General features: G+C 72.2%; 108 protein-coding genes and 1 pseudogene (1 of these 109 running past the window's edge). 65 read left to right on the top strand and 44 right to left on the bottom strand.

Annotated features, from left to right (window positions below; genetic code table 11):
- Positions 1–203, top strand: the end of a protein-coding gene (locus tag HAV40_RS26650) for a P-loop NTPase family protein (protein ID WP_166385903.1). The gene continues 376 nt to the left of window position 1, outside the view; 203 of the gene's 579 nt are visible here — the last part of the coding sequence; its start codon lies off the left edge, out of view; its stop codon occupies positions 201–203.
- 3 nt (positions 204–206) lie between these two features.
- Here HAV40_RS26650 and HAV40_RS26645 read toward each other — a convergent pair whose 3' ends face one another.
- Entirely contained in the window at positions 207–680 is a 474-nt protein-coding gene (locus tag HAV40_RS26645; protein WP_166385901.1) for an OsmC family protein, read from the bottom strand.
- 62 nt (positions 681–742) lie between these two features.
- Between HAV40_RS26645 and HAV40_RS26640 the strand changes: the two genes are divergently transcribed.
- Positions 743–1,420, top strand: a complete 678-nt coding sequence (locus HAV40_RS26640; RefSeq protein WP_166385899.1) for a GOLPH3/VPS74 family protein — start codon at positions 743–745, stop codon at positions 1,418–1,420.
- A gap of 49 nt (positions 1,421–1,469) precedes the next feature.
- On the opposite strand, the gene HAV40_RS26635 is transcribed toward HAV40_RS26640, so the two are convergent.
- Complete coding sequence (locus tag HAV40_RS26635; RefSeq protein ID WP_239086950.1) at positions 1,470–2,657, bottom strand: GNAT family N-acetyltransferase; 1,188 nt, start codon at positions 2,655–2,657, stop codon at positions 1,470–1,472.
- Entirely contained in the window at positions 2,654–4,303 is a 1,650-nt protein-coding gene (locus HAV40_RS26625; RefSeq protein ID WP_239086949.1) for an MFS transporter, read from the bottom strand. The genes HAV40_RS26635 and HAV40_RS26625 overlap by 4 nt, the downstream gene beginning before the upstream one ends.
- A 438-nt stretch (positions 4,304–4,741) precedes the next feature.
- On the opposite strand from HAV40_RS26625, the gene HAV40_RS26620 reads away from it, so the two are divergent.
- The 16 genes from HAV40_RS26620 (at position 4,742) to HAV40_RS26545 (ending at position 23,060) form a co-directional block, all read left to right on the top strand.
- A complete protein-coding gene (locus HAV40_RS26620) occupies positions 4,742–5,956 on the top strand; it encodes an acyl-CoA dehydrogenase family protein (protein ID WP_239086948.1) in 1,215 nt (404 codons plus the stop codon).
- 38 nt (positions 5,957–5,994) lie between these two features.
- Entirely contained in the window at positions 5,995–7,623 is a 1,629-nt protein-coding gene (locus tag HAV40_RS26615) for a peptide ABC transporter substrate-binding protein (protein ID WP_166385897.1), read from the top strand.
- Between the two features lie 68 nt (positions 7,624–7,691).
- Complete coding sequence (locus tag HAV40_RS26610; protein WP_166385896.1) at positions 7,692–9,032, top strand: SidA/IucD/PvdA family monooxygenase; 1,341 nt, start codon at positions 7,692–7,694, stop codon at positions 9,030–9,032.
- The gene (locus HAV40_RS26605; protein ID WP_166385894.1) at positions 9,029–10,549 is read left to right on the top strand and encodes a class I tRNA ligase family protein; all 1,521 of its coding nucleotides are present in this window, start codon (positions 9,029–9,031) and stop codon (positions 10,547–10,549) included. The genes HAV40_RS26610 and HAV40_RS26605 overlap by 4 nt, the downstream gene beginning before the upstream one ends.
- Positions 10,546–11,646: an NAD(P)/FAD-dependent oxidoreductase gene (locus HAV40_RS26600; protein ID WP_239086947.1), complete on the top strand. Its 1,101-nt coding sequence runs from the start codon at positions 10,546–10,548 to the stop codon at positions 11,644–11,646. The genes HAV40_RS26605 and HAV40_RS26600 overlap by 4 nt, the downstream gene beginning before the upstream one ends.
- A complete protein-coding gene (locus tag HAV40_RS26595; protein WP_166385892.1) occupies positions 11,643–12,944 on the top strand; it encodes an ATP-grasp domain-containing protein in 1,302 nt (433 codons plus the stop codon). Before HAV40_RS26600 ends, HAV40_RS26595 begins: the two co-directional genes overlap by 4 nt.
- Complete coding sequence (locus tag HAV40_RS26590) at positions 12,941–13,276, top strand: avidin-fold protein (RefSeq protein WP_166385890.1); 336 nt, start codon at positions 12,941–12,943, stop codon at positions 13,274–13,276. Before HAV40_RS26595 ends, HAV40_RS26590 begins: the two co-directional genes overlap by 4 nt.
- Positions 13,273–14,628, top strand: a complete 1,356-nt coding sequence (locus tag HAV40_RS26585) for an FAD-binding oxidoreductase (protein ID WP_166385888.1) — start codon at positions 13,273–13,275, stop codon at positions 14,626–14,628. The genes HAV40_RS26590 and HAV40_RS26585 overlap by 4 nt, the downstream gene beginning before the upstream one ends.
- A gap of 31 nt (positions 14,629–14,659) precedes the next feature.
- On the top strand, positions 14,660–15,205 hold the full coding sequence (locus HAV40_RS26580) for a flavin reductase family protein (RefSeq protein ID WP_203671927.1): 546 nt from the start codon (positions 14,660–14,662) through the stop codon (positions 15,203–15,205).
- Between the two features lie 341 nt (positions 15,206–15,546).
- Positions 15,547–16,695 (top strand): hypothetical protein, encoded by a 1,149-nt coding sequence (locus tag HAV40_RS26575; protein WP_203671925.1) that lies wholly within the window; start codon positions 15,547–15,549, stop codon positions 16,693–16,695.
- 230 nt (positions 16,696–16,925) lie between these two features.
- On the top strand, positions 16,926–17,492 hold the full coding sequence (locus HAV40_RS26570) for a hypothetical protein (RefSeq protein ID WP_203671921.1): 567 nt from the start codon (positions 16,926–16,928) through the stop codon (positions 17,490–17,492).
- A 36-nt stretch (positions 17,493–17,528) separates the two neighbouring features.
- On the top strand, positions 17,529–17,969 hold the full coding sequence (locus tag HAV40_RS26565) for a MarR family winged helix-turn-helix transcriptional regulator (RefSeq protein ID WP_166385884.1): 441 nt from the start codon (positions 17,529–17,531) through the stop codon (positions 17,967–17,969).
- Positions 17,970–18,011: 42 nt separating this feature from the next.
- Entirely contained in the window at positions 18,012–18,986 is a 975-nt protein-coding gene (locus HAV40_RS26560) for a DUF2332 domain-containing protein (RefSeq protein ID WP_166385882.1), read from the top strand.
- Between the two features lie 116 nt (positions 18,987–19,102).
- Positions 19,103–19,816: a hypothetical protein gene (locus HAV40_RS26555; protein WP_166385880.1), complete on the top strand. Its 714-nt coding sequence runs from the start codon at positions 19,103–19,105 to the stop codon at positions 19,814–19,816.
- Positions 19,817–19,870: 54 nt separating this feature from the next.
- On the top strand, positions 19,871–22,195 hold the full coding sequence (locus HAV40_RS26550) for an arylsulfatase (RefSeq protein ID WP_166385878.1): 2,325 nt from the start codon (positions 19,871–19,873) through the stop codon (positions 22,193–22,195).
- A gap of 46 nt (positions 22,196–22,241) precedes the next feature.
- Positions 22,242–23,060, top strand: a complete 819-nt coding sequence (locus tag HAV40_RS26545) for a hypothetical protein (protein WP_166385875.1) — start codon at positions 22,242–22,244, stop codon at positions 23,058–23,060.
- An 82-nt stretch (positions 23,061–23,142) separates the two neighbouring features.
- On the opposite strand, the gene HAV40_RS26540 is transcribed toward HAV40_RS26545, so the two are convergent.
- The 3 genes from HAV40_RS26540 to HAV40_RS26530 form a co-directional block, all read right to left on the bottom strand.
- Positions 23,143–23,457, bottom strand: a complete 315-nt coding sequence (locus HAV40_RS26540; RefSeq protein ID WP_203671919.1) for a GlsB/YeaQ/YmgE family stress response membrane protein — start codon at positions 23,455–23,457, stop codon at positions 23,143–23,145.
- Positions 23,458–23,597: 140 nt separating this feature from the next.
- Positions 23,598–24,032: a hypothetical protein gene (locus HAV40_RS26535; protein ID WP_166385873.1), complete on the bottom strand. Its 435-nt coding sequence runs from the start codon at positions 24,030–24,032 to the stop codon at positions 23,598–23,600.
- Positions 24,029–24,310 carry a hypothetical protein gene (locus HAV40_RS26530; RefSeq protein ID WP_166385871.1) on the bottom strand — a complete coding sequence of 94 codons (282 nt, stop codon included), beginning with the start codon at positions 24,308–24,310 and terminating at the stop codon, positions 24,029–24,031. The genes HAV40_RS26535 and HAV40_RS26530 overlap by 4 nt, the downstream gene beginning before the upstream one ends.
- 89 nt (positions 24,311–24,399) lie before the next feature.
- On the opposite strand from HAV40_RS26530, the gene HAV40_RS26525 reads away from it, so the two are divergent.
- Genes HAV40_RS26525 through surE form a run of 5 tightly spaced genes read left to right on the top strand, consistent with a single transcriptional unit; the run spans position 24,400 to position 28,986 of the window.
- Complete coding sequence (locus tag HAV40_RS26525; protein ID WP_166385869.1) at positions 24,400–25,185, top strand: RNA ligase family protein; 786 nt, start codon at positions 24,400–24,402, stop codon at positions 25,183–25,185.
- Positions 25,172–26,332, top strand: coding sequence for an AAA family ATPase (locus tag HAV40_RS26520; protein ID WP_166385867.1), 1,161 nt, complete (start codon positions 25,172–25,174; stop codon positions 26,330–26,332). The genes HAV40_RS26525 and HAV40_RS26520 overlap by 14 nt, the downstream gene beginning before the upstream one ends.
- A gap of 9 nt (positions 26,333–26,341) precedes the next feature.
- Positions 26,342–27,145, top strand: a complete 804-nt coding sequence (gene otsB / locus HAV40_RS26515; RefSeq protein WP_239086946.1) for a trehalose-phosphatase — start codon at positions 26,342–26,344, stop codon at positions 27,143–27,145.
- A 48-nt stretch (positions 27,146–27,193) separates the two neighbouring features.
- A complete protein-coding gene (locus HAV40_RS26510) occupies positions 27,194–28,207 on the top strand; it encodes a 1-phosphofructokinase family hexose kinase (protein WP_239086945.1) in 1,014 nt (337 codons plus the stop codon).
- Positions 28,204–28,986, top strand: a complete 783-nt coding sequence (gene surE / locus HAV40_RS26505) for a 5'/3'-nucleotidase SurE (RefSeq protein ID WP_166385865.1) — start codon at positions 28,204–28,206, stop codon at positions 28,984–28,986. The genes HAV40_RS26510 and surE overlap by 4 nt, the downstream gene beginning before the upstream one ends.
- A 53-nt stretch (positions 28,987–29,039) precedes the next feature.
- On the opposite strand, the gene HAV40_RS26500 is transcribed toward surE, so the two are convergent.
- From HAV40_RS26500 to HAV40_RS26480, 5 genes are all read right to left on the bottom strand, one after another.
- Positions 29,040–29,504, bottom strand: coding sequence for a hypothetical protein (locus HAV40_RS26500; RefSeq protein ID WP_239086944.1), 465 nt, complete (start codon positions 29,502–29,504; stop codon positions 29,040–29,042).
- A gap of 89 nt (positions 29,505–29,593) precedes the next feature.
- Complete coding sequence (locus HAV40_RS26495; protein ID WP_166385861.1) at positions 29,594–29,896, bottom strand: DUF6582 domain-containing protein; 303 nt, start codon at positions 29,894–29,896, stop codon at positions 29,594–29,596.
- Positions 29,897–29,900: 4 nt separating this feature from the next.
- Positions 29,901–32,108, bottom strand: coding sequence for a xanthine dehydrogenase family protein molybdopterin-binding subunit (locus HAV40_RS26490; RefSeq protein WP_166385859.1), 2,208 nt, complete (start codon positions 32,106–32,108; stop codon positions 29,901–29,903).
- Positions 32,105–33,094, bottom strand: a complete 990-nt coding sequence (locus HAV40_RS26485; protein ID WP_166385857.1) for an FAD binding domain-containing protein — start codon at positions 33,092–33,094, stop codon at positions 32,105–32,107. Before HAV40_RS26485 ends, HAV40_RS26490 begins: the two co-directional genes overlap by 4 nt.
- Entirely contained in the window at positions 33,094–33,549 is a 456-nt protein-coding gene (locus HAV40_RS26480; protein ID WP_275413526.1) for a (2Fe-2S)-binding protein, read from the bottom strand. Before HAV40_RS26480 ends, HAV40_RS26485 begins: the two co-directional genes overlap by 1 nt.
- A gap of 307 nt (positions 33,550–33,856) precedes the next feature.
- Here HAV40_RS26480 and HAV40_RS26475 point away from each other — a divergent pair, with 307 nt between their 5' ends.
- Positions 33,857–34,243 carry a DUF2267 domain-containing protein gene (locus HAV40_RS26475; RefSeq protein WP_166385855.1) on the top strand — a complete coding sequence of 129 codons (387 nt, stop codon included), beginning with the start codon at positions 33,857–33,859 and terminating at the stop codon, positions 34,241–34,243.
- Here HAV40_RS26475 and HAV40_RS26470 read toward each other — a convergent pair.
- A complete protein-coding gene (locus tag HAV40_RS26470) occupies positions 34,240–34,971 on the bottom strand; it encodes a hypothetical protein (protein WP_166385853.1) in 732 nt (243 codons plus the stop codon). The two genes, HAV40_RS26475 and HAV40_RS26470, sit on opposite strands and share 4 nt — an antisense overlap.
- A 120-nt stretch (positions 34,972–35,091) precedes the next feature.
- Between HAV40_RS26470 and zwf the strand changes: the two genes are divergently transcribed.
- The 5 genes and pseudogenes from zwf (at position 35,092) to HAV40_RS26445 (ending at position 41,914) form a co-directional block, all read left to right on the top strand.
- Positions 35,092–36,516 (top strand): glucose-6-phosphate dehydrogenase, encoded by a 1,425-nt coding sequence (gene zwf / locus HAV40_RS26465; RefSeq protein WP_166385851.1) that lies wholly within the window; start codon positions 35,092–35,094, stop codon positions 36,514–36,516.
- Between the two features lie 58 nt (positions 36,517–36,574).
- Positions 36,575–38,167, top strand: coding sequence for a GMC family oxidoreductase (locus HAV40_RS26460; protein ID WP_166385849.1), 1,593 nt, complete (start codon positions 36,575–36,577; stop codon positions 38,165–38,167).
- The gene (locus HAV40_RS26455) at positions 38,164–38,529 is read left to right on the top strand and encodes an SCP2 sterol-binding domain-containing protein (RefSeq protein WP_166385847.1); all 366 of its coding nucleotides are present in this window, start codon (positions 38,164–38,166) and stop codon (positions 38,527–38,529) included. Before HAV40_RS26460 ends, HAV40_RS26455 begins: the two co-directional genes overlap by 4 nt.
- Positions 38,526–40,610, top strand: a pseudogene (locus HAV40_RS26450) (amylo-alpha-1,6-glucosidase); the annotation flags it as partial. The gene HAV40_RS26455 and the pseudogene HAV40_RS26450, both read left to right, overlap by 4 nt.
- A gap of 74 nt (positions 40,611–40,684) precedes the next feature.
- Positions 40,685–41,914, top strand: coding sequence for an MFS transporter (locus HAV40_RS26445; protein ID WP_166385843.1), 1,230 nt, complete (start codon positions 40,685–40,687; stop codon positions 41,912–41,914).
- A gap of 9 nt (positions 41,915–41,923) precedes the next feature.
- Here HAV40_RS26445 and HAV40_RS26440 read toward each other — a convergent pair whose 3' ends face one another.
- From HAV40_RS26440 to HAV40_RS26425, 4 genes are all read right to left on the bottom strand, one after another.
- A complete protein-coding gene (locus HAV40_RS26440) occupies positions 41,924–42,619 on the bottom strand; it encodes an HAD family hydrolase (RefSeq protein WP_166385841.1) in 696 nt (231 codons plus the stop codon).
- Positions 42,620–42,696: 77 nt separating this feature from the next.
- Positions 42,697–43,746 (bottom strand): cytochrome d ubiquinol oxidase subunit II, encoded by a 1,050-nt coding sequence (locus tag HAV40_RS26435; protein WP_166385839.1) that lies wholly within the window; start codon positions 43,744–43,746, stop codon positions 42,697–42,699.
- Positions 43,743–45,158: a cytochrome ubiquinol oxidase subunit I gene (locus HAV40_RS26430; protein WP_166385837.1), complete on the bottom strand. Its 1,416-nt coding sequence runs from the start codon at positions 45,156–45,158 to the stop codon at positions 43,743–43,745. The genes HAV40_RS26435 and HAV40_RS26430 overlap by 4 nt, the downstream gene beginning before the upstream one ends.
- 107 nt (positions 45,159–45,265) lie before the next feature.
- Positions 45,266–46,195: a phosphotransferase family protein gene (locus tag HAV40_RS26425; protein ID WP_166385835.1), complete on the bottom strand. Its 930-nt coding sequence runs from the start codon at positions 46,193–46,195 to the stop codon at positions 45,266–45,268.
- A gap of 158 nt (positions 46,196–46,353) precedes the next feature.
- Here HAV40_RS26425 and HAV40_RS26420 point away from each other — a divergent pair, with 158 nt between their 5' ends.
- A complete protein-coding gene (locus tag HAV40_RS26420) occupies positions 46,354–47,466 on the top strand; it encodes a coiled-coil domain-containing protein (RefSeq protein WP_166385833.1) in 1,113 nt (370 codons plus the stop codon).
- Positions 47,467–47,491: 25 nt separating this feature from the next.
- Here HAV40_RS26420 and HAV40_RS26415 read toward each other — a convergent pair whose 3' ends face one another.
- Positions 47,492–48,760, bottom strand: a complete 1,269-nt coding sequence (locus HAV40_RS26415) for an NsdA family TPR-like regulatory protein (protein WP_239086943.1) — start codon at positions 48,758–48,760, stop codon at positions 47,492–47,494.
- Between the two features lie 181 nt (positions 48,761–48,941).
- On the opposite strand from HAV40_RS26415, the gene HAV40_RS26410 reads away from it, so the two are divergent.
- The 5 genes from HAV40_RS26410 (at position 48,942) to HAV40_RS26390 (ending at position 52,412) form a co-directional block, all read left to right on the top strand.
- Positions 48,942–49,109 carry a hypothetical protein gene (locus HAV40_RS26410; protein ID WP_166385831.1) on the top strand — a complete coding sequence of 56 codons (168 nt, stop codon included), beginning with the start codon at positions 48,942–48,944 and terminating at the stop codon, positions 49,107–49,109.
- A 117-nt stretch (positions 49,110–49,226) separates the two neighbouring features.
- A complete protein-coding gene (locus HAV40_RS26405) occupies positions 49,227–50,198 on the top strand; it encodes a hypothetical protein (RefSeq protein ID WP_239086942.1) in 972 nt (323 codons plus the stop codon).
- A gap of 10 nt (positions 50,199–50,208) precedes the next feature.
- The gene (locus tag HAV40_RS26400) at positions 50,209–51,342 is read left to right on the top strand and encodes a sensor histidine kinase (RefSeq protein WP_166385829.1); all 1,134 of its coding nucleotides are present in this window, start codon (positions 50,209–50,211) and stop codon (positions 51,340–51,342) included.
- Complete coding sequence (locus tag HAV40_RS26395; RefSeq protein ID WP_166386059.1) at positions 51,339–51,980, top strand: response regulator; 642 nt, start codon at positions 51,339–51,341, stop codon at positions 51,978–51,980. Before HAV40_RS26400 ends, HAV40_RS26395 begins: the two co-directional genes overlap by 4 nt.
- 9 nt (positions 51,981–51,989) lie before the next feature.
- Entirely contained in the window at positions 51,990–52,412 is a 423-nt protein-coding gene (locus HAV40_RS26390) for an NUDIX hydrolase (protein ID WP_166385827.1), read from the top strand.
- Positions 52,413–52,422: 10 nt separating this feature from the next.
- Here the strand turns inward: HAV40_RS26390 and HAV40_RS26385 are convergent, their stop codons facing one another.
- Positions 52,423–52,878: a hypothetical protein gene (locus HAV40_RS26385; protein ID WP_166385825.1), complete on the bottom strand. Its 456-nt coding sequence runs from the start codon at positions 52,876–52,878 to the stop codon at positions 52,423–52,425.
- A gap of 54 nt (positions 52,879–52,932) precedes the next feature.
- Positions 52,933–53,118, bottom strand: a complete 186-nt coding sequence (locus tag HAV40_RS26380; protein WP_166385823.1) for a hypothetical protein — start codon at positions 53,116–53,118, stop codon at positions 52,933–52,935.
- Positions 53,119–53,186: 68 nt separating this feature from the next.
- Between HAV40_RS26380 and HAV40_RS26375 the strand changes: the two genes are divergently transcribed.
- Positions 53,187–54,317 (top strand): Kelch repeat-containing protein, encoded by a 1,131-nt coding sequence (locus HAV40_RS26375; RefSeq protein ID WP_166385821.1) that lies wholly within the window; start codon positions 53,187–53,189, stop codon positions 54,315–54,317.
- Here HAV40_RS26375 and HAV40_RS26370 read toward each other — a convergent pair.
- The 3 genes from HAV40_RS26370 to HAV40_RS26360 form a co-directional block, all read right to left on the bottom strand.
- Complete coding sequence (locus HAV40_RS26370) at positions 54,314–54,931, bottom strand: cysteine hydrolase family protein (RefSeq protein WP_166385819.1); 618 nt, start codon at positions 54,929–54,931, stop codon at positions 54,314–54,316. The two genes, HAV40_RS26375 and HAV40_RS26370, sit on opposite strands and share 4 nt — an antisense overlap.
- Before the next feature lie 157 nt (positions 54,932–55,088).
- Positions 55,089–55,850: a hypothetical protein gene (locus HAV40_RS26365; protein WP_166385817.1), complete on the bottom strand. Its 762-nt coding sequence runs from the start codon at positions 55,848–55,850 to the stop codon at positions 55,089–55,091.
- Between the two features lie 115 nt (positions 55,851–55,965).
- Positions 55,966–56,481, bottom strand: coding sequence for a DinB family protein (locus HAV40_RS26360; protein ID WP_166385815.1), 516 nt, complete (start codon positions 56,479–56,481; stop codon positions 55,966–55,968).
- Between the two features lie 165 nt (positions 56,482–56,646).
- On the opposite strand from HAV40_RS26360, the gene HAV40_RS26355 reads away from it, so the two are divergent.
- The 6 genes from HAV40_RS26355 to HAV40_RS26330 all read left to right on the top strand — a co-directional run bounded on the left by HAV40_RS26355 (position 56,647) and on the right by HAV40_RS26330 (position 64,134).
- A complete protein-coding gene (locus HAV40_RS26355) occupies positions 56,647–57,009 on the top strand; it encodes a hypothetical protein (protein ID WP_166385813.1) in 363 nt (120 codons plus the stop codon).
- Between the two features lie 133 nt (positions 57,010–57,142).
- Entirely contained in the window at positions 57,143–60,262 is a 3,120-nt protein-coding gene (locus HAV40_RS26350) for a discoidin domain-containing protein (RefSeq protein WP_166385811.1), read from the top strand.
- A gap of 247 nt (positions 60,263–60,509) precedes the next feature.
- Positions 60,510–62,792: a sensor histidine kinase gene (locus tag HAV40_RS26345; RefSeq protein ID WP_166385809.1), complete on the top strand. Its 2,283-nt coding sequence runs from the start codon at positions 60,510–60,512 to the stop codon at positions 62,790–62,792.
- Positions 62,792–63,205 carry a roadblock/LC7 domain-containing protein gene (locus HAV40_RS26340; RefSeq protein ID WP_409365012.1) on the top strand — a complete coding sequence of 138 codons (414 nt, stop codon included), beginning with the start codon at positions 62,792–62,794 and terminating at the stop codon, positions 63,203–63,205. Before HAV40_RS26345 ends, HAV40_RS26340 begins: the two co-directional genes overlap by 1 nt.
- Positions 63,206–63,209: 4 nt before the next feature.
- Positions 63,210–63,575 (top strand): DUF742 domain-containing protein, encoded by a 366-nt coding sequence (locus HAV40_RS26335; RefSeq protein ID WP_239086941.1) that lies wholly within the window; start codon positions 63,210–63,212, stop codon positions 63,573–63,575.
- Positions 63,556–64,134 carry a GTP-binding protein gene (locus HAV40_RS26330; protein WP_166385805.1) on the top strand — a complete coding sequence of 193 codons (579 nt, stop codon included), beginning with the start codon at positions 63,556–63,558 and terminating at the stop codon, positions 64,132–64,134. The genes HAV40_RS26335 and HAV40_RS26330 overlap by 20 nt, the downstream gene beginning before the upstream one ends.
- A gap of 12 nt (positions 64,135–64,146) precedes the next feature.
- On the opposite strand, the gene HAV40_RS26325 is transcribed toward HAV40_RS26330, so the two are convergent.
- Positions 64,147–65,085, bottom strand: a complete 939-nt coding sequence (locus HAV40_RS26325; RefSeq protein WP_166385803.1) for a ribose-phosphate diphosphokinase — start codon at positions 65,083–65,085, stop codon at positions 64,147–64,149.
- Positions 65,086–65,446: 361 nt separating this feature from the next.
- Here HAV40_RS26325 and dnaK point away from each other — a divergent pair, with 361 nt between their 5' ends.
- Genes dnaK through trxA form a run of 6 tightly spaced genes read left to right on the top strand, consistent with a single transcriptional unit; the run spans position 65,447 to position 72,359 of the window.
- Positions 65,447–67,360, top strand: coding sequence for a molecular chaperone DnaK (gene dnaK / locus HAV40_RS26320; RefSeq protein ID WP_166385801.1), 1,914 nt, complete (start codon positions 65,447–65,449; stop codon positions 67,358–67,360).
- Positions 67,361–67,368: 8 nt separating this feature from the next.
- Positions 67,369–67,986, top strand: a complete 618-nt coding sequence (locus HAV40_RS26315) for a nucleotide exchange factor GrpE (RefSeq protein ID WP_166385799.1) — start codon at positions 67,369–67,371, stop codon at positions 67,984–67,986.
- A gap of 3 nt (positions 67,987–67,989) precedes the next feature.
- A complete protein-coding gene (locus HAV40_RS26310; RefSeq protein WP_166385797.1) occupies positions 67,990–68,955 on the top strand; it encodes a DnaJ C-terminal domain-containing protein in 966 nt (321 codons plus the stop codon).
- On the top strand, positions 68,952–69,287 hold the full coding sequence (locus tag HAV40_RS26305; protein ID WP_166385795.1) for a chaperone modulator CbpM: 336 nt from the start codon (positions 68,952–68,954) through the stop codon (positions 69,285–69,287). Before HAV40_RS26310 ends, HAV40_RS26305 begins: the two co-directional genes overlap by 4 nt.
- Positions 69,241–71,895 carry an ATP-dependent chaperone ClpB gene (clpB, locus tag HAV40_RS26300; RefSeq protein WP_166385793.1) on the top strand — a complete coding sequence of 885 codons (2,655 nt, stop codon included), beginning with the start codon at positions 69,241–69,243 and terminating at the stop codon, positions 71,893–71,895. Before HAV40_RS26305 ends, clpB begins: the two co-directional genes overlap by 47 nt.
- Positions 71,896–71,897: 2 nt before the next feature.
- Positions 71,898–72,359, top strand: a complete 462-nt coding sequence (gene trxA / locus HAV40_RS26295; protein WP_166385791.1) for a thioredoxin — start codon at positions 71,898–71,900, stop codon at positions 72,357–72,359.
- A 36-nt stretch (positions 72,360–72,395) separates the two neighbouring features.
- Here trxA and HAV40_RS26290 read toward each other — a convergent pair whose 3' ends face one another.
- A complete protein-coding gene (locus tag HAV40_RS26290; RefSeq protein ID WP_166385789.1) occupies positions 72,396–73,178 on the bottom strand; it encodes an alpha/beta hydrolase in 783 nt (260 codons plus the stop codon).
- A 90-nt stretch (positions 73,179–73,268) separates the two neighbouring features.
- On the opposite strand from HAV40_RS26290, the gene HAV40_RS26285 reads away from it, so the two are divergent.
- The 3 genes from HAV40_RS26285 to HAV40_RS26275 are packed head-to-tail and all read left to right on the top strand — an operon-like array spanning position 73,269 to position 75,688.
- Positions 73,269–74,225 (top strand): LysR family transcriptional regulator, encoded by a 957-nt coding sequence (locus HAV40_RS26285; RefSeq protein WP_166385787.1) that lies wholly within the window; start codon positions 73,269–73,271, stop codon positions 74,223–74,225.
- Positions 74,226–74,268: 43 nt separating this feature from the next.
- Entirely contained in the window at positions 74,269–74,610 is a 342-nt protein-coding gene (locus HAV40_RS26280) for a PadR family transcriptional regulator (RefSeq protein ID WP_239086940.1), read from the top strand.
- Entirely contained in the window at positions 74,603–75,688 is a 1,086-nt protein-coding gene (locus tag HAV40_RS26275) for a hypothetical protein (RefSeq protein WP_166385785.1), read from the top strand. The genes HAV40_RS26280 and HAV40_RS26275 overlap by 8 nt, the downstream gene beginning before the upstream one ends.
- Positions 75,689–75,749: 61 nt before the next feature.
- On the opposite strand, the gene HAV40_RS26270 is transcribed toward HAV40_RS26275, so the two are convergent.
- On the bottom strand, positions 75,750–76,505 hold the full coding sequence (locus HAV40_RS26270; protein ID WP_203671917.1) for an arginase family protein: 756 nt from the start codon (positions 76,503–76,505) through the stop codon (positions 75,750–75,752).
- Positions 76,502–77,140: a TetR/AcrR family transcriptional regulator gene (locus tag HAV40_RS26265; RefSeq protein ID WP_166385783.1), complete on the bottom strand. Its 639-nt coding sequence runs from the start codon at positions 77,138–77,140 to the stop codon at positions 76,502–76,504. The genes HAV40_RS26270 and HAV40_RS26265 overlap by 4 nt, the downstream gene beginning before the upstream one ends.
- A 97-nt stretch (positions 77,141–77,237) precedes the next feature.
- Here HAV40_RS26265 and HAV40_RS26260 point away from each other — a divergent pair, with 97 nt between their 5' ends.
- On the top strand, positions 77,238–78,125 hold the full coding sequence (locus HAV40_RS26260; protein WP_203671914.1) for an alpha/beta fold hydrolase: 888 nt from the start codon (positions 77,238–77,240) through the stop codon (positions 78,123–78,125).
- A gap of 40 nt (positions 78,126–78,165) precedes the next feature.
- Here the strand turns inward: HAV40_RS26260 and HAV40_RS26255 are convergent, their stop codons facing one another.
- The 7 genes from HAV40_RS26255 to HAV40_RS26225 form a co-directional block, all read right to left on the bottom strand.
- On the bottom strand, positions 78,166–78,549 hold the full coding sequence (locus HAV40_RS26255) for a VOC family protein (RefSeq protein WP_166385781.1): 384 nt from the start codon (positions 78,547–78,549) through the stop codon (positions 78,166–78,168).
- Positions 78,550–78,590: 41 nt separating this feature from the next.
- Positions 78,591–79,121, bottom strand: coding sequence for an RBBP9/YdeN family alpha/beta hydrolase (locus HAV40_RS26250; RefSeq protein WP_166385779.1), 531 nt, complete (start codon positions 79,119–79,121; stop codon positions 78,591–78,593).
- A 72-nt stretch (positions 79,122–79,193) separates the two neighbouring features.
- Positions 79,194–80,705 (bottom strand): DUF4419 domain-containing protein, encoded by a 1,512-nt coding sequence (locus tag HAV40_RS26245; protein WP_239086958.1) that lies wholly within the window; start codon positions 80,703–80,705, stop codon positions 79,194–79,196.
- 106 nt (positions 80,706–80,811) lie between these two features.
- Complete coding sequence (locus tag HAV40_RS26240) at positions 80,812–81,438, bottom strand: VOC family protein (RefSeq protein ID WP_166385775.1); 627 nt, start codon at positions 81,436–81,438, stop codon at positions 80,812–80,814.
- A 36-nt stretch (positions 81,439–81,474) separates the two neighbouring features.
- Complete coding sequence (locus HAV40_RS26235) at positions 81,475–82,650, bottom strand: MFS transporter (protein WP_166385773.1); 1,176 nt, start codon at positions 82,648–82,650, stop codon at positions 81,475–81,477.
- Positions 82,651–82,729: 79 nt separating this feature from the next.
- Positions 82,730–83,383, bottom strand: coding sequence for a DUF7003 family protein (locus HAV40_RS26230; RefSeq protein ID WP_239086939.1), 654 nt, complete (start codon positions 83,381–83,383; stop codon positions 82,730–82,732).
- A gap of 65 nt (positions 83,384–83,448) precedes the next feature.
- Positions 83,449–84,180 carry a hypothetical protein gene (locus HAV40_RS26225; RefSeq protein ID WP_166385771.1) on the bottom strand — a complete coding sequence of 244 codons (732 nt, stop codon included), beginning with the start codon at positions 84,178–84,180 and terminating at the stop codon, positions 83,449–83,451.
- A 743-nt stretch (positions 84,181–84,923) separates the two neighbouring features.
- On the opposite strand from HAV40_RS26225, the gene HAV40_RS26220 reads away from it, so the two are divergent.
- Both HAV40_RS26220 and HAV40_RS26215 read left to right on the top strand, forming a co-directional pair.
- The gene (locus HAV40_RS26220) at positions 84,924–85,139 is read left to right on the top strand and encodes a hypothetical protein (protein ID WP_166385769.1); all 216 of its coding nucleotides are present in this window, start codon (positions 84,924–84,926) and stop codon (positions 85,137–85,139) included.
- Positions 85,140–85,156: 17 nt separating this feature from the next.
- Complete coding sequence (locus HAV40_RS26215) at positions 85,157–87,079, top strand: hypothetical protein (protein WP_166385767.1); 1,923 nt, start codon at positions 85,157–85,159, stop codon at positions 87,077–87,079.
- 93 nt (positions 87,080–87,172) lie between these two features.
- Here the strand turns inward: HAV40_RS26215 and HAV40_RS26210 are convergent, their stop codons facing one another.
- A complete protein-coding gene (locus tag HAV40_RS26210) occupies positions 87,173–89,650 on the bottom strand; it encodes a glycoside hydrolase family 127 protein (protein WP_166385765.1) in 2,478 nt (825 codons plus the stop codon).
- Positions 89,651–89,744: 94 nt separating this feature from the next.
- A complete protein-coding gene (locus HAV40_RS26205; protein ID WP_166385763.1) occupies positions 89,745–90,362 on the bottom strand; it encodes a TetR family transcriptional regulator in 618 nt (205 codons plus the stop codon).
- Positions 90,363–90,385: 23 nt separating this feature from the next.
- Here HAV40_RS26205 and HAV40_RS26200 point away from each other — a divergent pair, with 23 nt between their 5' ends.
- Positions 90,386–90,817, top strand: a complete 432-nt coding sequence (locus tag HAV40_RS26200; RefSeq protein WP_166385761.1) for an SRPBCC family protein — start codon at positions 90,386–90,388, stop codon at positions 90,815–90,817.
- Positions 90,818–90,864: 47 nt separating this feature from the next.
- The gene (locus tag HAV40_RS26195; protein WP_166385759.1) at positions 90,865–91,710 is read left to right on the top strand and encodes a hypothetical protein; all 846 of its coding nucleotides are present in this window, start codon (positions 90,865–90,867) and stop codon (positions 91,708–91,710) included.
- On the opposite strand, the gene HAV40_RS26190 is transcribed toward HAV40_RS26195, so the two are convergent.
- Positions 91,635–92,303 (bottom strand): hypothetical protein, encoded by a 669-nt coding sequence (locus HAV40_RS26190; protein ID WP_166385757.1) that lies wholly within the window; start codon positions 92,301–92,303, stop codon positions 91,635–91,637. The genes HAV40_RS26195 and HAV40_RS26190 overlap by 76 nt on opposite strands.
- 95 nt (positions 92,304–92,398) lie before the next feature.
- Positions 92,399–93,313: a helix-turn-helix transcriptional regulator gene (locus HAV40_RS26185; RefSeq protein ID WP_166385755.1), complete on the bottom strand. Its 915-nt coding sequence runs from the start codon at positions 93,311–93,313 to the stop codon at positions 92,399–92,401.
- Positions 93,314–93,362: 49 nt separating this feature from the next.
- Here HAV40_RS26185 and HAV40_RS26180 point away from each other — a divergent pair, with 49 nt between their 5' ends.
- Positions 93,363–94,103, top strand: coding sequence for an SDR family NAD(P)-dependent oxidoreductase (locus HAV40_RS26180; RefSeq protein ID WP_166385753.1), 741 nt, complete (start codon positions 93,363–93,365; stop codon positions 94,101–94,103).
- 6 nt (positions 94,104–94,109) lie between these two features.
- Here the strand turns inward: HAV40_RS26180 and HAV40_RS26175 are convergent, their stop codons facing one another.
- Positions 94,110–94,757, bottom strand: coding sequence for a response regulator (locus tag HAV40_RS26175; RefSeq protein ID WP_166385751.1), 648 nt, complete (start codon positions 94,755–94,757; stop codon positions 94,110–94,112).
- Positions 94,754–95,908: a sensor histidine kinase gene (locus tag HAV40_RS26170; protein WP_203671912.1), complete on the bottom strand. Its 1,155-nt coding sequence runs from the start codon at positions 95,906–95,908 to the stop codon at positions 94,754–94,756. The genes HAV40_RS26175 and HAV40_RS26170 overlap by 4 nt, the downstream gene beginning before the upstream one ends.
- A 156-nt stretch (positions 95,909–96,064) precedes the next feature.
- Here HAV40_RS26170 and HAV40_RS26165 point away from each other — a divergent pair, with 156 nt between their 5' ends.
- On the top strand, positions 96,065–96,742 hold the full coding sequence (locus tag HAV40_RS26165; protein ID WP_166385749.1) for a DUF2306 domain-containing protein: 678 nt from the start codon (positions 96,065–96,067) through the stop codon (positions 96,740–96,742).
- A gap of 126 nt (positions 96,743–96,868) precedes the next feature.
- Here HAV40_RS26165 and HAV40_RS26160 read toward each other — a convergent pair whose 3' ends face one another.
- On the bottom strand, positions 96,869–99,196 hold the full coding sequence (locus HAV40_RS26160; RefSeq protein WP_239086938.1) for an esterase-like activity of phytase family protein: 2,328 nt from the start codon (positions 99,194–99,196) through the stop codon (positions 96,869–96,871).
- 179 nt (positions 99,197–99,375) lie between these two features.
- Here HAV40_RS26160 and HAV40_RS26155 point away from each other — a divergent pair, with 179 nt between their 5' ends.
- The 4 genes from HAV40_RS26155 (at position 99,376) to HAV40_RS26140 (ending at position 102,895) form a co-directional block, all read left to right on the top strand.
- Entirely contained in the window at positions 99,376–100,608 is a 1,233-nt protein-coding gene (locus HAV40_RS26155) for a sensor histidine kinase (RefSeq protein ID WP_239086937.1), read from the top strand.
- Complete coding sequence (locus tag HAV40_RS26150; RefSeq protein WP_166385747.1) at positions 100,605–101,258, top strand: response regulator; 654 nt, start codon at positions 100,605–100,607, stop codon at positions 101,256–101,258. Before HAV40_RS26155 ends, HAV40_RS26150 begins: the two co-directional genes overlap by 4 nt.
- Positions 101,259–101,332: 74 nt before the next feature.
- Positions 101,333–102,205 (top strand): alpha/beta hydrolase, encoded by an 873-nt coding sequence (locus HAV40_RS26145; protein ID WP_166385745.1) that lies wholly within the window; start codon positions 101,333–101,335, stop codon positions 102,203–102,205.
- A gap of 138 nt (positions 102,206–102,343) precedes the next feature.
- Complete coding sequence (locus tag HAV40_RS26140; RefSeq protein WP_166385743.1) at positions 102,344–102,895, top strand: DUF4142 domain-containing protein; 552 nt, start codon at positions 102,344–102,346, stop codon at positions 102,893–102,895.
- 3 nt (positions 102,896–102,898) lie between these two features.
- Here the strand turns inward: HAV40_RS26140 and HAV40_RS26135 are convergent, their stop codons facing one another.
- Positions 102,899–103,732: a peptidoglycan-binding protein gene (locus HAV40_RS26135; protein ID WP_166385741.1), complete on the bottom strand. Its 834-nt coding sequence runs from the start codon at positions 103,730–103,732 to the stop codon at positions 102,899–102,901.
- A gap of 172 nt (positions 103,733–103,904) precedes the next feature.
- On the opposite strand from HAV40_RS26135, the gene HAV40_RS26130 reads away from it, so the two are divergent.
- Positions 103,905–104,735 carry a phosphatase PAP2 family protein gene (locus tag HAV40_RS26130; RefSeq protein ID WP_166385739.1) on the top strand — a complete coding sequence of 277 codons (831 nt, stop codon included), beginning with the start codon at positions 103,905–103,907 and terminating at the stop codon, positions 104,733–104,735.
- 72 nt (positions 104,736–104,807) lie between these two features.
- Positions 104,808–108,083, top strand: a complete 3,276-nt coding sequence (locus HAV40_RS26125) for a DUF2961 domain-containing protein (protein WP_166385737.1) — start codon at positions 104,808–104,810, stop codon at positions 108,081–108,083.
- Positions 108,084–108,142: 59 nt separating this feature from the next.
- Here the strand turns inward: HAV40_RS26125 and HAV40_RS38980 are convergent, their stop codons facing one another.
- From HAV40_RS38980 to HAV40_RS26110, 3 genes are all read right to left on the bottom strand, one after another.
- Entirely contained in the window at positions 108,143–109,603 is a 1,461-nt protein-coding gene (locus HAV40_RS38980; RefSeq protein WP_420837239.1) for an FG-GAP-like repeat-containing protein, read from the bottom strand.
- 284 nt (positions 109,604–109,887) lie between these two features.
- On the bottom strand, positions 109,888–110,343 hold the full coding sequence (locus HAV40_RS26115; protein WP_166385735.1) for a hypothetical protein: 456 nt from the start codon (positions 110,341–110,343) through the stop codon (positions 109,888–109,890).
- A 144-nt stretch (positions 110,344–110,487) separates the two neighbouring features.
- Positions 110,488–111,549 carry an alanine racemase gene (locus HAV40_RS26110; protein WP_166385733.1) on the bottom strand — a complete coding sequence of 354 codons (1,062 nt, stop codon included), beginning with the start codon at positions 111,547–111,549 and terminating at the stop codon, positions 110,488–110,490.
- A 101-nt stretch (positions 111,550–111,650) separates the two neighbouring features.
- Here HAV40_RS26110 and HAV40_RS26105 point away from each other — a divergent pair, with 101 nt between their 5' ends.
- On the top strand, positions 111,651–112,370 hold the full coding sequence (locus HAV40_RS26105; protein ID WP_166385731.1) for a hypothetical protein: 720 nt from the start codon (positions 111,651–111,653) through the stop codon (positions 112,368–112,370).
- The last annotated feature ends 66 nt before the right edge of the window (positions 112,371–112,436 follow it).

Below are 112,436 nucleotides of genomic sequence, written 5' to 3'. Positions count from 1 at the left end.
ACATCGAGCCCGCGCTGCACACCCTGTTCACCGATCCCGAGCACGTGATCCGCTGGGCTTGGCGCACCCATGCCAAACCGGGCCGGCGCGTGGCGGCGCTGCTGGAGCAGCGCGGCGACCAGGTCGCGGTGGTGCGCCTGCGCGGCCGGGCACAGGTGGGCAGGTGGCTACGCAGGCTGCGCGAGGGCTGTCTGCAGGGCTGACGCTCAACCCTGCGCGGACGTGATGATCACCGGCTCGTGGCGGACGGGGAAGTTCACCGAGTTCGCGATGAAGCAGGCCTTGTTGGCGTCGTGGTGCAGGGCCAGCGCGCGCTCGGTCATCGACGCGTCGGCGACGGCGACCCGGGGTCGCAGCACCGCCTCGGTGAACCGGCCGCCGTCGTCGTCCTCGGTCATCGTGGCCTGCGGGGAGTCGGTGTAGCCGGTGACGACGACGCCGTTGACCGAGCACAGGTGCAGGTACCAGAGCAGATGGCACTGGGAGAGGGAGGCCAGCAGGAGCTGCTCGGGGTTCCAGCGGTCGGGCTCGCCGCGGAAGGCCGGGTCCGAGGAGCCGGGCAGGGTCGGCAGACCGGGGGCGCTGACCTCGTGGGTACGGCGGTAGGTGCGGTAGCCGTCGGTGCCGGTGCCCTGGTTGCCGGTCCACTCGACGGTCACTGCGTAGCGGTGCTCGCGCATGGCCGCAGCCTAGTGCACCCGTCGGCATACCGGATGGGGGCAAAGCGCCTAAACTCGGACCTATGGAGCTCTCGCTGGCCGAGCAGCTGGTTCTGCTCAGTTATGACGATGCGACCGGCAGGCCGCTGGTGCCCATCAACCACATCGACTGCGGCATCGAGGGCGCGGTCCTGCTCAGCCTGGCCAACGCCGGGCGCATCGTGATCCGCCGCGGGCATGTGGAGGTCGCCGATCACACCCCGACCGGCGACCCGTCGCAGGACGCCGCGCTCGACGAGATCAGCGACGACAACAAGGGCCACGCCCCCGACTGGTGGATCTACCATCTGGCCTCGCCGCACCACCGCCAGCGGCTGCTGGACAACCTGGTCGGCAAGGGCGTGCTGCGCCGCGAGGACCACCGGGTGGTGGGCGTCTTCCACCGGCCGCGCTACCCGATGATCGACCCGACGGCGGAGAAGGCGATGGTCGACCGTATCCGCAACGTGGTCAACCGCATCGCCGAGCCCGACCGCGACTCGGTCAGCCTGCTCGCGCTGAGCCACACCATGCTGCTCGACCGCCACTACTTCCCCGAGATCAACCACGACGACATGCGCCACCGGGTGATGGAGCTGGCCGAGGGCGAGTGGGCCGCACCGGCCGTCGGCAAGGTCATCTACGCGATGAACATGGCCGTGATGGCCGCGATCACCGGCGGCATCGCCTCGTCCTCGACCGCCGCCGTCTCCGCCACCTGACCCGCTCGGCGGGCCAGGTGGCCGGGTGAGACGGCGGCCGGGTATGCGGTCAGCCCCTGCCGAAAGCGTGCGGCACGCGTCCGGGTAGCAGCTTCCGCAGCTCGGAGGCGGCATCGTCGGAGATGTCGCCCAGACCTCGCGCGACGACGTCGGCCGGATCCAGCACCCCGTAGGCGAGCCCGGCCAGCCCGGCGGCGGTGAGCACGGCCCCCTCCCCGGCACCGGGCGCGGCGGTGACGTCGATCCTGCCGGCGGTGCCGTCCAGCAGGTGCCGGCCGGTCAGCAGCGGGTCGTCGACCAGCTCGATCTCCAGCCGTCCGGGTCCGCACGGCGCGCCCCGCAGCGCGTCGACCGACAGGAGCCGGGCCATCAGCGCCGGGGACGTGGGGTACGACGTCTCGGCGGTGGTCCGGACGGTGAGAGCGGTCGCCCAGGTCTCCGGGAACTCGTCGGGCGCGACGGTGACCTCGATCTGGCAGACCTGGTGCGTGTGCTCGGCGAGGAACCGCAGCAGCAGGGTGCGCCCCAGCGCGCTGGTGTAGAGCAGCTCGTCGGCGCGCAGGCGGCCCCCGTAGCCGTCGATGCGGTAGGTGAGCAGGCCGACGGCCTGCCCGTCGACCGTCGCGACGGCCAGCCAGCGGTCGGGCGTCGCCAGCGCCCGCCGCGCCCGGTAGTGCGGGGTGTACATGAACCCGTGCCGCAGCGACAGCAGCCGCTGGTGGAACGCACGGTAGTCGTCGAATCCCTCGTCGATGCGCCGGCACGTCACCTCGCCGGGCAGCTTGCGGCCCAGCAGCGGCGACAGCTCTTCGGGGGCGAACACGGCGGTACGGTTGGCCGGCAGCCCCACGTAGCCGAACTTCTCGTAGAACGACGGGTGGAACGGGTAGAGCACAGCCAGCCGGTGGCCCGTGCCGAGCATGTCGGCGTGCAGGCGGTGCATCAGGCGGCGGCTGTGCCCCTGCCGCCGGGCTCCGGGGTGGGTCGCGACCCACGCGACGGCCGCCATGGGCAGGACGTTTCCGCGCAGGTTCTGGTGCGCCGGGATCGCGGCCGCGGTGGCCAGCGTGCGCCCGTCCTGCTCGACGACCAGGGTGTGGTTGCCGTCGTGGAAGGGCAGGATGTCGCGCAGCTGCTCGTCGGCGCCGGGTGCGGGAGTCTGGTCGAAGGCGTAGGGGTACAGCGTGAAGGCGGTGCGCAGCCGCTCCTCGCCGTGCACCTGGCGGATGGCGCTCACCGGGTGGTGTCCTGCTCGTGCCGGGTGAGGAACCGGGCGGACATGTCGCGGTCCCACCAGATGCCGTAGTACTCGAAGTCCTCCGGGCCGTCGTTGACGACCTTGTGCGTGCTGCCCGGGAGCAGGTGCACGACGTCGCCCGCGGCGAAGTCGCGGCGGTGGCCTTCGACGTGCAGCTCGGCGCTGCCGACCATGGCGATGAAGATCTCGTACTCGTGGTGGGAGTGCGGGGTGGACTCGTCGCCCGCGCGCAGGACGCACCAGGCGCCCTCGAACGGGGCGTTGAGCGCGGGCCAGGGCAGCAGGCGCTGTGAGTCCAGGCCGTAGGCTTTGGTCAGGTTGTCGCGGTCGAGGTTGCGGATCTCGAACATGTCGGCCTCCGTGGTCGGCTCAGGGGGTCCGGCGTCGGCCGGATCGGGCATCGGTCGGGATGTTCCGGACGCGGCAGGCCGCATGCCGAGCAGGGCGAACAGCGCCGACAGCAGGCCGAGGGCACCGCACAGCCACCAGACGCCGCGGCCCAGCGCCAGCCACGCCGCTACGCCGAACAGCGGGCCCAGCGCCATTCCCAGCCCGAAGGTCGCCTGGTGGGCGCTGACGTACCGGGCCTTGACCGCGGCGGGGAACGTCGCGGGGTAGGCGAACATGGTCGGCCCGTTGACCATGATCCCCAGCATGAACACGACGGTGCAGGCGAGCAGGGCCGCGACGGAGCCGCCGCTGATCCCGAAGCCGGCGACGCCGAGTCCCATCAGCACGGTGCCCGCGGTCGCCGCCACGTGGCCGGGCCTGCGGGTGACGTACGTGGTGATCTTCAGTTCGCAGAGGATGAGCACGGCTGACGCGGTCACCAGCACGGCACTGTAGACACCGGTCGGGTGGCCCTCGGCGCTGATCATGAGCGGCAGGGCGATCGTGTACTGCACGTAGATGACCGTGCCCAGCAGCACCGAGCCGAGGAAGTACCAGTACCGCCGGTCGTGCAGCAGGATCGCGTACGCCGCGCGCGTGCCGAGTGCGGAGGTCCCGGTCGTGGTGTGGCCGATCCGCAGGTCGGGAAGGAGGCGGCGGGCGAGCACGGCATAGGTGAGCGCGGTGACGGCGTCGAACCACAGCAGCAGGTTCCAGTCGATCAGGATCAGCCCGGCGGCTATCAGGGGGCTGAGCACGGCGCCGAGGTTCATCGCCGTACGCATCATCGAGAAGCCCAGGACCCGGGCGTCGTCGGGCATCAGTTCGCTGAGCAGCACGGCGGCGGCGGGTCGGTGGCTCTGGGTGGCGAGCCCGGCCAGCAGCAGCGCGGCCAGCAGCGGGGCGTACATCCCGGGGCGGCCCAGCAGGGGCACCACGGCCAGGACGGTCGCGGAGGCGAGCATCGCGGCCACGATCGTCGCGCGGGGCCCGATCCGTTGCACGAGTTCGCCGCCGATGAGCATGCCCAGGACCGAGCCGGCGCTGTAGGCCGAGATCGCCAGGCCGGCCTGACCGGTGGAGAAGCCCCGGAACACCAGGTAGAGGACCATGAACGTCTGCACGAACGCGCCGAGCTGGTTGATCAGCACCCCGGCGAGCAGGTGGCGCACCGGTGCGGGGGTCTGGCGGAGCACGGACAGGACGTGCGGCGGGCTTTCGGTGGTCGTGGTCACGGTGGTGCCTCCACGTGGTCGTCGCCGGGCTCCGTCGGACGCGGTGAGCCACCGGCTGGTTGGTAAACGGTCCTCATTGGAGCTGTGCGGATTGTTGACCGGGAGGTTTGATCTCAGAGGAGAACCAATTCGCCGGGCCCGGCCGGGGCACAGGGGGCCGCGGGCAGCACCTGCGCACCCGGCAAGCCATCGCCTTGCTTCTATGGAACGCTGCGTCGCCCGCGAGCGTGGACTCCCGAGCGCCGGGCCCTACCGGCCGCGGCCGGGTTCGGCCGGGATCTGCGGCGGCCGCACCTGCGGCACCGCGCCGGCGGGCGCGTCCCGTTGATTGTCTCTGACATCCAACGCTGTCCGTCAATGTCTTGCTCCGCTTGAGTGACTTCCCGGCGGGCCGTGTCGACCCGCTGCCGGTTCGAAGCCGTGAGGAAGTGATGGTCGATGACAGCGATGCAGCGCGAGAGCGCACGCCATGGCACGGCGACGGCGGGGCCCGCCGACGCCGCGGAGATCCTGGCCCGGGCCCAGGCGCTGGCGCCCAGGCTGCGGGAACGCGCCGTCGAGATCGAGCAGGCGCGGCGGCTGCCGGCCGATGTGGTCGAGTCGCTGCGCGCCACCGGCGTCTTCGGGATGGGCTTCACCCGCGACCGGGGCGGCCCGGAACTCGACTCGATCCAGCAGACCGAGGTGATCGAGGCGATCTCCTACGGCGATCCGGCCGCCGGCTGGTGCGCGATGATCGGGTCGGACACCGGCCTGTACGCCGCGTTCCTGGACCGCGAGGTCGCCGCGCGGATGTTCCCGACACCGGACATGGTGACCGCCGGGCTGCTGTTTCCGCACGGCCGTGCCGAGAGGGTCCCCGGCGGGTTCCGGCTCACCGGCCGCTGGCAGTTCGGCAGCGGCATCACCCACGCCGAATGGGTGGTGTCCGGGGCGTTCCGCTACCGCGACGGCCAGCCCGAGCCGGGTCCCGACGGAACCTCACCGGGGTCGCTGGCGCTGCTGGTGCCCCGCGCGGCGGTCGAGGTGATCGACACGTGGCACACCACCGGCCTGGCCGGCAGCGGCAGCTGCGACTACACGATCTCCGACGTGTTCGTGCCGCAGGAGCACACCTTCACCTTCGCCGACATCCTCGGCCAGCCGGGTGTGCTGGCCCACCCGGAGGTGCACATGCGCAACATGCCGGGCGTCGCGCTCGGCCTGGCCCGCGCCGCGCTCGACCACGCGACCCGGGCCGCCCTGACCGCAGGGCGCTCGGAGGACTACCGCACCCAGACCGTCCTGGCCGACTGCGAGGCCGACTACGCGGCCACCCGACACGGCGTGTACGGCGCGCTGCGCCGCCAGCACGACGTGCTGGCCGCCGGCGGGACGCTGGACGACCTGACCCCGCTGGAGCGCACCGCGCTGCCGCTGTCGCGCAGGCACTGCTTCCGCACCGCGCGGTCGATCGTGACCCGGCTGTACGACCTGCTCCAGACCTCGGCGATCTACCAGCCGTCGCCGCTGGACCGATGGCTGCGCGACAGCACGACCATGTGCCAGCACATCGTGGCGCAGGACCGCATCCTGCAGACCGCGGGCGCCCACCTGCTCGGCGCGCGGCCCTCGTTCCCGCTGGCGCTCGGCATCACGCCGCTGCCCCGGTGATCCCACCGCCATCCGCCCCCACCGGAAAGAAGGAACCCATGCGAAAGTCCCCGGCCGCCCTGAGCGCGGCCGTCCTGCTCAGCGTGCTGCTCGGTGCCTGCACCGATGACAGCGGCGCGCCGCAGGCCGCGGCCGACCGCGGCGCGGTCATCACCTACAGCGAGACCGAACCGGCCAACCCGCTCGTGCCCGGCAACACCAACGAGGTCGGCGGCATCGCCGTGCTCGGCGCGCTGTTCCGCGGGCTGCTGGAGTACGACGCCAAGACCGCCGCCCCGCGCAACGCGGTCGCCGACGCGATCACCACGACCGACTCCCGGATCTGGACCATCACGATCAAACCGAACTGGGTGTTCCACGACGGCACCCCGGTGACGGCCAGCAGCTTCGTCGACTCCTGGAACTACACCGCCTACTCGCCCAACCTGATGAGAAGCGCCAGCTACATGGCGAACATCGAGGGTTTCGACCAGGTCAACAACGCCGGCCCCGACGGCCGGCAGCCCGCCGCGCTGCCGCCCGCCAAGCAACTGTCCGGTCTGCGGCTCGTCGACGACCACACCTTCACCGTGACGCTCAAGGCGCCGTTCTCCCAGTTCGGCATCCGGCTGGGCTACGCGGCCTTCTACCCGATGCCGGCCGCCTTCTTCACCGATCGCCGGGCCTTCGAGGCGCACCCGGTGGGCAACGGGCCGTTCCGGTTCGTCTCGCACACCAAGGGCAAGAACCTGCTCATCGAACGGTTCGACGGCTACGGCGGCGCGCAGAAGCCCTCCATCGCCGGCATCGACTACCGCTTCTACACCGATCTCGACCAGGCCTACGCCGATGTGCTGGCCGACCGGCTCGACTTCCTGTCCTTCACGCCGTGGCGCGCCACGCAGGGCAACCAGATCGAGAAGGACCTGCCCACCACCCGCCGCGCCGCCTACAAGTACCTCGGCTACCAGGCGATCGCGTTCCCGATGTTCGACAAGCGGTACGCCGACCGCAGGCTGCGCCAGGCCCTGTCCATGGCCATCGACCGCCCCGCCCTGATCAAGCAGATCTTCAACGGGACCCGCGTGCCCGCGGCCGGGCTGGTGCCCCCGAACGTGCAGGGCTACATCCCCGACCAGTGCGGTGTGCTGTGCACCTACCAGCCGCAGAAGGCCCGGCAGCTGTTCGACCAGGTGGGTTTCACCGGCCCGATCACGCTGACGTCGAACGTGGACTCGGGCAACCGGGAGTGGGTGGAGGTCGTCTGCCGGTCCATCGCGCAGACCCTGGGGCACCCGTGTGTGTTCCAGCCGCAGACCACCCTGGGCGAGTTCCGCGCGGCCCTGAACAACCGGCAGATCGACGCGGTGTACCGCACCGCCTGGGTGGCCGGATTCCCGTCGGTGGAGAACTTCCTCAACCCGCTGTTTCGCACCAGCGGCGCGTCCAATGTCGGCCAGTACGCCAACCCGCAGGTCGACGCCCTGCTGGCGCAGGCTGACGCCGCCCCGTCGCAGGAGCAGGCGAACTCGCTCTACCAGCAGGTGGAGCGGATGGTGCTGCAGGACATGCAGACCATCCCGATCTGGTACCAGTCCGCCACCGCCGCCTGGTCGTCGCGCCTGCACGACGTCCACCCGACCCTGTTCCGCGAGCTGGACTACTTCAGCGTGACCGTCAGCAAGTGACTTTTCGCCCGTCTGTGTGGCGCACCGGTCCCGGCGCGCCACACACCCCCTTGAAGAGAGGTGCACTCGTGTCCGTGCACGACGTGGATGTCCTGATGATCGGCGCCGGCCCGGCCAACCTCGCGTTGGCGGTGGCCCTGGAGGAGTGCGGCGTGCCCGGACTCGCCGCCAGCTCAATGATCATCGAGCAGCACCAGGACGTGAAATGGCAGCGCAACCTGCTGCTGTCCTGGACCCGCAGCCAGGTGTCCTACCTGAAGGACCTGGTGACCCTGCGCAACCCGCGCAGCCGGTTCTCGTTCCTGAACTTCCTGCACGAACGCGGCGAGCTGGACGAGTTCGTCAACCTGGGCACGTTCCACCCGTACCGGTGGCAGCTGTCGGCCTACCAGCAGTGGGTCGCCGACTCGCTGGAGCGGGTGCGGGTGCGTTACGGCCGGCGCGCGGAGCAGATCCTGCCGGTACGCGCCGAGGACGGCACCGTGCTCGGCTTCGGGGTGACGCTGACCGGCGGCGACACCGTGTTCTGCCGCGACCTGGTCTTCGGCGCGGGCCGCGACGCGTACGTGCCGGGGGTGTTCGGCGCTCTGCCCACCGAACGTGTCGTACACAGCAGCCAGTACGGCAGCCGGGTCCCGGCCGCCGTGGACCTGGCCCGGCCGGGCCGGCCGCTGCGGCCCGTGGTCGTCGGCGGGGCCCAGAGCGCGGCGGAGATGTTCATGGCGTTGCACGAACACGCCCCCGGCTCGTCGCCGACCATGCTGCTGCGCTCGATCGCGCTGAAGAACTACCAGACCAGCAAGTTCGTCAACGAGCTGTTCTTCCCGTCGTTCGTGGACGAGTTCTTCGCGATGCCCGAGCAGGTCCGCGCCCAGGTGCTGCGGGAGATGCACCTGACCAACTACGCCGGGCTGGCCGAGCCGTTCCTCGACGAGCTCTACACGATGATCTACCGGCAGAAGATGCTCGGCCAGCCCGTCTCGACCGTCCGGGGGCTGACCGAGGTCGTCGGCGCGCGGGTGGAGGCCGCCCCCGACGGCGGTGAGGAGGTGGTGCTCGACGTACGCGACCTGCGCGACGGCAGCGTCGAGCAGGTCCGGTGCGACGCCGTGTTCGTCGGCACCGGGTACGACCCGCAGATGCCGGCGATGGTACGCAGGCTGGCCGACGCCATGGACCTGCCGAAGATCGTCGTCGACCGCAACTACCGGGTCGACCTCGGCGCGCACGCCCGGGGCGCGCTCTATCTCCAGGGCGTCAACGAGGACACGCACGGCATCTCCGACTCGCTCATCAGCGTGCTGGCGCAGCGCTCGGCCGACATCGCCGGCGACATCGCCGACCGGCACGCCGAGGAGCCCGCCGACGACGCCGTCCCGGCCACCCGCGCGGCGGTGATGCCGGCATGAAGCGCACCCTGGTCATCTCCCCCGCCCCGACCGCCAACGGCGACCTGCACCTGGGGCACATCGCGGGGCCGTTCCTGGCCGCCGACGTGTACACCCGCCACGCGCGGGCGCAGGGACGCCAGGTGCTGCTGGGCACCGGGTTCCAGGACACGTCCACGTTCGTGACGACGACCGCGCACCGCCGCGGCGTACGCCCGTCGGACCTGGTCGCCGACTCGGCGGCGCAGATCGCGTCGACGCTGCACACCATGGGCATCGCCGTCGACGGCTACACCGGCGACGGCGCCCGGTTCACCGGCTGGGTGCTGGAGTTCCTCGGGCGGCTGCGCGCGGCGGGACGGCTGGAGCTGCGGCGCGTGAAGTTCCCGTACTCCGAGCGGAGCGGGCGTTTCCTGCTGGACGGCTTCGCCTCCGGTGGCTGCCCGCACTGCCTGGCCGAGGGCTGCGCGGGGTTGTGCGAGAGCTGCGGGAACCTGGTCTGCGCCGGTGACCTGATCGGCGTGCGCTCGACCCTGGAACCGGCCGAGCCGGTGACGATGCGCGAGGCCGAGGTGCTGGTGCTGCCGGTCGAGCGATACCGCGACCGGCTGCGGGCGCACTTCGCGGCGCACGCGGGCGGCATGCGCCCGCACATGGCCCAGGCCATGGCGCGGATGCTGGACCAGCCGCTGGCGGACTTCCCGGTGACCTACCCGGTCGGCTGGGGCATCCGGGTGCCGTTCCCGGAGGTCGCCGGGCAGGTCGTCAACCCCAACGCCGAAGCCGTGGCGTGGAGCATGCACTGCTCGGCGCTGGCGGCCGAGGGCCGCCACGGCGGCGAGGTCGCCGAGGACGAGCTGTGGCTGGCCGGGGCCGGGTCCGAGATCGTGTACTTCCTCGGGTTCGACAACATCTACCCGTTCGCGATCGCGGCCCCGGCGATGCTGCTGGCGTTCGACGGCCGCTACACGCTGCCGACCCGCTACCTGACCAACGAGTTCTACGAACTGGACGACCAGAAGTTCTCCACCAGCCGGGGCCACGTCGTACGGGGCCGCGAGCTGGCCGCCGAGGTGCCCCGCGACGTGATCCGCTTCTACCTGGCCGCGACGAGCCCGGAACACCAGCGGACCGGTTTCAGCCGCCAGGGCCTGACCCGGGTCGCCGGACTGCGCCTGGTCGAGCCGTGGAACCGGGTCGCCGAACGGGCGAACCGGTGGGCCGGGCACGGCCCGCTGCCGGTGTCGGCGCGTTCCCGGCACGCCGGTGCGCGGATGGCGGAGCTGTTCGCGGCCGCGTACGACCTCGACGGGTTCAGCCTCAACCGCGCCGCCGAGGCGATCACCGACCAGCTGGCCAGGCTCGACGGCTGGCAGGCCGACGACGCCGACGCGGGCGACTTCTGCTTCGAGGTCGGCTGCCTGCTGCGGGCCGCCGCGCCGATCCTCATCGACCTGGCCGCGGCCGTGCACCACGACGGCGACCCGGCCGCGGACACGGTCACCCCGGTGCGGCTGCCGCTGCTGGCCGGGCCGTGAGCACCGGCGAGCCCGCGGCGGGCAGCCGGATGCGGATCGTGGTGGTGGGCGCGGGCATCACCGGGCTGCTGGCCGCGGTCCGGTGCGTACGGGACGGGCATCGCGTGGTGCTGCTGGAGCACGGCCTGATACCCGATCCGGGTGCGACGTCGTTCGACCAGCACCGGGCCCTGCGGGCACTGTCGGTCGGCGACCCGGCGGCCACCAGAGAATCGGCGGGACTGCACCGCCACTGGCGGGACCTGGACCAGCTGCTGGGCGGCGGCCTCTACCGCCGCGTCGGGGTGCTGACCGCGCTGCCCGCCGACGCGATGGACGCCGCACTGGCCACGGCCGAAGCCGCCGGCCTGCCGATCCGGGTCGCCGACCGGGCCGAGTACCCGCGCCTGGGCCTGCCCGCCGGAGCCGGGGCCGTGTTCGAACCGCACGCCGGGGTGCTGCTGGCCGACCGGGTCCTGCAGGCGGCGGCCCGGTGGCTGCGCCGCCAACCGCAGGCCGAACTGCGGCCGGGGCGCGAAGTCGTCGGCGTACGGCCGGGCAGCGGCCGGGTGCTGCTGGCCGACGGCACTGCCGAGTCCGGCGACGCCGTGCTCGTCACCGCCGGGCCGTGGTCGGCGGCACTCACCGGCCAGCCGGTGACGCTGCACCGCCAGACCATGGTGTACCTGCGCCCACCCGCCGAGCAGGCCGCGGCCTGGGCCCGCACCCCGGTCGCGGGCGGCCTCGGCGCCGACGGACGCGGCTGGCTGCTGCCATCGACCGCCGGCACCCTGCTCAAGGTCAGCACCGACGGGGCACGGCGTGAAGTGGCCGCGCTGTCCGACCCCGGCGACGGCACACCGTGGGCCGAACGGATCCTGTCGTCCGGCATCGTGTCCGGTGTGGACGAGCACACCGTCGTACGGGTGCGGCACTGCCACTACGCCACCGCCCCCGGCGGAACCGGCTTCACCCGCATCGGACCCGCCGTATGGGCCCGCCCCGCCAGCGGCGGCGACGGCTTCCGCACCGCACCCCAGGCCGTCGCCGCACTCGCCGCCGAACTGGCCGACGCCGACCCCCCAGCTCCCCTCACCCCGCAAGGACGGCACCCATGACCGAAAACGCCCCCGGCGCGCTGCTCGTCATCGGCAGCGGCCTCAAGCTCTACCGCGAGTACATCGTCCGACCGCTGGCCGAACGGGCCCGCAAAGCCGACCTACGCCTCGTGCTGATCAACAACATCCGGCCGACCTGGCAGCACGAGTACTTCGACGACATCACCGTCGCGAACGTGTTCGACCACCAGGTACTGGCCGCCACCGCCCGGGACCTGGCCCGCCGCTACCGCGTCGCCGGGGTGATGTGCTGGGACGAGCCCCTGGTCATGCCCGCGGCCGAACTTGCCGCGGAGTTCGGCGTACCCGGCCTGAGCCTGCCCGGCGTGCGCGGCTGCCGCGACAAGCACGACTGCCGCACCCGCCTGACCGCCGCCGGGCTCCCCCAGCCCGGCTTCGCGCTGGTCCTCGACCTCGACCAGGCCCACCGGGCCGCAGCCCGGATCGGCTACCCGGTGATCGTCAAACCGCGTGCGCTCGGCGCCAGCATGGGCGTGACGCTCGCCGCCGACGAACGCGAACTCGCCGCGGCATTCCGGATCGCGCACGAGGCCAGCCTCGTCGGAGACGAGCCCTACCGCGGCGGAGCGCTCATCGAGGGCTTCGCCGACGGGCCCGAGATCAGCGTCGACGGCGCGGTGCACCGCGGTGAGTACCTGCCGATGTTCCTGGCCCGCAAGAGCACCGGCCTGCCCCCGTTCTTCGAGGAGACCGGCCACCTGGTCGACGCCGCCGATCCGCTGCTGCGCGACCGGGAACTGCTGGACACGCTGGCCACGGCGCACCGCGCACTCGGCGTGGAGAACGGCATCACCCACGCCGAGGTACGGCTGACCGCCGCCGGCCCGGTGATCATCGAGGTCAACGGGCGGCTCGGCGGCGACCTCATCCCCTACCTCGGCCAGCTGGCCACCGGCATCGAGCCCGGCAGCGTGCTGTTCGACGTCGCCACCGGCCAGCGCCCCGACCTGGCACACGCCCGCGACGGCGTCGTCGGCGTGCGGTTCGGCTACCCCGACCACGACTGCGTCGTACGCGCCGTCACCGTCCCCGAGCAGCACCCCGGCCTCGTCCTGGCCGCGCCCATGGCCGTGCCCGGCACGGTGCTGCGGCTGCCGCCGGGCGGCTACATCGCGCGCCACTCCTTCGTGATCTGCGCGGCTGCGGACCTGCCCACCTGCGAACAGCGGCTCGACACCGCAGCGGCCGCGGTCGTGCTGGACGCCGACCGGGTCGACCCGCCACCGCTCGGCACCCGCCTGGTCATGCCCGCCGGACTGCTGGACGTGGACGCATGAGCATCGACTACGACGGCCGACGGTTCCGGGCGCTGGGCGGCGGCGACGGCGTCAGCTCCGCCTACTGCCAGCGCGGCGACCTCGTCTGGGCCGTATTCGAAGGCGGGCACGTACGCCGCGGCACGATCACCGGCACCTGCGACGAGCACGGGGTGCTGCGGCTGGCGTACACCATGGTGCTGACCAGCGGCGAAGTGATCGCCGGAAGCAGCATCAACACGCCACGGCGGCTCGGTGACGCCCTGGTGCTGCGCGAGGTCTGGCAACGCTACGGCGAACACGCCGCCACCGGCGTGTCCTACCTCGAAGAGGTAACCGAGGTGGCCCGATGACCGCCTGGCAGAGACTGCGCACGCTCGTGGACGGCCCGCTGCGGCTGCCCGGCGATCCCGGCTTCGAGCAGGCCGGTATGCCGGTCAACCGCAGGTTCGCCACCACCCGGCCGGCGGCGGTGCTGTCGGTCGCCCACCCCGCGGACGTGGCACGGGCAGTGGAGTGGGCCCGCGCAGCATCGCAGCCGGTGTCCGTACGCGGCGGCGGGCACAGCTACGCCGGCTACTCGACGTCCGCCGGCCTGGTACTGGACCTGCGCGGGCTCGCCGGCATCCGGTACGACCCGGACACCGGGCAGGTCACCGTCGGCGGCGGCACCTCCATGAAAGCCCTCTACGCCGGGCTGCGGCCGTACGGCGTCACCTTCCCGCTGGGCAACTCCGACACCGTCGGCATCGGCGGGCTGACCCTCGGCGGAGGCGTCACCACGATCTCCCGCGCCCACGGGCTCACCTGCGACGCGCTGGTGTCCACCGATGTCGTGCTCGCCGACGGGTCCACCGTCACCGCCTCCGCCGACCGGCATCCCGACCTGTTCTGGGCCTGCCGCGGCGGCGGGGGCGGCAACTTCGGCGTCAACACCGCTTTCACCTTCCAGACGCGTCCGGCCGTACCCGGTTCGACGTGCCTGGTGCTGTGGACATGGCCGCACGCCGTCGCGGTGCTGTCCGTGATGCAACAGATCATGCTCGCCGCCCCGGACGAATTCTCCGCCCGCATCGGCGTCGCGCGCACCTCCGACGGCGAGGCCGTGGTGTCCGTGCTCGGCTACCACCTCGGGCCCGCCGAGCAGCTGCGGGAACTGATGGCACCGGCGTTCGCCACCGCCCGGCCCTACCGGGCCGACATCACCGACCACAACTTCTGGCAGGCCGCGACACTGCTGCGCCACAGCAGCCCCGACGGCGCGTTCGCCGCGCGCAACCGCTGCGTGCCACACGCCGTCGACGACGCCGGGCTGGCCGTGCTCGTCGACGCCGTACGGCGATGGCCCGGCGGCGGCAGCCCCGGCGGCGCTGGCGCAGCGCTGTTCGCCTGGGGCGGGGCGATCAGCCGGGTGCCCGTCGCCGACACCGCGTTCCCGCACCGCGACACGCGGTTCCTGCTCAGCCTGGACACGTCCTGGATGCGCCACGACCCACCGGAGGTGGTCCGCGCCAACCTCGACTGGTTGCACGAACACTACGACGCGTGCGCGGACTTCGCGCCCGACGCGTCGTACGTCAACTTCACCGACCCCGACCTCGACGGCTGGCAGCGCGCCTACTACGGGCCCCACGCCGACCGGCTCGCCGAGATCAAGGCCCGCTACGACCCCGACCGGTTCTTCACCTTCCCGCAAGCGGTGTGAGCACCGCCGTGGCCCGTCACCAGGAGCAGCAGTGACACCTCCCGACCTGCGCGGCGTCATGCGCACCTTCGCCACCGGAGTGTGCGTGGCCAGCGCGTACCGCGACACCCCCGGCGGCCGCCGCCACGACGCGATGACCGTCAACTCACTGGGGTCGATCTCGCTGGACCCGCCGCTGATCTGCCTGTCGTTCCGGCGCGGTTCGGGCTTCCTGGGCGACCTGCTCGCCGCCGGCTGCTGGGCGGTGTCCATCCTGCCGGCCGGCGAGCGGGAGACCGCCCGCCGGCTGGCGATGCCGCTGCCGGCCCGCGCCACGCACGTCGCCGGGCTGCACGCCCGTCCCGGCGCGGCGACGGGCGCGCTCGTGCTGGCCGGGGCGAGCTGGCTGGAATGCGGGCTGCGGCAACGGTTCGACCTCGGCGACCACACCCTCGTGATCGGCCAGGTGCTGACCGCGGGCCACCACGCGCGATCACCGGCGCTGGTGTTCCTGCACGGCGGCTACCACACCGTCGACGACCCGCAGGCCGCGACCGTGCACCTGTCCGGTCCCGGGCACTGGGGCGAATACTGCTAGGCCCGGTGACCACCATCTCCGGCACATCGTATGGAAAGGCGACACCGGCGAGGCTCCGCTGATGGTAGTGAAGGCGAATGTTTCCGCGTGGGATGCGACAAAAACGCAGGCCGCGTCGAATGGGTTGTGCGGAGGGAACCATCATGGGCAGACCAGAAAAGCCTGTCAACAAGGACGCCGGACGAGCCGCTCAGTTCGCTAGCGAATTAAGACGGCTACGCGCGCTGGGCGGCAGTCCGACCTACCGGGAGATGGCCAGAACGGCCATGTTCTCGTCGTCGGTGCTGTCCAGCGCGGCCAGTGGCAACCGGATACCGTCCCTGCCGGTCACACTCGCCTTCGTGACCGCGTGCGGCGGCGACGCCGAGGTCTGGCGCCAGCGCTGGCTCGTCGCCACCGATGGCGACCTGCGGCTGCCGGTGCGCGGACGACCCGCCGCACCGCAGGCGGACAGGCTGCCCCTGCCGATGCAACTGCCCCAGCGGCCGCGCGGTTTCATCGGCCGCGCCACGGAACTCGCCTGGCTGCACACCGCCGGTGAGACGCCGATCGTCATCAGCGGTCCGGTCGGGGTGGGCAAGACCGGCCTGGCCCTGCACCACGCCTACACCCAGGCGGCGGCCATGACCAACGGGCAGCTCTACGCCGACCTCGGCGCCGAGCACACCGACGGCGCGGCCAACCCCTACGGCATCCTCGACGGATTCCTGCGGGCGCTCGGCGTACCGGGCGAGCAGATGTCGAGCACCCTGGACCACCGGGTCGGCCTGTACCGCACGCTGCTGGCCGAACGCCGCCTGCTGGTGCTGCTGGACAACGTCCGCGACGAGAGCCAGGTGCGGCCGCTGCTGACCGACTCCCGCACCAGCACCACGCTGCTGGTGAGCCGCAAGCGGCTGCTGGGCCTGCGCGACGTCCGCAGGCTGGAGGTGACCCCCCTGCCCCGCGCCGACTCCACCGCGATGATCGCCGCGGCGCTGCCGCCGGGCGCCGCGGCCGCACCGGAGGACCTCGACCGCCTCGCCCAGTTCTGCGGAGACCTGCCGCTGGCCCTGGACATCGCGCTGCGCCGGATCGCGCTGCGCCCACCGGCGGGCCTGGGACAGACACTGGACGGCTGGCGCGAGCACAGGGACGCGCTGGGCTGGCTGCGGATCGGTGATCTGTCCATGCAGGAGTGTCTGCGCTCGGCATACCTGACTCTCAGCCAGCCGGCCCGGATACTGCTGCACTGGCTGGCCCGGACCGCGGCCGAGGACGTCAGCCCACTGCCGACCGACGATGAGGAACTGGTCGACGAGCTCGTCGGCGCCGGCATACTCGCCCACACCCAACCGGACTCCACGGGGCTGCGCCTGTCGCCGCTGGTGCGTGCGTTCGCCCTCGACATCGCCGGTTCCATGCCGCGCGGCCTGCCGGCACCGGCCGGGGCGCCGCGCGCCGAGCAGTGGCCGCGGGCATCGCGCAATTCGCGGCGGCGGGTGCCGTAGCCGTGCGCGCGGTGCCTGTCCCGCGCGGCGGGCCGCTGCCCCCGGCGTCGCCCGGTTCCCGGCCAGCGGCACAGGCACTGCGCCGCGGCGCGGCCTGCCCACCGCCCCGCACGCCATTGATTGTTCTCAGCATCACGAGTGTCGACCAAGACGCTGCGCACGTGTACTTGAGCAGCCGCACCGGCATCGCCGCCGGATGCGCGCGAACGGCCAGGGAGAGGACAGGGGCCATGCCAGACGACAGCGGCACCACGCGCGACGTGCCGACGCCGGGCCGTACGCACGCCCGCGGACCGGTCCGCCAGGTCGCGACGGCCGCCGTGGCCATCGCGCTGCTGCCCGCCGGGGTCTGGCTGTCGGCCCAGGTCCGTCCCGGCCCCGCGCTGCACGACGTGGCGCTGTTCGCCCATCTCGGCTTTCTGATCCTGGGGTTCGGTGCCGTCCTGGTCGCGGACTACTTCTTCGCCCTGTGGGTGCTGGGCCGCACGACCCTGGCCGAGGCCATGGCGAACACGTCACGGCTGCACCTGCTGGTCTGGTCCGGTGTGGTCGGCCTGATCGGCAGCGGTGCCCTGCTGCGGCCGGACCTCGGCAAGGGTTTCACGATCCTGAAACTCGTCCTCGTCGCCGCCCTCGTCATCAACGGAACGCAGGCGATGGTGCTGGACCGGCGCATACGGTCACTGGCCGGGCGGCCGCCGGTACGCCTGCTGCTGTGGGGCGCGCTGACCGCCGTGATCTCGCAGGTCTCCTGGTGGGGTGCTGTGGTCATCGGCTACCTCAACACCAGACGGTGACCGTTAGGTGCACGAACGACTTGTTACTGTGATCACATGTCCGAGCCCACCCGCCTGGCCGGCCTGCACAGCTGGCTGCTCACGCAGACCGCGGCGCAGGCTTCACGCCTGGTCAACGAAGGCTTCGCCAGCGCCGATGCGCGCGGGTACCACTTCCGGGTGCTGGCCACCCTCGACGAGCACGGCCCCGCCAGCCAGGCCGCACTCGGCCGGCGCAGCGGCATCCACCTGTCCGACCTGGTCGCCGCCATCAACGAGCTGGCCGACCGCGGCTTCGTCGAACGCTCCCCCGACCCCGGCGACCGGCGGCGCAACATCGTCACCGTGACGGCCGCCGGACGCGAGCAGCTCGCCAGGCTGGACCGGCAGCTCGCCGACGTGCAGGAGCGACTGCTCGTACCGCTGACCGGACCGGAGCGCGCCGAGCTGGCCACGCTGCTGGGCAAGCTGCTCGGGTACCACCGGATGTCGTCCTGATCACGATGCGCGACGCCGGTTCGGCGGCCTACGGTACGCAGCATGCATGGGATACCCCGCGCCGACGAGGACCTCGCCCGGACCTACCGCGACTTCGCGCTGTCGGAGGCCGCCGGGCGCTCGCCGTCCTATGAGCGGCTGTGCCTCGGGGTCGCAGCCGACGACGCGGTGCTCACCCTGGTCGGCGCGCTGCCACTGGCCAAGCGCCAGCCCAACCTCCTGCTCGGCGCGGTCCGGCTGCTCGGCGGGCCGGTCGGTGACTACCCGGCGTTCCGCGACTGGCTCGTCGCGCACTGGCCCGCGGTACGCGAGCAGATGCTGGCCCGCAGCACCCAGACCAACGAGGCCGCCCGGTGCGCCGTGCTGCTGCCGGTGCTCGCCGCGCTGCCGCAGCCGCTCGCACTGATCGAGGTCGGCGCGTCCGCGGGGCTGTGCCTGTACCCGGACCGCTACCGGTACCGGTACGGCGACCGTTCGCCGATCGGCCCGCAGGGCGCGCCGCTGCTCGACTGCGCCGTCGACGGCCCGGTTCCGGTCCCGGACCGGCTGCCGCAGGTCGTCTGGCGGGCGGGCATCGACCTGAACCCGCTGGACGTCACCGACCCCGACGATGTGCGCTGGCTGCGGAGCCTCATCTGGCCCGAGCACACCGAACGGGCCGAGCGGCTGAGCGCCGCCGCGGCCATCGCCGCCGCCGAGCCGCCGCTGCTGGTGCGCGGCGACCTCAACGAGTCACTGGCGGGGCTGGCCGCACAGGCTCCGGCGGGGGCGACGCTGGTCGTGTTCCATACGGCCGTGCTGGCCTATCTCGACGAGGCGGGCGTCGACCGGTTCACCGCGCAGCTGGCCGAACTGCGGCCGGGCACGGTATGGCTGAGCAACGAGGCGCCCCGCGTAGTCCCGCAGATCGCCGCACGGCTGCCGGTGCAGGCCCCGCCGGGCCGGTTCGTGCTGGCCGTCGACGGGCGGCCGGTCGCCTTCACGATGCCGCACGGCCAGGGCGTCGACTGGCTCTGACCCGGTGCCGTCCCCCGCGAGACGGGCAGGCCTGTGGCCGGTCCGGGCCGCACCGTCCACTCGCGACCCGCGTACCGCCCGCTCGGCTCTAGAGTGTGCGGGTCGGAAGGACAGCGATGGCGGAGCACAACGGCCTGATGGCAGCCGGGCGGGCCGGGGACGACAACACCGCGGCCGACGTCGTCGCCAGTTCGGTCGCCGGGCTCGGGCTGCTGGTCGGGGCGCTGGGCGCGGCCGGGCTGGTGCTCGTGCTGTGCACGAACTCGCTGGCCGGGGTCGGGCTGACGATGGTCAACGTCGCGATTCCGGCGGTGGCGTTCGGATACGCGCTGCTCGACGCCGCCCCGCGTGCCTCCCGGCGGCCGCGGCAGGTCGGCGCGATCGTGCTGGCCGTGGTCATCGCGGCCGGTGCGGCCGGGGTCGGCTGGGGACTGTCCGGGATCGCGATGCGCCAGTTCGCCCCCGCCGACCACGTCGGCCGCTACGGCGAGCGGGTGCAGGTGACCGTCAGGGACGCCGACTGCCGCCACAGCACCATCTGGCGGCGCGGGCCGCGGGCCGACTTCTACTGCGAGGGCGCGACGTGGCAGGTCGGCGGGCGCGACGAGCGCGGCCGGCTGACGCTGTTCTACCAGGAGATGGAGCCGCGCTCGCAGTCGCGGCAGGTCGACGCGTACGTGCTGGGCAACGAGGGTTACAGCGTGGAGCGGGTCGGGGAGATCGAGTCCTGGGCGTGGTGGGCGGGGCGGCCGCTGTGGCTGCTGCTGGGCCTGCCGGTGCTGGTCGTGGGCCTGTTTACGCGCCGTGACCTGGTCGCCCGGCGGCGCTGACCGGAATGGGCGAACGCCGGTGCGGCCCGCGCGCCCGCACCTATCGTGTGGGGTATGGCGCAGCCGGGGTTCAACGGTGTCATCAAACTCGACGTGCGTGACTCGGTGCCGGACTGGACGCCCTACGAGCCGCCCAGAGCGCCCGACGGCGCGCCCAACGTTCTCATCGTGCTGTTCGACGACACCGGCCTGGCCGCGTGGGAGCCGTTCGGCGGCCGGATCGCGATGCCGACGCTGCAGCGGCTGGCCGACAACGGGCTGCGCTACACCCAGTGGCACACCACGGCGCTGTGCTCGCCGACCCGATCGGTGTTCCTGACCGGCCGCAACCACCACCAGAACGGCATGGCCTGCATCACCGAGGGCTCGATCGGCTTCCCCGGCGGCAACGGGCACATCCCCGACGAGTGCGGGACGATGGCCGAGGTGCTGCGCCGCAACGGGTGGAACACGTTCTGGGTGGGCAAGAACCACAGCGTGCCGGTCGAGGAGGCCAACCCGGGCGCGAGCCGGACGAACTGGCCGCTCATGAAGGGCTGGGACCGCTTCTACGGCTTCGTCGGCGGCGAGACCAACCAGTGGTATCCGTCGCTGGCCGAGGACAACCACTTCATCGACCAGCCGTACTCGCCGCAGGACGGCTACCACGTGTCCAAGGACCTGGCCGACCGGGCGATCCAGATGCTGCGCGACAGCCGCGCCTGCGCGCCGGGCAAGCCGTGGCTGATGTGGTTCTGCCCGGGCGCGAACCACGCTCCGCACCACGTCGCGACCGAGTGGGCCGACAAGTACCGGGGCGTGTTCGACGACGGGTACGAGTCGTACCGCGACTGGGCGCTGCGGCGGATGACCGAGCTGGGCGTGCTGCCGCCCGGGACGGCCCTGACCGGGCTGAATCCGATGCCGGAGGGCACGTTCGACCCCAACGACACGGTCCGGTCCTGGGACTCGCTGTCCGAGGACGAGAAGCGGCTCTTCGCCCGGATGGCCGAGGTGTACGCGGGCTTCTCCGAGTACACCGACCACCAGATCGGGCGCATCGTGGAGTTTCTGGAGCAGACCGACCAGCTCGACAACACGTTGATCCTGTACTGCGCCGACAACGGGGCGTCGGCCGAGGGCGGGCCGAACGGTTCGGTCAACGAGAACAAGTTCTTCAACGGCTGGCCCGACGACATGGCCGAGAACCTGGCCCACCTGGCGGACCTGGGCAGCCCGGACACGTACAACCACTACCCGACGGGCTGGACCGCGGCGTTCAGCACCCCGTTCAAGATGTTCAAGCGGTACTCCTACGCCGGTGGCACCGCCGACCCGCTGGTGATCTTCTGGCCGAAGGGCATCGAGGCCCGCGGCGAGCTGCGCCACCAGTACCATCACGCCACCGACATCGTGCCGACGATCCTGGACTGCTGCGGGGTGACGTTCCCGGACACGCTCAACGGGGTCGCGCAGGTGCCGCTGCCGGGGGTGTCGATGCGGTACAGCTTCGCGTCCGCGGACGCGCCGACGACCAAGCGGCGGCAGTACTACGCGATGCTCGGCACGCGCGGCATCTGGGCCGACGGCTGGAAAGCCGTCACCGTGCACGGCCCCACCTCGGGGCTCGGGCACTTCGACGACGACCGGTGGGAGCTGTACCACGTCGACGACGACCGGGCTGAGGCCGTCGACGTCGCCGGGCAGCATCCGGAGAAGCTGGCCGAGCTGCGGGAACTGTGGCTGTCGGAGGCCGAGAAGTATCAGGTGCTGCCGCTGGACGACCGGCTCCCGCCGGAGATCCTTTCCGACGCGCGGCCGCAGCCGATCCCGGCGACCGACACGTACGTGTACTACCCCGGCGCGGCAGAGGTGCCGGAGGCGATCGCGGCGAACATCCGGGGGCGCTCGTACCGGCTGCTGGCCAACGTCGAGATCACCGACCCGGACGCCGCCGGGGTGATCTTCGCGCACGGGTCGCGGTTCGGCGGGCACGCGCTGTTCCTCAGGGACCGGAAGGTCCACTACGTGTACAACTTCCTCGGTATCCCGCCGGAGCAGCAGTTCGTATCAGGACCGTTGGAGCCGGGACGGTACGTGCTCGGGGTCGAGTTCACCAAGGAGTCCGTCGGCGAGCACAAGGAGACGCTCGGGCACACGAAACTGTGGGTCGACGACGCCGTCGTCGCGCAGGGGCCGATGCGTACGCAGATCGCGTACTTCTCGCTGTGCGGCGACGGGCTGTGCGTCGGGCGTGACAGCAGCGACCCGGTCAGCGCGGCGTACCCGCAGCCGTCGGAGTTCCACGGCGGCACCATCAGCCAGGTGGAGGTGTTCGTCGGCCAGGACCAGTACCTGGATCTGGAACGGGAGGCGTCCGCCGCGCTGGCCCGCGACTGAGACGCGGCGGTGCGGTCGCTTTGACCGGCGCGCTACCGTGCGGGTCGTGATCAGACCGGTCCCCGCCCCGTACCGCGTCACGGCCACCGTCGTGGTGCTGGTCGGACTGTCGGCCGCCGCGCCGTTCCTGTACCGGACCGGGCCCGTCGGTTACGCGGCGCTGCTCGTGCCGCTCGGGCTGCTGCTGGCGCTGGCCTGGCTGGTGCGGTTGGGGCAGTGGCTGCTGGCGGCACGCGCGCAACCGTGGCCGGCCCGGTTGACCGTGCACCTGGCGCAGGGCGCGCAGGCGGCGCAGCGCGATCGGGCCGCCGAGAAGGCGGCCGGGGACCTCGATGTCACTCCGGCGGGGTACGCCGTGTGGGCGGTCCTGCGCCGGGGCAGCGCGCCGCAGCTGCACCAGCGGGTGGTGTGGGAACGGTGGCTGCGGGAGCTGTCGGGCGAGCACCGGGTGCTGGTGCGCCGCCGCGCCGGAGTCGCCGTGCTCGACGTCGACGGTCGGGGCCGGGTCTGGCCGGCGAGTTTCACGCTGCGGCGGCGGCCGTGGGGTGTGGTGCTGACCCCGCTGGGCGGCACCCCTGCGGTCAACCACATGTCGTGGTGGCGGCTGCTGGCAGTGCTGGTCATGGTGACGGCGCTGCTCAGCGGCCCGGCGGTCGGGCGCGGGGACCACCTGGACGCGGTCTGGGCCGCCGGGTATGTCGTCGTACTCGCGCTGGGGGTCGGGCAGTGGTTCGGGCTGATGCCGCCCGGAGGGCGTAGCCGGACTCGACCGGCGGCAGGCAAGGTGCCCGCCCCGCGTGCCGCACCCGCCAAGGCCCACCGCACCGCGCGCGCGGCCGGCACGCCGAAGACCCGCAAACGTTAGGAGGGGCACCTTCTACATCGCTATGCGATGGGAAGGTGCCCCTCCTTTCCCTACCCCCACGGAGGGCTCAACGGTGGTGCTGTCAGGTGGTGGTGTTCCGGCGGCGGCGGCGCACGGGGCGACCGCCCTCGTCGGCGATGAAGGTGCGGGTCAGGGCCATGGCGATGATGATGCCGATCACCGCGCAGGCGATCTGGACCAGCAGTTCGGACCAGCTCCAGGTGAAGTGCCACCCGGCCCAGTCCCAGTCCAGGCGGGCCGGCCACGTGTTCTCCCAGCCCATCTGGCGGGAGACCCAGGTGCCCAGCAGCGCGGCAAGGATGCCGACCACGAAGGTGGCGATTACCCCGATGTTCTGGCGGCCGGGAAGAACCAGCCGGCCGAGGGTGCCGATCACGATTCCGATAAGGATTGCGCTCAGGATTCCGGTCGCCGTCATGGCGGGCGACTACCCATCCGCGCGCCTTTTAATCCTCGCCGCGATACCGGTTCCGGGAGACTGTCGACCGGCCTATCCCGACGGTCTCCCGGCGGGTGTCAGGACCAGGGTTTCTCCAGCTGGATGGTGGTGACCGAGTCGACGATCACGGTGTAGCGCTCGGGGCGGTCGGTGAGGATGTAGGCGTCGGTGCGCACCGCGAGCATGGTCAGGTCGGAGTCGGCGACCTCGTGCAGGCGGTCGGGGCCGGGGCGGGTGAGGTCCATGAAGCGGCCCAGGCTGCGCCAGTCGGCGGTGGACTCGACCACGACGCAGTTGTCGTTGGTGCGCAGCACGTCGACCAGGTGCGCGTCGGCTCCGCTGGCCATGGCCTCGGCCAGCGACGCGGACGTGACGGCGAACAGTTCGCCCTCGTCGTCGAACTCGCCGATGATCTCGCCCACGGTCTCGTGCGCGCCGAACGCGCGGATCGCCGAGGCGTCGAGGATGAGGCGGATCGGCGGGATGGTGCTCTCGTCGCCGGTCTCGGTCACGCCGCCCAGCCCATGCGCCGGCGCAGCTCGTCACGGTCGGCGCTGCCGTGCTCGGCCCGCTCGGCGGCGGCGTCGAGCTGCTCGCGGGCCCACAGGCGGGCGCGGCGGCGGCGTTCCTCGGTCAGCGGCACACCGTGGTGGCGCTGGTAGGCCTCGGCCTCGGCGTCCTGGGCGATCTTGCGCCGGACCAGGCGGTTCACCTCGGCGGAGGCGTTCTCGTGCGTCCTGAGATAAGCGACGACGTCGTCGGCCAGGTAGAAGCTTTTGGTCTCACCCATGTCCAATAGACTAGCGCTCATTATCTGATAGGGCCATCAGGTGCGTAATCCATTGGCCCGCCCGGGTGCCGGGAGGCTACAACTACGGCGTGATCGTGAAGTATCCGCGTACGCCGCACCTGGCCGGGTCGCGCCTGCAACCGGGCGACGAGGACCTGGCCCAGGTGCCGTTCTCGCGTATCCGGGGGCGGCACGTGGTCGCCGAGGAGAAGCTCGACGGCGCGAACGCCGGGATCAGCTTCACCGCCGACGGCGTGCTGCGCCTGCAGTCGCGCGGCCATCACCTGTCGGGCGGGCCGCGCGAGCGGCAGTTCGCGGTGCTCAAGTCGTGGGCGGCGACGGTCGCGCCGCTGCTGTGGGAGCGGCTCGGTGACCGCTACGTGTGCTACGGCGAGTGGATGTACGCCAAGCACACCGTGTTCTACGACGCGCTGCCGCACTACTTCTGCGAGTTCGACGTGCTCGACACCGCCACGGGTGAGTTCCTGGACACGCCGCGGCGCCGGGAGCTGCTGGCCGGGTTGCCGGTGCACAGCGTGCCGGTGCTGGCCGCGGGCGCGTTCGAGCGGCTGGAGCAGTTGACGGGGCTGGTGGGGGCGTCGGTGTGCCGTACGCCCGGGTGGCGTGCCGGGCTGGCTGCTGCGGCCGCGGAGGCGGGCGTCGATCCGGAGCGGGCAGCCGCCGAGAGCGATCGGGCCGACGAGATGGAGGGGCTCTACCTCAAGGTCGAGGAGGGCGGCCGGGTCGTGGAGCGCTACAAGTGGGTGCGGCACAGTTTCCTGACCGCGGTGCTGGACTCCGGCTCGCACTGGGCGGACCGGCCGATCGTCGCCAACCGGCTCGCCGACCCGGAGGTGCTGTATGCAGGCCTTTGAGCGGCTGTGCCCGGCCGGGCCGGGCTGGGCGCTGGACTGGGCGGCGGTCGAGCAGGAGTTCGCGTGGATCCGGCGGCTGGCCGGCGTGCCGCAGGACCCGGTGCACCACGCCGAGGGCGACGTGCTCACCCACACCCGGATGGCGGCGCAGGCGCTGGTGTCGCTATCGGCGTGGCGGGAGCGGCCCCGTGCCGAGCAGGTGCGGCTGTTCGCCGCGGTGCTGCTGCACGACGTGGCCAAGCCCGACTGCACCAGGCACGACGGCGAGCGGGTCACCGCGCACGGGCACTCCCGGCGCGGGGAGCTGACCGCCCGGCGGGTGCTGTGGGAGCTGGGCGCGCCGATCGGCGACCGGGAGCACGTGGCGGCGCTGGTGCGCCACCACCAGGTGCCGTTCTGGGCGCTGGAGCGGCCGGATCTGGAGCAGATCGCGCTGCGGGTGTCGCTGACGGCCCGCAACGACGACCTGGCGATCCTGGCGACGGCCGACATCCGCGGCCGGGTGTGCGCGGACGCCGACGCGGTGCTGGACAGCATCGGGCTGTTCCGGGAGTACTGCGCGGACCTGGGGGTGCTGGACCGGCCGTGGGAGTTCGCGTCGGATCACGCGCGGTTCGTGTACTTCCGCACCCCGGGCCGCGACCCGCGTTATGCCGCGTACGACGACAGGCGGATGACGGTGACGGTGCTGTCGGGGCTGCCGGGGGCGGGCAAGGACACGTGGCTGGCCGCGAACCGGCCGGAGCTGCCGGTGGTGAGCCTGGACGCGATCCGGGCGCGGACGGGCGTGCACCCGGCCGGGGACCAGCGGGCGGTCGCGGCGGCGGCGCACGAGCTGGCCCGGGGGCACCTGCGGGCGGGGCGGTCGTTCGTGTGGAACGCGACGAACGTGTCGCGCCAGCACCGCGAGATCTGCATCGGGCTGGCCGCGGGCTACGGGGCCCGGGTCGAGGTGATCGCGCTGGAGGCGCCCGGTCCGGTGCTGCGGGCGCGCAACGCGGCCAGGGCGGCTCCGGTGCCGGACGCGGTGATCGATAAGCTGATCAGCAAGTGGGAGACCCCGGACGTCACCGAGTCGCACACCCTACACCGGCTGGACACGAATGATCGCGTACTTCACGTGATCCCGCGGTCACGGGTGGCCTAGAGTAGGCGAGTGATCGAATCGCAGAGCGTCACTGACGCACTACGTATTGCAGCCGAAAGACGCCATAACTGCGGTTTCTTCTTCGACTTCGACGGAACCCTGTCCGAGATCCGCGACGACCCCTCCGGTGTCGAACCGGTCGCGGGCGCCGTCGCGGCCGTGGCGGAGATCGCCGAACACATCCGCACCGTCGCGGTCGTGTCCGGACGTCCCGTGGAGTTCCTGCGCAAGCACTTCGGCGGCTTGCCGGTGCGCCTGTACGGCCTGTACGGCATGGAGTCGCTCGACGAACGCGGCACCCTGTGGACCGACCCCGAGGTCGTGCCGTGGATCTCCGCGGTCGCCGACGTGGCCAAACGCGCCGTCACCGAACTCGACCCCGACATCCTGGTCGAGGACAAACGGCTGTCGGTCGCGCTGCACTACCGCACCGCGCCGCACCTGCGCGCCCAGGTCGAACGCTGGGGCGGCGACCGGGCCGCCGAATACGGCCTCGCGCCGCTGCCCGGCCGCATGGTCCTGGAGCTCAAGCCGCCGATCCGCCGCGACAAGGGCGGCGTCATCCGCAGCGCCACCCGCGACCTGGACTGCGTCTGGTACTTCGGCGACGACCTGGGCGACCTGCCCGCGCTGACCGCGCTCGCCGACCGCGCCGAGGCCGACCCCGGCTTCGAGGTGTTCCGGGTCGGGGTGTCCAACCCCGAGACCGGCGACCAGGTCGCCGCGATGACCGACGTCATCGTCGCCTCGCCGCGCGACCTGGTGCCGCTGCTGCGCAAGGCCGGGCAGGCCTTCACGCCGTCGCACACCTGACCGGGCAGGCCAGGATTGGATTCCGGGCCGCCGGGGTAAGCGCTGATCATGCCGGAATCAGTCATGGTGTTCTCACCGTCCCCGCAGCTCACCGTCACCATCGAGCAGGTCGGCGATGAGGAGGAGATCCATCTTCACGCCGGCGGACAGGGCGTCTGGGTCGCCCGGATGATCAAATCCTTGGGCGTACGCGTCGTGCTGTGCTCGGCGTTCGGCGACGAGACCGGCCGCGTCGTGCGCAACCTCATCCTCGACGAGGGCCTGGAGGTCGGCGCGATCGACGTCGCCGCCCGCAACGGCGCCTACGTCCACGACCGCCGCGACGGCACCCGCAACGAGCTCGCCCAGGCCCCCGGGCAGCCGCTGAGCCGCCACGACCAGGACGAGCTCTACAACGTCGCGCTCGCCGAGGGCCTGCGCGCCGACGTCGCGATGCTCGCCGGAGTCGCCGACCCGCAGGTCCTCCCACCCGACGTGTACCGGCGGCTGGCCGGTGACCTGCGCCGCAACGGCACCAAGGTCGTCGCGGACCTGTCCGGGGACTACCTGACCGCCGTCCTGGAGGGCGGCGTCGACGTGCTCAAGGTGTCGCACGAGGAGGTCATGCGCGACGGCCGGGCCACCGAGGAGACCATCCCGGGCCTGGTCGCGGCCATGTACCGGCTGCGCGACGAGGGCGCGGAGTCGGTCGTGCTCAGCCGCGCCGAGCACCCCGCGCTGGTGCTCATCGGCGACGAGGTGCGCCAGGTCGAGCTGCCGCGCCTGGAACCCGCCGACCACCGCGGCGCGGGCGACTCGATGACCGCCGGGGTCGCCGCGATGCTCGCCCGCGGCCGCGACCTCGACGAGGCCGTACGCACCGGCGCGGCCGCCGGCGCCCTCAACGTCACCCGGCACGGGCTGGGCACCGGCCGCGCCGACGTGATCTCGCAGTTCACGACCCGGGTGACGCTGACCCCGCTGCCCGGTGCGGGCTCCGGCGCTCCCCCGCCAGGGTCCGGCCAGCGCGGCAGCGGTCACACGTCCCCCGAACAGCTCGCAGAAGAGGTGAAGCGGTCATGACCCGCGTCCTGATCACCAACGACGACGGCATCGAGTCCCCCGGGCTGCACCGGCTGGCGTACGCGGCGCACCAGGCGGGGTTCGACGTGGTCGTCGCCGCACCCGCCCGCGACTCCAGCGGTGCCAGCGCCGCGATCAGCGCCGTCGCGCAGGACGGGCGGGTCGTGGTCGAGGAGCGCAAACTGCCGGACCTGGACGGGGTGCCCGCGTACGCGGTGACCGGGACGCCGGCTCTCGCCGCGCTGATCGCGACCCGGGGCGCGTTCGGGGAGGCCCCCGACGTGGTGCTGTCGGGCATCAACCGGGGTGCGAACGCGGGCCCGGCGGTGCTGCACTCGGGCACCGTCGGCGCGGCGCTGACCGGCGCGACGTACGGCTGCCGCGGGCTGGCCGTGTCCCTGGACCTGGCCGACGGCGACCTGACCGACGACGACCGGCACTGGGACACCGCCGCGGCGTACGCGGTGGCGCTGCTGTCGCTGCTCGACGGCCTGCCCAAGGAGACCGTACTCAACCTGAACGTGCCTGACCTGCCCGCCGACCAGGTGCGCGGGCTGTGCCGGGCCCGGTTCGGCCGCTTCGGCCAGGTCCAGATGCGCATCGCCGAACGCGGCAGCGGCTTCGTGCGCACCGCGCTGGAGGACACCGGCGCGCACCTGGAGCCCGGCACCGACATGGCCCTGCTCGCCGACGGCTACGCCACCGTCACCCCGTTGCAGCCCCTCGGCGAGGCCTCCGTCGACCTGCCCGACCTGGCCGGCGTACTCACCGCCGCCTGACCAGCCGCGCACCCCGCCCCCGCCGCGTACTCATGCGGCGGGGGCGGCTGCGTTCACGGCGAGGTGGACAGGCTGGCCAGCAGGGCGCTGCCGCCGCAGCAGATCAGCAGGATCGCGGGCAGCACGACGAGCATGATGGCGTAGTTGGACCACATGCCGAACGTGGTGACGTCGGTGCCCTGGCCGTCGTGGACGCGGTTGCGCCAGCCGCCGAACCGGAACGCGAGCTGGTGGCCCGCGCCGGGGTGCACGGTCAGCCGCGTCTTGATCATCGGCATGCCGAACGGGTCGGTCACCTTCACCTCGTGCGGTCCGGCCGGAACCACCACGTGGTAGGTGCCCTCGCCGGCGAACGGCACCTGCCGGCCGTCGACCTTGAGCTTGGAGGTGGACGCCGCCGAGACGATGTACGGGCCGCGGTTGAAGCTCACGACCAGTACGCCGTGGCCCTCCGGCACGGGCACGGGCATCGGGTACGCGGTGTAGGGCATGACGGGGCCGGGGTGGAAGGGCTGCATGCGGCCGATCATGCCAGAACGCCGCGAATCCGCGCGACCGTCCACACGCGACAGGCACCCCGCCGCCGGGCGCCTGTCGGATACGTGGCTCAGTGCGCCGAATTGTCCGTGTGTGGTCGGCGGCCCAGCTGGCGCCAGCCGGTCTCGGCGACCTCGACGCCGTAGTGCCTGGCTGCGGCGAGCAGGTTGGCGAAGGCGAGGTCGCGTTCGGCGTCGGTGACGTCCTTGACCTGGTCGAAGCGGGCCAGCGCGTTGCGGACGTGCTCGGCGTCGGTCAGCGGCAGCTTGCGCTTGTCCGGGAATGCGAACACCGACTTGGGCAGGCGGTTCTTGTCGGCGGTGCTGAGTTCGCCGTCGACCTCGTACGCCCGCCAGGTGGTCTTGGTGGTCATGGCCTCACATCATCAGCTGGTCGACGGTGATCGGCAGGTCGCGCGCGCGGCGGCCGGTGGCGTGGAAGACGGCGTTGCCGATCGCGGCGGCCACGCCGACCAGGCCGATCTCGCCGATGCCCTTGGTGCCGGACGGGGTGTAGCGGTCGGGTTCGCCGACGAAGGCGACCTCGACGTCGGGCACGTCGGCGTTGACGGCCACCAGGTAGTCGCCGAAGGTGCCGTTGGCGACCCGGCCCGTGCCGGGGTCGGTCAGGGTGTCCTCGAACAGGGCCTGGCCGATGCCGCCGACGGTGGCACCGAGGATCTGGCTGCGGGCGAGCTTCTTGTTGAGGATGCGGCCGCCGTCGGTCACGGTGACGACGCGGCGCACCCGCAACCGGCCGATCATCGGGTCGATGGCGACCTCGACGAACCGGGCCCCGTACGCGGCGGCGTGGACCATGTCCCTGGCCGCGCCCTCGGGTGGCCGCAGGCGGCCGTCGGCGGCCAGCTCGACCAGGCCCGACCCGGCGAGCAGGTCGGCGATCGGCTCGCGCGCCGACGGGTCGTCGCGGCGGCACAGCGCGCCGTCACGGCAGACCACGTCGTCGGGGGCGAGCCCGTGCAGCGGCGAGTCCGGTCCGGCGAGCGCGAGCAGCTCGCCGCGCAGGTGGGACACGGCGTCGATGACGGCGTTGGACAGCGACGAGGCCAGCCCGGAGCCGCCGGAGTGGGCCGAGGCGGGCATGTCGCTGTCGCCGAGCTGGAAGTCGACCTGCTGCGGGTGCAGGCCGAGCAGGTCCGCGGCGACCTGCGTGATGATGGTGTACGTGCCGGTGCCGATGTCGGTGGCCGCGGACCTGACGGCGGCGGTGCCGTCGGCGTAGATGGTGACGCGGGCCTGGGACATGGGCATGTACGCGAAGAAGCCGCAGGCGGCCATGCCCTGGCCGATGAGCAGGTCGCCCTCGCGGGTCGACGCGGGCCGTGGGTCGCGCCGCGACCAGCCGAACAGTTCCGCGCCGACGCGGCAGCACTCGATCACCGCGTTCGACGACCACGGTTTGCCGGTGGCCGGGTCGCGTTCGGTGGCGAGGTTGCGCAGCCGCAGGTCGAGCGGGTCCATGCCGAGTTCGTGGGCGAGTTCGTCCATGGCGGTCTCGACCGCCCAGTTGCCCTCGGCCTCGCCGGGGGCGCGCATGGATGTCGGGTAGCGGCGGTTGAGCCGTACGGTGCGTTCGACGGTGGCGACGTTGGCGCAGTCGTACAGGTGCGGGGTGCCGCTGGTGAGCAGGCCCACGGCGGGGAAGTCCATCGACGACAGCGACGTGGCCCGGTGCTCGATCATGGTGAGGCCGCCGTCGCGGGCCGCGCCTAGGCGCACCTGGTGCTCGCTGTTGGGGCGGTGCCCGACGAGCCGGAACATCTGCGGCCGGGTCAGCATCAGCTTGACCGGGACGCCGAGTTCGCGGGCGGCACCGGCGGCGAGGATCTTGTACGGCCACTGGTTGAGCCCCGCCCCGAAGCCGCCGCCGAGGTAGGGCACGCGCACCCGAACGCCGGATTCGGGTACGCCGAACATGCCCGCCAGGATCGTACGCAGCGCGATCGTGCCCTGCGTGCTGTCGTGGATCTCCAGGTGGTCGCCGTCCCAGACGGCGACGCAGCCCATCAGCCCGAGCGGGTTGTTGGTGTTCTCCGGGGTCCGGTAGGTCGCGCCGACGCGCACATCGGCGGCGGCCCAGCCCGCGTCGGTGTCGCCGCGCGAGGTGTCCGGTGACGAAGGCAGTGTTTCGCGTCGCTGACCGGCCGGGTCGAGCAGCGGCGGCTCGGCCGCGTAGGTGATCTCCAGCAGCCGGGCGGCCTCGGTGGCCTCCTGCGGGGTGTCGGCGACGACGAGGGCGACCTCCTGGCCATGGAAGGCGATCCGGGCGTCCTGCATCGGCACGACCGGGGCCTCGCCGAACAGCACCTGCGTCGGGGTGTTCAGGCGCGGGAAGTTCTCGTGGGTGAACACGGCCCGTACGCCGGGCAGGGTCAGCAGCGCACTGGAGTCGATCTTCACGATGGATCCGGCGGCGATGGTCGAGGTCACCACGACGGCGTGCAGCATGCCGGGCAGGGTGACGTCGCTGGCGTACGGCGCGGTGCCGGTGACCTTGTGCGGGCCCTCGACCCGGTCGATGCCCTTGCCGACCCAGGTGCCCAGGTCGGGTTGCGTGGCGGTCATCGCTTGGCCTCCGTCATCGTGAGCAGCTGGCGGCTCAGCGTCCGGACCGCCAGGTCGACCTTGAACGCGGTGCCGGGCACGGTGAACGCCGACGCCATCACGGCCCGGCCGGCCTGCTCGAAGCGCAGCGGGTCGACGGGTGTGCCGCGCAGCATCTCCTCGGCCTCGCGGGCCCGCCACGGCACCGAGCCGACGCCGCCGAGCGCGATCCGGATGTCGGCGATCAGGTCGCCGTCCAGCTGCAGCGCGACCGCGGCCGAGGTGAGCGCGAACTCGTAGGAGGCCCGGTCGCGGACCTTCAGGTAGCCCGAGCGCCAACCCTGGGGCAGCAGCGGGATGTCGATCTCGGTGATCAGGTCGCCGTGGCCGAGCACGTTCTCGATCGACGGGCCCTCGTCGGCGCGTACCCAGAACTCGGTCAGCGGGATGCGCCGCTGCCCGGCCGGCCCGTTGACCAGCACGCTGGCGTCGACCGCGATCAGCGGGACCGCGACGTCGGAAGCGTGCAGGGCGATGCAGCGCTCGTCGACGCCGAGGATCGCGTGCATCCGGGCGACGTTGTCGACGGCCGCGCAGCCCGAGTCGGGGCTGCGCCGGTTGCAGGCCGACACGGTCGGGTCGCGGAAGTAGCGGCAGCGGGTGCGCTGCAGCAGGTTGCCGCCGATGGTGGCCATGTTGCGCAACTGCACCGACGCGCCGTGCAGCAGCGCCTCACGGACGAACGCCAGGCGCTGGGCGACGACGGGTTCGGCGGCCAGCTCCTCCATGGTGGTCAGCGCGCCGACCTTGAGCTGCTGGCTCTCGACGAGGATGCCGCGCAGCGGCAGCCGGGTGATGTCGACCAGCCGGTCCGGGGTCCACACGCCGTCCTTCATCAGGTCGACCTGGGTGGTGCCGCCGGCCAGGAACGCGGCCTGCGGGTCGGCGGCGACCGCGGCGACGGCCTCGTCGACGGCGGTGGGGCGGTCGTAGAGGAACGCGCGCATCAGTCGGCTCCCTTCGCCACGTCGCGGATCGCCGCGACGATGTTGTCGTAGGCACCGCAGCGGCACAGGTTGCCCGACATGTACTCGCGGATGGCGGCATCGCTGCCCGCGCGGCCCTCGCGCAGCAGGCACGCGGCGGACATGAGCTGGCCCGGGGTGCAGAAGCCGCACTGGAACGCGTCGTGGCGCAGGAACGCCTCCTGTAGCGGGTGCGGGCCGTCGTCACCGGCCAGGCCTTCGATGGTGGTTACCTGCCGCCCGTCGGCCTGCGCGGCCAGCGTCAGGCAGGACAGCACCCGCTTGCCGTCGACGTGCACCGTGCACGCCCCGCAGGCGCCCTGGTCGCAGCCGCGCTTGGTGCCGGTGAGCCCCGCGGTGTCGCGCAACGCCTCCAGCAGGGTGGTACGGGTGTCGACGCGCCACTGCATCGGGGACCCGTTGACGACGGTGAACACATCGACGGTGTACAGATCCTGCGCCGATGGGACGCGTGTGGTCGTTCGGGTGGTTTTCACAAGGCGCCTCCGGCCGACGCCCGGTCGCCTGCGCCCTGCCGCGCCGGCGACCGGCATGGAGTGGACACCTCAGGATGTCATCGATTCCCGCAGCTCCATGCCGCTTTCGGCGATCCGGGGCGGCCCTCGCGGGACGCCACCGAAAGAGGAGGGGTGAAACGGTGTAAAGGGTGGCGTAGAGGGCATGTGGGCTTAGGGTGTTGATGAATCACCCCCGACCGTGTTGATCGATTACGGGAGGGAACGTATGGGAGACAAGCAGTTCTTTCGCAAGGTCGCCGAGTTGTCGGGACTGACCGTCGAGGAAGCCGCCGACACCACCCGCGCGACGCTGGAGTGCCTGGCCGCGCGGCTCAGCAACGGCGAGAACCGGCATCTGGCGGCGCACCTGCACGAGGGTCTGCGTGACGCGCTGCCGCCCAGCGAGCGCATCCAGTGCTTCGACCTGCCGGAGATGCTGCGCCGGGTGCGTGAACGCACCGGGCTCAACGAACGCGACACCGAGTCCGGGGTGCGCGGCGTCATGACGGCGCTGCGCGAGGACCTGGGCGACGAGACGTTCGACCACGTCATGCAGCAGCTGCCGAATGATTTCCGGACGATGGCCATGGCCGGGACGCGGGCCACGGTCTAGGGCTTGCGGTAGGCCACCAGGTCGGTGCGGTCGGCGGCGGAGGTCTCCGACCGCACCAGCCCCACCTGCGGGGCGTACAGGCGGCGCAGCCGCACCCCGCGTTCCAGCGGCGAGGTCTGCTCGATGGCGATCACGTCCCGGTAGGCTCCGGCGGCGACGCTGACCTGCTCGCCGACACTCAGCACCCGGGCGGTGTCCTCGGCACGGCCACGGCTGTAGGCGATCCGCCAGGACTGCCCCGCCACGGGCCGGGCGGCCATCGCGACGCCCGCCTGGGCTCCTTCGGCCCCGGCCTGCCATCCGTCGACGCCGGTGAGGGTTCCTGCGGCGTAGTCACGGGCGGACTCGCCCAGCAGCCACACGTTGCCGTCGCCGTCCTGGGCGTACCAGCCGGTCAGGTCGCCGATGAGGCCGCCACCGGCGTCGGTGCTCACCGACCGCATCGCGACCGTGGCGATGCCCGCGACGTCGGGGCCGGGTGCGACGGTGACCTCGGTGCGCACGTCGCCGTCCGGGCCGGTGGCCAGGTAGCTCCACCGGCCGCCGACGGCCAGGGGCAGGTACGGGTTGTCGACGCGGGTGGTGAAGCGGGCCGGGTCGAGCCGTACCGGCTGGTCGCCCTGCGGCAGCGGTGACGGGGCCGGAGCGGGGGTCGGCGCGGCGGCCGGGCCTGCCAGCAGGCTCGCGGTCAGCGTCAGGGCGAGGGCCAGGGGCTGCAGAGGGAGCACCTGTTCATGCTCGCAACGCCGCTGTCCCAGAAATGTGCGTTTTGCGGTATCAGCCCGACTGAATACCGATATTGGAAAGATGAGCGGCGTGAGCGAGCGCAGCACCCACGTGGAGATGTCATGACCGCACCCGTGACGCCCGCGCCCGCGGACGTCTTCGTCATCTTCGGCATCACCGGCGACCTGGCCCGGGTGATGACGTTCCGGTCGCTGTACCGGCTGGACCGGCGCGGCCTGCTGACCTGCCCGATCATCGGGGTCGCGGGACAGGACTGGACGGTGGACAAGCTGCGCGAGCACGCCCGCGAGTGCATCGCCGCCACCGGTGAGCCGATCGACGACGCGGTCTTCGAGCGGTTCGCGTCCCGGCTGTCGTACGTGTCCGGCGACTTCACCGACGCGGGCCTGTACCAGCGGGTCGCGGCCGCGGTCGGTGACGCGGCGACGCCCGTGTCGTACCTGGAGATCCCGCCGTCGCTGTTCGCGGCCGTGGTCAAGGGCCTGTCCGAGGCCGGGGTCGTGCGCGGCGGGCGGGTCGTGGTGGAGAAGCCGTTCGGCCGCGACCTGGCCTCGGCCCGGGAACTGGCCGGGCAGCTGCACCAGTACCTGACCGAGGCGCAGCTGTTCCGCATCGACCACTTCCTGGGCAAGATGGGCACCGAGGAGCTGGTGTACCTGCGGTTCGCCAACACGATGCTGGAACCGGTGTGGAACCGCTCCTACGTCGACAGCGTGCAGATCACCATGGCCGAGAACTTCGGCGTCGAGGACCGCGGCCACTTCTACGACCCCGTCGGCGCGCTGCGCGACGTCGTCGTCAACCACCTGATGCAGGTCCTGGCCGGCGGGGCGATGGAACCGCCCGCCGGGCGGCACCCCGACGCGGTCAAGAACGCCAGCACGGCGCTGTGGAGCGCGGTCCTGGACGCCGACCCGGCGAACTACGTGCGCGGTCAGTACGACGGCTACCAGGACATCGACGGCGTCAAGCCCGGCTCGACGACCGAGACGTACGCCGCGCTGAAACTGGAGATCGACAACTGGCGCTGGTCAGGCGTGCCGTTCTTCATCCGCACCGGCAAGTGCCTGCCCGCGACGCAGACCGAGTTCCGGGTCGTGTTCAAGCGCCCGCCACGGCTGGGCCTGCCCGCGTTCGCCGGGATGGTCCCCGAACCGGACCAGTTCATCATCAAACTCGACCCGACCACCGGCACGCGGCTGCGCCTGGACGCCCGCCGCGCCGACGGCGACGGCCCCGAGCCGATCACCCTGGACATGGAGTTCGCCACCGAGGGCGGTGAAGGGCCGACGCCGTACGAGGTGCTGCTGCACGCCGCGCTGATCGGGGACGCGAACCGGTTCACCCGCCAGGACGGCGTCGAGGAGACCTGGCGCATCCTGCAGCCGCTGCTGGACGCCCCGTCACCGATCGAGTCCTACGCCCCGGGCACCTGGGGTCCGCCCGGCGCGGAGAAGCTCGTCGCAGGCCACGGCTGGCGCGGCCCGTGGCTCGTCGACAAGAACCCGCCCGGCAAGATGCCGTGACCTTCGCACCCGGGGCCACCGGGACGACCATTCTCGCGCAGCGGTGGGGAGAACTGTGATGGACGCCTACGACGTGATCATCATCGGGACCGGCGCGGGCGGCGGAACCCTTGCCCGCTACCTCGCCCCGTCCGGCAAACGCATCCTGCTGCTCGAACGCGGCGACTGGCTGCCCCGCGAACCCGAGAACTGGGACACCGCGCAGGTGTTCGTCGACAACCGCTACATCTCCAAGGACACCTGGTACGACAAGCACGGCAACGGTTTCCAGCCGCAGGTCCACTACTACGTCGGCGGGGCCACGAAACTGTACGGCGCGGCCCTGTACCGGCTGCGCCGCGAGGACTTCGGCCAGCTCCAGCACCACGACGGCATGTCGCCCGCGTGGCCCGTCTCCTACGAGGAGATGGAGCCGTACTACACCATGGCCGAGCAGCTGTACGAGGTCCACGGCAACCGGGGCGAGGACCCCACCGAGCCGCCCGCGTCCGGGCCGTACCCGTTCCCGGCGCTGCACCACGAGCCGCGTATCCAGCAGTTGTCCGACGACCTGGCCGCCGCCGGATACCGGCCGTTCCACGCGCCCGTCGGGGTGCGGCTCAACGAGCAGAACATGCCCTACAGCATCTGCGTACGCTGCCAGCACTGCGACGGGTTCCCGTGCCCGCTGCACGCCAAGTCCGACGCCGAGACCCTCGCCGTACGGCCCGCGCTGCAGGCCCCGAACGTCACCCTGCTCACCCACGCCCACGCCGTACGCCTGGAGACCAACCTCGCCGGCACCGCCGTCACCCAGGTCGTCGTCGACCACGAGGGCCACGAGGAGCGCTACGCCGCCGACATCGTCGTGGTGTCGGCGGGCGCGGCGAACTCCGCGAAACTGCTGCTCATGTCGGCCAGCGACCTGCACCCGCACGGCCTGGCCAACAGCTCCGACCAGGTCGGGCGCAACTACATGTTCCACCTGTCGCAGGCCGTGCTCGCCCTGTCGCGCGAACCCAACGAGACCCGGTTCCAGAAGACCCTGGGCCTCAACGACTTCTACTTCCGCGGCCCCGGCTTCGACTACCCCATGGGCAACATCCAGATGATCGGCAAATCCGAGCCCGACATGTACCGCGGCGAGAAGCCCCTCGCGACTAAGCTCGCCCCGACCTGGGCGCTGGCTGACGTCGCCCGGCACGCCGTCGACTTCTGGCTGTCGACCGAGGACCTGCCCAAGGCCGACAACCGCATCACCGTCAGCCGCGACGGGCACATCGTGCTCGACTACAGCCCCAGCAACCCGACCGCCGCCAAGCGGCTCTACCACCAGCTCAAGTCGATGCTCGGGTCGATGCGGCTGCACGAGGACCACCTGATCCACCGGTTCGCGTACATGAAGACCGACATCCCCATCGCCGGGGTCGCCCACCAGGCCGGGACGTGCCGGTTCGGCAACGACCCCGCCACCAGCGTGCTGGACGCGCACTGCAAGGCCCACGAACTCGACAACCTGTACGTCGTCGACACCAGCTTCTTCCCGAGCATCGGCGCGGTCAACCCGGCGCTGACCGCGATGGCCAACGCCCTGCGCGTCGGCGAGCACCTCGCCGGGCGGCTCGGCGTCAGCTACGCCGCACCCGCCGCGACCCCGGGAGCATCCCGGTGAGCGACGCCACCGCCGACTACTTCCACAGCCTCGCCGAACACGGCCGCTACCCGCTGCTGCGCGCCACCACCGGCACGATCCGGTTCGACCTCGCCGACAACGGGCACGCCGAACACTGGCGCGTCGCGATCAAACACGGCCACATCGACGTCAGCCGCGGCGGCGAACCCGCCGACTGCGTCGTGCACGTCGCCAAGTCCCTGTTCGACGGCATGATCACCGGTCGGGTCAACACCATGGCCGCCGTGCTGCGCGGCCAGATCAACGTCGAGGGCGAACTGCACCTCATCGTCATGCTGCAACGGCTGTTCCCCGGGCGGCCGACCACGCCCGCACCGGCAACCCGGAGGCACCCGAGATGACCACCACCGGCTCTGTCAGCACCCTCGACGGCAACACGTTCGTCGTCAGCGACACCGCCGGCGACATCGACGCCTCACCCACCGAACCCAACGGCCTGTTCTCCTGGGACACCCGCTACCTGTCCCGCTGGATCCTCACCCTCGACGGCCACCGCCTCAACCCGCTGTCCACCGACGACCTGCACTACTTCGAGACCCGGTTCTTCCTGGTCCCGGGCACCGGCACGGTGTACGTCGACGCGACCCTGTCGATCATCCGCCGCCGCGAGGTCCTCGACGGGTTCCGCGAGGAACTGACCATCCTCAACCACAGCGCCACCCCCGTCGACCTCACCCTGCGCCTGGACGCCTCCGCCGACTTCGCCGACCTGTTCGAGGTCAAGGACCACCTCAAGAAGAAGGGCACGTACTACGCCCGCATCGGGGACAACCTGCTGCTGCTCGGCTACGAACGCGAGACGTACCGCCGCGAGACCCTCATCAACACCGCCGCGTCCACCCACATCGACGAGCACGGCGACACCGCCCACACCCCTGCCGCCGCCATCGACGACCAGGGCATCACCTACACCGTCCACCTCGGCCCGCACGGCAGCTGGACCACCGAACTGCACGTACAGTGCTCGCTGTGGGGCTGGGCCGTCAACGAGCGCGTCACCGCCCGCCGCGAAGCCGCCCACACCCGCAAGGACATGGAGGAGGACCTCCACGAGTGGTTGTCCGAGGCGCCCAAGCTCGAATGCGACTGGGAGCCGCTCAAGCACACCTACCGGCGCAGCCTCACCGACCTCGCCGCACTGCGCTTCGCCCCGATGACCTCCGGCGAGCGCACCCTGCCCGCCGCGGGCCTGCCCTGGTTCATGACCATGTTCGGCCGGGACAGCATCCTCACCAGCCTGCAGGCCCTGCCGTACGCGCCGTCGCTGGCCGCGACCACCCTGGCCGAACTCGGCGCGCGCCAGGGCAGCCGCGTCGACGACTTCCGCGACGAGGACCCCGGCAAGATCCTGCACGAGATGCGCTACGGCGAACTGACCGCCTTCGAGGAACGCCCCCACTCCCCCTACTACGGGTCAGCCGACAGCACCGCGCTGTTCCTGATCCTGCTCGACGAGTACGAACGCTGGAGCGGCGACACCAAACTGGTCCGCGACCTCGAATATGAGGCCCGTGCGGCGCTGGCCTGGCTCGACCAGTACGCCGACCTGCGCGGCGACGGCTACGTCTGGTACCAGACCCGCAACCCCGACACCGGCCTGGAGAACCAGTGCTGGAAGGACTCCTGGGACTCCATCTCCTACACCGACGGCCGCCTGCCCGGCTTCCCCCGCGCCACCTGCGAGCTGCAGGGTTACGCCTACGACGCCATGAAGCGCGCCGCCCGCCTGGCCCGCGTCGTCTGGAACGACCCCACCCTCGCCGAACGCCTCGACACCGAGGCCGCCGACCTCAAACGCCGCTTCAACCGCGACTTCTGGATCGAGGACCGCAACTACTACGCCCTCGCCCTCGACAGCGACGGCACGCAGGTCGACGCCCTGTCGTCCAACATCGGCCACCTGCTCTGGTCCGGCATCGTCGAACGCCGCCGCGCCCACCACATCGTCGAACACCTGCTCGGACCCCGGCTGTACTCCGGCTGGGGCATCCGGACCCTGGCCGAGGGCGAGCAGCGCTACAACCCCGTCGGCTACCACGTCGGCACCGTCTGGCCGTTCGACAACTCGTTCATCGCCTGGGGCCTACGCCGCTACGGCTACAAGAACGAGGCCGCCCGGGTCGCCGCCGGCATCCTCGACGCCGCCGAGTTCTTCAACGGCCGCCTGCCCGAAGCCTTCTGCGGCTACGACCGCTCCGTCACCAAGTACCCCGTCCCGTATCCGACCGCGTGCAGCCCCCAGGCCTGGTCCACCGGCACTCCGCTGCTGCTGCTGGGCACCATGCTCGGCCTGCAGGCCGTCGACGACCACCTCGTCGTCGACCCGGCCCTGCCCGTCGGCATCGGCCACCTCGCCCTGCTCGACGTCCCCGGCCGGTGGGGACACCGCGACGCCTACGGCCGCGGCCGGGTCCAGGTCCGTGCCGACGACCGGCTGCGCAAGCTCCGGCCCCAGCTGTCCACCCTGCAGACCCTGGTCAACAGGCGCGAGAATTCATGACGGCCCGCGCCCAGACCACCGTCGTCGACCTCGCCGGCGTCGTACAGGGCATCGTCCTGGTGACCATCCCCGCCCTCAGCTCGATCCTCACCGACCCCGGCCACTACGCGCTGACCAGCGCGCAATACGGCGTCATGTTCGCTCCGCAGGTCGTCGCCGCGATCGCCGCCGCCCTGGCCGGTGCGGGGCTCGCCCGCCGCCACGGCACCCACGCCGTCTACCTCGCCGGGCTCGCCTGCTCCCTGGTGTCCATGGTGCTGCTGCTCGCCAGCGCCGCCGTCATGCACCAGCAGCACGTCGCCTACCCGCTGCTGCTGGCCGCCACCGCGTTCCTGGGCGCGGGCTTCGGCCTCGCCGTGCCCGCGCTCAACTCACTCGCAGCCGCCTTCCACCCCGCGAACGTCGACCGCGCCGTGCTCATCCTCAACGCCCTGCTGGGCCTGGGCACCGCGCTGGCACCGGTGTTCGTCGCCGTCTTCGTCGGCCTCGGCTACTGGTGGGGGCTGCCGATCCTGTCCACGCTGCTGCTCATCGCCCTGCTCGCGGTCAGCGCCCGCCTGCCCATGCACTCCGGCGCCCGGAGCGCTGCCGCCGCCACCGGCGGACCGCTGCCCGCCCGGTTCTGGCTCTACCTGGCGTTCGCCCTGCTGTACGGCATCTGCGAGACCGTCAACGGCAACTGGGCACAGCTCGACATGACCACCAGCGTCGGTGCCAGTACGACCACGGCCGCGCTCGCCCTCACCGCGTTCTGGGCCATGGTCACCCTCGGGCGGCTGCTGTTCGCCGCCATCACCCGCTGGCTTCCCGCCCGCGCCACGTTCCACCTGCTGCCGTTCGCCCTCGCGGGCGTCTTCGTGATCATCGCCGCGCTGCCCCGCGGCCACGACGTCCAGGGCGTGCTGGCCTTCGGGGCGGCCGGGCTGTGCTGCTCCGCGCTGCTGCCGCTGACCATCAGCTTCGGTCAGGGCGAGCTCACCGGCCTGTCCGCGACCGTCGCCGGTGGCGTCATCGCCGCCTACCAGCTCGGCTACGGCATCGCCGCGTTCGGCGCGGGCCCCCTCGTCAGCGCCGGAACCCCGCTGTCGCACCTGTACGCCATCGCCGCGTTCGTCGCGATCGCCATGGGCCTGCTGTCGTTCGCGGTCGCCCACCGCCGGCGCTCACCGCGAACGCTGCACCCGACCCCCGCGCCCGCGCACGCGCCGATCACGCGCACCGGGTAGTCCCGCCGCTCACACCGGGCGCTGTGACAGTCCCAGGCCGGCCGAAATCTCGTCCAGCAGCCCCGGCAGGTCCGCCAGCGAATCCACCACCGGTCCCGACCACACCCCGGACCGGTCGATGAACTCGGCCGTGCGGACCACGGTCAACCCGACCGCCGCCGCCCCCGCCAGCTCGCCGTCCGCACCGTCGCCGACGAAGACACACCGCTGCGCCGTCGTCCCGAGCGCTGCCAGCGCCGCCTGGTAGATCGCCGGATCGGGCTTGGCCGCCCGGACGACGCACGAGAACACCGCCGCGTCGAAACGCCGGGCCAGCCCCGAGGTCTGCCACGCCTCGGCCGCCTCGGCCGTCGCGTTGCTGACCAGGCCCAGCCGCCAGCCCGCCGCCCGCAGGCCGTCCAGCGCCACCAGCGTGCTCGACGGCGCGGAGTTCAGCAGCCACGACGCCAGTTCCAGCCGCAGTGCGGCCGCCCGCGCCACCTGCTCAGCCGACGGGTCACCGCCCAGCCGACGGGCCAGGGTCAGCACCGTCTCCTCCGCGGACCAGCAGACCAGCCGCTCGCGCCACGACGCGTGGTACGCCGCGACCAGGCCCGCCGGATCCACCCCGACGATCTCGCCCATCCGCGCCACGACCCGGTCACGCTGCCCATCGGCACCGTCGAGCAGCGTATGGAACAGGTCGAACAGAATGGTCCCCGGCACGCGCGAAGGCTACCAGCCCGTACCGCCGCCCTGATGCATCGTGACTGGCGTCTCCACCAGCCTGAACAGGCCCACGGTCATGATCGCAGGTCCCCCGGCTCCGCCGACTCCAGTGACGTCAGCGGATCCTCGCCCAGCTCGCCGCGCTGGTCGAGCACGTACAGCAGGATCAGGGCCGGGACGAGCGTGACCAGCGCCACGCCGAACCAGGCCAGGATCCAGCGCTGCGTGACCGCCGCGCCCGAGCCGTCCTCGATCGTCAGCCCGAACGGCAGCAGGTACGGGTACTGCGCCACGCCCCACGACCACACCAGCGCCGCGACCCCGCCCAGCGCCGTCAGCCGCAGCCCGCGCACCGCGCCTCGGGCGGCCATCCAGAATGTGACCCCGAGCAGGATCAGGCCCAGCACCAGCAGCACGCTGCCCCGGGTGACGAACCGGTCGAACATCTGCGGTGCGTCACCGTGCAGCGCGACCAGCGCGCCGACGCCGAACAGCACCGCCACCGCACCCGACCCCAGTGCCCTGCGGCGGAAGTACTCGCGCAGCCCCGGCAGGCCGCGCCGGTGCGCCTCGGCGATCAGGTACACCGCGGCCAGGAACGCGCCCATCGCGACCGCCAGCAGCCCGACCATGATCGACGTGGGGTTCCACCAGCTGGTCAGTTCGTCACCGGCGGCGTCACCCGGCGGCACCCGGCCGGTGATGATCCCGCCCAGCACCGCCCCGAAGCAGAACGGCGTCAGCACCGCGCCGAACCCGAACAGCACGCCCGCCGCCTGGCGGCGGCCCTCCCGCGCGGCGTCCTTGCGCAGGGCGAAGTTCGCTCCGCGCAGCACGATGCCCAGCGCGGCCAGCGACAGCGGGATGAACAGCGTGGACATGATCGAGGCGAACGCCGCGCCGAACGACGTCCACGTCACCACCAGCAGGTACACCAGCCAGACGTGGTTGGCCTCCCATACGGGGGTGATCACGGCGTCGATCAGCGACCGCACCCGTACGCCGCGCACGTGGCCGCCCGCGGTCAGGTCCCAGAACCCTGCTCCGTAGTCGGCGAAACCCGACCAGGCGTACAGCGTCACGGCCAGCACGACCAGGACCGCGACGGCGTCGGCCGCGCTCACGGCGCCGACCGTTCCACATCGGCGGCGGCCTCCGTGCGCGGCCCGTACGGAGCCGTCTCGTCAAGGAAGTCACCGATGTCGGCGCGCCGCCAGCGCCGCGACATCACCCGCAGCACCGTTATCGTGCCCACGGCCAGGAGCAGGTACAGCACGACGACGACGGCGAACGTCGCCCATACGCCGTCGGCCTTGGTCACCGCGCCGGAGGTGCGCTCGAACCCGTACACGATCCAGGGCTGGCGGCCGACCTCCGTGACGATCCAGCCGGCCTCGATGGCGACGTAGGTCAGCACCCCGGCCGCCGCCGCGCACCAGAGGAACACCTTGGACTGCGGCATGGTGCGCCTGCGCCACCAGTGCCAGGCGAACCACAGCACCAACAGCATGAGCAGCGAGCCGATGCCGACCATGACGTCGAACGCCCAGTGCACGATGTTGACGTTGGACGGCCGGTCGGCCAGCGCGACCGTGTCCAGCCCCTGCACGTAGGTGTCGGGGCTGTTGCCGGCCAGGATCGAGTTCAGGTTCGGGATGCTCAGGCCGCCGGAGACGGTGTTGGTGGCCTCGTCGTACCAGCCGAAGAAGATCTCGGGCTGGTGCGTGCCTGAGGTGGTGACGACCTCCATCGCCGCGAACTTGACCGGCATCTCCTTGAACAGCCACACCGCGATGAGGTCGCCGATCACCATCTGCACCGGGGTGATGATCGCCGCGACGGTGAACGGGATGAGGAAGCCCAGCCGGTGGTAGCGGTCGCGCCGCCCGCGCAGCCAGCCCACGGCGTACACCGACGCGACGGTGAACCCCGCCGCCATGTACGCCGCGCAGATGAAGTGCAGGAACTCGTACGGCAGGGCCTTGTTGAAGATCGCGGCGATGGGGTCGATGTTCGTCGGCCAGCCGCCGTTCGGACCGGGGGTGAAACCCGCCGGGGTGTTCATCCACGAGTTCGCCGAGATGATGGAGAACGCGCCGACCATGGCCACGAACGGGATCGGCAGGCCGAGTTTGAAGTGCGTCCACGGCTTGAGCCGCCGCCAGCCGTAGATGTAGATGGCGACCAGGATCGCCTCCAGGAAGAACGCGATGCCCTCGATGGCGAACGGCAGCCCGAACACGTCGCCGTACTTGCCGGTCAGGCCCGGCCAGAGCAGTCCCATCTCGAACGACAGCACCGTGCCCGACACCGCGCCGACCGCGAACGTCAGTCCGGCGGCGTGCGACCAGCGCCGGGCCAGGGTCAGCGCGACCAGGTCGCGCCGTTTGAGGCCCCGGTGCTCGGCGATCAGCATGATCGCGGGCAGCGCCACCCCGAGCGGCACCAGGATGATGTGGAACATCAGCGTGAACGCCATCTGCGAGCGGGCCGGCAGCAACTGCGCGGGCTCCGTCGCGGCCAGCCAGTCGACCATCTGCTTGCTCCCCCGGTGCGCTGCGGAACTCGCCCCACCATACAAGGACAATTCGCCCAAGTCGGGCTCTTTGTCGTCGACGGCCGGACGAGGCCCGGCACGGCGGGTCACCGGCGCAGCAGCAACTCCTCCAGTTCCGGGAGCCGGCCGAACAGGACCGGCAGGCCGCGTACGCCACCGCGCACCGACTCGTGCGACAGCGCGAGCTCAGGGCCGGTGCTCGCCTCGACACCGGCCAGGCAGCGCAGAATGTTCCACCTGGTGAACCCCAGCCAACCACTGATCATGAACACGAACCAGCTCGGGCCCGGCGGCGGCAGCCCGCCACCGGCTGCGGCATAGCCGTCGAGGACCGCGTGGAAGACCTCGGGACGGATGTCGTCGAAGCCTGGCCCCTTCGCGATGCTCAGCGCGGTCGAGCCGAGCTCGCCCGACAGGTCGAGCATCCCCGCGAGCTCCCAGTCGAGCACGACCGGCCGACCGGCCCGGCTGAGCAGATTCCACGGCTGGATGTCCCGATGGGTCAACACGACGGGACCTGGCCGCTCGCAGGCGCCGACGAAGCGGGCGATAGCGAGGAACGTCTCGACCTGGGCCTGGAGTTCCCCGGCCCAGGGCTGACCGGTCGCGGCCGCCCGCGCGGCGAGTTCGCGCCAGTCCCCGGGCGTGGGTTCTTCGCTCGCGACATGGGGCCACGCGACGTCGAGCGCGTGCAGGCGCGCGAGGATCCCGCCGACCTCGAACGCGTACGCGACCGGCACCGGCGCTTCGGGCACCTTCTCGCCCTCGACCCACCGATGCACGAGCATGCCGGCACTCGCCGCGATCGGCTCCGGCATCGCGATGCCCGCGGCGAAGGCGGCCCGCTCGAGCCTGAACACGTCCTCGGCGTGGTAGCCCGCGCGGCGGTCGGCGAGGTTCAGCTCCTTCACCGCGAACGACCCCTGATCGGTGTCGAGCCGGTACAGCCGGTTGGCGAACCCGCCGTGGACCCGGACCATCGGGCCGATCGGCGTGCCGAGCCAGGAGAGGTCCATCTCAGGCAACCTAGGGCCGCCCGTGACGCCGCCGCAACCGCTTTACCCAGGATGAGCGCTGGTCAGCGCGGGCAGGTTCAGCCGCCCGGTCCATCCGGCTCACCCGCGTGCACCGGGCTCTGGCCCCGGTGCGCAGCGGCGACTACGCTGCGCAGTTGATGTCCACACCGCACACCGAAGTGACGACCCGGCCTTGCGCGTACTGCGGCAAGCCGGTCACTCAGCGTGCCGCCGCCGGGCGGCCGTTCCGCTACTGCCGCGACAACGACGGGGCGTGCCAGTCCGCTGCCCGCAACAGCCGGCTGCGCCACCGCAACTCCCCCGGCCTGGCCGGGCAGGTCGCCAAGGCCTACGAGGTCGTCGAGCGGCTGGAGCAGGTCGCCGACACCCTCGCCGAAGCCCTGGAGGCCGAACTCTCGCCCACCGGTGTGGAACGCCAGCTCGCCGAGGCCCGCGCCGAGGCCGCCCGCCAGGTCGCGGACGCCCACACCGAGCGCGACGAGGCCCGCGACGAGGCCGAACGGGCCGCCCGCATCGCCCGCGACGCCCTCGACGCGGCCGCCCGCGCCACCACCGACGCCGAACGCCTGGTGCGCGAGGCTGACGAGCGCGCCGAGCAGAGCGTCCAGGCAGCTCACGCCGCCGCCGCGTCGGCGGTCGCCGCCGCCGAGGCCCGCGCCGCCGAACAGCGCGAACTCGCCGCGCAGGCCACCGCGGCGGCCGCCGGGTCCGCCCGTGCCGCCACGGCCGCGACCGCCGAACGCGACACGGCCCGGCGCGAGCAGTCCGCCGCCGAGGCGCTGCGGGCCGAGGCATACCACGACCGCGACGCCACCCGCGCCGCCGCCGACCAGGTGCAGGCCGCGTTCGACCTGGCCCGCGCCGCCGCCGAGGAGGCCGGGCGCGAGGCCGAGACATCCAGGGCCGAGCAGGTCCGCGCCGAGCAGCAGACCGCGACCGCCCAGGCCGAGACCGCGGCGGTACGCCAGGAGCAGGCACGGCAGCTGACGGCCCTGCGTGCCGAGCTCGCCGCGGCCCAGGGCTCGGCAGCGACCGCCGAAGCCGCGCGGACGGCAGCCGAGACCCTGGCACAGCAGCGGCAGACCGACGTCACCGTGCTGACCGTGCAGCGCGACGCCGCCGTCGCCGAGGCCGTCGCGCTGCGGAGCCGCGTCGACGAGCTGACCGGCCAGGTCGGACAGCTCGCCGGGACCCTCACCCAGCTCACCGCCCGCCTGACGATCCCCGCCCCGACCGAGGCGACCACCTGACAGGCTGAGCCCGACGCGGCTGTACTCAGCCTCGGGCGTTGGCGACGACCTCGGCACGGGCTCCGTCCACCGCCGCGAGGAAGGTCGTCGCCTGCGCCGCACCGGCGTAGCGGCCCTGAATCAGGCCCGTCAGTTCGTGGGAGACCAGCAGCAGCGAGGGTAGGGAGCGGCGGTCGCCGCCCAGCGCGTCCAGGCCGTGCGCGACCGCACTGTCCAGGTCGCCGCCACGTGCCGCCAGCACCCCCAGGGTCAGGCGCGCCTCGGCGAGCCGCATCGGGTGGCGTGCCGCCCCGTCCGCACCGGACGACGCCCGGATCACCTCGTCGGCGTACAGCCCGGCCCTGCGGTCGTCGCCCACCACCCGGTAGCCGTCCATCGCGTAGTAGTCGAACTTGGCGGGGTCCACGACGAAGTGGTTGTCGAGGTTGTCGGGGTGTGGTTGGCGTTCCAGCAGCGACCGGCCTTGTTCCAGGGCCTGTTCCACCTGGCGGCGGTCGCCCAGCCGTGCAGATGCCTTCGCTCGCTGTGCGGCCAACTGCACCGCCACGTCCCGGCCCGACGCGGCATTCTCGCCGCACTCGGCTGCGGTGATGGCCCCGCGCAGGTCGCCCTGGGTCAGTGCGTACCAGGCACGCATCTCGTAAGCCCAGCCGACGATGTCGGCGTTGCCTGACTCCTGGCCGAGGGACAGTGCCGCGCGGCGGGTCGCCTCGGCGCGGCCACGCTGGCCGATGTCGTACTCGACGCAGCCGGTCAGCAGCGCCACCCATCCCGCGAGAGTCAGCACCTCTTGATGCTGGGACAGGGTCAGCCGCCGGTCCAGCAGGCCGGTGATGCGCTGCAGCCATGCCCGGCTCTCGGCCAGCAGCCGTGCCGACGGCATGTACTGGTACGCGCAGCACAGCCGATCGGCGGTCAGGCGCACCGCTTCCAACGTCGCCGGTGACACGTCCGAGGCGCGCAGGCGGGCCAGCAGTTCGTGGGTGTCCATACCGGCGGTCCCGAGAACACCGGTATTGTCGTCGTTGCGATGCGGGCGTGGGAAGAACGCCCCGGTCACCGTCCCGAACGTCTGGGCGATCAGTGCCTTGTGGAAGCTGTCAGGCTCGGTGCCACCCGCCTCCCAACGCTTCCAGTTGCGCATCAGGCTGGACGGTTCGGGCAGGGGCCGGTCGGCGTGCGCTCGCAGCGCTCGTACGGCATCGGCTTGTGACCAGCCGCGGCCCAGCCGCTCAGCGCGCAGCCGCCTCGCCCATCCCGGCCGGTTATCGACGTCGGCCGCACCTTCGTCCATCAGGCCAGTATGCCCGCGACGGCCCCGACGGCGCATGGTGACAATCGCGTGTCCCCATGACGTGTCGCCCCGGTGACACCTGTCTTACCGGCGGAACCGGGCCGAAGCTCGACGGTGCGGGGTCGGGCCCCATGGCTCGCACCCCGTCCCGACCCGGCATCCGAATCCCACGGAGGTGGTCATGCACGTGCTCGATCTCATCGCCGGAATGGTCATCGGCGTGCTCTGCGGTCTGCTGATGTGCCGCCGACCGGTGTCCCGGACCGCCGGGGACGCGCCGTTGACGTGGTGTGGCAACTGCGGCCAGCCGACCGCTCCGCTGTGTCGCGCGCACAAGCACCCCGGCTGACCGAGGCGTCAGGCGGCCGGGCCTCCTCCGACAGCAGGAGGCCCGGCCAGTGGCAGGAGGACGGTCCGGGCTCGGAGCAGGAGGTTTCGGGCCGCCGGTGCCGCGAGTGTCGAGGGCATGAAACCTTTCTCGCGCACCACCGCCGTCCTGCGCACGGCCCTGCACGGCAGCCGCGCCCTCACCTGGCTGTCCGCCGTCATGGGTGTCCTGCTGCTCGTCGCCGTCGTCGGCCTGGTCGCCGACGGGCGCACCGTCGGCGGGCAGCCCACCTGGCTCAAACCGGCGAAGTTCGCCAGCTCGTTCATCGCCTACGGCCTCAGCCTGGCCTGGATGATCGGCCACCTGCGGCGCGGACGCCGAACCGCCCGCTGGGCGGCGTACGTCATCGTGGTCATGTCGGTGCTGGAGGTCGGGATCATCGTGTTCCAGGCCGCGCGCGGCAGGGCCAGCCACTACAACGAGGCGACGCCGCTGGACGAGGCGCTGTGGAACGCCATGGGTGCGACGATCGCGGTGCTGTGGGTCGCCACCGCCGTGCTGGCGGTACTGCTGTGGCGCGGCGGCATGCCGGACCGGACGAGCACCTGGGCCGTCCGGCTGGGCATGGTCCTGCTGCTGCTCGGGCTGCTGCAGGGGTTCACCATGGTGGTGCCCACGGCGGAGCAGCTGGCGCTCGACGAGCAGGGCGTCGAAACGCTGATGGGCGCGCACGCGGTCGGGGTGAGCGACGGCGGGCCCGGCATGCCGCTGACGGGCTGGAGCACCACCGGCGGCGATCTGCGGATCGGGCACTTCGTCGGCATGCACGGGCTGCAGGCGGTGCTGCTGTTCGCGATGCTGGTGCCGGCGCTGGTCGGCGACGTGGTGCGGCGCACCCGGCTGGTGGTGGTTTTCTCGTTCGCGTACGCGGGGCTGCTCGTGCTGGTGACCTGGCAGGCGCTGCGCGGTCAGCCGCTGCTCGCCCCGGACGCGCTGACGCTGGCGGTGGCGGGCGGGCTGCTGGCGGTGACCGCCGTGGCGGGTGTGCTCGCGGTCGCCCCGGCCGGGGGCATGGTCGCGGGGCCGTCACGGGTTCCGGTGTCCGGTTAGGATGGCCGCCATGCTGTGGGTGGGGCGGCTTTTCGAACAGCGGTACGCCGCGGTCCGCCTCACCGCCGTGGTCCTGACCGGCGTCGGCTACCTCACGCTGACGCCGGAGGGCCGGTCTATGGGCGCCGTCGACCTGGGCCTGGCGATCGGTGTGCTGCTGTTCGGGTATCTCGGGGTGCGGTGGCCGTTCGCCGCCGTGCTCAGCGCGGCCGCGGCCCTGGTGGTGGGCTGCTTCGCCGGCGGCGACGACGACTCGGTGCCGACGGTGGGGCTGGCCTGGGCGATGTTCGAGCTGGGCGCGCGCCGGGGCGGCTGGCGGGTGTGGGCGGGTCTCGTCCTCGGCCTGGCCGCGCACGTCGTGTCGGACCGGATCGAGTTCATCGCGACCCCGCAGACCGTGTTCTACGGTGCGGCCGCCGCGGTGGCCGCGCCGCTACTGCTGGGGCTGCACCTGCGGGCGCTGGGTGAGCTCAACCGGCAGGCCGCCGCCGTCGCGGCGCAGGAGCAGACGAGGGTACGCGCCGACGAGCGCACCAGCATCGCCCGCGAGCTGCACGACCTGGTGGCGCATCACGTCGCCTCGATCGTGCTGCGGGTCGCGGTCGCCCGCGACGTGCTGGCGGTGGACGATCCACGGGTGCGCCAGGTGCTCGACGATGTGCACACCACGGGCACCAGCGCCCTGGCCGACCTGCGCAAGCTGGTCGCCGTGCTGCGTGATCCGGGCACCGCCCAGCAGGTGTTCTTCGTGGAACCGCAGGGCCTGCCGGTGGCCCTGCGGGCGGCGGTCGAGCGCAGCAACGGCATCGGGCTCGACGTGCGGGCCGACATCGACCCTGAGGTGGTCCGGCTGGACGCGCGTACGGCGCTGGCACTGCTGCGCCTGACCCAGGAGGGCCTGGCCAACGTGGCCCGGCACGCGGGCACCGCCGCGCGGGCGCGCCTGTCGATCCGGCTCGGCGGTGACCATGTCGTGTTCGACCTGCACGACTTCGGCGGGCCGGCGTCGCCGGGCACGGCCGGTGGCGGGCACGGGCTGGTCGGCCTGCGCGAGCGGGTCGAGGTGCTGGGCGGCAGCCTGCGGGCGGGCCCGGCCGACGCCGGGTGGCTGCTGTCGGCGTCGCTGCCGAGGGCCGCCGCGTGATCCGGGTGCTGCTCGTGGACGACCAGCAGCTCATCCGGGCGGGGCTGCGGATGCTGTGCGAGTCGGTGGCGGACATGCAGGTCGTCGGCGAGGCCGCGGACGGCGCTGCGGCGGTGCGGCTGGCCGAGCAGCTGCATCCCGACGTGGTCCTGATGGACCTGCGCATGCCGGGCGTCGACGGCACGACGGCGACGGCCCGCATCCTGGCGCAGCGGCCGTCGGCGCGGGTGCTGGTGCTGACGACGTTCGACGACGACGACCACCTGTATCCGGCGCTGGCGGCTGGCGCGTGCGGGTTCCTGGTCAAGGACGCGAGCCCGGACGAGCTGCTGGACGGGGTGCGCCGGGCGGCCGCGGGCGACAGCCCGTTCAGCCCGGCGGTGCTGCGCCGCCTCGTCGCGCAGGCCGTACGCCACCAGCAGAAGCCCGTGGCCGTGCCCGCCCTGCCCGGCGTGACCGAGCGCGAGCGCGAGGTGCTGGCGCTGGTCGGCCAGGGCATGTCCAACCCGGAGATCGCCGCCCGGCTGCACCTCGGCGTGACCACCGTCAAGACACACGTGGCGAACCTGATGACCAAGACCGGGAGCGCCAACCGCGTACAGCTGGCCGTGCACGCCGCGAACGCGGCCAGCGGTTAGGTTCCAGGAGTGACCTCCATCAGAAACATCGCGCTCGCCGTGCCCCGGCGCGGCGACGACGTGCTTGTGTTCCGCGGCTACGACCACACCCGGGAACACACCTTCTACCGGCCGCTGGGCGGTGGCATCGAGTTCGGCGAGACCGCCGCGCAGGCACTGCACCGGGAGCTGCGCGAGGAGCTGGACGTCGAACTGACCGGGGTGCGGCTGCTCGGCGTGCTGGAGAACCTGTTCCACGCCTTCGACCGGCAGGGCCACGAGATCGTGTTCGTGTTCGCGTGCGACCTGGCCGACCGCTCGCTGTACGAGCGGGACCACGTCGGCGACATCCTCGACGACCCGGGCACACCGGTGATGTGGCGGCCGCTGGGCGGCTTCGACGACACGACCCCGCTCTACCCGTCCGGACTGGCGGACCTCCTCGGGCGATGAACGGCGACGCCTAATCCAGTAGCCAGTCGCGCAGCTGGCTGCCGTACGGGGTGAGCATGAGCAGGGCGGTCGCGACGCACAGCACCGTGCCGGTGAGCAGGTTCGCCTTCGCGCCACGGCTGAGGCCGTCCCGCTGACCGGCGTACTGGACGAAGCCGATCAGCGCGGCGATGAAGCCGAGCACGACGATCAGCGAGGTCATCACGATCCACCGGCAGATCTCCACCAGCCAGGCCAGCGGGTTCCACACCGAGTCCGGGCCGATCGGCGGGTTCCAGTCCTTCGGGTCGCCGTAGCGCTCCAGGCCCGGGTCGGCCAGACCGGCCCAGTCGCCGGTGCCGGCCGCCGCCGCGAGTAGCAGCGACACCGCCCCGAGCAGGAAGACCGCGACGATCGCGTACTGGAACCACCCGGTGAGGTGCGGGCCGCGGCGGGTCCGCGCGGCGTCCGGCGACTGCACATCCATCCGCGCGAGGCTACGCCACCTCCGGCGAGCGTGCTGACCGCGGTCCGGCGCGGATCAGTCGAAGTCGAAGATCGAGTTCTTGTCGTAGAAGTGCAGGATGTAGCGACAGCTCCGGCAGATCAGCAGCGTCATCCGGTGCGAGGTCAACCCCCACCGGCTGTCGAGGCGTCCCACCTCCTGCTGAAATTCGGCGCCCTTGCACAGCGGGCAGCGCAGCACGGGGATCTCCGAGGTCGTCATGTTCCGGCACGATAGTCAGCGGCGTCCACCGCCGGAACCATCGGCCTCATCGGAGGGTCCAACCACCCATGCGCCGTACCGTCACCGCTTTCGCCGCTCTGCTCGTGCTGGCGTCCTGTTCGGCACAGCCGTCGCCGGTCGAGCCGCCGTCGGCGGCCGTGCCGGGCTGGCGGGAACTGCCGGGGTCGCCGCTGAGCCCGCGGGCCATGGCGCTCGGGCTGTGGACCGGGCGCGAGGCGCTGCTGATCGGTGGGGCGGACCAGCCGTGCCCGCCCGGTGCGGACTGCGCGGGCGATCCCAGCCCGCTGCTGGCCGCCGCCGCGGTCGACCCGGACAGCGGCCGGTGGCGGGTGCTCGCCGAGCCGCCCGTGGCGCTGCGCTGGATGCAGGGCGCGGTCGTCGGCGGCATCGCGTACGTGCAGGGCGGCACGGTCGGCGGCGAGCAGGCGCTGCTGGCGTACGACATCGCCGCCGACCGGTGGGAGCGGGCCGCGCTGCCCGCCTCCGGGGTGACTCTCGTGGCGGGCGGCGACCTGCTGTTCGCGGTGCGGGGCAGCGAGGAGACCACGCCCGGACCCGACTACCGCTATGCGCCGTCGACCCGGAGCTGGAGCGAGTTGCCCGCCGACCCGCTGGGGGCGGGTTTCGACCGGTCGATGGCGTGGACGGGGAAGCACCTGGTGCTGTTCGACCACGAGCTCGTGCCGAACCCGGGCGCGGACGGGCCGCCGGTCACCCGCGCGGCGGTGTTCGACCCGCGCGGGGGCACCTGGCGACGGCTGCCTGACTCGCAGCAGCTGGCCACCGGCCCGTGGCTGGTCGAGGGCGGCAAGCTCATCGCGCCGGCGCTGGGCGGCGCGGACGGCGGCTCGGTCGGGAACTGGGGACGCACCTACGCCAACGGCGGCGTGCTCGACCCGGCCACCGGCACCTGGTCGGCGCTGCCGAACGCGCCCGGCGGCTGGCATGCCAGCGCGTTCGGCACGACCTCGGCGGTGTACGCCGACCGGCCCGGCCCGGTCCTGAACGCCGTGACCGGGCAGTGGGGAGTGATTCCTCCCCTGCCGCAGGACGACGTCAGCGACAGCACGGTCGTCGCCGCGGGCAACCGGCTGCTCGTCTTCGGGGGCGCTTCCTGGCCCAAGGAGGGCAAGGCCGAACTGAGCTCACGCGCCTGGCTGTGGACGCCGCAGGGCTAGGTCGCCAGGGCCGTGACCAGGCTCGCGGTGTCGGTGATCTCGTTGGCGACGGTGGGTCCGTTGATCTCGTGGGCGGCGTGCATCGCCTCGAAGCTGAACGCCGCGGTCGCGTCGCGGACCAGGGTGATGTGGTAGCCCGCCTCCATGCCGAACCGGGCCGTCGACTCGACACAGGTGTTGGCGATCAGCCCGATCAGGATCAGTTTGCTGACGCCGTGCTGTTTGAGCTGCACGTCCAGGTCGGTGTTGGCGAAGCCGCTCTGCGCCCAGTGCTCGTGCAGGATGACGTCACCGGGCTGCGGTTCGAAGTCGGGGTGCCACTGCCCGCCCCAGCTGCCTTTCGCGAACAGCTGGATGCCCGCCGCGCGCAGCAGGTACGGCGTGGCGTTGCGCCACTGCTCGTAGTCGCCGGGCCGCCACCGGCGGTGCCGGGAGTAGAAGATCTGGATCCCGGCGGCCCGCGCGGCGGACATCAGCTGCCGCATGTGCTCGATCAGGCCGACCGCCTCGGCGACCTCCTGGAGCTGCGGCCAGCGTTTGCCGCCCTCGCTGATGAAGTCGTTGTACGGGTCCGTGATGATCAGGCCCGTGGACGCCGGTTCGTAGGTGACCATGCTCTCCCCCGAAAGCGCAGACCACCCGAGCGTACGCCGCCCCGGTCCCGCCCACTCGGTTTCCGTGGTGCACGGCTCACCGTCGGGCAGGACCGCCGGTCACGGCGGCCTGGCTCCGGAGTGGACCGATCGGGCGGCGCTGCCCGACGGTCCGGCCTCAGTGGGCGGCCGGGACGGTGGCCACCGGGTACGGCGCATCGCGCAGCAGCCCGTTCAGCAGCGGCCAGGCCGCGTCCCCGCGCCGGCCCGGGGTGCGCAGCACGGCGATCCCGGCCGGTGTCCGGGTCAGCCCGGCCCGTCCCTGCTGGTACACCTCGACTGACGGGTGCCGGTCGGCGGCCCGCACGACGGCGTCGGCGAACTCCCCCGTCGCCGGGCCGAGGTCGCAGGCGAGCACGGGCACGCCGCGGGCCGACGCCTGCGCCATGGCGAACTCGGCCGCGTCGCCCGGCGCGTCCGCGCCGACGAGCAGGACCGGCGCGGCCGGGTCTGTGCTGCTCCCGTCGGGCACGCTGAGCACCGGGCAGCCGGCCCGCCCGGCCAGCCGGGTCGTGGCGTCCGGGTGGGCGGTGTCGCGGCCGGTCACCAGCATGGCCGCGTCGCCTGCCTCCCGCAGCATCGCACGCGGCAGCGAGCGGGCCGTGCCGTACAGGTCGACGGCGGTGCCGGGGTGATCGTGGCGCAGCCTCGCGACGGCCTCGCGGGCGAGCTCGGCGGCCGGATCGTCGTCGTCGAAGGCGGCGGGCGGGCACACGCCCATCGCGAGGTGGCTGGTCCACACGGGCACCGCGCGCCGCACCAGCACCCGCAGCCCCGTGTGTCGCACCGCGGCCTGGTCGGCGGCCATGCCGAGCGCCGCCATGTCACCGGTGTCGTATCCCGCGACGACGGGCTTCGCCGATGTCTGAGTGGCAGTCATGGGCTTCTCCCTTCCGTGGGTAAGCCCGCAACCCTGCCCAATCGACATTTCGGGCATGTTACGCAGCCACGACATGTGCGCTACGCCTGGTCACACCGGCCGCAGGGGTAGCCGGTCATCCCATGGTGCGCTGGCCGTCGAGCGTTTCGCGGATGATGTCTGCGTGCCCGGCGTGCTGGGACGTCTCGGCGATCAGGTGCAGCGCGACCCGGCGCACCGACCAGCGTGCGCCCGGCTCGAACCAGGGGGCCTCCGGCAGCGGGTACGCGGCGTCGAGGTCGAGGGTGGTCAGCAGCTCGTCGGTGTGACGCGCCACCTCCTCGTACGACTTCAGCAGGCCCTCGACCGTCTCACCGGCGGTCATCCTGAAGCCGTCGGCCCAGTCGACCTCGCCGCCGTCACCGGCACCCATGCCGGAGGCCCCGCCGACCGCGAACTGCATCCACTGCTTCTCCGTCGCGGTGACGTGCTTGATCAGGCCGCCGACGCTGAGCGCGCTCGCGGTCGGGGTGGCCGAGGCCTGCTCGTCGCTGAGGTTCTGCGCGGTGTACCGGAGGAAGAAGCGGTGCTTGCCCAGCGTCTCCAGCAGGTCGGCGCGCTCGCCGGTCACGGTCTTGGCGGATTCGGACATGATGCTGACCCCCATCGTTGCGGCTGCTACGGCCCCACCATAGGGGTGGCGGCCGACAAAACAGGGCAGGCTGCCACCCGTCGGCACGATGGCTGGCAGTGATGTCCCGATTGCAACGGGTAGAGGGGGTTTCGCACCGGCTCCGACCCCGTTACCCTCCACCGAATGACTGTCTCAGTGCGACGTTTGGCCGTACTCGTACACGCCCTTTTGGTCATTCCGCTGGTCGCGGTATTCGTGGTGGCCGGTTCCGGCCAGACCACCGGCGGCGGCTCCGGGTGGGGCACCGTATTGCTCAGCATCCCGGTGCTGCTTGCCGGCGCACCATGGAGCATCCTCACCGCGCAGTTCACCGAGGGCGCCTCGCCCGGGGTGTTCGAGTTCCTGATCGCGTTCCCGGCACTGCTCAACCTGGCCCTGCACGTGGGCATCAGCGAGCACCTGGCGCGCAAGCGCGCCGCCGACGAGGCACTCGACACGCGCCCGGCCCGCACTCCGGCGAACAGGGTGAGCGCGGCGATCCGCTGACGGCACCAGGGTTGACTAATCGGGTTGTTTCGATGAGTCTGTCGGGAGAGCGCTCTCCAGCAGGTCCCGCCGAATCGTGGCCGTCCCCCACCCGGCTGGGCCTGTCCCGTCCCGTCTCCATCAGGAGCAGCCCATGTCGCTCAGAACCTCCCTCCGGCTGCCGTGGCGCAGCCGCGCGCGCCTGGCGGCGGCCGTCGCCGTCGTGCTCGCACTGCTCGCACAGTCCCTGGCCGGGGTGCCCGCGCAGGCCGCCGGTCCGCTGATCTCGCAGGGCAAGGCGGTGCTCGCCTCGTCCGCCGAGGGCGCGGGCACACCGGCCACGGCCGCGGTCGACGGCGACCCCGGCACCCGCTGGTCCAGCGTGTTCAGCGATCCGCAGTGGATCCGCGTCGACCTCGGCGCGACCGCGGCGATCGACCAGGTGAAGCTGGTCTGGGAGGCGGCGTACGCGACCGGTTTCCAGATCCAGACCTCGCCGGACGGCAACACCTGGACGAACATCTACACGACCACCACGGGCACCGGCGGCACGCAGACCCTCGCCGTGACCGGCAGCGGCCGCTACGTGCGCATGTACGGCACGGCCCGCGCGAACGGCTACGGCTACTCGCTGTGGGAGTTCCAGGTGTTCGGCGTCATCGGCGGCCAGCCCAGCCCGAGCCCGAGCGCCAGCCCGAGCCCGAACCCGAACCCGGGAGGCACGCCGATCTCGGAGTTCAAGAAGGTCGAGGCCTCGTCGTACGAGGGCGGCAACGCCCCCGCCGCCGCTCTCGACGGCCGCACCACGACCCGCTGGTCCAGCCAGTTCAGCGACCCGCAGTGGATCCGGATCGACTTCGGCGGGGCCGCGACGATCTCGAAGGTCGTGCTCCACTGGGAGTCCGCGTTCGCCCGCGGCTACCGGATCGAGACGTCCAACGACGCGGCCACCTGGACCGTGATCCATTCGACGACCACCGGCCCCGGCGGCACCGAAACGCTCAACATCAGCGGCAGCGGCCGCTACCTGCGCCTGTACGGCACCGCACGGGCCACCGGCTACGGCTACTCGCTGTGGGAGCTGCAGGTGTTCGGCACCGTCAGCACGTCGTCGAGCACCCCGCCGATGCTGTCCGGCCCGACCCGTCCCCCGGCCACGACCGGCCAGTTCGCGCTGACCGGCCCCGCCGACGCGGCCATGGTCACCGCCACCCGGCGTCCGGCGCTGAGCTGGAACGCGGTCGGCGGCGCGGCCCGCTACCAGGTGTGGATCAACATCAGCCGCACCGACTACGACTTCACCCAGCCGGGCAAACTCATCGACCTGTACACCAAGGTCGCCGAACCGACCGGCACCACCTACACCCCCACCTGGGACCTGCAGGACCGGTGGACCTACCAGTGGTACGTGGTGGCGGTCAACGGCTCCGGCGGCACCCTGCAGGTGTCGAACATCCGCCGGTTCAGCGTCTACCTGCCGGTGCTGGAGAACGTCGCCGACGGCGTCAACGTCGTCAACGGCAGCCGGGACCTGAACAAGAACGGCACGATCGAGCCGTACGAGGACTGGCGGCAGCCGGTCGAGACGCGGGTCGACGATCTCCTCGGGCGCATGACGCTGGAGGAGAAGGCGTACCAGATGTTCTACAACGCCCAGACCTTCAACCGGTCGGGCTGGCACTTCGGCCCGGCGGAAGGCCCGGACCTGCACAACTTCCTGACGTCGTCGGCGGCGACGCGGCTGGGCATCCCGTTCGTGTCGGCGGGCGACACCATCCACGGCTACAAGACGACCTACCCGACGCAGAGCGCACTGGCCGCGACCAGGGACTATCCGCTGGCGTACAAGCTGGGCGACATGCAGCGGCGCGAACAGCTGGAGGTCGGCACCCGCGGGGTGCTCGGGCCGCTGGCCGAGGTCGGCACGAAGGTGCTCTACCCGCGCATCCAGGAGGGCAACGGCGAGAACGCCGACGTCGCCGCCGCGCAGGTGCGGGCCCTGGTGGCCGGGCTGCAGGGCGGGCCGGAGCTGAACCCGGCGTCGGTGCTGGCCACGGTCAAGCACTGGCCGGGTGAGGGCGCGGGCGGTGAGGCGCTGATCGTGTACGACGCGGTCACGATCAAGTACCACATGATCCCGTTCCGGGCGGCGATGGAGGCCGGTGCGGTCAACATCATGCCGGGGTACGCGGGCAGCTCGCTGCTCGACCCGGGCGGCCCGGGAGCCGGGGACAGCGCGCCGATCCTGGCGTACCTGCGCAACAACCTCGGGTTCACCGGTCTGATCACGACCGACTGGCTGCCCTCGGGCTCCTGGGTCGGGGCGGCCAAGGCCGGTTCGGACGTGATGGGCGGGGCGGACCCCGGTGCGCCCGGCTACTCCATCGCCACGTTCACCGCCGGGGTCCCGGCGGCCCGGATCGACGACGCGGTGCGGCGCGTGCTGCGGCTGAAGTTCCAGCTCGGCGTGTTCGAGGCGCCGTACGGCGACCCGGTCAACGGGCCGTACCGGATGCATCAGCCGACGTACACGGCGCTGGCCAACCAGGCCTCGCGGGAGGCGATGACGCTGCTGAAGAACAACGGGGTGCTGCCGCTGCGGCTCAACCGGGGCGACAACATCGTGGTGGCCGGGCCGCGTGCCGCCGACGCGCTGGCGTGCTGCATCTGGACCAGCTACTTCCATCAGGAGTACGGGTCGAAGAACATGATCGACGCGATCCGGGCCAGGGCGGCGACCGCCGGGGTGAACGTCTACGCCGACACCGGTCCCACGCCGAAGGTGGCCGTCGTCGCCGTCGGCGAGGGCTCCTACACCCACGCCACCAGCTGGGTCAAGGAGCAGCCGTACCTGCCCGCCGACCAGCTCGCGATCATCCAGAACTTCCGCAACCAGAACATCCCGGTCGTGGTCGTGCTGGTGATGCCGAGGCCGTACGTCATCACCGAGTGGGACGGGCTGGCCGGGGCGACAGTGGTCACCTACCGCGGCGGTGAGGAGATGGGCCCGGCGCTGGCGTCGCTGCTGTTCGGCGACTACGCGCCCAGCGGGAAGCTGCCGTGGCAGCTGCCCCGGGCGCTGACCGACGTGCTGCGGCCGGGCGGCACCGACGTGCCCGCCGACGCGACCGAGGCCTGGGACCTGCCGTACGACCTGGGCGCTACGGCGGCCCAGCGTAACGAGATCCGGGCGCGGATCGACGCCGGGCAGCCGGTGCCGACCACGTACGGCAACCCGCTCTACCCGTACGGAGCCGGTAGAACCGGCTGGTGAACGCATTACCGGACGGCCGCCCCGCGACACGGGGGCGGCCGTCCGGCCGTGTCCGTGGCCGGATCGGGTGATCACGAGTCGGCCTCACGGCTGAGCTTGCGGACCGTCGCACGCGGTGTGCGACCTGCGCGTAACCGGCGTTGCTACAACGAGTCGCGACTTCACGTGAACCCCTGTCGCGCCCTGTTCACCGCGGGACGCGAGCACCGCCGTCCACCCCCACAGCGTCCTCTCCCGAGCGGGTGCCATGCACGATTCCGACCCCCGACCACCCCGCAACCCCGGCCTGCGTAACAAGATCTTCGCCGTGCTCGCCTCGCTTGTGGCGCTGTGGGCGTTCGCCGCGTACGTCACCGTGGGCCAGGGGCTCAGCCTGGTCTGGCTGGCCGCGCTGGAGCAGCAGGTCGCCAAGCCGACCGAATCGCTCATCGCGGCGATCCAGGCCGAGCGCCGCGAGTCGGTCACGTTCGCCGCGTCCGGCGTCGCCGCCGACCGGGCCGCGCTCGACGCCGCCCGCACCGGCACCGACCAGGCGGTGAGCAGCCTGCGCGGCGCGCTGGAGGGCACGGTGGCGCGGTGGTCGACCAGCGAGGCCAGCGACGCCCGGCTGGCCGACCTGCTCGGCGCGCTCGACGGGCTGCCCGGACGACGCCTGGAACTGGACCGCGGCGGCCTGGACCGGGTCCGCGCCAACGCCTACTTCACCCATCTCGCCCAGCTCGGCTTCGACGTGTACGGCACGTACACCGCCTGGGACGACTCGGACGTCATCTTCCACACCTCGACGCTGGTGCTGCTCACCCACTCCCAGGAGATGATCTCCCGCGAGGACGCGGTGCTGTCGGGTGTGCTCGGCGAGGGACGGTTCACCGACGCCGACCGGGCCGCGTTCACCGAGCTGGTCGGCGCGCAGAAGTACCTGTCGACGCAGGTCGCCGAGCGGCTGCCGGAGCCCGACAAGGGCCAGTACCTGGCGCTGCTGAGCAGCCCGCAGATGACCGCGCTGCAGTCGCTGGAGAACCAGGTGATGCGGGCGCCACCGGGCGCGGTCCCGCTGCTCGACGCCGCGTCGTGGCGGGGCGCGGTCACCGGGGCCATCGACGCGCTGCGCACGCTGGTGCTCGACCTGGCCGACCAGACCGTGGTCCGGTTCCGTCCCGCGATGATCGGCATCGTGGTGCAGCTGGTGCTGGCCGCCGGGCTCGGGCTCATCGCGGTGGTGCTGTCGATCCGGTTCACCATCCGGTCGCTGCGCTCGCTGCAGACCCAGCTGTCGCAGCTGCGGGCCGCCGCGCTGGACCTGGCGCACGTACGGCTGCCGCGGGTCGTGGAGCGGCTGCGGGTCGGCGAGCAGGTCGACGTCGGCCGGGCCGCGCCGCCGCTGGCGTTCGGCGACGACGACATCGGGCAGGTCGGCCGGGCGTTCGACGTGGTGCAGCAGACTGCCATCCAGGCGACCGTCGACCAGGCGGAGCTGCGGCGCGGCGTACGCGATGTGTTCCTGAGCCTGGCGCACCGCATCCAGACGCTGGTGCACCGGCAGCTGAAGATGATCGACCTCATGGAGCGGCAGGCCGCCACCGACGAGGAGCTGGCCAAACTGTTCCAGATCGACCACCTGGCGACCCGGATGCGGCGCAACGCGGAGAACCTGGTGGTGCTGTCCGGTGTACCGGCCAGCCGCACCTACCGGGCCGCGGTGCCGATGGTGGACGTGCTGCGCGGCGCGCTGGCCGAGGTCGAGGACTACCCGCGGGTGCGGCTGCGTGCCGCAGAGCCGGCCGCGCTCGCGGGTCACGCCGCTGGTGACGTCATCCACCTGCTGGCGGAGCTGATGGAGAACGCGGTGTCGTTCTCGCCGCCGCACACCGAGGTCGACGTGACCGGCCGCGCCGTGCCCGGCGGCTACCTGGTCGAGATCGGCGACCGCGGCCTGGGCATGACCGACCTGGACCTGCAGGACGCGAACCTGCAGCTGGCCGACCCGCCCGACTTCCCCCTGGAGGGCGCGGCCCGGCTGGGCTTCTACGTGGTCGGGCGGCTCGCGCAGCGCTACCAGCTCGTGGTGCAGCTGCGGCGCTCGCCGCACGACGGCGTGACCGCCGCGGTGGTGATCCCGGCCGAGCTGATCGCCCGGACCGCCCCGGAGGTCGGCGACCGCCCCCGCGAGCGGCTGCTGGCCACGGTCGCCGCGGCGGCCGCGCTCAACCCGGCCCGCCTGCCCGCCGGGCAGCCGACCGGCACCGGCCCGGCGGCGGGCGCGCCGCAGCCGGCGGGCGGCGGCGAGACCCCGATGACGCCCGCCGGGCTGCCGTGGCGCGAGAAGCGGCCCAAACGCGTCGTGCCCCGTCCGCGCGACCTGGCCGAAGCCGACCAGCAGGCCGTCTCGGCGTTCCCGAACGGCCGTGAGCCGCAGGAGGTCAGCCGCTTCCTGGCGGCGTACGCCGACGGCGCGCGGCAGGCCAGGGCGCAGACCGCACTGACCGCACAGTCCCCGATCGCAGCACAGCCGGAAGGACACTCATCGTGATGGAGAAGACCGCAGCGACCGTCGACCTCGCGTGGCTCGTGGACGACCTGGTCCACCGGGTCGTGGAGGCCAGGTACGCCATCATCCTGTCCACCGACGGGCTGCTCATCGCCGCCTCGGCGGGGCTGGCCACGCCGGACGCCGAGCACCTGGCGGCGGCCGCAGCCGGGATGAGCAGCCTCGCCCGGGGCGCGGGCCGGCACTTCGGCGACAGCGTGGTGCGCCGCACCATGATCGAGTTCGGGACGGGTTACCTGTTCGTCACGTCGGCCGGCAACGGCGCCTGCCTGGCCGTGGTGTGCGGCAGCGACATCGACGTGGGCGTCGCCGCGTACGAGATGGAGATGCTGGTGGTCCGGGTGGGCCAGTACATCACCACACCGGTCCGCCAGCCCGCCGCGGCGCAGGGCTGACCGGGTGCAGGCGCCACAGGAGCAGTGGCCCGACGCTGTGCCGGTGGTGCGGCCGTACGCGATGACGTCCGGCCGGACCACCCCGGCACGCGGCGCGTTCGACCTCATCTCGATCGTGCTGGCCACCCGGCCGCCCGAACGCGACGACGGACTCCACCCGGAGTCCGCCCAGATCATCCGGCACAGCCAGGAGCCCGTCTCGGTCGCCGAACTGGCCGCCGAACTGGACCTGCCCGCGGGCACGGTCATGGTGCTGCTCGGCGACCTGCTGGCGCAGCGGCTCATCGTCACCCGTTCCCCTACCCCGGCTCGCGGTGTGGCGAGCCGACCCGTACTCGAGGCGGTCATCCATGGACTCCGTACGCTCTGACGCGGCACCGGTCGTGCTGCCCACCGCCGTCAAGATCCTCATCGCGGGGCACTTCGGTGTCGGCAAGACCACGATGGTCGGCGCGGTCAGCGAGATCCGCCCACTGCGCACCGAGGAGATGCTCACCGACGCGGGCATCGGCGTCGACGACCTGTCCGGCGTCGAGGCCAAGACGCACACCACGGTCGCGATGGACTTCGGGCGTATCACCATCAGCCGCGACCTGGTCCTGTACCTGTTCGGCACCCCCGGCCAGGACCGCTTCTCGTTCCTGTGGGACGAACTCGCCTCGGGCGCGATCGGCGCGGTCGTGCTCGCCGACACCCGCCGCCTCAAGGAGAGCTTCGCCTGCCTCGACTACTTCGAGGAGCGCGAGACCCCGTTCGTGGTCGCCGTGAACTGCTTCGAGGGCAGTGACCGCTTCACCACGGCCGACGTGCAGCTCGCCCTGAACCTGGATCCCGGCACGCCGGTGCTGCTGTGCGACGCCCGCGACCGCACCTCGTCGCGGGCGGTCCTGGTCGCACTGCTCCAGCACGTCCTGTCGCTGCCCGTCTGAGCGGCGGCCCGGTCAGGCGAACAGGGCGCTGACCGACTCGCCGTTGTGGATACGGCGCATCGCCTCGGCCAGGGCGGGCGCGACGGAGAGGACCTTCAGTTTGGGGACGTGCTTGTCGGCCGCGATGGGGACCGTGTTGGTGCAGACGATCTCCAGGACGCCGTCCTGCTCGCTGAGGCGCTTGAGGGCGTTGTCGGAGAACAGGCCGTGGGTGCAGGCCAGGCGGATGGAGCGTACGTTCAGGCCGCGCAGGTGCTCCATCAGCTCGATGACGGTGCTGCCCTTGGCGATCTCGTCGTCGAGCACGATGACGTGCTTGTCGGCGACGTCGCCGATGACCGCGCTGATCTGGACCCGGTCGTCGCTGTAACGCTGCTTCGCCCCGGCTGCCACGGGCGTGCCCAGCAGCCGGGCGAACGCGGCCGCCTCCTTGGCGTTGCCGAGGTCGGGCGACACGACGACGGTGTCGGCCAGGTCGTACTGCTTGAAGTAACCGGCCAGCTCGCGCAGCGCGTGCAGGTGGTCGACGGGCATGCTGAAGAACCCGTGGATCTGCGGCGAGTGCAGCGTCATCGCCAGCACCCGGTCGGCCCCCGCGGTGCGCAGCAGGTCGGCGACCAGCCGCCCGCCGATGGAGATGCGCGGGGCGTCCTTCTTGTCCGAACGCGCGTACGCGTAGTGCGGCATCACCACGGTGATCCGCCCCGCTGAGGCGCCACGGGCCGCGTCGAGCATCAGCAGCAGCTCGACCAGGTGTTCCTGCACCGGCGGGACCAGCGGCTGCACCAGGTACACGTCGCGGTCGCGGCAGTTCGCGCCGAGCTGCACCTCAAGGCAGTCGTTGGCGAAACGCGACACCCGTACCGGGTGCAACGGCACTTCCAGGTGGGCACAGATCTCGGCCGCGAGTTCGGGATGGGCACTACCGCTGAACACCGCGATGTCACGCACGCCGGAATGGTAACCAGCCCGGCCGAGCGGAGCGGTGCCAGCCCCGCCGCATCGGCGCACGTCATCCGATCGGGAATCCGACGCACGCCCACCCGGCAAAGCGCAGTCTCGGGGAAACCGCACGAATCATCGCGTCGGCTTCTGCAGTCTCCCCGAAACTGCAGGGCCACCGGCGATGGTCGTACGCGTGTTCGGAGGGCGGGTCGTGGGGTAACGGCAACCTCGGGCGCGGTGTTCGGCTAGATTATGTGAGTCCGATTTATGTACAAATACCGGACGTGCGTCAGGTGTGTCCGCTGGTGGCGGCCCGCGCCGATGATCATGCGTACGCGCCGGAAGTCAGCGGATGTGGAGCGGCGCCATGGCCAAGGCAGTGGGTATCGATCTGGGGACCACGAACTCGGTGATCGCGGTGTTCGAGGGCGGACAGCCGACGGTGATCCAGAACGCGGAGGGCGCGCGTACCACGCCTTCCGTGGTCGCGTTCACCGACGCGGGCGAGCGCCTGGTCGGGCAGCTCGCCCGCAGACAGGCGATCCTGAACCCCAAGGGCACCATCTATTCCGCGAAGCGGTTCATCGGCCGGCACTTCGACGAGATCAGCCAGGAGGCCAAGGCCGTCGCGTTCGACGTGGTGGCCGGTCCGGACGGGCTGGTCCGCTTCGACGTCAAGGGAAAGATGTACTCCCCCGAGGAGATCAGCGCCCAGGTGCTGCGCAAACTCGTCGACGACGCGTCGAAGTTCCTCGGCGAGAAGGTCACCCAGGCCGTCATCACGGTGCCCGCGTACTTCAACGACGCGCAGCGCACCGCGACCAAGGACGCCGGGCGTATCGCCGGACTCGACGTGCTGCGCATCATCAACGAGCCGACCGCGGCCGCGCTGGCGTACGGGCTGGACAAGAAGGGCCACGAGACGGTCCTCGTGTTCGACCTCGGCGGCGGCACGTTCGACGTGAGCATCCTCGACGTCGGCGACGGCGTCGTGGAGGTGCGCGCCACCGCGGGCGACTCCCACCTGGGCGGCGACGACTTCGACCGGCGGCTGGTCGACCACCTCGCCGACGAGTTCAAGAACGACACCGGCATCGACCTGCGTACCGACCCGCAGGCGCTGCAGCGGCTGTTCGAGGCCGCCGAGAAGGCCAAGGTCGAGCTGTCCTCGGTCACCCAGACGCAGGTCAGCCTGCCGTTCGTGACGGCTGACGCGTCCGGTCCGAAGCACCTGACCACGACGATCACCCGCTCGAAGTTCGAGGACCTGACCAAGGACCTCGTGCAGCGCTGCCTGGGCCCGGTCGAGCAGGCGATGACCGACGCGCAGGTGACCGCCAACGACCTCGACGAGGTCATCCTCGTCGGCGGGTCGACCCGCATCCCGGCGGTGCAGGCGCTGGTGCGCAAGCTGACCGGCGGCAAGGACCCGAACATGAGCGTCAACCCCGACGAGGTCGTGGCGCTCGGTGCGGCGATCCAGGCCGGGGTGCTCACCGGCGAAGGCCCGGACGTGCTGCTGCTCGACGTCATCCCGCTGTCGCTCGGCCTGGAGACCCTGGGCGGCCGGATGACGAAGGTCATCGAGCGCAACACCACGATCCCGGCGCGGCGGGCCGAGACGTTCTCCACCGCCGAGGACAACCAGCCCGCCGTCGACATCCACATCCTGCAGGGCGAGCGTGAACTCGCCGGGGACAACCGCACGCTGGGCAAGTTCCGGCTGGAGAACATCCGCCCGGCCGCGCGCGGCGTGCCGCAGATCGACGTCACGTTCGACGTCGACGCCAACGGCATCCTGAACGTGTCGGCCAAGGACAAGGACACCGGTGTCGAGCAGGCCGTCACTATCACCGACAGCGGCAACCTGGACCGTGGCGACGTCGACCGGATGGTCTCCGACGCCGAGTCCCACCGCGACGAGGACGCCCGCACCCGGCAGCTCATCGACACCCGCAACGAGCTGGAATCGCTGACGTACCAGGTCGAGCAGCGCCTCGGTGAGCTGGGCGAGGCCGCGCCCGCGCACGAGAAGGCCCGCGCGGACCTGCTGGTCACCGACGCCCGGCAGGCGATCAAGGAGGACGCCCCGGTCGACCGGCTGCGCTCGCTGATCGGGGACCTGCAGCAGGTCGCGCAGGGTCTGATGGCGCGGCCCAGCGCACCGCCGCCCGGCGGCGACGCGGGCCAGGGCGGGCAGGGCGGTCCGACCGCGGGCGCGCGCACCGGTCAGGGCCAGGGCGACGACGACGTCATCGACGCCGAGTTCTCCCCGAGCTGAGCGCCGCGATGGCAGACCACCCGCACGGCGGCACCGGCCCGCAGGCCGACACCGAACCCGAAGCCGCCGGGGAGCACGTGCCCCGGCACGGCCTGGACGCGCCGGGGCCGGTCGCGATGGAAGCCGAGGAGGCCGCGGTGCACGACGGGCACGCCGGGGAGCCGTCCGCCGAGGCGCCGGACGTCGAGGCCGGGCCGACGGTGGCCGAGCTCGAGGGCCGGTTGCGGCGGGCGCTGGCCGACCTGGACAACATGCGCAAGCGGTACGAGCGCCAGCTGTCCGCCGAACGGGAGCAGGAACGGGCCCGCACCGCCGCGGTGTTCCTGCCCGTGATCGACAACCTGGACCTGGCCCTGACGCACGCCGACAGCGACCCGGCCGCGGTCGTCGACGGCGTGCGGGCGGTCCGCGACCAGGCCGTGAACACGCTGTCCACGCTCGGTTTCCCGCGCCGCGAGGACACCGGCGTGCCGTTCGACCCGGTCTGGCACGAGGCGGTCAGCGTGGTCCCGAACACCGGCGAGCCGGACGGGACGGTGCTGCAGGTGGTCCGTCCCGGCTACGGCGAGGTCGACCGGCAACTGCGCCCGGCCACGGTCGTCGTGGCCGGCAACACCCAGAGGTGAGCCGTGGCCCGTGACTTCTACGACGTGCTCGGGGTTTCACGCGGCGCGTCCACCGACGAGATCCAGCAGGCGTTCCGCAAGCTGGCCCGCAAGTTCCACCCGGACGTCAACAAGAGCCCAGACGCCGAGGACCGGTTCAAGGAGATCAACGAGGCGTACCACGTGCTGCACGACCCGAAGCAGCGCGCCCGCTACGACCGCTTCGGTGAGGACTTCCGCAAGGTGCCCGAGGGGTACGAGGAGATGGCCGGGGCGGGCGCGGGCGGTTTCCGCGGCCGTGGCGCGCCGGGCGGGTTCGGCGGCGGCGGGTTCGGCGGCGGGGGCGGCGGCGAGCCGTTCTCGTGGTCGTACGAGGGCGGCGACGTCGACCTGGAGGACCTGCTCGGCGGGATGTTCCGCGGTGGCGGCCGGGGTCGCGCGGCGGGCCCGATCCCGGGCGCGGACCAGGAGGCCGAGCTGCCGCTGTCCGTCGAGGAGGCCTACCAGGGCGGTAAGCGCACCATCACGCTGTCCGGGGCGCAGGGGCCGCGCAGCTACGACGTGAACATCCCGGCCGGGGTGACCGACGGGCAGCGCATCCGGCTGGCCGGGCAGGGCGGGCAGGGGCGCGGCAACGCCCAGCCCGGCGACCTGTACCTGGTGGTGCGGCTCGAACCGCACCAGCGCTACCGGCTCGACGGCCGCCACATCCACGTGCCGCTGCCGGTGAGCCCGTCCGAGGCGGCGCTCGGCGCGACCGTCGAGCTGACGACCCCCGGCGGGCAGACCAAGGTCACCGTGCCGCCGGGCACGTCCAGCGGCAAGCGGCTGCGGCTGCGCGGGCAGGGCATGCCGCACCGGCGCGGCGAGCACGGCGATCTGTACGCCGAGGTGCGCATCGTGGTGCCGGGCAGCCTGAGCGACCGCGAGCGGGAACTGTACGAGGAACTCGCCAAGGCGTCCACGTTCGACCCGAGGAGCGCGAGATGAAGGTGTACGCGCTGGCCGTGCCGTCCCGGCTGAGCCTGGACCGCTTCGCCCGCGAGGCCCGCCTGCACCCGGTGCTGGTGCAGCGGTACGTGACGCTGGGCCTGCTGGAGGCGACCCGCGACGCGGGCGGCGGCCTGTGGTTCTCCCCCACCCAGCTGCACCAGGTGGCGCGGGTGCAGCGGCTGCACGCCGACCTGCCCCTGAACTACACCGCGATCGGCCTGGTCATGGACCTGCTTGACCGCGTCGAGGAGCTGCAGACCGCACTGCGAAGGAGCGAGCGCCGTGGACATGAACAAGCTGACGCAGAAGTCGCAGGAGGCGCTGCATGACGCGCAGACGATCGCGCTGCGGATGGGCCATACCGAGGTGGACGGCGAGCATCTGCTGCTGGCGCTGCTGGACCAGCCCGACGGGATCGTGCCGCGGCTGATCGCCCAGACCGGCGCCGATCCGGCACGGCTGCGCGGCGAGGTCGAACAGGATCTGCAGCGCAGGCCCAAGGTCAGCGGGCCGGGCGCGCAGCCGGGCCAGGTGTTCGTCACCCAGCGGCTGTCGCGGGTGCTCGACACCGCCGAGCGCGAGGCCAAGCGGCTCAAGGACGAGTACGTGTCGACCGAGCACCTGCTGCTGGCGCTGGCCGACGAGGGTTCGGCGTCGGCGGCCGGGCGGCGACTCAAGGAGAACGGCGTCACCCGCGACGCGTTCCTGGCGGCGCTGACCCAGATCCGCGGCAACCAGCGGGTCACCTCGGCGATGCCGGAGGTGACCTACGAGGCGCTGGAGAAGTACGGCCAGGACCTGGTCGCCGACGCGCGCGCGAACCGGCTCGACCCGGTCATCGGCCGCGACGCCGAGATCCGGCGGGTCATCCAGATCCTGTCCCGCAAGACCAAGAACAACCCGGTGCTGATCGGCGATCCGGGCGTCGGCAAGACCGCGATCGTGGAGGGCCTGGCCCAGCGCATCGTGCGCGGTGACGTGCCCGAGGGGCTGCGCGACAAGACCGTGTTCGCCCTCGACATGGGTTCGCTGATCGCCGGGGCGAAGTATCGCGGGGAGTTCGAGGAGCGGCTCAAGGCCGTGCTCAACGAGGTCCGCGCGGCCGAGGGCCGGATCCTGCTGTTCGTCGACGAGTTGCACACCGTCGTCGGGGCGGGCGGCGGCGCGGAGGGCGCGATGGACGCGGGCAACATGCTCAAGCCGATGCTGGCGCGCGGCGAGCTGCACATGATCGGCGCGACGACCGTCGACGAGTACCGCAAGCAGATCGAGAAGGACGCCGCGCTGGCGCGGCGTTTCCAGCAGGTGTTCGTCGACGAGCCGTCGGTCGAGGACACCATCTCGATCCTGCGCGGGCTGCGCGAGCGCCTGGAGGTGTTCCACGGCGTGAAGATCCAGGATTCGGCGCTGGTGGCCGCGGCGACGCTGTCGCACCGGTACATCACCGACCGGTTCCTGCCCGACAAGGCGATCGACCTGGTGGACGAGGCGTGCGCGCGGCTGCGTACCGAGATCGACTCGATGCCCGCCGAACTCGACGAGATCACCCGGCGGGTCATGCGGCTGGAGATCGAGGAGGCGGCGCTGGCCAAGGAGACCGACGCGTCCAGCCTGGCCCGCCTGGACCAGCTGCGCCGGGAGCTGGCCGACCTGCGCGCCGAGGCCGACGCCAAGCACGCCCAGTGGGAGAGCGAACGCCAGGCCATCCGCCGGGTCCAGGACGTACGCGAGGAGCTGGAGCGGCTGCGGCACGAGGTCGAGGAGGCCGAGCGGGCGTACGACCTGAACCGGGCCGCCGAACTGCGCTACGGCCGGATCGCCGACCTGGAACGGCGGCTGGCGGCCGAGGAGCAGAAACTCGCCGACCGGCAGCAGGGACAGCCCGGCCTGCTGCGCGAGACCGTCACCGAGGACGAGATCGCCGAGATCGTGTCGGCGTGGACGGGCATCCCGGTGTCGCGGCTGCAGGAGGGCGAGCGGCAGAAACTGCTGCGCCTCGACGAGATCCTGCACGAACGCGTCATCGGCCAGGACGAGGCCGTGCAGGTCGTCGCCGACGCGATCATCCGGGCCCGGTCCGGCATCAAGGATCCGCGCCGCCCGATCGGGTCGTTCATCTTCCTGGGCCCGACCGGTGTCGGCAAGACCGAACTGGCCAAGGCGCTCGCGGAGGCGCTGTTCGACTCCGAGGACAACATCGTGCGCCTGGACATGAGCGAGTACCAGGAACGGCACACGGTCAGCCGCCTGGTCGGCGCGCCGCCCGGGTACGTCGGCTACGAGGAGGGTGGGCAGCTCACCGAGGCGGTGCGGCGCAAGCCGTACTCGGTGGTGCTGTTCGACGAGATCGAGAAGGCGCACGCCGACGTGTTCAACACGCTGCTGCAGGTGCTCGACGACGGCCGGATCACCGACGCGCAGGGCCGCACCGTCGACTTCCGCAACACCGTCATCATCATGACGTCCAACATCGGCGCGGAGTACCTGCTGGAGGGGTCCGATGCCGACATCTCGGAGCAGGCCCGCGCGAAGGTGCTCGGCGAGCTGCGCGCGCACTTCCGGCCGGAATTCCTCAACCGTGTCGACGACATCGTGCTGTTCCACCGGCTGACGCTGCCGCAGATCGAGAAGATCGTCGACCTGCAGTTCGAGGACCTGCGTAGGCGTCTCGGCGAGCGGCGGATCACCCTGGACCTCACCGAGGACGCCCGCAAGCTCATCGCCGAGCACGGCTTCGACCCGGTGTACGGCGCGCGGCCGCTGCGCCGCTACATCGCCCACGAGGTCGAGACCCGCATCGGCCGCGCCATCATCGCCGGTGACCTGCGCGAGGACGCCATGATCCACGTCGGGGTACGCGACGGCGAACTGGCGGTAACCTTCGACGCGGCACCGGCTCCGCAGCTGGCGGAGGCGGGCGCGGGAACGGGAGCGTGACCATGGCACAGGCACCCCAGCAGGACACCCGGGCCGATCTGGTCGCCTGCCCACACTGCGGCAAGCGCAACCGGCTGCGGGCGGCCGCGACGGGACTCGCCCGCTGCGGCAGCTGCCGCGGCATGCTGCCCTGGTTGACCGACGCCACCGATCACGACTTCGACGCCGTCGTGGTCACGTCGTCGCTGCCGGTGCTGCTGGACCTGTGGGCGCCGTGGTGCGGCCCGTGCCGGATGGTCGCACCGGGCGTGGAGAAGGCGGCGCAGGCGTACGCGGGAAGGCTGAAGGTCGTCAAGGTCAATGTCGACGACTCGCCGCAGACCGCGGCGCGTTACCAGGCCCAGTCGATCCCGCTGCTGCTCCTGCTGAACGGCGGCGAGGTGGTGGCCCGGCAGCTCGGCGCGGTCCCGCCGGACGCGCTGCTGCAATGGGTGGAGCGCTCACTGCCCGCGGCGAAACCGTGAGCACGGCGGGGCGGCCGACGCCGCCCCGCCGTCCGCCTAACGCGACAGCCAGTCGGTGACGATCGCGTCGACCCGCGCGGCGTTCGCGGTCTGCGGGGCCGCCTCGACGCCGGGTTCCTCGGCCAGGGCGTGTCCCATGCCAGGGATCGCGACCAGCGACGATCCTTCCGGCAGCGCCGCCCACAGCCGCTCCGCGGGGTCGCGGAAGCCGTCCCGGCCGTCCTCGTCACCGATCACCATCAGCAGCGGCCGCTCGATCTCACCGGCGCGGGCCACGAAGTCCAGCCGGTCGGCCACGGCACGGCTCTCGTCGGTCCACACGTACGGCGTGCCGAACATCCGGGAGTTCGCGTCGACCAGTGCTGACAACTGGACCGCAGGGCTGACCAGCGCGACCCGGTCGACTTCAACGGTCGTCTCGGTCAGCAGGCGCAGCGCCGTCATCGACCCGATCGAGCCGCCCAGCAGGCTGAGCGGGCCGTGTACGGCCAGCACCGAGCGCAGCTCGGCCAGCACGGCCGGGAACTCCGCGACCGCCTGGCGGGTCAGCGGCTCGAACAGGTTGAGCACCGCGTCCTCCATGACGAGCTTCATCAGCTCCTCGGGGCCGCCGGGCACCATCCGGTCGCCGGTCATCGGCAGGCCCAGATACACCCGCCAGGCGTTGAGGCCGTTCAGGGGCAGGGCGGCGGCCATGGCGGCCTCGCTGCGCGGCGGGTCGAGCAGGTGCCATGCCACGACCAGCGGCGAGTCCGGGGTCGGGTCGGTGGGCGGCAGGGCGACGTACGGCACTCCGGCCGCGGTTCCTCTGAGTGTCATGTCCCCCAGTCAAGCCTCCTTGCGGCCCAGCGTCGAACAACCGTGCTGATCTATTGGACAACCGTTGGTTGTCAGGCCAGGCTGTGCGCTGTGGATCTCGATCTGGCACAGGTTCGGGCGTTCGTGCGCGCCGCCGACGAGCTGCACTTCGGCCGCACCGCCGCCGCGCTGTACCTGACCCAGCAGGCACTGTCCAAACGGGTGCGGCGGCTGGAGGAGACCCTCGGCGTCACCCTGTTCGTACGCGGCCGCGGCCCCGTCGAGCTGACCGCCGCGGGAGAGCGGTTCCTGCCGCACGCGCGGGAGCTGCTGGTGCTCGCCGCGACGGCGGCCCGGTCGGTGCGCGGCGAGCCGCTGCCGCTCAAGGTCGACGTGTGGGGGCCGGTGCACCGGCCGCTGAGCCTGCTCGGGGAGCTCGTGTCGGCCCACCCGGAGCTGCTGCTGGAGCTGAGCATGCGGCGCAGCCTCGGCTCGGCGCTGGACGCGGTGGCCCGTGGCGACCTCGACGTCGCGTGGGGGCGGCCGCACGACCTGGGCCGGCCGTGGCTGGACGGGCTGCGGCGGCGGCTGGTGTGCCTGGAGCCGATCGCGGTCGGGGTGCTGGCCGGGCACCCGCTCGCCGACGCCGCCGTGGTCGGGGCGGACGAGCTGCGCGGGTACGGGCTGTGGATCCCGTTCGAGGACCGGCCGCCGGAGCTGACGGGGCTGCTGCGCGCGTACGCGGCGGCCCTGGACGTGCCGATCACGGGGACGGCGCTCAACCTCGGGGTCGAGCATACGATCGCCGACCTGCGCCGCCATCCGCACCGGGTCACGCCGCTGGGCGCGTGGTGGCAGTTGCCCGGCGACGTGGTGCGGATCCCGCTGCGCCCGACGCCGTATCTGCCGTGGTCGGTGATCTGGCGGGCGGGCAACCCGCACCCGCTGCTCCCCCGGCTGCTCAAGGTGCTGCCGGGGCCGGGCACCGTCCGGTTCGACCCGGCCGTCGACTGGCTGCCCGAACCGGACCGTGCGGACCTGCCCCGCTCGGTGGCACGAACCCACTGACTACACAGATTGACTGTATATACAGACAGTCTATATTGCAGTCATGTCCATGCAGGAACCCACGTTCTTCATCCTGACCGCGCTCGTCCGCACCCCGTTGCACGGATACGGCGTCATGCAGGCCGTCGAGCAGCTGTCCAGCGGCCGGGTCACGCTCAAGGCGGGCACGCTGTACGCCGCCCTGGACCGGCTCACCGCCACCGGGCTGATCGCCGTGGACCGTGAGGAGGCCGTGGCCGGGCGACTGCGCCGCTACTACGTCCTGTCCGACGACGGACGGGCCGCACTGGAGGCCGCGGTCGAGCGCATGCGCTCCGACGCGACCGTCGCGTCGGCCCGCCTGCGGGAGGCGTTCGGCTTCGGCGTGGCGGTGCAGCATGGCTGAGCAGGACCGGCTCGAACGCTGCTACCGCCGCCTGCTGTGGGCGTACCCGCGCTACTACCGGCGCGAACGCGGGCTGGAGATGCTCACCACGCTGCTGGACGCGGCCAGGCCGGGCCAGGATCGCCCGACGCGCGGCGACACCGTCCACCTGATCCTGTCGGGGCTGCGGTTTCGCCTCGTCCCGCCCGGCTGGGCCGCGAAGATCGCGACCGGCGTCGCCGCACTGTGGTTCGCGGTGGTGCTCGGCAGTGCGGGCGCGTACGTCGCCTGGCTGCCCTCGGCCAGCTCGGTCGACGTCAGCGATCCCGGGCTCGCCGCGCTCGCCGACGGGCTCGTCGGCCGGCCGGCCGAGCGGGTCTCCTTCGACAGCGGCGAGCCACTCGACTTCGCACGTGGCTACACGTCCACCGGCCTGTTCTGGGACCTCGACCGCGAGACGCTGCCCGGAGGGAAGCCGGTGCCGTCCGGCCAGCACCGCTCCTATCCGACGACCTTCGTGCCGGGCGGTGTCATGAAAGGCGCGCTCCCTCGCCTGCGGGCTGATGGCTGGCAGGTCGGCCCGATCACCAGGTCGCCCTACTGCGGCTGCGTCGTATTCTGGGCCGACCGGGACGGGCTGCTGCTGCGTATGCAGGAGGCCCGCACCGTCGGCCTGAGTTCGGTGGTGAGCGTGGAGCTCTTCCCCGTCGAGCCCGAGGGCGTGACCGCCGCCGCGGTCGCCGGGGTCGTCATCGGACTGCTCGCAGCGTGGCCCGTGCTGGCCGCGTTGACCCGCCACTGTACCCGCGTCTCGAACCGGGACCGGCTGCTGCTCCTGGCGTTCGGCCTGCCCGCCCTGTTCGCCTGCTTCGCGAACACGCTCGACAACGTGATGAGCATGGTGCCCGACACCGAGGGTGTGCTGCTGGCCGCCGACCTCCTCTATCCGCTGGCTAACCAGGCCGTCAACCCGGTCGCAGCGACGGTGATCGCGGTCGGCTTCGCCGGCTGCGTCGCCGTGGTCGTCCGCGCGGCGTGGCGGCGCCGCCACGCGACGACCAGCGTGATGGCGGCACGACCGGCGGCCGCGGGTAGGTGAACCGGTCCGGGACCGTCTCTCGGGCTGAGCCCCAAAGCCGGCCCCGGACCAGACGCCTTGATCACACGGTCAGCGCCGCCAGCAGACTGGCGCGAACCCCGGCCGGGTCGGGGCGGCCGGGATACCAGGTGCAGGCGAGATCGACGGCGGCCACCCGGCCCGTGTCCAGAACCCGCCGCGCCGCCGCGAGCACCCCGGCCGCCGTGGGGCCTCCGGGCACGGGGAAGCGCAGGTCCGGCAGTTCCGCCGCGTCGATCACGTCGAGGTCCAGGTGCAGGACCAGTGGGCCGGGCGGCAGCATCGACTCGTCCAGGTCGTCGACGCCGCATCGGCGTACGGCCGAGGTGGCGAGGTATGCGGCCTCCGGCGGGTCCAGGTCGCGGGCGTCGACGAGCAGCGCCCGGTCCTCGGCCAGCGGCCGCAGGCCCAGCCGCTGCGAGATCAGCTCGGGCCGGTAGCCGACGAGGATCCGCAGGGGCATACCGCCGACGTAGCCCGACGTTGTCGTCTCCAGCGTCTGCACGTCGCCGTGCGCGTCGAACCAGACGATGCCCGCGTCCACTCCGGCCTGTTGCAGGCCCGCCATGGTGCCCAGCGACACGGTGCAGTCGCCGGACACGACCGTCGGGATCTCACCGGTCTGCACGCAGTCGGCGACCTGCCGGGCCACCGGCTCGTAGAGGTGGCCGAGCCGGGCCCAGACGTCCCCGTCGGGCAGCTGCTCCGTCACGGTACGCACGGGGTGGCCGTCCGGCAGCGGGAAGTCGTGATCGGGTAGTCGTTCGTCGAGGTGGTACGGCACGAAGATGATCGTCACGCGGCCACGTTATCGGATGCCATCCCGCCCGTGCCGTGGGCGAACAGGCGGTCCAGGTGGTAGGTGAGGATCGCGAGCGCGGCGTCGCCGTCGCGCTGGCCGCCGAGCACGCTCGAACCGAGGCCGTTGGTCAGGGCCAGCAGCCCTGCCGCGACCGTGGGGGCGTCCAGGTCCGGATCGACCTGGCCGGCTTGCTGGGCGGTACGCAGTTGCGTGGTGAGGAAGCGTTCCAGCAGGTCGGGATAGGCCGTGCCATGGTCGGCGGCGAGTTCGGGCTCGGCCAGCACCAGGGCGTAGTACGCGGCGTAGGTCCTGGTCAGCCTGCGGCTCTCCGGGTCGGTCGGCAGGATCGCGGTGAGCGTGCCGTAGACGAGGCTGCGCGGGCTGGGCGGCAGGCCCAGGGCGCGGATGTGCTCCTCCACCCGCGCGGACAGCTGTTCGCCGAGGTAGGCGAGCGCGCCGAGCAGCAGTTCCTGCTTGGTGTGGAAGTAGTACTGGACCAGGCGCAGGGATACGCCCGCCTCGGTGGCGACCTCGCGCATGCTCGCCGCCTGCAGGCCCCTGGTGCTGGCGATCCTCAGCAGGGCCTCGCCGATCTCACGACGCCGCAGGTCGTGGTCCACGCGCTTGGGCACGGTGCTCCGTCCGTCGGGCCTGTCCGGTCGGCCTATCATGCACTGTCGGTTTGATGATACGGTCGTATCACAAAATCGTGGCGATCGGAGGCAGCACGTGACAGAGACCCGGCTCAGCGGATTCACCAGCGACAACGCGCGCGCCAAGTTCCTGGCGGCCTACCAGCGCACGTTCGACCGGGTCTGGCCCGCCGAGCACGATCGCCTCGACGTGCCCACCTCCTTCGGCGTCACCCGCGCCTACCGGACCGGACGGCCCGACGGCGTGCCGTTCGTGCTGCTGCCCGGCGCGGGCGGCAACGCCCTCGGCTGGCACCGGCACGTGACCCGATGGGGCAGCAGGCGACCGGTCATCGCGATCGACCCCGTCGGCGAGCCCGGCTGCTCGACCCAGGACACCCCCATCACGGACGGCCGCGACACGGCACGCTGGCTCGACGAGGTGCTCGCCGCGCTGAACGTCGACCGGGCGCACCTGGTCGGATGCTCCTACGGTGGCTGGGCCGCGCTGCAGCACCAGCTCCACACGCCCGGCCGCGCCGCCACGATCACGCTGCTGGACCCGGCCGGGTTCGGCCGGGTCACCAAACGGTTCCTCGCCTGGGTGATCGTCGGCGGGCTCGCCGGGCTCACCCCGCGCCCGCTGCGCCACCGCGCGGCACGGTGGCTGCGCAACGCCACCCTGCTCGACGACGACCTGATGGGCCTGGCGCTCGTCTCGGCCGGCTTCCGGCGGCGGCTGCCCACCCCGCCCCCGCTGACCGACGACGAACTGCGCGGGCTCGCCGTCCCCGTGCTCGCGCTGCTCGGCGGGCGCAGCCAGATGTACGACGCCGGGCAGGTCGCCGACCGCATCCGGGCACTCGTACCCGAGGCGCACGTCGAGGTCGTCGCCGACGCCGGGCACGACCTGCAGGTGCACAGCCCCGAACTCGTCACCGACCGGACCCTCGCGTTCGCCGACCGCGCCGAGGCGGTGGCCTGACGCCGAACCCGCCAGTGATCACACCAACCGCGGCACGCGATCAGGCCACGCAGAACTCGTTGCCCTCAGGATCCAGCATCACGACGTGCCCGAAGTCGTCGCCGTAGAACTCCTCGCGCACGAGCGTGGCACCGGCGGCGACCAGCTCGGCCGTCTTGGCCCGGATGAGCCGCTCGCGCTCGGCCATGTCCCACGGCGGCTCCCCCGCCGGTCTGACGTCGATGTGCATCCTGTTCTTGGCCGTCTTGCCTTCCGGCACCCGCAGGAAGCCGATGGCGGGTCCGACGCCGTCGGGGTCGATGATCGAGGCGCCGTCGGGGTCGCCGTAGCCGGGCTCGGCCACATAACCCAGCGCGAGTGCCCAGAACGCGGCGATCCGGTGCGGGTCGGCCGCGTCGCAGCCCAGTGTCCAGTGTGTCGACATGTGCGCACCGTACCGCCGAACACCGGCACCGGCCGCGCCGCTCAGCCGAGGGCGGCGACGAGCCGTTCACCGTCCGGCCAGGGGCCGTGGCCGGATGCCGTCTCGATGTGGCCGGCGTCGCCCGCGTCGTACAACTCCGCGCCCCAGTCGGCGGCGTACTGCTCGAACTGTGCGAACGTCGTGTAGGGATCGGTGCGGCTGGCGACCAGGATCGCGCGGAACGGCAGCGGCTCGCGGGGCACGGTCCCGAACACGGAGTCGGAGGGGCGGTCCGGGGACCATAGCGGGTCGATGTAGGGCGGCGTGACCAGCAGCGCGGCGCGCACCGGGCCGACGTGGCCGGCGGCCCAGGTGACCGACGTGATGCACCCGGCGCTGTGCGCGATCAGTACGGCGGGTTCGGGGTCGGCCATGACGGCCTCGTGCAAAGCGGCGACCCGCTCCTGAACCGTGAACGGCGGGCCGGGCGGGTAGGGCGCCCACCGGTACTGCGGGTTCGCGTCGGCCCAGCGACGCTGCCAGTGCTCCGGTCGGGGAATGCCCCTTCCGGGCACCAGGAGATGTCGGACCATCCGCCGACCATAGCCTCTGGTCGATCGTCTGCTGCGAGCCGCTTTTCCGGTGATCTGGAACCCTGCTGCGATCTATACGGTCGGCGGGGTGCGGAGCAGGTCGGTGAGGCGGCCGCTGCGCAGGGACGCGATGTCACCGTCGTTGTCGAGGGCGACTTCGAGCAGCGTCGCCAGGCTCGTGCCGTACAGCCAGACCTCTGCCGGGTCGTCGTCGAACGTGAAGTTGCGGACGCTGATCCCGTTGCCACAGTCGGTGATCACCTCGGTGATGCGGCAGATCGCCCAGTGAATCACCTGTCCCCGCCAGCGGCGGACCCAGCAGATGCTGCGTCCGCCGGGCAGGTCGAACACCGGAGTCACGATGAGGTCGTCGACGTCCCCCTGGCGGTGCCATCTGGACGGGGCAAGCTGCCAGGCTCCGCCGAACAGGCTCGCCGTCGACACGCGCTGGTATATCGCCACGACCTCGGCAGGACCGTGCCCGTCCGGACCGTCCGCCGGGGTGGTGACGTGCTCGCGTTCGATCCGGTCCAGCAGGTCGTCGATGTCGGCTCGGGCCTGGGCCAGGTGCCAGCCGGCCACCGGACGCAGCGCGCCGCCCGGGTCCTGCGCCACGGCGACGACCCCTGCGTGCAACGCCCGTTCGCGGAACCGACCCGTCATCAGGTCCGCGACGTTGACCGCCACCCGGGACAGCGTGGCGGGCACGTCTGACGGCCGCACGCCGGGCCCGGAGTACAGGCGGCCGACGGCCGTGACGTCACGCGGCTCGTCCAGCGGCAGCTCCAGCAGCGGATTCGGCTGCTCGGCGGCACCGCGCTCGTTCAGGTACGGGTACAGCCGCGTGATCCAGCCGGTGGTGACCGCACCGCCGTACGCGTCGGCGGGGTTGTAGATCCGCTGCCAGAACGCCGGGTCGGCCTGCCCGCAGGCAGCCAGCACGAACTGGTCGGCGATCGGCGCGAGCGAGCGGTGCCAGTCGCCCAGCCCGAAGCGGGGCAGCTCGTCGATCCGGGAACGGATGGTGCGCCAGTCCTGCTCGGTGCCGGTCAGCGTGATCGTGGGGATGCCGCACCCAACGAACAACCAGATGCTGAAGTACGCCGAATACGCGTCCAGCAGCACTACCCGCGCGGCGGTGCGCTCGACATCGGTGCTGGTGGTGAAGTCGCAGGCGAACAGGGCCGCGTCGGACACCTCGGCGTCGAGCAGCTTGGCGTACTGCGCGATCAGATACCGCCAGGAGTCGGCGTCCTGCGGTTCCGGTCCGTCGAGCGTGATCTCCAGCCGCTGCCGTCCGGTGTGGTTCACCAGCAGCGGCCGCAGTTCCTCGGCGTGCAGCCGGATGTGCTGGGCGAGGCCCTGGGTGATGGTCAACCACACCGCGTCCGGGGACAGCACCAGGGGGCGGTGTTCGGCGAACGCCTGGCCGACGGCGCGCAGCAGCGGGTGCACGCCGTTCGAGGCCAGCACGGCCAGGTCCGGGTCCCCGCCGATGGCGATCGCCTCGGGGAACAGCTCGCGCAGCGGCACGGTGGGCAGCGGCTCGGCCGCCTGTACGACGTCGTCGACCGGAAAGATCATCACGGGACGACACTACCGTCCGGCGGGTTGTCCTGCCGTCCCATGGAGACGGCAAGGGGGCCGCGTGGAATTGACCGCCAAAAATATCATACCGGATGATTACGTACTATTCGCGACCCTGCCAGGTGGCGACGCACGCCTCGTTGCCCTCGGCGTCGGCCAGGGTCCACCACCTCGGCGCGTACGCGTCAGAGACGAGGTGACCGCCTGCGGCCAGTGCCGCGGCGATACGGGCCTCCGCCTGCTCGTGCGGGACGGCGACGTCGAGGTGGATCCGGTTGCGCTGCGGACGGGCGACGTCCATCGCTTGGAACTCCAGGCCGGGGCCGCGGCGCAGCGGGTCGGCGAGGTAGTCGTCGCCGAGCTGGTCGTAGCCGAGCAGTGCGCGCCAGAACGGCAGCACGTGCTCGACGACGAGGGCGTCGACGGTGATGCCGACGAGCTGGACGGCGGCCGGGTCGGCCGGGATGCCCAGTTTCACGGCGGCGGCCGAGATCTGCCGGGCCATCGCGACGTCGCGGGTCGTCAGGGACACGGTGACACCGGTGTCGCGCAGGTCGACCCGGGGGCGATGATCGGCGTCGGCGACGAGCCGGTCGATCTCACCGACGAACGCGGCGCCTTCGGTGAACGTGCGCGTCCTGAAGTGGGCTGAGACCAGGTGGTACAGCACGCGCCAATCGTCTACGCCGTCGGCCGCGTGGAACTGCTCGGCCGTGATCCGCTCGCTCATGTCGGCCAAACTACCTCGGTGCCGCGTCCCGGTCGGCTACATCCGTTCCGGCTGGACGCGGGCACCGGCGCGGGCGGTGCCGGACAGGTAGAGCGCCATCCCGGTGGCGACCAGCAGGGCGGCCAGCGGCGGGATCGCGCCCAGGCCCCAGGCGTCCAGCGCGAACGCGCCGGTCAGCGCCCCGGCGGCGACGCCGACGTTGTACGCGCTGGCGTTGATGCCCGAGGCCTGTTCGGTGTGGTCGGGTGCGACGCGCAGCGTGGCCGCCTGCATGAAGATCGGCAGCAGGCCCATGCCGAAGCCGAGCACGATGACCGCGGTGATCGCGGTCCAGGCCGCGGCGCCGTTCAGCCACATCAGCACGAGTCCGCCGAGCAGCAGCCCGCTCGCCGCGACGATGCCCGTACGCAGGTGCCGGTCGGCGATCCAGCCGGCGACGGGGAGCATGAGCGTTCCGGCGAGGCCGTTGGCCAGCAGCACCGGGGCGATGCCGTCCTCGCTGATCCCGGCGCGGTGCAGCAGCGGCGCCGTGTAGGTGATCATCATGTAGGTGCCGAGCATGACGACCGCGGTCATCACGACGATCGGCGGGAAGTTCGGCACGCGCAGCACCTCGCGCATCGGGGTGCGCACGGTGGCGGTGCTGCCGGGCACCTCGGGCAGCAGCCACCACACCAGTAGGGTGAGCACGACGGCCACGCCGGTCAGCAGGGCGAAGGCGGCCCGCCAGCCGGTGGCGGTGCCGAGGCTGGTCCCGGCGGGTACGCCGATCAGCACCGCCATGCTGCCACCGGCCGAGACCAGCGTCACCGCCCGGCCGATCCGGTCGGGGCTGACCAGCCGTGCCGCGTACCCGCCGACGACCGCCCAGAACAGGCCGTGTGTGACGCCGCCGAGCAGCCGTGCCGTGAACGCCACGGGATAGTTCGCGGCCAGCGTCATGACCGCGTTACTCGCCGTGTACGCCGCGAGCGCCACCACCAGCAGCTTCTTGCGTGGCATCCGGGCGGTGAGCGTGCCGAGCGGGGCCGCGAACAGTGCGACCATCAGTGCGTAGCCGGTGACCAGCAGGCCGAGCTGTGACTCCGAGACGGCCAGGTCGCGGCTCATGCTCAGCAGCAGGCCGGTCGGCACCAGCTCGGTGGTCACCGATACGAACACGGCGGCGCTGAGCAGGGCGAGGGACGGCCACGGGCCGGGTTTGCGGATCACATGCCGCATTTTGTATCGCGGGTGAACTAACGCGCAATCGAGATCAGCGGTGAATTCGTCCGATCATCGGACTGAAAAGTCACAGCGAGCCGGACTCCGGCCAGTACGACCAGTGCGTGTTCGGTGCGTGCGTGGGCTGGTACGCGGCCACGTCGCCGGTCGTGAGCACCTGCGCCAGCTGCTGGAACGTCTCGGTTTCGCTGGGGAGCTGGTCGAAGCGGTCGGGGTCGCGGTGCCACCACTGCTCCAGCACCAGCACGCGCGGCAGGTCGGCGGGCAGCCGGTGGCGCAACTCGACCTCGTCGGCCAGCAGCAGGTCGCGATGCTCGGGCACGAGACGCCGGAACACGTCCTCCAGCCGCTCGCCCTCGACGGCGTCGACGTCCAGCGCCTGCCCGCGGACCACGACCGGTGGCCGTCCGCCGCGCAGCCGCTCGGGCTCGGCGTGGTGTTCGAGCTGGTACATGTTGTCGACGCGGGCCAGGAAGTCGCCCTCGCCGTAGCCGGGTTCGCCCTCGGTCAGGCAGTTGCCGAAGCAGTGCAGCACGTCCAGGACGTTGCCGGCGCGGGGGCTGTAGCCGACGAGTTCGACGACCAGAGCCCAGCGGGTCGCGTCGCGGAACGCGTGCAGGCGGCTGTCGATCGCGTAGTAGTAGCCGTTCTCGGGGTCCGGGAAGTCGAACCGCTTCGCGGCACGGTCGAACTGCGCCAGCACCTCGTCGGACGTGATCACGGGCGGAGACGGTACACGGGCCGGGCCGCCCGTACTCGTCGGCCACGCGGGCGGGGTGGGTCCGATCACTGTCGGCGACCGTGGGCGGTCAGTGCCAGCACGCCCTGGCCGGACACGCGGGTGTGCGGGCCGAACGTGCTCGGGTCGACCGACGTCAGTGCGGCGATGTCGGTGGCGTAGCAGACCTCGGGCAGCGCCAGCCGCTCGTACAGCTCGGCCCGCCGCGCCATGACGGCGTCGATGTCGTCCGCGTCGATCCCGTCGTACGCGTCCGGCGGCAGGCCCTCGTCCTCGTCGGGCAGCCGGTAGCCGTCCTCGGCGGGGTGGGACCCGAGCCGCTCGCCCGTCTGCGCGTCGTAGTAGCGCCGGACGGTGCCCGCCTCGGCCAGGCACCACATCGTCCAAGGGCCGCCGCAGCTCATGCCGTAGAGGTGGGCCGCACCGAACCGGGCGCTGAGGCGCGCGCACAACGCCTGTACATCGCGCGCCCACGAGCCTGCGGCGGGTGGGGCCGAGCCGGGCAGGTCGCCGAACACCAGGGTCCAGCCGTCGGTCACCGGCGAGACGTACACCCGTGCGGGCCGGTCCTGGTGGTCGCGGTCCCAGGAGTGGTGGTCGCGATTCCAGGCGGCCTCGCCCTGCCCGATCGTGACCGGCACCGGGTCGGACAAGCCGAGCTCCACCAGCACCGACTCCTGCTCGCCGGTACGGATCGCGAGCCAGGTGCCACACAGGTGCACCGGCGCTCGGCCGACGGCGGTAAGGGTCCGGCGGCCGCGGAGAGGAGGGGTCCGCATAGGACATCACGCTACGCCCGACGCCTGACAGATCTTCAGAACCGCTGGCCACGCACGCTGACGGGGGGTCGGGGTGGGCCGCGTGACGGCCCACCCCGCCCGGCCGGGTCTACGGACATAGGGTCCCGGCCGACGCTGGGTGTGGTCCGGACAAGGACACGATCCCTGCGGATCGCCCTCGGATGAGGTAGCTCAGCGCACTCCTACTATGCGGGAGATCCACTTCGATCGGAAGGGCCTGTTGTTCGCGTCGGGCCGCACCGCGGGCGAAGGTGCGGCCCGGTGGTGCGCCAGGGCAGGCAGGGAAAGATCGAGCTCCGGCGGCACTCATCGGTGAGCTGCAGGTATCACGTTGAGTCAGCACGGCTGCGCCGATTGTTCGGAGTTTGTGCAACACGGCGCGCGGATCCGGCAATCGGGAGCCGGTCACCGTGTTGCACAGACCCGGCCGCCGGTCATGTTCCGGTGAACATCGCCCAGCCGATCATCGATCGGACAGACGTCGATCAAAACCGCTCCGGCCTGCGTTGACATAGCAAGGTCATCGATTCCAGCGGATACCGGTTCCACGGTCGCCAGATCGCGAACAAGGTTCAGTTGTGTTGTGGAAGTTTCCCCTCCAACATTCCACATGAGATCCCGCGGCCCGGCGGACACCGGGCCGCGAACACGCGGTCTCGGGTCCGGACAAGGACACGGGCCCCGCCGACAGGCGGGGCCCACCCCTCACAGGAAGTGATGAGATGCGCAAGAGTGCACAGCGGGTCCGCTCCACACTGCCCGAACAGCCCCCGGCCCCGCCGGGGGTCGACCGGGCGGTGCTGATGACCCGCCTCTGGGTCGTCGTCGTCACCGTGGCGTTCGTGCTCGGGCTGGTTTCGCTCGACTGCGATCCCTACCTCGCGCTCACCGGCGGCGTCGCCGTGATCGCCGCGGCGATCCGGCTGACCCGGAAGTAGCGGGGGCGACGAGCGACATGCCACGGACTCTGGCTCCGATCCCGCCAGAGCTGACCGGCCCCCTGCCGGATCTCGCGCAACTGCTGCGCGAGATCTGGCACGGGGCGGGTCAGCCCAATCTGCGGGCCCTGGCCAAAAGCGGTCTCTGCAGTGCCTCGACGCTCTCCAACGCCATGAGCGGCCGCCGGGTGCCCACCTGGACGACCTGCCAGGCATTGCTGCGCGGCTGCGGGCGTGCGAGCGACCCCTACCTGACCCAGGTGAGGACGGCGCTCGACGACGCCGTCCAGTTCAAGTCCGACCAGCGCAGGCTGGCCGCGGCGCGGATCATGCCCATACCGGTCAACCCGCTGCGCAAGGCCGCCCGGCCGAACCCGCGGCGTGTCCAGACCCCGCAGGACCTGCAACGTGCGCTGGTAGAGGCGCACATCGCGGTAGGCCGCCCGTCGCGCCGCAAGCTCCAGGCGATGGCCGCCGCCGCCGGTCAGAAGCTGCCCGCGAGCACGGTCGGCGACCTTCTCAAGCGCAACAACCCACACCTGCCCAAGTGGACCTCGGTAGGGATCTTCCTGACCGTCTGCGAGGTCCCCAACGACGAGTTCGAGGACTGGAGGCACGCGTACATCCGGGTCCACCGCGCCGTGACCGCGCAGCGGCGGCTTCCGCCGCCGGTGACGCCCGTCCCCGCCGCAGCGACCTACCCGGCTGCCGTGGTCAACCCGCGCAGCGGCCTGCCGCAGCGACGGCGGACCGGGCAGCGGTCACGTGGCGGTCCCGGATCGCCGGACCCGGCGACGCCGTGGACGCTCTCCGACGCCATGCCGCCGCCGGTCGCCGCGCTGCCACGCTATCTGCCGCAGGAACCCGCCCCCACCCGTGAGTGGCTGGAGCCGTCCGGCGGTTGGCAGCTGCGTCCCGCGGAAGCCGAGCGGACCAGGTACATCGGCCGCTGCGCCGTCAGCGTGGCGATGCTCGCGGCACCGTCGGGCGGTCTGCGCCGCAGCGACATCCAGCCCGCTGCTGGTGCCGATCCTTCGACGCCGCGGATACCTGCGGCGCGACCGGCACCGGTGATGCCCCCGCACCCGGGGGGACGTCGCCGTGCGGGGGTCGACGGTCACCGCTACCCCTGGCCGAACCGGCCGGGGTCACCGGCATACCGGGAACGGCCCCGGCTATCGGCGCGGGAAGCGCTGCCGTCACGGCTGGGGCGGATCTTCGGGATCCCGAGCGGACGGGCGCCCTTCACGCTCGCCGCCGACGACGCTTTTCGGCTGCCCGTACCGGCCCGGACCAGGCAACCGGATCTGCCCGCCTACGCGGTGGTGACCGGCCGCCGCAGAGGCCCGCGGCACCGAAGGCACGAGCCCCGCACCACGCCCGCGCTGCGCCGTCCCGCCCCCGCGAGCCCGGACGCCGATCGACAGATCGTATGGACCGACGGCGAGGACTGGGCAGGGCAGCCCCACCAGGCCATCACCGGCTGGCCCGCCCTGAAACTGCTGGTGTTCGTCATGGTGCTGCTCGGCGCGCTATGGCTGGCGTCGACGGTCGTACTGGCCTGGCCCGGCACCGCCTCGGCCACCGTGCCCACGCCGCAGGTGCTGACTGCCGCGACGGCGATGACCGTGCCCGACCTCACCCCGGTCGACGCTGCCACCTCCGCCCCCGCGGCCTTCACGTGGCGAACGCCGACCGGAGTCGGCACAGTCGCCCGGGCCTTGACCCACCCGAGCAATGCGACCCTGATCGGGGCCGTCACACTGGTCGTGATGGTCCTGCTGTTCGCGGGGCTGCTGCTGGCCGACCGGTATGCCGACCGAAACGACCGGGCCGACCTGCGCGCCTGGAAACGCGCGCAGGCGGCCACGGTGCCCCGGCGCCCGGCCCGCGGCGCGGTCCCGCCGAAGCCGGTGGCCGCGCGCCGACAGCCGCCATGACCGGTCACGCGTGGCTGCGGTGGGCGGCGTCGGCGGTGCCGTGACGCACCACGGCCGCCGGCGTGGTCTCCCCCGCCGGCGGCCGGTCACCGGTTACAGGCCCGACGTGTGGAAGCCGCTGACCTCCGACGCCGTCAGCACCCGGCTGTAGACACGGAACGAGTCCACCGCGCCGTCCAGGTACGGGTCGGCGTACTGCGAGCGGCCGATCCAGTTCTGGGTGGTGCTGCCCAGCGACGCCGGGCTCAGCGTCATCGCCGTGTTGCGGGCCACCTCGGCCCCGTTGACGTACAGGATGCCGACGCCGCCGCCGACGGTGACCGCGACGTGCGTCCACACGCCGGTGGGCAGCGCCGCCGGGGCGTTGATCCGCTGCTCGCCGGCCGCCCCCGACGACGTGATCGCGAACCGGGCCGTGCCGGTGCTGCTGGCCGGAACCAGGAACATGTTCGCGGTGGTGCCGGTGCCGAAGTCGAACAGCCGGGCCCAGTTGGTGACGGCGTCCAGCCGTACCCAGGTGGCGATGCTGAACGCGGTGGCCCCGGCGAGGATGCCCGACGGCAGTGACACGTACTGCGAGCTGCCGCTGAGGTTGACCGCGTTGCCGGTGCGCCCGGCGACCCAGGTCGCTCCCCCGGCCAGGGTGGCGGTCTTGCCGTTGCCGGTGGCGTCGGCCGCCGAGGTGCCCGAGGTCTCGTTGAACAGGTGGTGCGACACGAACGCGGGCAGCGGGTTGGTCGTGGTGACGTTCCAGTAGACGGTGTAGCGCTGGCCGTGCACCTTGTAGAACGGCAGCAGCATGACGTTGCCGGTGGACGCGGCCGCGGTGAACTGCAGCGGGGTGGACGTCGCCGCGATCGAGGACGCGGTGAGGGTGGGCAGGGCGGACAGGTTGGTGCTGCCGTACGCCCCGGCCAGCACGATCGGGCCGTACTTGACCGCCTGCGTGGTGGAGCTGTCCGGGGTGGCCTCGCGTACCAGCGCCATCGGCAGTGCGACGTCGACGACGTCGCCGGTCGCCCAGGTGCGGTTGACCACGGCGTACGACCCGGGGGTGACCCCGCCCTGCACGGTGCCGTTGACCCGGATCGTCGCGCCGCTGGCCCAGGCGGGCACCCGGATCCGCATCGCGAACGTGCCCGAGCCCGCGGTGATGGTCAGCCTGCTGGACGCCGCCTCCGGGAAGGTGGTGTCCTGCCGGATCGTGACGCCCTTGGCCGACCAGTTCAGCTGCGAGGCGATGAACAGGTTGACGTACAGGTTGTCGCCGGAGTGGAAGTAGATGGTGTCGCCGAGCTTGGTGTTGGTCTCCATGCCCGTGCCGTGGCAGCAGGTGAAGTTGCTGTAGTCGTTGCTGTAGGTCTTGATGCCGCCGGCGCGCAGCGGGATGTAGTAGCTGTGGAAGCCGTGCGAGGAGTTCGGGTCCTGCGCGCCGAGCAGGTGGTTGTAGAGCGCCTTCTCGTAGTAGTCCATGTAGTCGGCGCGGGCCGGGTTGGTGAAGAACAGCTGCCGGGACAGCTTGAGCATGTTGTAGGTGTTGCAGCACTCGGCGGTGTTGTCGGACAGCTCGCTGGCGATCCGGTTCGGGGCCTTGAAGTATTCGCCGTTGGAGTTGGCGCCGATGGCGTAGGTGTGGCGGCTGACCACGATGTCCCAGAAGTTGCGGGCGATGTCGAGGTAGCGGGTGGTGCCGGTGGCGTGGTATTCCCGGATCGCGCCGAGGGCCTTGGGGATCTGGGTGTTGGCGTGGTAGTTGTTCAGCGCGTCGGTGTTGGCGGCCAGGGGGTCGAAGACCTCGGCGTGGTCGAAGTGCTGCGCGGCGGTCAGGTGCGCGGTGTTGGAGCTGAGCTGGTACAGGTTGGTCAGCACCTCGTTCATGCCGCCGAACTCGGTGTCGAGCATGTTCTGCCGCTGGGTCTGGGTGAGCCGGTCGTTGCGGAATTTCACCCACGACGCCATCGCGGTGAGCACGGTCAGCGCCTGCGCGTTCCCGGCGAGCAGGTGCATGTCCAGCAGCCCGGCCATGATCTTGTGGAGGGTGTAGTAGGGCGCCCACACCGACTGGCGCGCCTCGACCCGGTCGATGAAGCTCTCCGGGTACGCCGACAGGTAACCGGTGTTGTACCCGGCCGTCGTCGCGCGGGCCTGGCAGATCGCCAGCTGCGCGACGAGGTAGTCGCCCTTGGTCTTGAAGCTGGCGGTGCCGGTGCTGGCGTACGCCTGGGCCAGGCCGGTGAGCACGTGGCCCATCGAGTGGCCGCGCAGCTCGGTGGTGGGCGACTCCCAGCCGCCGCACGCGGTCGCCGAGGAGGACAGGCCGTAGTTGAGGCGGAACGTGTGCAGCAGCCGGTCGGCGTCGAGGAAGCTCAGGTAGCTCTGGGTGCGGCCGGTGTTGGCCAGGAACGGGCCGGACAGCAGGGTGACCGCGCCGAGGGGGAACGGGTACACGGATACGCCGATGTCGGTGCGGGCGGCGTGGGCGGGCGACGCGGGCAGGCTGCCGGAGACAGCCGCGGCCGCGGCGCCGACCGCGCCAGCGCGCAGCACGGTACGGCGGGACAGTGCGGACATCGATTCGCCTTTCTCAGGACAGGGCGGTGAGAGCGACGTGTCCGGCGCATCGACGATGTCCTACGAAAACCATTTCGGCAAGATGTCCGGCTGATTAACCTTCATCTCGAAACGTTTCGAAACCTTGCGCGGCGAGCCGCGCCTCCCACATGTCCACGAATAGCCGATAGGAGGCGTCCGTCTCCTGCGGGTCGGCCCCGGCCAGCAGCTCCAGCAGCAGGCCCCGGCAGGTGGCCACGCCCAGCCGCAGCGCGTCGCGGTCCACGACCAGGCCGAGCCGCCTGACCACCGCCTCGCTCTCGTCGAGCCACGGGCCGGTCAGGTTCGCCAGGAAGCCGCCGGTGCCCGGCGCGTCATGCACGGCGACACCGACGACCTCGAAGAACAGCCGCACGTACGGCCGCAGCTCCGGATCGGACAGCCGCGCCCAGAGCAGCAGCATGAGTTCACCGGCCTTCGTCCCCTCCGCCGGGGTCCCGCTGGCCGCGACCCGGTCGGCGAGCTCGGCCAGCAGGTCGCGCTGCTGCTGCTCGATGAGGCCGACGACGGCCGCGAGCAGGCCCTCGCGGGAGCCGAAGTGGTAGAGCAGCATGCGGTGGCTCGTGCCGACTCCGGCGGCGATGTCGCGCAGGCTGCGGCCGGTGATGCCTTCTGCCGCGGCGTGCGTGACGACCCGTTCCAGCAGCTCCTGAGCACTCGCACCAGCGATCATGTACCAGATGGTACATTGGCGTCATGCGATGGGAAGACGCACTCGTGATCGACGCGCCGCCGGAAACGGTCTGGGCGCTGACTGCCGACGTCGAGCAGTGGCCCGCCACCACGCCGACGATGACCAGCGTGGTCCGCCTCGACGAAGGACCGCTGCGCGTGGGCAGCCAGGCGCGCATCAAGCAACCGGGCCAGGGCGAGGCGGTGTGGACCGTCACCGCACTTGACGAGGGTCGCGGGTTCACCTGGGAGTCCACCCGGATGGGCCTGACCGTCATCGGGTCACACCTGCTGGAGCCTGTGGGCGCCGGTTGCCGCAACACGCTGGGCATCGAGCTGCGCGGCCGGGGCGCGGGCCTGTTCTGGGCGTTACTCGGACCGCTACTGCGCCGCGCGGTCCGCACCGAGAACCGCGGCTTCCGCGACACCGCACAAGGGCAGCACGCCACCTCCTGACCCCACTCGCGATGATCGCGCGGCGCCAAGGCATCTAGATTGTCGCCGTGACGCTGCTACTCAAGCTCCTGCTGGCTCCCGCCTTGGTCGTCGGCTCGTCGCTGGCCGGACGGCGGTGGGGTGCGCAGGTCACGGGCGTGCTGGTGACGCTGCCGATCGTGGCCGGGCCGATCCTGCTGATCAGCTGCCTGGAACACGGCACGGCGTTCGGGGCCGCGGCGGCGGCGTCGTCGCTGCTCGGGCTGGTGACGCTGGCGCTGTTCGCGGTCGTGTTCGCCTGGTGCTCGCGGCGGCTGGCCTGGGTCGGCGCGCTGGCGGTGGCCTGGTCGGCGTGCTTGGCCGCGGACGTGCTCGTCGCGCAGGTGACCGTGCCCGCCGGGTGGGGCCTGCTGCTGGCGCTCGCCGGGATCGCCGCCGCCTCCCGGGCGCTGCCGCCGCAGGCGGCTTCGGTGGGCGTACGCCCGGCGACGGCTTGGCCGTGGTGGGACCTGCCCGGCCGCGCGGCGGCGACCGCGACCCTGGTCGTGCTGGTGACGACGCTGTCGAGCGCACTGGGGCCGGCGATGACCGGGGTGCTGGCCCCGTTCCCGATCGCCACCAGCGTGGTGGCGGCGTTCGTGCTGGCCCGGCACGGTTCGGCGGAGACGGTGCGCACGCTGCGCGGGGTGCTGGCCGGGCTGGTCGGCTTCACGGTGTTCTGTTTCCTGGTCGCCGTGCTGGTCGACCGGTGGGGCGTCGCCGCGGCGTTCAGCCTCGCGCTGGCCGTCACGGTCGCGGGACAGCTCACCTGGTTGCGCGTCAGACGCGCACGGTCAGATCAGCGGCGCAGCCAGCGCCGCCAGGAGGCGGGGGTGACCGGGGCGGTCGGGTTGTCCAGCGCCCAGCGCAGGTAACCGGCGCGCAGCCGGACCAGGCCGTCCAGGCTCCGTTCGGCTGATTCGATGATCATGCGAACCATGGGTTCGTGCAGCGTGCGGGCGATCTTGAGGTAACCGAGGTCCTCGCAGCGGTGCTCGCGGCCGATCGCCGCGGCGAGCAGGCCCAGCAGCTCGGCATGGGTGTCCAGGGTCGGACCGTCGGCGGCGAGGGTACGCAGGATGTGCCGCTTGGCCTGCCAGCTGCGGGCGTGCTCGGCCCACTCCTGCGGGTACTCGGTCTCCCAGCGCAGGTAGAGCACGGCGAACCGGGCGAAGGGGGTGCGCTCGCCCGGTGTCGGTGCGGACAGGTAGTGCCAGATCGGGGCGGCGAACATGCGGTCGTGCACGTCCCGCTTGGCGGCCTCGGTCTGGTCGTGCTCGGCGACCAGGCGCGGGTCGAGGGAATCGGCGTCGCCGGTGCGCGGACGCACGATGCGCGACCAGGAGTGCAGGCGCGCCCAGTCGTCTTGGTAGCCCCGCTCCCGCTCGATGGCGGCCCGCCGCCGCTCGGCGTCCGGGTGTACGACGTCGAAGGCCCAGGTGAAGTCGGCCAGCTGCTCTGCTTGCACGCGGCAAGGTTGCCAGCTCAGGGGGCTTGTCGCCAAGAAATCGGCAGGCACTGTGAGCCACCATCGCCCGCTGTTAACCAATCGAGATCAGACGACTACGCTGCGTGCTCGGCGAGCTGGCCGCGTATGAACGACGGGGGCTGCCCGTGCCGCGCGGTGAAGCATCGGGTCAGATGCGCGTGATCGGTGAATCCGCAGGCCGCGGCGACCTCTGCGAGCCCCAGATCCGTCCGCCGCACCAGTCCCCCGGCCAGGCCCAGCCGGGTGGCGGTCAGCAGTTCCCGGAAGCCCGTGCCCTGCTGCCCCAGACAGCGCTGCAGGGTGCGGGTCGAGTAGCCGAGGTGCACCGCCATCGTGTCGAGCCGCCAGCGCCGGGCCGGGTCCGCGGCGATCAGCTCACGCACCGCCGCCACCGCCGACGGGGCGGGTCCCCGCAGCGCCGCCAGGTCGAGGGTCCAGCCGATGACCCTGCTCCGGCCGGTCAGCCTCAGCTCCACCGGACGCTCGCCGGTCAGCGTCCTGCCGTCGGCGAACCGCACCGTCACTGCGGGTCGCCTGCCCAGGCAGGCGGTCACCAGCACGTCGTGAATCGCGGCCGTGAACAGGCTCTCCGCCGGTGCTGGCGGGCCGCCCAGCAGTGCCCCGTGCGACACGACGAGCCGGCCCGGTTCGAGCCGCAGCCGTGTGGTGTGGCCCACGTGGTAGCTCAGCTGCAGCTCTGGCAGCCGGTCGGCCAGGTCCGGCAGCGAGCCGCGCTCGATGATCTCCGCGAGTTCTCCCTCGCGGGGACGGTCCAGCAGATGCGCGGCCGCCTCGCGCAGCGCCTGCCACCCGTGCCCCGCCAGCTCCGCCAGCAGCGCGTGATGCAGCCGCTCCGGCACCGGCTCCGCCTGCCGGCGGGCCACCGCGTCGGCGGCCGGGGACGGGCCGTGCCGCCGTACGCCGAGCAGCGCCGCGCGGGCCAGGTCTGGATGCACGGTGCGCTCGTGCGCGGGAACCAGGACCTGCATGGCGGGATCGTACAAGCGTCCCGGCCGGGTGCTCGGCCAGCCTTCAGGCATGTCCTTCCATCCCACCCGCGTCCTCGTCACCGGCGGCACCAGCGGCATCGGCGCGCACCTGGTCTGCCTGCTCGCCGAACAGGGCGCCCTCGTGGCGACCTGCGGCCGCGACCCCGACCGGCTCGCCGAGACGACCCGGCAACGCGGCGTCACCGGCTGGATCACCGACCTGGCAGACCCCGGGAGCACCGCGGCCCTGGTCGCCGACACGGTCGTCGCGCTCGGCGGGCTCGACCTCGTCGTCGCCAACGCCGCCGTGCAGCACCGGCAGTCGTTCACCGGCGGGTGGACCGCCGCCGACAGCGCGGCCGCGCTCACCGAGGTGCACACGAACCTCGTCGGGCCGGTCGTGCTGGCCGCCGCGGCCTGGCCACACCTGCGCCGGTCGGGCGGTGTGTTCACCGCGCTCACCTCGGCGCTGGCCTACTCGCCGAAGAAGTCCGCCCCGGTGTACTGCGCCAGCAAGGCGGGGCTGGGGGTGTTCCTGCGGGCGCTGCGTTACCAGTGGCAGGACGCCGACGCCGCGGTGACCGTGCAGGAGGCACTGATGCCGCTGGTCGCCACGCCGATGACGGCCGGCCGCGACGACGGCGCGATGCCCGCCGAGCAGGCCGCACGGCAGATCCTGACCGGGATCGCCAGGCGCGTGCCGGTCATACCCGTGGGCCGGGCGCGGCCCTTCCGGGTGATCCACCGGCTCGCGCCGCGGATCACCGATGCGATGCTGCGTGACTCCTGACCGGGGTCAGCGGGTGAAGCCCGTGCGGTACGCCCAGACCACCGCCTGGGTCCGGTCGCGGGCTCCCACCTTGCCGAGCAGGCTCTTGACGTGGCTTTTCACCGTCTCCAGCGAGATGAACATCGCCCGCGCGATCTCGGCGTTCGACTTGCCCGCCGCCAGCGCCAGCAGCACCTCCGCCTCCCGCTCGGTGAGCCGGGCGGCCGAGACCGCGGCGGGGTCGGCGGGCGGGCGCCGGGCGGCGGCCTGCATCAGGCGGCGGGTGACCGCGGGCGCGATCAGCGCGTCCCCGGCCGCGACCGTGCGTATCCCGGCCACCAACTGCTCCGGCGTGGCGCGCTTGAGCAGGAACCCGTCCACTCCGGCGGCGATGGCGTCGTCGACGACCTCGTCGTGGTCGAAGGTGGTCAGCACCAGCACCCGGGGGCGCGGCGGGGGCCAGGACACGATCTCGCGGCCCGCCGACGTGCCGTCCCGCACCGGCATCCGGATGTCGAGCACGACGACGTCGGGTCGCTGCGCCCGCGCCACGGCCACGGCCTCGCGCCCGTCGGCCGCCTCACCGACCACCACGATCCCGGGTTCCGCGGCCAGCAGCGCCCGCAGCCCGCCGCGCACCAGGGCGTCGTCGTCGGCCAGCAGTACCCGGATCACGGCCGCACCGCCGCTGCCGCGGGCAGCGCGGCCCGCACCCGGAAACCGCCGTCGACGGGTCCGGCCTCAAGCAGGCCGCCCTCGAGCCGGGCGCGTTCGCGCATGTTGACCAGGCCCCGGCCTCCGGTCGGGGCGGGCAGCGGCGGTGTCTCGTTGACGACCTCCAGTACCACGGTGTCGGCGGTCTGCCCGATGTCGACGGTGATGCGCCCAGTGACGGTGTGGCGCAGCGCGTTGGTGACGGCCTCCTGCGCGATGCGGAACAGCGCGCGCTCGCCGCTGGGCGACAGCGACACGGCCGCCGGGTTGAGCACCAGCTCGCGTCCGGCGGCCCGCACCCGGTTCGCGAGGTCGGCGAGGTCGGTCAGCGCGGGTTCGGGCGTCGCGGGTTCGCCGTCGCGGTCGGGGTGCAGCACCCGCAGCAGGCGGTCCAGTTCACCGAGGGCGTCGCGGCCGACGTTCTCGATGTGCCCCAGCGCCTCCGCGGCGAACTCCGGGTTGTCAGCGAACACCCGCCTGCCCACCCCGGCCTGCATCACCATCACGTTGACGGCGTGCCCGAGCGCGTCGTGCAGTTCCCCGGCCAGGCGGTGCCGCTCGCGGGCCAGGATCCGCTCGGCCGCGTCGGCCTGTTCCCTGGCCACGGCCGCCGCCCGCAGGCGCTCGGCCTCGGCGGCGGCCCGGCGGCTGCGTGCGGCGTCGCCGGCGACGGTCGCGATCAGGAAGCACATCGCGATGCCGAAGTAGTCCAGGGTGCCGATCGCGCCGCCGTCGGCCAGCGCGAACCCGCCGACGGACAGGCTGGTCAGCGCGGCCGCCACGGCCCGCCGCCGCCAGTGTCCGCTGCCCGCGAAGCAGGTGTACAGGGCGATCCACGCCGCCCACTGGACCGTGGTGACCGCGTAGCCGAGCGCGGCGGTCAGCGGCACCAGCGCCCCTGCGACGGCGAGCACGGTCAGCGGCGCGCGGCGACGCCACAGCAGCGCCAGTGGCGCGAGCGCCCCCAGGGCGAGCCCGAGCGCGTCGGCGGGCCGGTACGGCGGGCTCACCGGCATGAACAGTCCGGCCAGGATGGAGACGAGCGCGAGTCCCACGGCCGGTCCGACGTCGGCGGTCGTGAACCGCCGGGCTGGTGCGGGGGTGACGGCCATGGCGGTCATCCTGCCCGACCGGGTGCGCCGCGCGGCAGGCACGCGGGCACAAACCCCTCGCGGGAGGGAGGCCGAACCCCTGCTCCGAGGGGCGTACCACGGTCGCGGGCCTGCCTACGCTCACCGCGTTCGATCCGCCGACCTGAAGGAGTTCCCATGGTGACGACCGGGCTGCCCACCGGCCGCCGGACGGGCCGTGTCATCGGCTTCTGGTGGTTCGCCCTGAGCGCGGTGGCCGTCGCCGCGTTCGCGGCGCTGCCCTACCTGACCGCCTCCCTGACCCGGCTCGCGGCCCAGGACACCGGTCTGGCCGCCGCGTACGCGCAGCGCCCCGGCTGGGTGCACGTCGTGCTGTATGTCCACATCGTCGGCAGCGGAGCCGCGCTGGCGGTGGCTCCGCTGCAGTTCGCGGCGCGGGTACGGACCCGGCTGCCCCGGGTGCACCGCGTCGTCGGCCGAGTCGCCGTGACCGCGATGCTGCTCGGGAGCGCCGCAGGGCTGGTGCTCGCGCCGATGAACCAGGCCGGGGCGGTCGGCACGGCCGGGTTCGGTGGACTCGCGGTGCTGTCGCTGTGGTTCGCGGCGGCGGCGCTGCTGGCCGCGCGGCGGCGGGACTTCACCGCGCACCGGCGCTGGGCTGTCCGCGCGTTCGCGCTGCTGTACGCGGGGGTGATGCTGCGGGTGTGGCTGCTCGTGCTGATGCCGGCGATGGTCGCCTGGGGTGGAGTAGCGCCGCACGACGCGTTCACGGCGGCGTACGCGTGGGTGCCGTTCCTGTGCTGGGTGCCGAACCTGGTGGTGGCGGAGTTCGTACTGCGGCGGCAGGTGCGCTGACCGAGGGTGAGGGGGCTGCGAACTGCTCCCGAATTTATCGACGGATGTAGGCAGCTGTTGTCACGGGTAGTGGCTGCCTGAGGCCGTAGTGGGCTGCGGACCCAGACACCGCAGCCCCCTCTGTCCTCAGGCCGCCGGGCGCTTGCGGCGGGTCAGGCGGAACAGTCCCGCGCCCAGGGCCAGCACCAGGAGGCCGACGCCGACGATCGTGGTGACTTTGGCGCCGGTGACGGGCAGGCCGCCGCCCTCGCCGCCGTCGGCGGGCGGGAACACGCCCGGGAACACGGTGGTCGCCTTGCCGAGGCGCAGGAACACGGTCTCGCCGGTGGCGTCGTCGATGCCGTCGTTGTCGGTGACGGCGTACACCTGCCCGTCGCCGCCGACGGTCAGGCCCTCCAGCTTGTCCTGGGTCCAGCCGTGACCGGCCCGCAGCGCGGGCAGCACGTCGGCGGCGAGCTTCTTGGTCACCGGGGTGAGCTGCGCGCCGAGCGTGGCGGGCACGTCGAACGTGTACACCTTCTTGAGCGTGGCCAGCTCGCCGCGCTGGTTGTCGCGCTCGATCACCGCGAACGTGTCCGCGTCGAGGGCCACCAGTTCGGACAGGCCGACCCACGCGCCGGTTGGTGCGGCGTCGAGCGGGTAGCCCAGCCAGGCCCAGTCGCCTTCGGTGACCCGGTAGCGGCCGATGCGGGCGGTGCCCTTCTCGCCGGTCAGCTCGCGCTGCACGGCGACCCATACGGTCTCGGTCGCGCCGGAGCCGGTGACCGCGACGCCCTCCAGGCCGTTGCTGCCGAGCTTGGCGGTGACGTCGGCGGGCAGCGCCACCTCCTGCTGCACCGCGCCCGCTGCGTCGATGCGCACCAGCTTGTTCTCCGGGCCCTTCGCGCCTTCGACGGCCAGCCAGAAGCCGCCGCCGGGCCGGGTGGCCAGGCCCTCGGCGTCCAGGGCGACGCCCTGGCCGTCCTTGGTGACGGTCAGGTCCTTGGTGATCACGGCCGGGGTCGCGGCGGTGTCGATCGCGAACAGGCGCGTCGGGGCGTACACGCTGTCGCTGACGCCCCACAGTGTGGTGGGCTCGCCCGCGGCCGGGGTGAGGCCGGACAGCGCGCCCCAGGCGATCGGCAGTCCGCCGGACTTCGCCGAGACCAGCGACGGGTACGCCGGAGCCTGCCCGAACCGCGCGATGGTGACCGCGCCGCGCAGCCCGTTGTCCGGGTCGTCGAGCTCGCTGGAGATCACGACCAGGCCCCGTGACGGCACCGCGATGACGCCCTCGGGCTCGTTGGCGGTCGGGATGATCTGCACGAACTTGGGTCGGGCCGGGTCGGTGACCTCGTACACGGCGGTGAAGTTGCCGCGCTCGGCGTTGACGAACAGGTACGGCCTGCCACCGAACACGCCCGTGGCCACGTTCTCCGGTTCCACGCCCTTGGCGTCGGAACGCTTGTCGGGGTAGACGCCGTGGGTGACGGCCAGGTGCTCCAGGCTGTTGCCCGCGTCGTAGACGACCTTGCCGCTGGTGTCGAAGACGGTCCAGCCGCGCGAGCCGCCCTCGTAGTCGCCCTCGTTGGCGGTGGCGAACCGGTCGGCGCCCAGCCAGACGACGCCGTCGGGCTCGCGCCGGGCGGTGATGGCGCCGGTCAGCGCGATGCGGTCGTCGTCTTCGGTGTCGACGGCGGAAACGGTGACCTGCCCGGCGGTGAAGTGCTTGTCGACCTTGCCTGCGGCCAGGTCGACGATGGCGAGGTGGTTGTTCTCCTGCAGCGAGACGACCGCCTTGCCCGCGCTGTTGATCGAGACGTACTCGGGCTCGGGGTCGGTCGGCGCGACCTCGGCGAGGCCGGTCAGCCCGACGGTGCGCAGCGACCAGTCGGCCACGGCGGGCTTGACGTCGACGACCGCCAGCCACCCGGCGGGTGCCTGCGGGATCTCGCCGTCGTCGACCTCCTCGTCGCGCTCGTTCTCGATGGCGATCGCGACGAACCTGCCGTCGGGCGAGACCGCGACCGAGTCGGGCTGGCCGCCCAGGTCGATGCTGCGCTTGACCGACCGGGAGGCCACGTCGACGACGAGCAACTCGCCGTCCGGGTGGGTGAGGTCCGCGCCGGTGCTGACCGCGACCAGGGCGTACTGGCCGAGCACGGCGACCGAGGTCGGCGAGCCGGGCAGGCCGAGCACGCCCGCCGGGGCGGGGGCAGCGGGGTCGGCGATGTTCACGAAGCCGATCCGGTCGCCGGACGCGTCGGTGTAGATCACGGTCTTGCCGTCGGCGCTGACCGCGGAGATCTCCGCCGACGCGGCGTCGGCGGCCGAGGTGTTCAGGTAGACCGGGAAGGTGGCGATGCGATTGAACGTCTGCGGCGTGTCGGCGGCCTGGGTGGGTCCGCTGAGCAGGAGCGACGCGACGAGACCGGCGGCACCGGCTCCCGCGAACACCCGGGTGTGAAATGACATCGTGGCTCCAAACCAAGAAATGACGTGGTCTTGGTATCGAGCACGGCTGACCGGCTGGAGTCGACCGGGACAACGCGTGGTGAACAACCACCGACGGGCGTCCCGCTACCCCGGTATGACCTGCGCATGGCTCCCGGGTATGACGACCGCCACGCGGGGCACGCCGTAGTCTTCCGCCGGTGGACAGCGTGACGCGGCGACCGGGTGGGCAGGTGCTGGGCGATCTGCGCCGGCTGCTGATCGGCGCGGACTACCCGCCGACGTCGTCGGCGGGCCCGCGGTGGGCCCGGGTCCGGCCGGTGCTGGTGCCGGTCCTGCTGCTGGCCCTGGTCGGGCTCACCAGCGCCGCCTTCGAGTACCTGTCCGACAATCGGAATCTCGCCTACGGCTGGTCGATCGCGCTGGCCACGGCGGGGACCGCGCCCGCCGCGCTGATGGCGTACCGGCCGCTGCTGGCCTGGCGGATCGGGTATGCCGCGCTGCTGTTCGGCACGACCGGGTATGCCCCGACGGAGTCGTGGCCGTGGAACCCGGTGCAGATCCTGGCGCTGCTGGCGGTGCTGTGGTTCGTCGCCCTGCGCGCCGACGCCGGGATCAGCGCCTGGTGCTGGCTGCTCAGCCTGCTGCCGGTGTGGGTGTACGTCGGCAACCCCGGCAACGCCTGGGGGGTGACCGTGCTGCTGGCCGCGATCATGCTGGTCGGTGACCAGGTCCGCCGCCGCCGCCGCAGCCAGCGCGCCCTGGCCGAGCAGGCCGAACGCAGCGAGCTGGAGCAGGCCCGCCGCGCGGTGCTGCAGGAACGCACCCGTATCGCCCGTGAGATGCACGACGTCGTCGCGCACTCCATGTCGATGATCGCGGTACGCGCCGAGACCGCCCCCTACCGCGTCGCCGAACTGACCGGTGCCGCCAAGGACGAGTTCACCGAGATCGCCGCGTCGGCGCGGACCGCGCTGGACGACATGCGCCGCCTGCTGTCGGTGCTGCGCCAGGCCGACGACCCGGCCCTGACCGCGCCGCAGCCGGGCCTGGCCGAACTCGGCCCGCTGGTCGACGACGCGCGGGCCGCCGGGGTCGACGTGCACCTGGCGATGGAGCTGCCGCTGCGGCCGGTCGGCGAGGCGGCGGCCCTGACGGCGTACCGCATCGTGCAGGAGGCGCTGGCCAACGCGACCCGGTACGCGCCCGGCGCGCGCGTCGACGTGTCCCTGGCCACCGACGAGCAGGGCCTGCGGGTCACGGTACGCAACGGGCGGCCGACCGGGCGCCCGACCCGGCCGCCCGGAGCCGGACACGGCCTGGTCGGAATGCGGGAACGGGTCGCGATCCTGGACGGTGGACTGACCGCGGCGCCGACCGGTGACGGCGGGTTCGCGGTGGCGGCGCTGCTGCCGGACGGAGGAGTGCATTGATCAAGGTCCTGATCGTCGACGACCAGGCCATGGTGCGGCAGGGATTCGGGGCGCTGCTGGCCGCCCAGCCCGACCTGGTGGTGCTCGGCGACGCGGCGGACGGGGCCGAGGGCGTGGCCGCGGCCCGCCGCCTCGACCCGGACGTGGTGCTGATGGACGTGCGCATGCCGGTGATGGACGGGCTGGAGGCCACCCGGCGGCTGGCCGGTCGCGAGCGCCCCAAGGTGATCATTCTGACCACGTTCGACCTCGACGACTACGTGTACGAGGCGCTGCGGGCCGGGGCCAGCGGTTTCCTGCTCAAGGACGCCCCGGCCGCCGACCTGATCCACGCGGTGCGGGTCGTGGCGGGCGGGGAGGCGCTGCTGGCCCCGTCGGTGACGCGGCGGCTGATCGCCGCGTTCGCGTCGCGGCCACGACCCGACCGGCCCCGGCCGGTGTCGCTGAACGGGCTGACCGCGCGGGAGACCGAGGTGCTGCGGCTGATCGCCCGGGGCATGTCCAACCAGGAGATCGCGGAACTGCTGGTGCTCGCCGAGCAGACGGTCAAGACCCACGTGAGCCGGGTGCTGGGCAAGCTGGGCCTGCGCGACCGGGCGCAGGCCGTGGTGCTGGCGTACGAGTCCGGTCTGGTCGCCGCGGGCGAGTAGTACGGCGGTAGCGGGCGCGGAATGGCTCCGTGGCGCGACGCCCGCGTGGTGGCCGGGCGCAGACCGTGGCGCTCATGCGATCCCGACTCCTGTCCGTCAGCACCGTCAGCGCGCTCGCCCTCGGACTGGTCGCCGCGCCCGCGGCAGCGCCACTGCCCGACACCGTCGACTACGCGCGGGCGGCGTCCGCGATGACCGCCGCCGGCGAGCCGTTCGCCGGGTGGGCCGCGCATGGCCGCCGGTTCCTGCTGTTCGACCCGGCCGGTGACGGATACGCCGTCGAGGTGCTGGGTGATCTGTCCACCGCGGACCGGGTGGCGGTCCTGGTGCCGGGGGTCGGCACGGTGCTGGCCGACTTCGACCGGGGGCTCGGCGGCGTCGCGCGCCGCGCGCCCGGCGTGCAGGCCCGGCAGCTGTACGCGGAGCTGCGACGCCAGGCGCCGCAGGCCCGGGTGGCGGTGGTGGCCTGGCTGGGCTACGACCCGCCCGGCGGCTGGGGCCTGGACGTGGTCACCGAGTCCAGCGCGGCGGCCGGGGCGGCGGCGCTGACCCGGTTCGTCGGGCGGCTGGCGGGTGAGCGTCCGGCGGTGGCGATCACGCTGGTCGGGCACAGTTACGGCTCGACCGTGCTGGGCCTGGCCGCGAGCGCCCTGCCGGCCCAGGTCGGTGACCTGGTCGCGATCGGCAGCCCCGGCATGGGCCACGACGACGTGAGCGACCTGGGCACTGGCGCTCGGGTCTGGGCCGCGGAGGCCCCCACCGACTGGATCCGCCGGGTGCCGGGCGTACGCGTGCTGGGCCTGGGCCACGGCACCCGGCCCGGTACGGCGGAGTTCGGCGCGCGGCCGCTGCCGACCGATGGTGTGCGCGGCCACGACGGCTACCTGGAGACCGGCAGCGCCACCCTGCCCGCGCTCGCCGAGGTCGTCCTCGGCACCCGCCCCTGATGTCTGCCCGCTTACACCCCTCGTGGTGGTATTCGCCGAGGTGGGGCAGGCCTCGTTGTTTGGGTTTCAGCTCCGGGTGGGAACTCAGGAGGGCACAGCACCGCGCCCTCGCGGTGCCCGGCGTACGGGGGTACGGCCATGAGGTTCCTGCGAAACATCTGCCTACCGGCTGCCGCGCTGGCCGCCGCGCTGCTCGCGACAGCGGGACCGGTCACGGCCGCGCCGGTCACGGCGGCACCGATCGCGCCGCAGGACGCCGCGTACCTGGCCGTCGCGCACCAGGCGAACCTGTCCGAGATCGCGGTCAACAACCTCGCGGCCACCCACCAGGGCGCTTCGGTGATCGTCGTGCAGCTCGGCGCCGAGTTCAAGGCCGACCACCAGAAGCTGGACGACGCCCTGCAGTCCGTGGCGCAGCAGCAGGGCGTCGCGCTGCCCGCCCGGATGAACACCGAGCAGCAGGCCGACTTCCAGAAGATGGTGCTGCTCGAAGGCGCACTGTTCGATCAGGCGTGGGTCCCGTCGCAGCTCAAGGCGCACGAGGCGGCGATGGCGGCGACCGAGGCCGAGATCGCCACTGGCAAGGACCCCGCGGTCGTGCAGCTCGCCAAGGACGCCCTGCCGGTCATCGCCGAGCACCACCAGCAGCTGATCAGCGCGGCGTCTGAGCTCAACGTGCTGGTCGGCTGACGGCTACGCCCGCTGGTACTGCTCCCAGGTCACCTTCGGGTCGACCACGGGGCCGTCGTCGGGGCCACGGTTGGCCAGGCCGTTGAGGCCGAGGTAGTAGTCGCCCGCCTGGTTGCGGGCCGGGGTCGACAGGTCCGTGTCGGCCAGCGCCACCGCGTGGATGTGGTACGGCCAGTTGCCCTGGGACGGATTGCGAAGCCAGGCGGCGAAACCCACCTGCCGCAGCCGCCGTACGGCCGAGGTGCGCTGGGTGCTGGTCAGGCCGTCGACGGACAGGTCGAGCGCGCCGCCGCCGTCGTGGGTGCCCGCCGACGTCGGGTCCTCCCCCGCGCTGTACGAGCCCTGCGTGATGGTGAACTGGCGGCCGAGCAGGCGTTCGGCTTCGAGCAGCATGGCCTTGGTACGCGCGTTGATCGGCACGCCCCGGAAGGTGAGCTCCGCGCCGGGCGACAGCGGGCGGACCACGGTGAACCGCTGCTCGCCGAGCCGGGTCAGCGAGGTCGGGCCGGGCAGGCCGGTGGCGTCGAGGCCGGTGTAGCCCAGCGAGCGCTGCCAGGCGGCGTACGCGTCGATGGTCTTCGTGCCGAAGTGCCCGTCGACGTACGACGCCGCGAGCAGCCCCTTGGCCTGCAGGGCGCTCTCCACGAGCAGCACGCTGTCGCGGCTGCCGGGGGTGATCGCCGAGTCGGCGCGGCGCGGGTCGATCTGCGCGGCCTTGACGACGGCTTCCATGTCGGCGGTGGGCAGTGCGGCTGAGGCGTCCGCCGTCCACAGGGCGACCGGTCCGGCCAGCGCGCACGCGAGCGCGGCTCCTGTCAGCCGTCTTCTGGTGACCATCGCGGTCCTCCCCCTCGGTGTGCAGGCCTCACGGCCCGGCTGTCGTGATCGACTGTGGCGAGGCTAGGCAGGCCCCCTACATCGGCGGTACACAGTCGCTACAGGCCGGCCCGTTGCCAGCTTTCGTTCAGCGTCCTCTGATCAAATGGCGTGCTGCGCGAGAGGAGCGGGAATGACCGGGAGCGTGCTGCTCGGGCTGGGTGTGGTGGCGGTGCTGGTGGTGGCCGCGTACGCGGTGGTGTGCGCGATGCGCCCGGCGGCCGGGTACCTCGCGGGGCGGCGCTGGACGCAGGCGTCGGACCGGCACGGGCGGGCCGCGCTGTCCTGGCTGACCGCGCGGGTGGCGGCCGAGATCGTGCTGCTGGTCATCGGCGCGGCGCTGGTGTTCACGCTCGCGTCGGTGTTCGTGGAGGTGCTGGACGCGGTCGTGGACGACGACGACCTGACGGTCATCGACCGCCCGGCCGTCGCGTGGCTGGCCGGGCATCGCACGCCGGGCCTCACCCACCTGCAGATCGCCATCACCGACCTGGGCAGCGCGGTCGCGCTGACCGTGGCCGCCGTGATCGCGGTCGCGGCCGTCGCGTGGCGTACGCGTTCCTGGTATCCGGTGGTCCTCGGGGTGCTGACGCTGGGGGTGCTGCAGCTGATCGTGTACGCGATCAAGGAGATCATCGGCCGGGACCGGCCGAACCCGCCGGACCAGGTGGTGACCGCCGCCGGTTACTCGTTCCCGTCCGGGCACAGCGCGAGTTCGCTGGTGGGGTTCGCGCTGCTGGCCTGGCTGGTGTGCATGCTGACGAGCAACCGCACCGTGTGGGCGACGGTATGGGTCGCCGCCGCGGCGGGCACGGTCCTGGTCGGACTGTCCCGGGTCTACCTCGGCGTGCACTACCCCAGCGACGTGCTCGGCGGCTGGGCGCTGGGCCTGACCTGGCTCGCCGTGATCGCCGTGGCGACCCGGGTCTGGCAGATGCGCGCCGCGTCGCGTGAAACCGCATGAAACTTTTCTCGGCGATACAGCAGCGCTCTGGAACTAATTGACATTCAAGGATGTCGAATATACGTTCCGGGAATGCACCCTCCTCACCTGCGCGCACTGATCGTCGCGGCAGTCGTTGCGCTCACTCTGACCAGCACCTCGACGCCGACAGCGGCGAAACCGCCCACCGCCGCGCCCGGCGTCGCCGCCATCGCGGACAAGGGCCCCGTCGGGTGGGACGCGTACCGGCGGCTGGACCTGCTCCCGCACCTGGCGGCCGGGACCCGTACCGCGCAGTTCTCCAGCTTCGGCCGGGACGGCTCCAACGACGACGGCTTCAGCGGGGCGTACTCCTGCCTGCGCCAGTCCGGCGGCTGCGTCCTGGCCGAGGACCGTGGCCCCGGCGAGGTCCAGTCGATCTGGTTCACCCGTGACGAGGGCAACGTCACGGCGACCGGCTGGATCCGCATCGAACTGGACGGGGTGACCGTCGTGGACACCGGGTTGCAGAACCTGGTCAACGGCAACCTCGGCGCGCCGTTCAGCTTCCCCCTGGTCACCAACGCCGACCAGACCTCCGGCGGGGTCACCGTCAAGGTGCCGATGCCGTACCGGACCTCGATGAAGATCACGACGCAGCACAATCCGCTCTTCTACCACGTGGGCTACCGCAGGTTCGCCGACGCGGCCGGGATCAGCACGTTCAGCACCGCGGACAAGGCGAACGACGTCATCACGCTGCTGCGCGCCGCGGGCACCCGCGATCCGAAACCGACCCAGACCGGGGCGGCGACCAGCAGCACCACCGTGTCGGCCCCGGCGGGCGGCCAGGTCACCGTGGCGAACCTGACCGGCCCCCGGCTGATCACGGCGCTGCGGCTGCGGGTGCCCGACGCGTCGGCGACCCCGGCGGTGCTGGCCGGGCTGCGGCTGCGGATCACCTTCGACGGGCGGCGCACCGTCGACTCGCCGATCGGCGAGTTCTTCGGCTCGGGCCTGGCCGAGAAACACGTGCGCTCACTGATGTTCGCGATGGACACCGCCGCGGGCGGCTGGTACAGCGCCTGGTGGCCGATGCCGCTGCGCAGCACCGCGACGATCGAGCTGGTCAACACCACCGGGCAGACCGTCTCCGGGATCGGCGCCGAGGTGACCTCCGCGCCGGGAGCGCAGTGGACCGACCTGCTGGCCGCCACCGGCGACGCGGGCTACTTCACCACCCGCTCGGCACGCGCCGAGACCGTCATGGGCCAGGACTGGACACTGGCCGACCAGTCCGGCCGGGGCCGCCTGGTCGGGGTCACCCAGACCATGCGCGGGCACATCACCGGCGGCAACACCCGCAACTACCTGGAGGGCGACGAGCGTATCCACGTCGACGGCTCGCCCACCCCGCAGTGGTACGGCACCGGCACCGAGGACTTCTACGAGTCCGGCTGGTACTTCAACCGGGGCGAGTACAGCGGGGTGTTCACCGGCAATCCGGCCCACCAGTTCCGGGCGGCGGGCTGCGCCGACGAGTGCGACGGGGCATACCGGCTGCTGATCGGCGACGCGGTCGCGTACACCACGGCGCTGCGGTTCGGCATCGAGCACGGGCCCGGCAACGACATGCCCGCCGACTACGGCTCGACGGCATACCTGTACACGCAGACCAGCGCCGCGTCGCGGCGCACCGACACACTGGTGACAGGCGACGCGGCCAGCCGGTCCGCGCACGCCTGGACCGACAGTGGGGCGTCGCAGTACGCGCTGGTCTCGGCGTTCGAAGGCGACGATCCGACAACGGTGTCAGGGCAGGTGCGGGCCGGTGGGACGGCGGTCGGCTTCCGGCTCGCGGTCGCGTCCGACAACCAGGGTGTACGCCTGCGCCGCACCGGCGACCAGCAGTCCCCCGGACAGCAGGCGGCAGTGACGGTCGACGGCGTGTCGGCCGGGACCTGGCTGCAGCCGCTGGGCAACGGCACACACCGGTGGCTGGCCGACGAGTTCACGCTGCCCGCCTCGCTGACGGCGGGCAAGACGGCGATCACCGTCACGCTGACCCCGGTCGCCGGTTCGCCGGCCTGGACCGCGTCCCGTTACGAGGCGCTCAGCGTGGTCAGCCCGTTCGCCGACACGGTCGCGCCGGGTCAGGTGAGCGGGCTCGCGCTCGGCGGCGGCCGCGTGCACGCCCTCGCCCTGAGCTGGGCCGCCGCCACCGACGACGTCGGCGTGGCCGGTTACCGGGTGTACGCCTCGCGCAGCTCCGACGTGGCGATCACCGCCGCCAACCTGGCGGGCACGGTGGCCGGGACCGGGTTCCGGCACGGGCCGCTGCCCGCGAGGCAGGCCTGGTACTACCGGGTCGTCGCGGTCGACGCGGCGGGCAACGCCGGGCCCGCGTCCGGGGTGGTCTCGGCGACGACCCGCGTCAAGGCCGTCGCCGACGTCAACGGCGACGGCCGCGACGACGCGCTGCGATTCACCCGAGCCGACACCAACGACGTGTTCACCGCGCTGTCCAGCGGCTCGGCGTTCACCGGCAACGCCAAGTGGCACGACTTCTTCGGCCTGCCCGGCGAGGTCCCCATGACCGGCGACGTCAACGGCGACGGCCGGGCCGACCTGATCACGTTCACCCGCGGCGACCTCGCCGACGTGTACGTGGCCCTGTCGAACGGGTCCTCGTTCGGGGCGGCCGCGAAGTGGCACGACTTCTTCGCCGTCGGCACGGAGGTCCCCGCGGTCGGCGACGTCGACGGCGACGGCCGGGCCGACATCGTCACGTTCACCCGCGGCGGGACCGGCGACGTGTACGTCGCCCTGTCCACCGGCAGCGGGTTCGGGCCGGGCGTCAAGTGGCACGAGACGTTCGCGTTCGGCACCGAGACACCGGTGCTCGGCGACGTCGACGGCGACGGGCGCGACGACATCGTCACGTTCACCGGCGGCAGCGCGGCCGACGCGTTCGTGGCGCTGTCGGACGGCACCCGGTTCGTGCAGAACGCCTGGAAGTGGCACGACCAGGTGGCGGCGGGCACCGACCTGCCCGCGCTGGCCGACGTCGACGGCGACGGGCGCGACGACGTGGTCTCGTTCAGCCGGGGCAGCACCGCGGACGTGTTCGTGTCACTGTCCGACGGCGGCCGGTTCGTGCAGACCGGGTGGAAGTGGCACGACAACTTCGCGATCGGCGCGGAGACGCCCGGCGTGGGCGACTTCGACGGCGAGGGCCGGGCCGACGTGGTCACCTACACCGGCGGCAGCGCTGCCGATGTGTACGTGTCGCTGTCCGATGGTGGGCGCTTCGTCCAGAACGGCTGGAAGTGGCACGACAGCTTCGCCACGGCCACCGACCTGCCCAGGCCGGGTCTGATCCTGTCCTGAGCGAAAGCGGAAGGGCCGCCTCCGGTGGTGCGGAGGCGGCCCTTCTTCATGCGTCGCGGTTACAGCGTCGTCTCGCCGTTGAGGCCGAAGAAGTCGTGCCACTTCGCCCCGCCCAGGAACCCGGTCCCGGTGGACAGACCCACGTACACGTCGTTGAGCGAACCCTTCGTGAACACGACGATGTCGTCCTTACCGTCACCGTTGAAGTCACCCAGGAACGGGAACTCCCCCGCCGTACAGAAGAAGTCGTTCCACTTCACCGTCGTACCCACGAACGCCGAACCGTTCGACACCGCCGCATACACATCAGCGTCGGCGTTGCACGTGAACGTCACGATGTCGTCCTTACCGTCACCGTTGACGTCACCGACCCGCGGCTGCTCCGCCCCGACCGCGAACAGGTCGTGCCACTTCAGACCCGGCCCGAACGAGCTGCCGTTCGACAGACCCACGATCACATCCGCCGCACTCGCCGGACCCTGCGTGAACGTGATCAGGTCATCCTTACCGTCACCGTTGACATCGCCCAGCGCCGGAAACTCGTTGGCCGGGGAGAAGAACTCGTGCCACTTCACGCCCGCCCCGAACGACGAACCATTCGACAGGGCCACGTACACGTCACCGTTGGTGTCGTGGGTGAACGTCACGATGTCGTCCCTGCCGTCACCGTTGACGTCACCGACCGCCGGGACCTCCGCACCAGGGGCGAACCAGTCATGCCACTTCGACGCCCCCAGGAACCCCGACCCGTTGGACAGCGCCACGTACACGTCACCTGCCGCCGTGCCGGTCGTGCCGTGGGTGAACGCGACGATGTCGTCCTTGCCGTCACCGTTGAAGTCACCGGTCAGCGGCGTCTCCCCGGTCAGGGCGAAGAAGTCGTTCCACTTCACCGACGTGCCCGCGAAACCACTGCCCGTCGACGGCGACACGTACACATCAGCCAGGGTGCCGTGCGTGAACGCGACGATGTCGTCCTTGCCGTCACCGGAGAAGTCCGTCGGCGAACCCGCGTAGTACTTCGCGCCCGCCGGTGCGCCGCCGCAGTTGTCGCTGGTCAGGTAGCGCTGGTTGTAGGAGCCGGGATACGGGGCCAGCGACACCCCGTTGATGGCGATGACCTGCCCGACGCCGTTGAGCAACTGCTCGTAGTGGATGTGCGGGCCCGACGAGTTGCCGGTCGTGCCGGTGATCCCGATCTGCTGGCCCTGCTGCACGACCGCGCCGTCGGGCACCGAGTAGGAGGTCAGGTGGAAGTAGTAGGTCTTCCAGCCGCCGCCGTGCTCGATGGCGATGTAGTTCCCGGCCCCGCTGGGCTGCGAGAACCGGTATGCCGTACCGGCGGCGGAGGCCATGACCGGAGTGCCGCCGGTGACGCCGCCGTCGGCGCGTACGAAGTCGAGGGCCTGGCGGACCTCGGCACTGTGGTGGCTGTAGGTCCAGCGCTGCCCGCACGGGAACGGGGCCTTGAAGTTGGGCGCGGCGAACGCCGCGGTGGGGGCGACGACGACCGAGGCCAGGGCGAGAAGCCCGACCAGGGCGCGGGCCAGCAAACGTGCCGATGGGGGGTGCACGATCACGTCCTCAGGGGGTGTGGAGGGATGCGACGCGTCGCCGCGCGGGCGATCAGGGCCACGGCGTCCGCCATGGCACGCACGTGATCCACACACGTCGATCGAACTCGTTGAAACTATCAACCCGTGGAATCGATTTCAAGAAAAGATTTCTTCATCGCGGCGCGAGAAAGGGCCGGACGGGCAGCAGGCCCGTCCGGCCTTTTCGATCAGGCGATCCCCCGTCTACTTCACGGGTGCCGAGGGGCAGGTGGGTCCTCGTACCGCGTCCCGAGTTGCGCCACGACGGACACGGGCAGGAACGACAGCGCAAACAGCACGGCCGCCGTGCTCGCGCTCACGTGCCCGGCGGTCGCGATCAGCAGTGTCGTGAAGAAGGTGGCCGCCCACAGGACATCGGCCACCGCGTCGGCGAACCGCAGCCAGCGCGGGGCGAAGTTCCGCCAGCCCGGGGCGTACCACATGGCATCTCGCCGCTTCAGCCGCTGCGACCAGCTGACTACCGTGGCGATCACGGCGATGGCCACCCACGCGACGGCGATGAAGCGTTCGTCCAGCCGTCGCGGGGTGCCCTCGCCGAGCAGCGCGATGCCCAGCAACCCGAGCAGGTGTAGCACGCTCACCGCGACAGTGATCTCCGCCAGCACCGACCACCAGCCCAAACGCTTGCGCAGTCGGCTCAGCACGGTGCGTCCTCTTCCGAGATCCGATTGATCATGTGGCGGAGTGTAGGAAGAGGACATCACCGGCGGCACAGCCGTTCGGGCAGGATCATCGGAAGTCGCCCCGCCGGGCCTAGCAGGTGGGCGAATCGGATGACCGAGGTTGCCTCAGGTGTTGGCTCCCCGCGCGGCGACCGCCCAGCGGTCGACGACCTCGCCGCCGGAGACGACGATCAGCTCGTCGGCGAGGTTGACGGTCGCGCACACGTGGTTCGGCACGACGCGCAGCCGGGAGCCGCGCTCGGGCAGTTCGGCGCCGGGCGGCACGGTCACCGTGGCGTGGTGTTCGGACAGGGCGGTGATGCGGGCGTCCGGCAGGTCGGGCAGGCGGCCGTGCCCGGTCGCCCAGGCGGACCGGTCGGCACCGAGCACCTTGCCGCCCGCGTCGAGGATCACGTGGTCGGCGGACCGGCTGACGACGGTCGCCACCACGGCCAGCGACACGTCCCCGAAGTCGCATACGCCGAGTTCGACCTGCTGGGCGTCGTTGAAGACGTACACCCCGGGCCGGATCTCGTTGAGCGCCGCGACGTGGCTCCACGCGGCCGTGGGCGTCGACCCGCCGCTGATCACGTCGGGTTCGAACCCGGCTGCCCGCAGCGCGTCGGCGGCCTCGACCAGTGCCACGGCCTCCTCGGCGGCGACGCCCTCGGCGAGCGCCGGGCCGTAGCCGTGGCCCGGGAACGTGAACACGCCGCGTACCCGCAGTCCGGCCTTGTCGGCGGCCAGGGCGACCGTGGCGGCGTCGGCGGGACGTACGCCGCTGCGGTGGTGGCCGCTGTCGATCTCGACCATCACCTCGATGTCGCGCCCGGCGTGCCTGGCCAGCGCCTGGGCGCTCTCGGCGGAGTCGACCCCGACGCGCACGGCGGCCCGCGCCGCGACCTCGCGCAGCCGCGCCCCCCGCGCCTGGTCCACCCACAGCGGGTACGCGATGAACAGGTCCTCGCAGCCGCCCGCGCTGAACACCTCGGCCTCGGCGACGGTCGCCACGGTCAGCCCCACTGCCCCGGCCGCGAGCTGCCTCCGGGCGATCTCCAGGCACTTGTGCGTCTTGGCGTGGGGGCGCAGTGCGAGGTCGCGTTCGCGGGTGAAGGCCGCCATCCGGGCGATGCCGCGGTCCAGCACGTCGACATCGACCGACACGTAAGGGGTGGGCAGGTGCGTCATGCCCTCATGCTGCCATCGCCCACGGGGCGCGCGCCGCTCGGCGGGCAAACGCCCGGTCGCGTCGCCGTGTAGCCGCCCGTCCGGCCGGGTATCGGCTGATCATGAGAGCACGCACCGTCCTGGCCGGACTGACGTTGACCCTGCTGGCGACCGGCTGCGCCCCCTGGCACGACGACGACGGCCCTGAGCACGGCCGCGACGGCCTCGGGCAGACGCACCTGGTCTCGGCCGCCCGGGGTGACCGCGATGCCGCCTCGCTGACCGTGGTCAGCGGCGCGACCACACTGGCCGTGCGCGCCGCGGACCTGGGTGACGACCTGTACCGGATCAGCACCCCGGACAACTCGGGCATCGCCCCCGATGTGGTGGAGTCGGGCGGCCGCTTCCAGCTGCACCTGCGTAGCACCGGCGACAACGGCCCGGCGGCGGTCGAGATCCTGCTCGACCGGCGGGTGCGCTGGGATCTGCGCTTCTCCGGCGGCGCCAACGAGACCCTGGTCGACCTCGGTGGCGGCCGGGTCGCCGGGCTGGACTTCACCGCCGGTTCGAGCCGCATCGAGACGATCCTGCCCAAGCCCGAGGGCCCGGTGACGGTCCGGATGGCGGGCGGTGCGAGCGAGCTGCTGGTACGCGCCCCGGAAGGGATTCCGGTGCGGGTCACCGCGGGCGGCGGCGCGGCGAACGTCACCGTCGACGGCAACCGCCGTTCGGGGATCGCCGGCGGCACCGTGTTCGCCCCGCCCGGCTGGGACAGCGCCGCCGACCGCTACGACGTCGACGCCGTCGCGGGCGTCTCCACCCTGACCGTCACCCGCCCCTGAACCCCGCTATCCCCCGCCCCCGCCCCCGCCCCCGCCCTCGCCTCGCGATGATCGCCGTTTCGGGTC

Origin of the sequence: Catellatospora methionotrophica, assembly GCF_011297335.1 — a bacterium.
Taxonomy (GTDB): Bacteria; Actinomycetota; Actinomycetes; order Mycobacteriales; family Micromonosporaceae; genus Catellatospora; species Catellatospora methionotrophica.
The sequence above is the reverse complement of the archived record's forward strand: the minus strand, read 5'-3'. Positions and strand labels throughout refer to the sequence as shown.

What these genes read in the sequence shown, in the direction of transcription:
- HAV40_RS26645 (WP_166385901.1), bottom strand. Translation starts at nt 680, where the DNA reads ATGCGCGAGCACCGCTACGCAGTGACCGTCGAGTGGACCGGCAACCAG.
- HAV40_RS26640 (WP_166385899.1), top strand. Translation starts at nt 743, where the DNA reads ATGGAGCTCTCGCTGGCCGAGCAGCTGGTTCTGCTCAGTTATGACGAT.
- HAV40_RS26620 (WP_239086948.1), top strand. Translation starts at nt 4,742, where the DNA reads ATGACAGCGATGCAGCGCGAGAGCGCACGCCATGGCACGGCGACGGCG.
- HAV40_RS26615 (WP_166385897.1), top strand. Translation starts at nt 5,995, where the DNA reads ATGCGAAAGTCCCCGGCCGCCCTGAGCGCGGCCGTCCTGCTCAGCGTG.
- HAV40_RS26605 (WP_166385894.1), top strand. Translation starts at nt 9,029, where the DNA reads ATGAAGCGCACCCTGGTCATCTCCCCCGCCCCGACCGCCAACGGCGAC.
- HAV40_RS26595 (WP_166385892.1), top strand. Translation starts at nt 11,643, where the DNA reads ATGACCGAAAACGCCCCCGGCGCGCTGCTCGTCATCGGCAGCGGCCTC.
- HAV40_RS26590 (WP_166385890.1), top strand. Translation starts at nt 12,941, where the DNA reads ATGAGCATCGACTACGACGGCCGACGGTTCCGGGCGCTGGGCGGCGGC.
- HAV40_RS26585 (WP_166385888.1), top strand. Translation starts at nt 13,273, where the DNA reads ATGACCGCCTGGCAGAGACTGCGCACGCTCGTGGACGGCCCGCTGCGG.
- HAV40_RS26570 (WP_203671921.1), top strand. Translation starts at nt 16,926, where the DNA reads ATGCCAGACGACAGCGGCACCACGCGCGACGTGCCGACGCCGGGCCGT.
- HAV40_RS26565 (WP_166385884.1), top strand. Translation starts at nt 17,529, where the DNA reads ATGTCCGAGCCCACCCGCCTGGCCGGCCTGCACAGCTGGCTGCTCACG.
- HAV40_RS26560 (WP_166385882.1), top strand. Translation starts at nt 18,012, where the DNA reads ATGCATGGGATACCCCGCGCCGACGAGGACCTCGCCCGGACCTACCGC.
- HAV40_RS26555 (WP_166385880.1), top strand. Translation starts at nt 19,103, where the DNA reads ATGGCGGAGCACAACGGCCTGATGGCAGCCGGGCGGGCCGGGGACGAC.
- HAV40_RS26550 (WP_166385878.1), top strand. Translation starts at nt 19,871, where the DNA reads ATGGCGCAGCCGGGGTTCAACGGTGTCATCAAACTCGACGTGCGTGAC.
- HAV40_RS26530 (WP_166385871.1), bottom strand. Translation starts at nt 24,310, where the DNA reads ATGGGTGAGACCAAAAGCTTCTACCTGGCCGACGACGTCGTCGCTTAT.
- HAV40_RS26520 (WP_166385867.1), top strand. Translation starts at nt 25,172, where the DNA reads ATGCAGGCCTTTGAGCGGCTGTGCCCGGCCGGGCCGGGCTGGGCGCTG.
- HAV40_RS26510 (WP_239086945.1), top strand. Translation starts at nt 27,194, where the DNA reads ATGCCGGAATCAGTCATGGTGTTCTCACCGTCCCCGCAGCTCACCGTC.
- surE (WP_166385865.1), top strand. Translation starts at nt 28,204, where the DNA reads ATGACCCGCGTCCTGATCACCAACGACGACGGCATCGAGTCCCCCGGG.
- HAV40_RS26500 (WP_239086944.1), bottom strand. Translation starts at nt 29,504, where the DNA reads ATGCAGCCCTTCCACCCCGGCCCCGTCATGCCCTACACCGCGTACCCG.
- HAV40_RS26495 (WP_166385861.1), bottom strand. Translation starts at nt 29,896, where the DNA reads ATGACCACCAAGACCACCTGGCGGGCGTACGAGGTCGACGGCGAACTC.
- HAV40_RS26490 (WP_166385859.1), bottom strand. Translation starts at nt 32,108, where the DNA reads ATGACCGCCACGCAACCCGACCTGGGCACCTGGGTCGGCAAGGGCATC.
- HAV40_RS26485 (WP_166385857.1), bottom strand. Translation starts at nt 33,094, where the DNA reads ATGCGCGCGTTCCTCTACGACCGCCCCACCGCCGTCGACGAGGCCGTC.
- HAV40_RS26475 (WP_166385855.1), top strand. Translation starts at nt 33,857, where the DNA reads ATGGGAGACAAGCAGTTCTTTCGCAAGGTCGCCGAGTTGTCGGGACTG.
- zwf (WP_166385851.1), top strand. Translation starts at nt 35,092, where the DNA reads ATGACCGCACCCGTGACGCCCGCGCCCGCGGACGTCTTCGTCATCTTC.
- HAV40_RS26460 (WP_166385849.1), top strand. Translation starts at nt 36,575, where the DNA reads ATGGACGCCTACGACGTGATCATCATCGGGACCGGCGCGGGCGGCGGA.
- HAV40_RS26445 (WP_166385843.1), top strand. Translation starts at nt 40,685, where the DNA reads ATGACGGCCCGCGCCCAGACCACCGTCGTCGACCTCGCCGGCGTCGTA.
- HAV40_RS26430 (WP_166385837.1), bottom strand. Translation starts at nt 45,158, where the DNA reads ATGGTCGACTGGCTGGCCGCGACGGAGCCCGCGCAGTTGCTGCCGGCC.
- HAV40_RS26425 (WP_166385835.1), bottom strand. Translation starts at nt 46,195, where the DNA reads ATGGACCTCTCCTGGCTCGGCACGCCGATCGGCCCGATGGTCCGGGTC.
- HAV40_RS26420 (WP_166385833.1), top strand. Translation starts at nt 46,354, where the DNA reads ATGTCCACACCGCACACCGAAGTGACGACCCGGCCTTGCGCGTACTGC.
- HAV40_RS26415 (WP_239086943.1), bottom strand. Translation starts at nt 48,760, where the DNA reads ATGGACGAAGGTGCGGCCGACGTCGATAACCGGCCGGGATGGGCGAGG.
- HAV40_RS26410 (WP_166385831.1), top strand. Translation starts at nt 48,942, where the DNA reads ATGCACGTGCTCGATCTCATCGCCGGAATGGTCATCGGCGTGCTCTGC.
- HAV40_RS26405 (WP_239086942.1), top strand. Translation starts at nt 49,227, where the DNA reads ATGAAACCTTTCTCGCGCACCACCGCCGTCCTGCGCACGGCCCTGCAC.
- HAV40_RS26400 (WP_166385829.1), top strand. Translation starts at nt 50,209, where the DNA reads ATGCTGTGGGTGGGGCGGCTTTTCGAACAGCGGTACGCCGCGGTCCGC.
- HAV40_RS26385 (WP_166385825.1), bottom strand. Translation starts at nt 52,878, where the DNA reads ATGGATGTGCAGTCGCCGGACGCCGCGCGGACCCGCCGCGGCCCGCAC.
- HAV40_RS26380 (WP_166385823.1), bottom strand. Translation starts at nt 53,118, where the DNA reads ATGACGACCTCGGAGATCCCCGTGCTGCGCTGCCCGCTGTGCAAGGGC.
- HAV40_RS26375 (WP_166385821.1), top strand. Translation starts at nt 53,187, where the DNA reads ATGCGCCGTACCGTCACCGCTTTCGCCGCTCTGCTCGTGCTGGCGTCC.
- HAV40_RS26370 (WP_166385819.1), bottom strand. Translation starts at nt 54,931, where the DNA reads ATGGTCACCTACGAACCGGCGTCCACGGGCCTGATCATCACGGACCCG.
- HAV40_RS26365 (WP_166385817.1), bottom strand. Translation starts at nt 55,850, where the DNA reads ATGACTGCCACTCAGACATCGGCGAAGCCCGTCGTCGCGGGATACGAC.
- HAV40_RS26360 (WP_166385815.1), bottom strand. Translation starts at nt 56,481, where the DNA reads ATGTCCGAATCCGCCAAGACCGTGACCGGCGAGCGCGCCGACCTGCTG.
- HAV40_RS26355 (WP_166385813.1), top strand. Translation starts at nt 56,647, where the DNA reads ATGACTGTCTCAGTGCGACGTTTGGCCGTACTCGTACACGCCCTTTTG.
- HAV40_RS26350 (WP_166385811.1), top strand. Translation starts at nt 57,143, where the DNA reads ATGTCGCTCAGAACCTCCCTCCGGCTGCCGTGGCGCAGCCGCGCGCGC.
- HAV40_RS26345 (WP_166385809.1), top strand. Translation starts at nt 60,510, where the DNA reads ATGCACGATTCCGACCCCCGACCACCCCGCAACCCCGGCCTGCGTAAC.
- HAV40_RS26340 (WP_409365012.1), top strand. Translation starts at nt 62,792, where the DNA reads ATGGAGAAGACCGCAGCGACCGTCGACCTCGCGTGGCTCGTGGACGAC.
- HAV40_RS26330 (WP_166385805.1), top strand. Translation starts at nt 63,556, where the DNA reads ATGGACTCCGTACGCTCTGACGCGGCACCGGTCGTGCTGCCCACCGCC.
- dnaK (WP_166385801.1), top strand. Translation starts at nt 65,447, where the DNA reads ATGGCCAAGGCAGTGGGTATCGATCTGGGGACCACGAACTCGGTGATC.
- HAV40_RS26315 (WP_166385799.1), top strand. Translation starts at nt 67,369, where the DNA reads ATGGCAGACCACCCGCACGGCGGCACCGGCCCGCAGGCCGACACCGAA.
- HAV40_RS26305 (WP_166385795.1), top strand. Translation starts at nt 68,952, where the DNA reads ATGAAGGTGTACGCGCTGGCCGTGCCGTCCCGGCTGAGCCTGGACCGC.
- trxA (WP_166385791.1), top strand. Translation starts at nt 71,898, where the DNA reads ATGGCACAGGCACCCCAGCAGGACACCCGGGCCGATCTGGTCGCCTGC.
- HAV40_RS26290 (WP_166385789.1), bottom strand. Translation starts at nt 73,178, where the DNA reads ATGACACTCAGAGGAACCGCGGCCGGAGTGCCGTACGTCGCCCTGCCG.
- HAV40_RS26280 (WP_239086940.1), top strand. Translation starts at nt 74,269, where the DNA reads ATGTCCATGCAGGAACCCACGTTCTTCATCCTGACCGCGCTCGTCCGC.
- HAV40_RS26275 (WP_166385785.1), top strand. Translation starts at nt 74,603, where the DNA reads ATGGCTGAGCAGGACCGGCTCGAACGCTGCTACCGCCGCCTGCTGTGG.
- HAV40_RS26255 (WP_166385781.1), bottom strand. Translation starts at nt 78,549, where the DNA reads ATGTCGACACACTGGACACTGGGCTGCGACGCGGCCGACCCGCACCGG.
- HAV40_RS26250 (WP_166385779.1), bottom strand. Translation starts at nt 79,121, where the DNA reads ATGGTCCGACATCTCCTGGTGCCCGGAAGGGGCATTCCCCGACCGGAG.
- HAV40_RS26245 (WP_239086958.1), bottom strand. Translation starts at nt 80,705, where the DNA reads ATGATCTTTCCGGTCGACGACGTCGTACAGGCGGCCGAGCCGCTGCCC.
- HAV40_RS26240 (WP_166385775.1), bottom strand. Translation starts at nt 81,438, where the DNA reads ATGAGCGAGCGGATCACGGCCGAGCAGTTCCACGCGGCCGACGGCGTA.
- HAV40_RS26225 (WP_166385771.1), bottom strand. Translation starts at nt 84,180, where the DNA reads ATGCGGACCCCTCCTCTCCGCGGCCGCCGGACCCTTACCGCCGTCGGC.
- HAV40_RS26220 (WP_166385769.1), top strand. Translation starts at nt 84,924, where the DNA reads ATGCGCAAGAGTGCACAGCGGGTCCGCTCCACACTGCCCGAACAGCCC.
- HAV40_RS26215 (WP_166385767.1), top strand. Translation starts at nt 85,157, where the DNA reads ATGCCACGGACTCTGGCTCCGATCCCGCCAGAGCTGACCGGCCCCCTG.
- HAV40_RS26210 (WP_166385765.1), bottom strand. Translation starts at nt 89,650, where the DNA reads ATGTCCGCACTGTCCCGCCGTACCGTGCTGCGCGCTGGCGCGGTCGGC.
- HAV40_RS26205 (WP_166385763.1), bottom strand. Translation starts at nt 90,362, where the DNA reads ATGATCGCTGGTGCGAGTGCTCAGGAGCTGCTGGAACGGGTCGTCACG.
- HAV40_RS26200 (WP_166385761.1), top strand. Translation starts at nt 90,386, where the DNA reads ATGCGATGGGAAGACGCACTCGTGATCGACGCGCCGCCGGAAACGGTC.
- HAV40_RS26185 (WP_166385755.1), bottom strand. Translation starts at nt 93,313, where the DNA reads ATGCAGGTCCTGGTTCCCGCGCACGAGCGCACCGTGCATCCAGACCTG.
- HAV40_RS26180 (WP_166385753.1), top strand. Translation starts at nt 93,363, where the DNA reads ATGTCCTTCCATCCCACCCGCGTCCTCGTCACCGGCGGCACCAGCGGC.
- HAV40_RS26170 (WP_203671912.1), bottom strand. Translation starts at nt 95,908, where the DNA reads ATGGCCGTCACCCCCGCACCAGCCCGGCGGTTCACGACCGCCGACGTC.
- HAV40_RS26165 (WP_166385749.1), top strand. Translation starts at nt 96,065, where the DNA reads ATGGTGACGACCGGGCTGCCCACCGGCCGCCGGACGGGCCGTGTCATC.
- HAV40_RS26160 (WP_239086938.1), bottom strand. Translation starts at nt 99,196, where the DNA reads ATGTCATTTCACACCCGGGTGTTCGCGGGAGCCGGTGCCGCCGGTCTC.
- HAV40_RS26145 (WP_166385745.1), top strand. Translation starts at nt 101,333, where the DNA reads ATGCGATCCCGACTCCTGTCCGTCAGCACCGTCAGCGCGCTCGCCCTC.
- HAV40_RS26140 (WP_166385743.1), top strand. Translation starts at nt 102,344, where the DNA reads ATGAGGTTCCTGCGAAACATCTGCCTACCGGCTGCCGCGCTGGCCGCC.
- HAV40_RS26135 (WP_166385741.1), bottom strand. Translation starts at nt 103,732, where the DNA reads ATGGTCACCAGAAGACGGCTGACAGGAGCCGCGCTCGCGTGCGCGCTG.
- HAV40_RS26130 (WP_166385739.1), top strand. Translation starts at nt 103,905, where the DNA reads ATGACCGGGAGCGTGCTGCTCGGGCTGGGTGTGGTGGCGGTGCTGGTG.
- HAV40_RS26125 (WP_166385737.1), top strand. Translation starts at nt 104,808, where the DNA reads ATGCACCCTCCTCACCTGCGCGCACTGATCGTCGCGGCAGTCGTTGCG.
- HAV40_RS26110 (WP_166385733.1), bottom strand. Translation starts at nt 111,549, where the DNA reads ATGACGCACCTGCCCACCCCTTACGTGTCGGTCGATGTCGACGTGCTG.
- HAV40_RS26105 (WP_166385731.1), top strand. Translation starts at nt 111,651, where the DNA reads ATGAGAGCACGCACCGTCCTGGCCGGACTGACGTTGACCCTGCTGGCG.